This window comes from Mesorhizobium sp. B2-4-3 (assembly GCF_006442815.1).
Taxonomy (GTDB): Bacteria; Pseudomonadota; Alphaproteobacteria; order Rhizobiales; family Rhizobiaceae; genus Mesorhizobium.
In genome coordinates this window covers 1-111,478 of sequence record NZ_VFVL01000001.1, presented here as the reverse complement: position 1 = coordinate 111,478, position 111,478 = coordinate 1, and the positions used below count along the sequence as shown (strand labels likewise).

At 63.6% G+C, this 111,478-nt stretch carries 112 protein-coding genes (1 of these 112 cut by a window edge); 50 read left to right on the top strand and 62 right to left on the bottom strand.

Annotated features, from left to right (window positions below; all coding sequences use genetic code 11):
* The 4 genes from FJ956_RS00560 to FJ956_RS00545 all read left to right on the top strand — a co-directional run.
* A protein-coding gene (locus FJ956_RS00560; RefSeq protein WP_140677767.1) for a mandelate racemase/muconate lactonizing enzyme family protein crosses the window boundary here: on the top strand, window positions 1-187 show its end. 980 nt of this gene lie to the left of the window's left edge; only the last 187 of its 1,167 coding nucleotides appear in the window; the start codon falls outside the window, past its left edge; it ends in the stop codon at window positions 185-187.
* A 64-nt stretch (window positions 188-251) separates the two neighbouring features.
* On the top strand, window positions 252-1,610 hold the full coding sequence (locus FJ956_RS00555; protein WP_140677765.1) for a mandelate racemase/muconate lactonizing enzyme family protein: 1,359 nt from the start codon (window positions 252-254) through the stop codon (window positions 1,608-1,610).
* A gap of 102 nt (window positions 1,611-1,712) precedes the next feature.
* Window positions 1,713-2,039, top strand: coding sequence for an NIPSNAP family protein (locus tag FJ956_RS00550; RefSeq protein ID WP_140677763.1), 327 nt, complete (start codon window positions 1,713-1,715; stop codon window positions 2,037-2,039).
* A 9-nt stretch (window positions 2,040-2,048) separates the two neighbouring features.
* Window positions 2,049-3,251: a mandelate racemase/muconate lactonizing enzyme family protein gene (locus FJ956_RS00545; RefSeq protein ID WP_140677761.1), complete on the top strand. Its 1,203-nt coding sequence runs from the start codon at window positions 2,049-2,051 to the stop codon at window positions 3,249-3,251.
* Between the two features lie 17 nt (window positions 3,252-3,268).
* Here FJ956_RS00545 and FJ956_RS00540 read toward each other — a convergent pair whose 3' ends face one another.
* A complete protein-coding gene (locus FJ956_RS00540) occupies window positions 3,269-4,162 on the bottom strand; it encodes an NAD(P)-dependent oxidoreductase (protein ID WP_140677759.1) in 894 nt (297 codons plus the stop codon).
* A gap of 66 nt (window positions 4,163-4,228) precedes the next feature.
* Window positions 4,229-5,386, bottom strand: a complete 1,158-nt coding sequence (locus FJ956_RS00535; protein WP_140677757.1) for a mandelate racemase/muconate lactonizing enzyme family protein — start codon at window positions 5,384-5,386, stop codon at window positions 4,229-4,231.
* Window positions 5,387-5,679: 293 nt separating this feature from the next.
* Between FJ956_RS00535 and FJ956_RS00530 the strand changes: the two genes are divergently transcribed.
* Window positions 5,680-6,666 (top strand): aldo/keto reductase, encoded by a 987-nt coding sequence (locus tag FJ956_RS00530; RefSeq protein WP_140677755.1) that lies wholly within the window; start codon window positions 5,680-5,682, stop codon window positions 6,664-6,666.
* Window positions 6,667-6,757: 91 nt separating this feature from the next.
* On the opposite strand, the gene FJ956_RS00525 is transcribed toward FJ956_RS00530, so the two are convergent.
* Window positions 6,758-7,453 (bottom strand): FCD domain-containing protein, encoded by a 696-nt coding sequence (locus tag FJ956_RS00525; RefSeq protein ID WP_246681599.1) that lies wholly within the window; start codon window positions 7,451-7,453, stop codon window positions 6,758-6,760.
* Between the two features lie 352 nt (window positions 7,454-7,805).
* Here FJ956_RS00525 and FJ956_RS00520 point away from each other — a divergent pair, with 352 nt between their 5' ends.
* From FJ956_RS00520 to ugpC, 5 genes are all read left to right on the top strand, one after another.
* Window positions 7,806-9,086 carry a sugar ABC transporter substrate-binding protein gene (locus FJ956_RS00520; RefSeq protein ID WP_140677749.1) on the top strand — a complete coding sequence of 427 codons (1,281 nt, stop codon included), beginning with the start codon at window positions 7,806-7,808 and terminating at the stop codon, window positions 9,084-9,086.
* A 2-nt stretch (window positions 9,087-9,088) separates the two neighbouring features.
* Window positions 9,089-10,012: a sugar ABC transporter permease gene (locus tag FJ956_RS00515; protein WP_181170207.1), complete on the top strand. Its 924-nt coding sequence runs from the start codon at window positions 9,089-9,091 to the stop codon at window positions 10,010-10,012.
* Window positions 10,009-10,887: a carbohydrate ABC transporter permease gene (locus FJ956_RS00510; RefSeq protein WP_140677743.1), complete on the top strand. Its 879-nt coding sequence runs from the start codon at window positions 10,009-10,011 to the stop codon at window positions 10,885-10,887. The genes FJ956_RS00515 and FJ956_RS00510 overlap by 4 nt, the downstream gene beginning before the upstream one ends.
* Window positions 10,888-10,992: 105 nt before the next feature.
* A complete protein-coding gene (locus FJ956_RS00505) occupies window positions 10,993-11,748 on the top strand; it encodes a ribonuclease activity regulator RraA (protein WP_140677741.1) in 756 nt (251 codons plus the stop codon).
* Between the two features lie 26 nt (window positions 11,749-11,774).
* Window positions 11,775-12,830 carry a sn-glycerol-3-phosphate ABC transporter ATP-binding protein UgpC gene (ugpC, locus tag FJ956_RS00500; protein WP_140677739.1) on the top strand — a complete coding sequence of 352 codons (1,056 nt, stop codon included), beginning with the start codon at window positions 11,775-11,777 and terminating at the stop codon, window positions 12,828-12,830.
* Window positions 12,831-12,867: 37 nt separating this feature from the next.
* On the opposite strand, the gene dhaL is transcribed toward ugpC, so the two are convergent.
* The 6 genes from dhaL to oiaX form a co-directional block, all read right to left on the bottom strand.
* The gene (gene dhaL, locus FJ956_RS00495) at window positions 12,868-13,476 is read right to left on the bottom strand and encodes a dihydroxyacetone kinase subunit DhaL (protein WP_140677736.1); all 609 of its coding nucleotides are present in this window, start codon (window positions 13,474-13,476) and stop codon (window positions 12,868-12,870) included.
* 5 nt (window positions 13,477-13,481) lie between these two features.
* Entirely contained in the window at window positions 13,482-14,489 is a 1,008-nt protein-coding gene (locus tag FJ956_RS00490) for a dihydroxyacetone kinase subunit DhaK (protein ID WP_140677734.1), read from the bottom strand.
* A gap of 110 nt (window positions 14,490-14,599) precedes the next feature.
* Window positions 14,600-15,055: an RpiB/LacA/LacB family sugar-phosphate isomerase gene (locus FJ956_RS00485; protein ID WP_140677732.1), complete on the bottom strand. Its 456-nt coding sequence runs from the start codon at window positions 15,053-15,055 to the stop codon at window positions 14,600-14,602.
* A gap of 11 nt (window positions 15,056-15,066) precedes the next feature.
* A complete protein-coding gene (locus FJ956_RS00480; protein ID WP_181170210.1) occupies window positions 15,067-15,825 on the bottom strand; it encodes a triose-phosphate isomerase in 759 nt (252 codons plus the stop codon).
* Between the two features lie 63 nt (window positions 15,826-15,888).
* On the bottom strand, window positions 15,889-17,220 hold the full coding sequence (locus FJ956_RS00475) for a four-carbon acid sugar kinase family protein (protein ID WP_140677728.1): 1,332 nt from the start codon (window positions 17,218-17,220) through the stop codon (window positions 15,889-15,891).
* A 2-nt stretch (window positions 17,221-17,222) separates the two neighbouring features.
* Window positions 17,223-18,473 (bottom strand): 3-oxo-isoapionate-4-phosphate decarboxylase OiaX, encoded by a 1,251-nt coding sequence (oiaX, locus tag FJ956_RS00470; RefSeq protein WP_140677726.1) that lies wholly within the window; start codon window positions 18,471-18,473, stop codon window positions 17,223-17,225.
* Window positions 18,474-18,660: 187 nt separating this feature from the next.
* Between oiaX and FJ956_RS00465 the strand changes: the two genes are divergently transcribed.
* Entirely contained in the window at window positions 18,661-19,374 is a 714-nt protein-coding gene (locus FJ956_RS00465) for a transcriptional regulator NanR (protein WP_140677724.1), read from the top strand.
* Between the two features lie 2 nt (window positions 19,375-19,376).
* Here FJ956_RS00465 and FJ956_RS00460 read toward each other — a convergent pair whose 3' ends face one another.
* The 10 genes from FJ956_RS00460 to FJ956_RS00415 all read right to left on the bottom strand — a co-directional run bounded on the left by FJ956_RS00460 (window position 19,377) and on the right by FJ956_RS00415 (window position 32,399).
* Window positions 19,377-21,281: a hypothetical protein gene (locus FJ956_RS00460; protein WP_140677722.1), complete on the bottom strand. Its 1,905-nt coding sequence runs from the start codon at window positions 21,279-21,281 to the stop codon at window positions 19,377-19,379.
* Window positions 21,278-22,312, bottom strand: coding sequence for a Gfo/Idh/MocA family oxidoreductase (locus FJ956_RS00455; protein ID WP_140677718.1), 1,035 nt, complete (start codon window positions 22,310-22,312; stop codon window positions 21,278-21,280). Before FJ956_RS00455 ends, FJ956_RS00460 begins: the two co-directional genes overlap by 4 nt.
* A 2-nt stretch (window positions 22,313-22,314) precedes the next feature.
* Window positions 22,315-23,379 carry an ABC transporter permease gene (locus FJ956_RS00450; RefSeq protein WP_140677715.1) on the bottom strand — a complete coding sequence of 355 codons (1,065 nt, stop codon included), beginning with the start codon at window positions 23,377-23,379 and terminating at the stop codon, window positions 22,315-22,317.
* Window positions 23,376-24,929 (bottom strand): sugar ABC transporter ATP-binding protein, encoded by a 1,554-nt coding sequence (locus tag FJ956_RS00445; RefSeq protein WP_140677713.1) that lies wholly within the window; start codon window positions 24,927-24,929, stop codon window positions 23,376-23,378. The genes FJ956_RS00450 and FJ956_RS00445 overlap by 4 nt, the downstream gene beginning before the upstream one ends.
* Window positions 24,926-25,582: a DUF2291 family protein gene (locus FJ956_RS00440; RefSeq protein WP_140677711.1), complete on the bottom strand. Its 657-nt coding sequence runs from the start codon at window positions 25,580-25,582 to the stop codon at window positions 24,926-24,928. The genes FJ956_RS00445 and FJ956_RS00440 overlap by 4 nt, the downstream gene beginning before the upstream one ends.
* An 82-nt stretch (window positions 25,583-25,664) precedes the next feature.
* The gene (locus FJ956_RS00435) at window positions 25,665-26,606 is read right to left on the bottom strand and encodes a D-ribose ABC transporter substrate-binding protein (protein ID WP_140677709.1); all 942 of its coding nucleotides are present in this window, start codon (window positions 26,604-26,606) and stop codon (window positions 25,665-25,667) included.
* Between the two features lie 258 nt (window positions 26,607-26,864).
* Window positions 26,865-27,692 carry a phosphogluconate dehydrogenase C-terminal domain-containing protein gene (locus FJ956_RS00430; RefSeq protein ID WP_140677707.1) on the bottom strand — a complete coding sequence of 276 codons (828 nt, stop codon included), beginning with the start codon at window positions 27,690-27,692 and terminating at the stop codon, window positions 26,865-26,867.
* Window positions 27,693-27,800: 108 nt separating this feature from the next.
* Entirely contained in the window at window positions 27,801-28,841 is a 1,041-nt protein-coding gene (locus FJ956_RS00425; RefSeq protein ID WP_140677703.1) for an ABC transporter permease, read from the bottom strand.
* Entirely contained in the window at window positions 28,838-31,306 is a 2,469-nt protein-coding gene (locus FJ956_RS00420; RefSeq protein WP_140677701.1) for an ATP-binding cassette domain-containing protein, read from the bottom strand. The genes FJ956_RS00425 and FJ956_RS00420 overlap by 4 nt, the downstream gene beginning before the upstream one ends.
* A 73-nt stretch (window positions 31,307-31,379) precedes the next feature.
* Entirely contained in the window at window positions 31,380-32,399 is a 1,020-nt protein-coding gene (locus tag FJ956_RS00415; protein WP_140677699.1) for an ABC transporter substrate-binding protein, read from the bottom strand.
* A gap of 319 nt (window positions 32,400-32,718) precedes the next feature.
* Here FJ956_RS00415 and nanR point away from each other — a divergent pair, with 319 nt between their 5' ends.
* From nanR to FJ956_RS00395, 4 genes are all read left to right on the top strand, one after another.
* Window positions 32,719-33,432 carry a transcriptional regulator NanR gene (nanR, locus tag FJ956_RS00410; protein WP_140677697.1) on the top strand — a complete coding sequence of 238 codons (714 nt, stop codon included), beginning with the start codon at window positions 32,719-32,721 and terminating at the stop codon, window positions 33,430-33,432.
* Between the two features lie 79 nt (window positions 33,433-33,511).
* Window positions 33,512-34,807, top strand: coding sequence for a ribulose-bisphosphate carboxylase large subunit family protein (locus FJ956_RS00405; RefSeq protein ID WP_140677695.1), 1,296 nt, complete (start codon window positions 33,512-33,514; stop codon window positions 34,805-34,807).
* 45 nt (window positions 34,808-34,852) lie between these two features.
* On the top strand, window positions 34,853-35,698 hold the full coding sequence (locus FJ956_RS00400; RefSeq protein ID WP_140677692.1) for a phosphogluconate dehydrogenase C-terminal domain-containing protein: 846 nt from the start codon (window positions 34,853-34,855) through the stop codon (window positions 35,696-35,698).
* 60 nt (window positions 35,699-35,758) lie between these two features.
* Window positions 35,759-36,559: a sugar phosphate isomerase/epimerase gene (locus FJ956_RS00395; RefSeq protein ID WP_140677690.1), complete on the top strand. Its 801-nt coding sequence runs from the start codon at window positions 35,759-35,761 to the stop codon at window positions 36,557-36,559.
* A gap of 350 nt (window positions 36,560-36,909) precedes the next feature.
* Here FJ956_RS00395 and FJ956_RS00390 read toward each other — a convergent pair whose 3' ends face one another.
* From FJ956_RS00390 to FJ956_RS00370, 5 genes are all read right to left on the bottom strand, one after another.
* Window positions 36,910-37,746 carry a MaoC family dehydratase N-terminal domain-containing protein gene (locus FJ956_RS00390; protein ID WP_140677688.1) on the bottom strand — a complete coding sequence of 279 codons (837 nt, stop codon included), beginning with the start codon at window positions 37,744-37,746 and terminating at the stop codon, window positions 36,910-36,912.
* A gap of 12 nt (window positions 37,747-37,758) precedes the next feature.
* Window positions 37,759-38,889, bottom strand: a complete 1,131-nt coding sequence (locus tag FJ956_RS00385) for a CaiB/BaiF CoA-transferase family protein (protein WP_140677686.1) — start codon at window positions 38,887-38,889, stop codon at window positions 37,759-37,761.
* On the bottom strand, window positions 38,882-39,622 hold the full coding sequence (locus tag FJ956_RS00380) for an NAD(P)H-dependent oxidoreductase (RefSeq protein WP_140677684.1): 741 nt from the start codon (window positions 39,620-39,622) through the stop codon (window positions 38,882-38,884). The genes FJ956_RS00385 and FJ956_RS00380 overlap by 8 nt, the downstream gene beginning before the upstream one ends.
* An 11-nt stretch (window positions 39,623-39,633) precedes the next feature.
* Window positions 39,634-40,782, bottom strand: coding sequence for an acyl-CoA dehydrogenase family protein (locus tag FJ956_RS00375; RefSeq protein ID WP_140677682.1), 1,149 nt, complete (start codon window positions 40,780-40,782; stop codon window positions 39,634-39,636).
* A gap of 103 nt (window positions 40,783-40,885) precedes the next feature.
* The gene (locus tag FJ956_RS00370) at window positions 40,886-41,821 is read right to left on the bottom strand and encodes a LysR substrate-binding domain-containing protein (protein WP_140677680.1); all 936 of its coding nucleotides are present in this window, start codon (window positions 41,819-41,821) and stop codon (window positions 40,886-40,888) included.
* A 113-nt stretch (window positions 41,822-41,934) separates the two neighbouring features.
* On the opposite strand from FJ956_RS00370, the gene FJ956_RS00365 reads away from it, so the two are divergent.
* Genes FJ956_RS00365 through FJ956_RS00345 form a run of 5 tightly spaced genes read left to right on the top strand, consistent with a single transcriptional unit; the run spans window position 41,935 to window position 45,866 of the window.
* Window positions 41,935-42,483 (top strand): thiamine pyrophosphate-binding protein, encoded by a 549-nt coding sequence (locus FJ956_RS00365; RefSeq protein ID WP_181170209.1) that lies wholly within the window; start codon window positions 41,935-41,937, stop codon window positions 42,481-42,483.
* A gap of 5 nt (window positions 42,484-42,488) precedes the next feature.
* Window positions 42,489-43,076 (top strand): thiamine pyrophosphate-dependent enzyme, encoded by a 588-nt coding sequence (locus tag FJ956_RS00360; protein ID WP_140677676.1) that lies wholly within the window; start codon window positions 42,489-42,491, stop codon window positions 43,074-43,076.
* 8 nt (window positions 43,077-43,084) lie between these two features.
* On the top strand, window positions 43,085-44,563 hold the full coding sequence (locus FJ956_RS00355) for an aldehyde dehydrogenase (RefSeq protein ID WP_140677674.1): 1,479 nt from the start codon (window positions 43,085-43,087) through the stop codon (window positions 44,561-44,563).
* A gap of 54 nt (window positions 44,564-44,617) precedes the next feature.
* Window positions 44,618-45,397 (top strand): SDR family oxidoreductase, encoded by a 780-nt coding sequence (locus tag FJ956_RS00350; RefSeq protein ID WP_140677672.1) that lies wholly within the window; start codon window positions 44,618-44,620, stop codon window positions 45,395-45,397.
* 4 nt (window positions 45,398-45,401) lie between these two features.
* Window positions 45,402-45,866, top strand: coding sequence for a VOC family protein (locus tag FJ956_RS00345; RefSeq protein ID WP_140677670.1), 465 nt, complete (start codon window positions 45,402-45,404; stop codon window positions 45,864-45,866).
* 53 nt (window positions 45,867-45,919) lie between these two features.
* On the opposite strand, the gene FJ956_RS00340 is transcribed toward FJ956_RS00345, so the two are convergent.
* Together FJ956_RS00340 and FJ956_RS00335 are read right to left on the bottom strand one after the other, a co-directional pair.
* Window positions 45,920-46,573 (bottom strand): GntR family transcriptional regulator, encoded by a 654-nt coding sequence (locus tag FJ956_RS00340; protein ID WP_140677668.1) that lies wholly within the window; start codon window positions 46,571-46,573, stop codon window positions 45,920-45,922.
* 110 nt (window positions 46,574-46,683) lie between these two features.
* Window positions 46,684-47,862, bottom strand: coding sequence for an FAD-binding oxidoreductase (locus FJ956_RS00335; protein ID WP_140677666.1), 1,179 nt, complete (start codon window positions 47,860-47,862; stop codon window positions 46,684-46,686).
* A 199-nt stretch (window positions 47,863-48,061) separates the two neighbouring features.
* Between FJ956_RS00335 and FJ956_RS00330 the strand changes: the two genes are divergently transcribed.
* Genes FJ956_RS00330 through FJ956_RS00310 form a run of 5 tightly spaced genes read left to right on the top strand, consistent with a single transcriptional unit; the run spans window position 48,062 to window position 52,275 of the window.
* On the top strand, window positions 48,062-49,264 hold the full coding sequence (locus tag FJ956_RS00330) for a pyridoxal phosphate-dependent aminotransferase (RefSeq protein WP_140677665.1): 1,203 nt from the start codon (window positions 48,062-48,064) through the stop codon (window positions 49,262-49,264).
* Between the two features lie 6 nt (window positions 49,265-49,270).
* Entirely contained in the window at window positions 49,271-49,708 is a 438-nt protein-coding gene (locus tag FJ956_RS00325; protein ID WP_140677663.1) for a biotin/lipoyl-containing protein, read from the top strand.
* A 5-nt stretch (window positions 49,709-49,713) separates the two neighbouring features.
* Window positions 49,714-51,081: an acetyl-CoA carboxylase biotin carboxylase subunit gene (gene accC / locus FJ956_RS00320; RefSeq protein WP_140677660.1), complete on the top strand. Its 1,368-nt coding sequence runs from the start codon at window positions 49,714-49,716 to the stop codon at window positions 51,079-51,081.
* Window positions 51,078-51,473: a biotin attachment protein gene (locus tag FJ956_RS00315; RefSeq protein ID WP_140677658.1), complete on the top strand. Its 396-nt coding sequence runs from the start codon at window positions 51,078-51,080 to the stop codon at window positions 51,471-51,473. Before accC ends, FJ956_RS00315 begins: the two co-directional genes overlap by 4 nt.
* Window positions 51,474-51,495: 22 nt before the next feature.
* Window positions 51,496-52,275: a 5-oxoprolinase subunit PxpA gene (locus tag FJ956_RS00310; protein WP_140677656.1), complete on the top strand. Its 780-nt coding sequence runs from the start codon at window positions 51,496-51,498 to the stop codon at window positions 52,273-52,275.
* A 49-nt stretch (window positions 52,276-52,324) separates the two neighbouring features.
* Here the strand turns inward: FJ956_RS00310 and FJ956_RS00305 are convergent, their stop codons facing one another.
* From FJ956_RS00305 to FJ956_RS00285, 5 genes are all read right to left on the bottom strand, one after another.
* A complete protein-coding gene (locus FJ956_RS00305; protein WP_140677654.1) occupies window positions 52,325-53,359 on the bottom strand; it encodes an Ldh family oxidoreductase in 1,035 nt (344 codons plus the stop codon).
* A gap of 41 nt (window positions 53,360-53,400) precedes the next feature.
* Window positions 53,401-54,567 (bottom strand): epoxide hydrolase family protein, encoded by a 1,167-nt coding sequence (locus FJ956_RS00300; RefSeq protein ID WP_140677652.1) that lies wholly within the window; start codon window positions 54,565-54,567, stop codon window positions 53,401-53,403.
* Window positions 54,568-54,637: 70 nt separating this feature from the next.
* On the bottom strand, window positions 54,638-55,615 hold the full coding sequence (locus FJ956_RS00295) for a biotin-dependent carboxyltransferase family protein (protein WP_140677651.1): 978 nt from the start codon (window positions 55,613-55,615) through the stop codon (window positions 54,638-54,640).
* Window positions 55,612-56,277, bottom strand: coding sequence for a 5-oxoprolinase subunit PxpB (gene pxpB / locus FJ956_RS00290; RefSeq protein WP_140677649.1), 666 nt, complete (start codon window positions 56,275-56,277; stop codon window positions 55,612-55,614). The genes FJ956_RS00295 and pxpB overlap by 4 nt, the downstream gene beginning before the upstream one ends.
* A 6-nt stretch (window positions 56,278-56,283) precedes the next feature.
* A complete protein-coding gene (locus tag FJ956_RS00285; RefSeq protein WP_181170206.1) occupies window positions 56,284-57,060 on the bottom strand; it encodes an SDR family oxidoreductase in 777 nt (258 codons plus the stop codon).
* 211 nt (window positions 57,061-57,271) lie between these two features.
* On the opposite strand from FJ956_RS00285, the gene FJ956_RS00280 reads away from it, so the two are divergent.
* The 6 genes from FJ956_RS00280 (at window position 57,272) to FJ956_RS00255 (ending at window position 62,700) form a co-directional block, all read left to right on the top strand.
* A complete protein-coding gene (locus FJ956_RS00280; protein WP_140677647.1) occupies window positions 57,272-57,907 on the top strand; it encodes an RraA family protein in 636 nt (211 codons plus the stop codon).
* A gap of 179 nt (window positions 57,908-58,086) precedes the next feature.
* Window positions 58,087-59,199, top strand: a complete 1,113-nt coding sequence (locus FJ956_RS00275) for a branched-chain amino acid ABC transporter substrate-binding protein (RefSeq protein WP_246672071.1) — start codon at window positions 58,087-58,089, stop codon at window positions 59,197-59,199.
* 135 nt (window positions 59,200-59,334) lie between these two features.
* Window positions 59,335-60,246: a branched-chain amino acid ABC transporter permease gene (locus FJ956_RS00270; protein WP_140677642.1), complete on the top strand. Its 912-nt coding sequence runs from the start codon at window positions 59,335-59,337 to the stop codon at window positions 60,244-60,246.
* On the top strand, window positions 60,246-61,205 hold the full coding sequence (locus FJ956_RS00265; RefSeq protein ID WP_246672070.1) for a branched-chain amino acid ABC transporter permease: 960 nt from the start codon (window positions 60,246-60,248) through the stop codon (window positions 61,203-61,205). Before FJ956_RS00270 ends, FJ956_RS00265 begins: the two co-directional genes overlap by 1 nt.
* Entirely contained in the window at window positions 61,202-61,972 is a 771-nt protein-coding gene (locus FJ956_RS00260; RefSeq protein ID WP_348641065.1) for an ABC transporter ATP-binding protein, read from the top strand. The genes FJ956_RS00265 and FJ956_RS00260 overlap by 4 nt, the downstream gene beginning before the upstream one ends.
* Window positions 61,972-62,700 carry an ABC transporter ATP-binding protein gene (locus FJ956_RS00255; protein ID WP_140677636.1) on the top strand — a complete coding sequence of 243 codons (729 nt, stop codon included), beginning with the start codon at window positions 61,972-61,974 and terminating at the stop codon, window positions 62,698-62,700. Before FJ956_RS00260 ends, FJ956_RS00255 begins: the two co-directional genes overlap by 1 nt.
* A 171-nt stretch (window positions 62,701-62,871) precedes the next feature.
* On the opposite strand, the gene FJ956_RS00250 is transcribed toward FJ956_RS00255, so the two are convergent.
* The gene (locus FJ956_RS00250; RefSeq protein ID WP_140677634.1) at window positions 62,872-63,993 is read right to left on the bottom strand and encodes an NAD(P)/FAD-dependent oxidoreductase; all 1,122 of its coding nucleotides are present in this window, start codon (window positions 63,991-63,993) and stop codon (window positions 62,872-62,874) included.
* Window positions 63,994-64,194: 201 nt separating this feature from the next.
* Between FJ956_RS00250 and FJ956_RS00245 the strand changes: the two genes are divergently transcribed.
* Together FJ956_RS00245 and FJ956_RS30405 are read left to right on the top strand one after the other, a co-directional pair.
* Complete coding sequence (locus FJ956_RS00245; protein WP_140677632.1) at window positions 64,195-65,571, top strand: aspartate aminotransferase family protein; 1,377 nt, start codon at window positions 64,195-64,197, stop codon at window positions 65,569-65,571.
* Between the two features lie 52 nt (window positions 65,572-65,623).
* The gene (locus tag FJ956_RS30405; RefSeq protein WP_181170205.1) at window positions 65,624-65,779 is read left to right on the top strand and encodes a hypothetical protein; all 156 of its coding nucleotides are present in this window, start codon (window positions 65,624-65,626) and stop codon (window positions 65,777-65,779) included.
* Window positions 65,780-65,811: 32 nt separating this feature from the next.
* Here FJ956_RS30405 and FJ956_RS00240 read toward each other — a convergent pair whose 3' ends face one another.
* Genes FJ956_RS00240 through FJ956_RS00225 form a run of 4 tightly spaced genes read right to left on the bottom strand, consistent with a single transcriptional unit; the run spans window position 65,812 to window position 69,165 of the window.
* Window positions 65,812-66,513 carry an RraA family protein gene (locus FJ956_RS00240; protein ID WP_140677630.1) on the bottom strand — a complete coding sequence of 234 codons (702 nt, stop codon included), beginning with the start codon at window positions 66,511-66,513 and terminating at the stop codon, window positions 65,812-65,814.
* Window positions 66,513-67,628, bottom strand: a complete 1,116-nt coding sequence (locus FJ956_RS00235) for a mannonate dehydratase (RefSeq protein WP_140677628.1) — start codon at window positions 67,626-67,628, stop codon at window positions 66,513-66,515. The genes FJ956_RS00240 and FJ956_RS00235 overlap by 1 nt, the downstream gene beginning before the upstream one ends.
* Before the next feature lie 2 nt (window positions 67,629-67,630).
* Window positions 67,631-68,416 (bottom strand): SDR family oxidoreductase, encoded by a 786-nt coding sequence (locus FJ956_RS00230; protein ID WP_140677626.1) that lies wholly within the window; start codon window positions 68,414-68,416, stop codon window positions 67,631-67,633.
* 17 nt (window positions 68,417-68,433) lie between these two features.
* Window positions 68,434-69,165, bottom strand: coding sequence for an FCD domain-containing protein (locus FJ956_RS00225; RefSeq protein WP_140677624.1), 732 nt, complete (start codon window positions 69,163-69,165; stop codon window positions 68,434-68,436).
* Window positions 69,166-69,353: 188 nt separating this feature from the next.
* On the opposite strand from FJ956_RS00225, the gene uxuA reads away from it, so the two are divergent.
* The 12 genes from uxuA (at window position 69,354) to FJ956_RS00165 (ending at window position 82,898) form a co-directional block, all read left to right on the top strand.
* Complete coding sequence (gene uxuA / locus FJ956_RS00220) at window positions 69,354-70,538, top strand: mannonate dehydratase (protein ID WP_140677622.1); 1,185 nt, start codon at window positions 69,354-69,356, stop codon at window positions 70,536-70,538.
* Between the two features lie 120 nt (window positions 70,539-70,658).
* Window positions 70,659-71,801, top strand: coding sequence for an extracellular solute-binding protein (locus FJ956_RS00215; protein WP_140677620.1), 1,143 nt, complete (start codon window positions 70,659-70,661; stop codon window positions 71,799-71,801).
* Complete coding sequence (locus FJ956_RS00210; RefSeq protein WP_140677618.1) at window positions 71,801-72,652, top strand: IclR family transcriptional regulator; 852 nt, start codon at window positions 71,801-71,803, stop codon at window positions 72,650-72,652. The genes FJ956_RS00215 and FJ956_RS00210 overlap by 1 nt, the downstream gene beginning before the upstream one ends.
* A gap of 26 nt (window positions 72,653-72,678) precedes the next feature.
* Window positions 72,679-73,710, top strand: coding sequence for a sugar ABC transporter substrate-binding protein (locus FJ956_RS00205; RefSeq protein ID WP_140652841.1), 1,032 nt, complete (start codon window positions 72,679-72,681; stop codon window positions 73,708-73,710).
* A gap of 171 nt (window positions 73,711-73,881) precedes the next feature.
* A complete protein-coding gene (locus tag FJ956_RS00200; RefSeq protein WP_140677616.1) occupies window positions 73,882-74,865 on the top strand; it encodes an ABC transporter permease in 984 nt (327 codons plus the stop codon).
* Complete coding sequence (locus FJ956_RS00195; RefSeq protein ID WP_140677614.1) at window positions 74,855-76,387, top strand: sugar ABC transporter ATP-binding protein; 1,533 nt, start codon at window positions 74,855-74,857, stop codon at window positions 76,385-76,387. The genes FJ956_RS00200 and FJ956_RS00195 overlap by 11 nt, the downstream gene beginning before the upstream one ends.
* A gap of 63 nt (window positions 76,388-76,450) precedes the next feature.
* The gene (locus FJ956_RS00190) at window positions 76,451-77,446 is read left to right on the top strand and encodes an ABC transporter permease (protein ID WP_140677612.1); all 996 of its coding nucleotides are present in this window, start codon (window positions 76,451-76,453) and stop codon (window positions 77,444-77,446) included.
* A 1-nt stretch (window position 77,447) separates the two neighbouring features.
* Window positions 77,448-78,233: an SDR family oxidoreductase gene (locus tag FJ956_RS00185; RefSeq protein WP_140677610.1), complete on the top strand. Its 786-nt coding sequence runs from the start codon at window positions 77,448-77,450 to the stop codon at window positions 78,231-78,233.
* A 19-nt stretch (window positions 78,234-78,252) separates the two neighbouring features.
* Window positions 78,253-79,458: a CaiB/BaiF CoA-transferase family protein gene (locus FJ956_RS00180; protein ID WP_140677608.1), complete on the top strand. Its 1,206-nt coding sequence runs from the start codon at window positions 78,253-78,255 to the stop codon at window positions 79,456-79,458.
* A gap of 2 nt (window positions 79,459-79,460) precedes the next feature.
* On the top strand, window positions 79,461-80,249 hold the full coding sequence (locus FJ956_RS00175; protein ID WP_140677606.1) for an enoyl-CoA hydratase/isomerase family protein: 789 nt from the start codon (window positions 79,461-79,463) through the stop codon (window positions 80,247-80,249).
* Entirely contained in the window at window positions 80,246-82,039 is a 1,794-nt protein-coding gene (locus FJ956_RS00170) for a CoA-transferase (RefSeq protein WP_246672069.1), read from the top strand. Before FJ956_RS00175 ends, FJ956_RS00170 begins: the two co-directional genes overlap by 4 nt.
* Before the next feature lie 10 nt (window positions 82,040-82,049).
* Window positions 82,050-82,898: an SMP-30/gluconolactonase/LRE family protein gene (locus FJ956_RS00165; RefSeq protein WP_140677604.1), complete on the top strand. Its 849-nt coding sequence runs from the start codon at window positions 82,050-82,052 to the stop codon at window positions 82,896-82,898.
* Between the two features lie 11 nt (window positions 82,899-82,909).
* Here the strand turns inward: FJ956_RS00165 and pqqE are convergent, their stop codons facing one another.
* From pqqE to pqqB, 4 genes are read right to left on the bottom strand one after another with little or no spacing between them, the layout of a single operon-like run.
* On the bottom strand, window positions 82,910-84,037 hold the full coding sequence (gene pqqE / locus FJ956_RS00160; protein WP_140677602.1) for a pyrroloquinoline quinone biosynthesis protein PqqE: 1,128 nt from the start codon (window positions 84,035-84,037) through the stop codon (window positions 82,910-82,912).
* Window positions 84,034-84,330, bottom strand: coding sequence for a pyrroloquinoline quinone biosynthesis peptide chaperone PqqD (gene pqqD, locus FJ956_RS00155; RefSeq protein ID WP_140677600.1), 297 nt, complete (start codon window positions 84,328-84,330; stop codon window positions 84,034-84,036). Before pqqD ends, pqqE begins: the two co-directional genes overlap by 4 nt.
* Window positions 84,327-85,085 carry a pyrroloquinoline-quinone synthase PqqC gene (gene pqqC, locus FJ956_RS00150; RefSeq protein ID WP_140677598.1) on the bottom strand — a complete coding sequence of 253 codons (759 nt, stop codon included), beginning with the start codon at window positions 85,083-85,085 and terminating at the stop codon, window positions 84,327-84,329. Before pqqC ends, pqqD begins: the two co-directional genes overlap by 4 nt.
* Window positions 85,082-86,020, bottom strand: a complete 939-nt coding sequence (gene pqqB, locus FJ956_RS00145) for a pyrroloquinoline quinone biosynthesis protein PqqB (protein ID WP_140677596.1) — start codon at window positions 86,018-86,020, stop codon at window positions 85,082-85,084. Before pqqB ends, pqqC begins: the two co-directional genes overlap by 4 nt.
* 97 nt (window positions 86,021-86,117) lie before the next feature.
* On the opposite strand from pqqB, the gene FJ956_RS30400 reads away from it, so the two are divergent.
* The gene (locus tag FJ956_RS30400; protein ID WP_181170204.1) at window positions 86,118-86,375 is read left to right on the top strand and encodes a hypothetical protein; all 258 of its coding nucleotides are present in this window, start codon (window positions 86,118-86,120) and stop codon (window positions 86,373-86,375) included.
* Between the two features lie 69 nt (window positions 86,376-86,444).
* On the opposite strand, the gene FJ956_RS00135 is transcribed toward FJ956_RS30400, so the two are convergent.
* The 3 genes from FJ956_RS00135 to FJ956_RS00125 form a co-directional block, all read right to left on the bottom strand.
* Window positions 86,445-87,317 carry a quinoprotein dehydrogenase-associated putative ABC transporter substrate-binding protein gene (locus tag FJ956_RS00135; protein WP_246672068.1) on the bottom strand — a complete coding sequence of 291 codons (873 nt, stop codon included), beginning with the start codon at window positions 87,315-87,317 and terminating at the stop codon, window positions 86,445-86,447.
* A 1-nt stretch (window position 87,318) separates the two neighbouring features.
* Window positions 87,319-87,843 carry a c-type cytochrome, methanol metabolism-related gene (locus FJ956_RS00130; RefSeq protein WP_140677592.1) on the bottom strand — a complete coding sequence of 175 codons (525 nt, stop codon included), beginning with the start codon at window positions 87,841-87,843 and terminating at the stop codon, window positions 87,319-87,321.
* A 158-nt stretch (window positions 87,844-88,001) separates the two neighbouring features.
* On the bottom strand, window positions 88,002-89,903 hold the full coding sequence (locus FJ956_RS00125; RefSeq protein WP_140677590.1) for a methanol/ethanol family PQQ-dependent dehydrogenase: 1,902 nt from the start codon (window positions 89,901-89,903) through the stop codon (window positions 88,002-88,004).
* Between the two features lie 697 nt (window positions 89,904-90,600).
* Between FJ956_RS00125 and FJ956_RS00120 the strand changes: the two genes are divergently transcribed.
* Complete coding sequence (locus FJ956_RS00120; RefSeq protein WP_140677588.1) at window positions 90,601-90,954, top strand: hypothetical protein; 354 nt, start codon at window positions 90,601-90,603, stop codon at window positions 90,952-90,954.
* A gap of 56 nt (window positions 90,955-91,010) precedes the next feature.
* Here FJ956_RS00120 and FJ956_RS00115 read toward each other — a convergent pair whose 3' ends face one another.
* The 3 genes from FJ956_RS00115 to FJ956_RS00105 form a co-directional block, all read right to left on the bottom strand.
* Entirely contained in the window at window positions 91,011-91,751 is a 741-nt protein-coding gene (locus tag FJ956_RS00115; RefSeq protein WP_140677808.1) for an ATP-binding cassette domain-containing protein, read from the bottom strand.
* Entirely contained in the window at window positions 91,720-92,466 is a 747-nt protein-coding gene (locus tag FJ956_RS00110; protein WP_140677806.1) for an ABC transporter permease, read from the bottom strand. Before FJ956_RS00110 ends, FJ956_RS00115 begins: the two co-directional genes overlap by 32 nt.
* Window positions 92,467-92,543: 77 nt before the next feature.
* Window positions 92,544-93,533: an ABC transporter substrate-binding protein gene (locus FJ956_RS00105; RefSeq protein ID WP_140677586.1), complete on the bottom strand. Its 990-nt coding sequence runs from the start codon at window positions 93,531-93,533 to the stop codon at window positions 92,544-92,546.
* A 538-nt stretch (window positions 93,534-94,071) separates the two neighbouring features.
* Between FJ956_RS00105 and FJ956_RS00095 the strand changes: the two genes are divergently transcribed.
* Complete coding sequence (locus tag FJ956_RS00095; protein WP_140677579.1) at window positions 94,072-94,452, top strand: cytochrome c family protein; 381 nt, start codon at window positions 94,072-94,074, stop codon at window positions 94,450-94,452.
* 81 nt (window positions 94,453-94,533) lie between these two features.
* Here the strand turns inward: FJ956_RS00095 and gph are convergent, their stop codons facing one another.
* The 10 genes from gph to FJ956_RS00045 are packed head-to-tail and all read right to left on the bottom strand — an operon-like array spanning window position 94,534 to window position 104,414.
* On the bottom strand, window positions 94,534-95,232 hold the full coding sequence (gene gph, locus FJ956_RS00090; protein WP_140677577.1) for a phosphoglycolate phosphatase: 699 nt from the start codon (window positions 95,230-95,232) through the stop codon (window positions 94,534-94,536).
* Complete coding sequence (locus tag FJ956_RS00085) at window positions 95,229-95,786, bottom strand: thioredoxin family protein (protein WP_140677574.1); 558 nt, start codon at window positions 95,784-95,786, stop codon at window positions 95,229-95,231. Before FJ956_RS00085 ends, gph begins: the two co-directional genes overlap by 4 nt.
* A 19-nt stretch (window positions 95,787-95,805) precedes the next feature.
* Window positions 95,806-96,492 (bottom strand): ribulose-phosphate 3-epimerase, encoded by a 687-nt coding sequence (rpe, locus tag FJ956_RS00080; protein WP_140677572.1) that lies wholly within the window; start codon window positions 96,490-96,492, stop codon window positions 95,806-95,808.
* Entirely contained in the window at window positions 96,489-97,427 is a 939-nt protein-coding gene (gene cbbX, locus FJ956_RS00075) for a CbbX protein (protein WP_140677570.1), read from the bottom strand. Before cbbX ends, rpe begins: the two co-directional genes overlap by 4 nt.
* 24 nt (window positions 97,428-97,451) lie before the next feature.
* On the bottom strand, window positions 97,452-97,871 hold the full coding sequence (locus FJ956_RS00070; RefSeq protein ID WP_140677567.1) for a ribulose bisphosphate carboxylase small subunit: 420 nt from the start codon (window positions 97,869-97,871) through the stop codon (window positions 97,452-97,454).
* A gap of 11 nt (window positions 97,872-97,882) precedes the next feature.
* Window positions 97,883-99,343 carry a form I ribulose bisphosphate carboxylase large subunit gene (locus FJ956_RS00065; protein WP_140677565.1) on the bottom strand — a complete coding sequence of 487 codons (1,461 nt, stop codon included), beginning with the start codon at window positions 99,341-99,343 and terminating at the stop codon, window positions 97,883-97,885.
* A 35-nt stretch (window positions 99,344-99,378) separates the two neighbouring features.
* Window positions 99,379-100,458 (bottom strand): class II fructose-bisphosphate aldolase, encoded by a 1,080-nt coding sequence (gene fba / locus FJ956_RS00060; RefSeq protein ID WP_140677563.1) that lies wholly within the window; start codon window positions 100,456-100,458, stop codon window positions 99,379-99,381.
* Window positions 100,459-100,469: 11 nt separating this feature from the next.
* Window positions 100,470-102,473, bottom strand: a complete 2,004-nt coding sequence (tkt, locus tag FJ956_RS00055) for a transketolase (protein ID WP_140677561.1) — start codon at window positions 102,471-102,473, stop codon at window positions 100,470-100,472.
* A 10-nt stretch (window positions 102,474-102,483) separates the two neighbouring features.
* Window positions 102,484-103,356 (bottom strand): phosphoribulokinase, encoded by an 873-nt coding sequence (locus FJ956_RS00050; RefSeq protein WP_140677558.1) that lies wholly within the window; start codon window positions 103,354-103,356, stop codon window positions 102,484-102,486.
* 8 nt (window positions 103,357-103,364) lie between these two features.
* Window positions 103,365-104,414, bottom strand: a complete 1,050-nt coding sequence (locus FJ956_RS00045; RefSeq protein WP_140677556.1) for a class 1 fructose-bisphosphatase — start codon at window positions 104,412-104,414, stop codon at window positions 103,365-103,367.
* A gap of 119 nt (window positions 104,415-104,533) precedes the next feature.
* Here FJ956_RS00045 and FJ956_RS00040 point away from each other — a divergent pair, with 119 nt between their 5' ends.
* Window positions 104,534-105,523 carry a LysR family transcriptional regulator gene (locus tag FJ956_RS00040; protein WP_140677554.1) on the top strand — a complete coding sequence of 330 codons (990 nt, stop codon included), beginning with the start codon at window positions 104,534-104,536 and terminating at the stop codon, window positions 105,521-105,523.
* 220 nt (window positions 105,524-105,743) lie between these two features.
* Window positions 105,744-105,944, top strand: a complete 201-nt coding sequence (locus FJ956_RS00035; RefSeq protein WP_140640301.1) for a hypothetical protein — start codon at window positions 105,744-105,746, stop codon at window positions 105,942-105,944.
* Between the two features lie 17 nt (window positions 105,945-105,961).
* Here FJ956_RS00035 and FJ956_RS00030 read toward each other — a convergent pair whose 3' ends face one another.
* From FJ956_RS00030 to FJ956_RS00005, 6 genes are all read right to left on the bottom strand, one after another.
* Window positions 105,962-106,588, bottom strand: coding sequence for a hypothetical protein (locus FJ956_RS00030; protein ID WP_140677551.1), 627 nt, complete (start codon window positions 106,586-106,588; stop codon window positions 105,962-105,964).
* Window positions 106,588-107,448, bottom strand: coding sequence for an ABC transporter permease (locus FJ956_RS00025; protein WP_181170208.1), 861 nt, complete (start codon window positions 107,446-107,448; stop codon window positions 106,588-106,590). Before FJ956_RS00025 ends, FJ956_RS00030 begins: the two co-directional genes overlap by 1 nt.
* An 11-nt stretch (window positions 107,449-107,459) precedes the next feature.
* Window positions 107,460-108,254, bottom strand: a complete 795-nt coding sequence (locus FJ956_RS00020) for an ATP-binding cassette domain-containing protein (protein WP_181170203.1) — start codon at window positions 108,252-108,254, stop codon at window positions 107,460-107,462.
* 41 nt (window positions 108,255-108,295) lie between these two features.
* Entirely contained in the window at window positions 108,296-108,742 is a 447-nt protein-coding gene (locus FJ956_RS00015) for a hypothetical protein (RefSeq protein ID WP_140677545.1), read from the bottom strand.
* Window positions 108,743-108,774: 32 nt separating this feature from the next.
* A complete protein-coding gene (locus tag FJ956_RS00010) occupies window positions 108,775-109,701 on the bottom strand; it encodes a YVTN family beta-propeller repeat protein (RefSeq protein WP_181170202.1) in 927 nt (308 codons plus the stop codon).
* A 67-nt stretch (window positions 109,702-109,768) separates the two neighbouring features.
* Window positions 109,769-111,016, bottom strand: coding sequence for an ABC transporter substrate-binding protein (locus FJ956_RS00005; RefSeq protein WP_140677802.1), 1,248 nt, complete (start codon window positions 111,014-111,016; stop codon window positions 109,769-109,771).
* Between the last annotated feature and the right edge of the window lie 462 nt (window positions 111,017-111,478).

The following is a 111,478-nucleotide window of genomic DNA, read 5'->3' as shown; positions in this document are numbered from 1 at the left end:
GGTGATGATGACCGTTCCCAACTTCTACAAGCTCGAAACGTCGGCGTGGGACCTCTCCAAATACGATCACCTGATCGACAACCCGCTCGACATTTCGAACGGCAACCTCAAGCTGACGTCGAAGCCTGGTCTCGGCGTCGAGATGAACCGCGACTACCTGCAGGCCCACGAGATCGAGCTGGGGTAGCATTCCTCCGCGCCGGCTCAGCATCAGGGGCGACAATCCCCGCCAAACAGAACGAGGATAGGCCATGCCAAAAACGGGTGGAGCCGATGAGGCTCTCAATCGGGTCAACGCGAATTCCAGGCCGTCCGAGCTTCGCATCACCGATATGCGGGTGGCCGAAATCGTCGGCGCGCCGTTCACCTCGGCGCTGCTCAAGATTTATACCAACCAAGGCATTGTCGGGCTTGGCGAGGTTCGTGACGGAGCCAGCGCCACTTACGCACTGATGCTGAAAAGCCGGCTGCTTGGCGAGAACCCTTGCGACATTGATCGCCTGTTTCGCCGCATCAAGCAGTTCGGCGGCCACGGCCGGCAAGGCGGCGGCGTCTCGGCGGCCGAGATCGCGCTCTGGGACCTCGCCGGCAAGGCCTATGGCGTGCCGATCTACCAGATGCTCGGCGGCAAGTTTCGCGATCAGGTGCGTGTCTATTGCGATACGGATGCGGAGAAGCCGAGCGGCACGGAGACCGGCAAGCGCCTCAAGGCGCGCATGGAGCGCGGCTTCACCTTCCTCAAGATGGACCTGGGCCTGATGCAGATCGCCCACATCCCGGGCGCGGTGACGGCGCCCGCCGGCGCGCTCGAAGGGTTTCGCGCCAATCCACGCGGCCGCAGCGGCACGCTCGAGGAGCGCAAGGCCCGCAACCTCGCCTACGATGCGCAGAACGTGCAGCATCCGTTCACGGGCCTGCATTTCACCGAGAAGGGTATCGACCTGCTCGAGCAGTATATCCATGAGGTTCGCGAGGTCATCGGTTACGAGATACCTTTGGCCATCGACCATGTCGGCCACATCTCGCTGCAGGACGGCATACGCCTGTCGCGCCGTATCGAGAAATACGTCCCTGCCTGGCTCGAGGATGTGATCCCGTGGCAGTACACCGAGCAATACCGGCAACTGCAGCAGGCCACCACGGTGCCGATCTGCACCGGCGAGGACATCTACCTCAAGGAGGGCTTCGAGCCTCTGCTGAGGAGCGGCGGTGTCTCCATTATCCATCCGGACCTTCTCACCAGCGGCGGCATCCTCGAGACCAAGAAGATCGGCGACATGGCGCAGGACCAGGGCGTCGCGATGGCGATCCACATGGCCGAAAGCCCGATCGCCGCGATGGCCGCGGCGCATGTCGCGACCGCGACCGAAAACTTCATGGCGCTCGAATATCACTCCGCCGATGTCGACTGGTGGGACGATATCGTCACGGGCCTTCCCAAGCCGCTTGTGAAGGATGGCTTCGTAACCGTTCCGGACAAACCGGGGCTGGGCATAGACGATGTGGTCGACGAGGTGATCGGCCGGCATCTGCAGCCCGGTGTCACGGGGATATGGCAATCCACCGAGCATTGGGACAATGAATATAGCTGGGACCGGACCTGGAGTTAGCCCGGACCCCCTGTCCTCATTCCCCCAGGTTCACACGACCAACGACCGACCATTCATGTCGATCTCCACCAAGGTGAGGCGAAGAAAGAAACGGACGAAACCATGATCTACGAACAGCGTATCTATGACTGTCTGCCGGGCAGGCTGCCGGCTTTGCTCAAGCGCTTTTCCGACCAAACGCTGGCCATCTGGGAGAGGCATGGCATCCGCCAAGCCGGGTTTTTCACCACGGCGATCGGCGAAAACAACAATCGCCTCACCTATTTCCTCGCCTGGGAATCGCTGGCCGAGCGTGAGGTGAAATGGGCGGCTTTCGTCGCCGATCCGGTATGGCGCAGAGCCCGGGATGAGTCTGAGCGCGACGGGCAGATCGTTGCCAATATCAGCAGCCAGCTGCTCACGCCGACAGCTTTCTCGTCCGTGAAATAGGGCTGCGCCATGAAGATCACCGACCTGCGTTGCGCCGTCATCGGCAAGCATCCCATCATTCGCATCGTGACCGACGAGGGTCTTTATGGCCTCGGCGAAGTCGAGTTCACAAAGACCTATCTCAAGCCGTTCGTGCTGCATTTCCGCGAGGCGCTGATCGGCGAGGACCCGACCGATGTCGAGCGAGTGATGCTGAAGATCCGCCAGCGCGGCTCGTTCAAGCCCTATGGCGCGGCGGTAAGCGCCATCGAGCATGCGCTGTGGGACATCGCCGGCAAGGCCGCGGGCGTGCCGGTCTACAAGCTGCTCGGCGGCAAGGTGCGCGACAAGGTGCGCGTCTACAACGGCTCGATCCGCCGCAAGCGCACGGGCGACCGGCCGGAGGACTATGCCGCCGACGTCAAATGGATGATGGAGCAGCCGCAGAACTTCTTCATGGTCAAGCAGGGCATCTCGTTCCACTCCAACATGAAGGACACAGTCGAGGGCTTCCATTACGGGGTGACGCTAAAGAAGGCCGGCTATCACGGCGCCATGGATCAAGGCGTGATCAGCGAGCGCGGTTTCAATCACATGCTCGACTGCGTGATCGCGATGAAGGAAGTGCTTGGCGACAAGGTCAGCCTGGCGCTCGACTGCGGCCCGGGCTGGATGCTGCCCGACGCGATCAAATTCGCCCGCGCCGTCGAGAAGTACAATTTGATGTGGCTGGAGGACATGCTGACCGGCGACTATGTGCCCTGGGTCAATCCGCAGGCCTATCGGGAGCTGACGACCTCCACCTCGACGCCGATCCATACCGGCGAGCAGATCTACCTGCGGCACAATTTCAAGGAGCTGATCGAGACCCAGGCGGTGCGCGTCATCGGCCCCGATCCAGCCGATATAGGCGGCATCGCCGAGCTCAAATGGGTTGCCGAGCACGCCTACATGCACTCGATCCTGATGGCGCCGCACGGCACCGCCAACGGCCTGCTCGGCCTTGGCGCGCTGATCAATGTCTGCGCCACCTTGCCCGCCAACTACATCGCCTTCGAATATCCGAGCGCCTCCGACCCGTGGTGGGAAGACTTGGTGATCGGCCTGCCGCAGCAGATCGTGAAGGACAGCATGGTGGACCTGCTGGAAGCACCGGGGCTGGGCCTCGACATCGACGCCGAAGCGGCCAGGAAATATCTGAGCGAAGAGGACAGGGGCTTCTTCGATCGCTGAAGCTGCCCGTCAGCGCATCAACCGGGTCGCTGTGTCCGCCAGTCATGCTCTTGCCGGAACCCAAGGACGTCGCGCAGCTTCCGATTTGAGATCGGTCCCTCGAACCCGTCCATGGCACGCGTGACTGGTGTGTTGGGTGCATGCTTGCTAAGAAATTCCGCTGTCGGTAGCTCGGCCACGATGTTGTCGTTGACGGCATTGAATATCTGGAACCCAAGGCCGTCCTTCTCGACGCACAGGTCGACGATCTGACCCAGGTCGCGCGCGTCCATATAGGTCCAGGCGTCGCGCCGCCGTTTCGAGGGATCGGCCAGGAATTCCGGAAAGCGGGCATAATCCTGCGGTTCGACGACGCCGCCGATCCTGAGCACGTAGATGTCGGCTCCTGTGCGGGAGGCGAAAGAACGCGCGATCTTCTCGCCCAGTACCTTGGAAAGGCCGTAGCTGTCGGTCGGATCGACGTCGTAATCCTCATCCACCGGAAACGACGTGAAGTCGCGGACGCCTTCGGCAAAGCACACGCCATAGACCGTTTCGCTGGAGGCGGTGACAATCTTGCGAATGCCTAGCTTAGTGGCGGCCTCAATCACATTGTAGGTCGACTGCACATTGGCGGCGAACATGGCGTTGTCGGGTCGCAGGAAGATCCGCGGCAGCGCGGCGAAATGGACCACGGCGTCGACTGGGCCTCGGCCCTTGCCGCCGAAATACTCGCTGAAGCCGAAATGCAGCGTCAGCGCATTATAGGTTTCACCGGCGTCGGCAAGGTTGGTGATGACGGTGTCGACACTTGGCACATCGAGCGGCGCCAGATCGAGGTTGAGCACCTGATGCCCGCGTTTCAGCAGATAGGGTATGACGTGGCGGCCGATCTTGCCGCTGCCGCCAGTGAAAACGATGCGCTTGCCCATGGCTTCCTCACAACGGATCGGTCTGATCGAATAGCGGCATCCGGCCGCCCGAGCCCCCGCAATGCGCTACTCAAAAATGCCGTAGCCAGGGACGGCGTGTTTGCGGACGCCATCCATGTCGAGCTCGACGCCGATGCCCGGTATGTCCGACACCACGATGTGGCCATCCTCAACGATCGACCTCGCGCCATTCGAGAGGCGGACATAGCTGTCCCAGGCTTCGCGCTCCTCGAGCGCGTGCCACTCCAGCACGAGGAAGTTCGGCACGCTGGCGCAGACATGGCAAGTCGCCATCGTGCCGAGCGGCGTCGACACCAGATGCGGCGCGAAGGGCACGTAGTACATCTCGGCGAGATTGGCGATCTTGCGGCTTTCGGCAAGGCCTCCGCATTTCGGTACGTCGGGCATGACGACGTCGGCGCCGTAATTCTGGAACAGCTCGCGGAAGCCCCAGCGCAGATAGAGGTTTTCACCGACGCAGATCGGCGTCTTGGTCCGCATACGGATCTGCTTCAGGGCCTCGACGTTTTCTGCCGGGATCGGCTCTTCGAGCCAGAGAAGGTTGAAGCGCTCCATTTCGGCCGCTATGCGGCTGGCGCTGAGCGCGTCGTATCGCGCATGCAGGTCGATGCAGAGATCGATGTCGGGGCCGACCGCATCGCGCACAGCGGCGACGCGCTCGATCATGAAGCGGAGCTCAGCGCCGTTTATAGTGTGGTTGACTGCATCGAACTTCGCCGGGTGGCGCAGATTGTCGATGTCGAATTTCAGCGCCGTGAAACCTTCCGCCACCATGCGGCGCGCGCGGGCGGCGCAGCCCTGCGGCGATCCGGATTGGTCGTCGCCGTCGCCACAATCGGCATAGAGCCTTATGCGGTCGCGGAACTTGCCGCCGAACATGCGATAGAGGGGCTGGCCGGCGGCTTTCGCCGCCACGTCCCACAGCGCCATTTCGAGCCCGGTGAGCGCGATGAGAAAGACGCCGGCCTGGGCGCCGGAGAAGACATGATCTCGGCGGATCTTGTCCCAGCAATATTCGACATTGCGCGGATCCTGGCCGATCAGCTCCGACTTCAGCTCCGAGATGAGCCCTACGATGGCCGCCGCGCCGGCATCGGGATTGGCTTCGCCATAGCCGGAGATGCCGGCGTCCGTATCGATCCGGATCAGGGTCGCCTTGCCGTGATAGGCGACGACCGCCGTCTTGATATCCACGATCTTCATCGGATCCTTCTCCCCGTGATGGCGCCGCGCTCAAAAACGCAGAATTTCGATCGAAAGCCAACTTGTCTAATAAGCATACAAGATTAGGCAGCGGGGCGTAAACCCCCTTTGACTGATTTTGCATACAGGTGCATTCAAGGCGTTGTTATCCATTGAATTAATTGATAAATTCGACGTTTTCGATCGAGAGTCGTTAATGCCCAAGAATATACTTGTTAGACGAGTATATAAGCGTATAAATTGGATTGCATCGGGGCGGAAGCCCGTGAGCGCTATCAATCAGGAGGAACAGAATGCAACAGCGACAGCTGGGATCGTCGCCGATCAAGGTATCGGAGATCGGCCTCGGGACTTGGGGCATGTCGGGTGCGTTTTGGGGCGCGGCTGACGACGAGGAATCAGTCAGGGTGATCAGGCGCGCATTCGAGCTTGGCATCACGCTGATCGACACGGCCGAAGCTTATGGACACGGCCATGCCGAGGAGGTCGTCGGTCAGGCGCTGGCCGGTCGCCGGGAGAAGGCTGTCATCGCGACCAAGGTCGCGCCCAATCACCTCGAACCCGCCGCGATAGAGGCAGCACTCGACGGTTCGCTGAAGCGCATGCGGACCGATCATGTCGACGTCTATTTCGTCCACTGGCCGAACTCGGATTTTCCGATCGGCCCGACCATGGAAATGATGGAGCGGCTGCGTTCGTCAGGGCGGATCAAGGCAGTCGGCGTCTCGAATTTCAGCATCGCCGACATGGACAGCGCCCGTCAGCACGGCGTCATCGACGTGCTGCAGCCGCCCTACAACATGCTGTGGCGCGAGGTGGAAGCCGAGACGCTGCCCTATTGCCGCAAGCACAATATCGGCGTCATGCCTTATAGCGGTCTGGCGCAGGGACTGCTCACCGGCACATTGTCGCCGGACACCAAATTCGTCGAGGGTGATGAGCGGCGCACGACGGTGCTGTTCCAGCCGGGCACCTATGAGCGGGCGGTGAACGCCGTCGATTTGCTCAAGCCGATCGCGGCGCGCTACGGCAAGACGGTTCCGCAGCTTGCGATCCAGTGGCTCACCAGCAGGCCAGGCGTCAGCTCGCCGCTGGTCGGTGCCCGCACCGTCAAGGAGCTGGAAGAAAACGTCGATAGCGTGGGCTGGGTGATTTCCGGGGCGGACATTGCCGCCATCGACAGGATCACCGAGCCGGTCTGGGCGGAAATCAAGGACAAGGGCGACATGTTCGGCTTTCGCGCCCGACAGCGCCAGGAACAACAAGCAAAAAGAGCCTAGAAAGGGACCCTTCCTGGATTGTTCCAAATCCACCCGTGTCCTCCCGACACGCTGTGGCGCGGCCAGCGCAAATGCTGGCTGCGTCACTCCTTCACCGAGGCAAGCCGACGGCGGTGGTTTTCTTGAGGTGCCGGCGCATCGCTTCTTCCGCCCGCTTTTCGTCGCGGGCCACGAGCGCGTCGTAGATTGCCCTGTGCATGTCGGTAGCGGAGGGCAGCGCATGCGGCATCTGGTTGCTGATGCGTCTGCTCGCCATCTGCCACCACCGAGACGAATACATGAAGCGGTCGAGAATCCTGTTCTGCGCCGCCCGGCAAATCTCCATGTGGAAATCCAGGTCGAGTTTCAGATAGGCGTCCGGATTGTCCTCGCTTGCCGACATCGCCGCCAGCAAGGTGCCAAGACGCTCCAGCTTTTCCTTGGTCATATGCTTGGCCGCGATGGCGGCGATGGCCGGTTCGATGATTATCCGCGTCGCATGCGCTTCAGCCAGGATCTCGCGCATCTGCTCGGGCGGCAGCCAGTCGATGAGCAATGGGCTGAGGTAATCCCACTCTTCGGCGGGACGCAGCACCACGCGCCGTCCCTGCGCGATCTCGATCATATCGAGGGACGCAAGGATCTTCAGCGCCTCTCGCGCGACCGCACGCGAGACCCCGAACTCCTGGAGGATCTGCTGTTCCGATGGCCCCTGGCCGCCCGCGACACCGCTGCCGGCGATGCGACGCGCAAGCACGCCCGCCACTTGCTTGGGCAAAGTTTGAAGCTTGACCTCAACGGTATCCATCATTAACATCCACTTGTCTGATAAGCTTATAGGCTGATAGCTAGATATGCAGTCAACTTATCTCATATTTGCTCACTAGCCTATAGCTCGGCCTGCGGGAAGGGCGGATCGAGCGGTGTCCAGCCGCCGCGCTCCGATTGCCGTCGTTCGAGATCAGGATCGATACGCCTTCGCCACCACGCCAAGCGTGTTGGCGCATAAGTGCCGATTGCCCGGCGGGTTCGCAAGCATCATCCGGGAAGTAATCCAGGCAGTCTCGCGGCGGGAGGAGCAAGCCGCGAGTATTTGCCGAGGCTCAAAGTCTTCGGCCGTCGCTGGACGGGCCGAGGAACTAACCAAGGAGGAGATTGTGATGTCCGGAAACTTATCGAGACGCAAATTCCTGGCCGCGAGCGCGGCCGTGACCGCAGGCTCCATCGCCGCGCCATGGATCGCCAGGGCTCAGACGAACGAAATCACCGCATTGCTGATCACCGGCGGCCCGCTCTATCCCAAATACTGGGAGAAGATCGTTCAGGATTTCACCGCCAAGACCGGCATCAAGGTTCGCTACGACCTCCTGGAATTCACCCCTTTGACGGCGAAGGTGGTCACGCTGAGCGCGGCACGGTCGAGCCAGTACGACGTCTACAGCACCCACACGGCGCAGATAGACTCCTACTTCAACCATTTCGCGCCACTGAACAGCTATTTCAGCGACTCCGAACTGGCGGAATTCTATCCCGTTGCGGTCAAATATCTGCGCGATCCCAAGACTGGCAATCTGGCGGCAATCCCGCGCAACATGGATGCGCGCGTTCAGTATTACCGCAGCGACATCTACCAAGAGAAGGGCCTGAAGCCGGCCGAGACCTGGGAAGAACTCGTCGACGTCGGCCTGAAACTCACGGGCAACGGTCACTACGGTCTTGTCGTGCCGGGGCAGGGCGACCCCGCGCAACGCACCTTCAGCGACCTGCTTTGGCAAGCTGGAGGCGACTGGGTCGACCAGGCCAACAAGCCGGCCTTCAATTCCGAAGCCGGCATCAGGGCGCTCACCTTCTATCGCGATCTGATCCAGAAGCACAAAATCGTGCCGTCCGACGCCGTCGGCTATCAATGGAACGAGAACTCGACCGAATTCTCGTCCGGTACGGTCTATGCCAATTTCGATTGGCCGGGCGCCTTCGCCACCCTGTCCAATCCGGAAACCTCGCGTATCGTCGGCAAATGGTCGACAGCTCCCTACGTGCGGGACAAAGCAGCGATCTCATGCGCCATCTCCCATGCCATGGCGCTCAATGGCCAATCCGGCCGCAAGGAAGCCGCCGTCGAGTTCATCAAATACACGGTCGGCGCGGATGCCCAGCGGCTGCAGTTCGAACAGTTCACCAACTTTCCGAGCAGCCAGGCGATAGCCAAGGAAGTGATCGCCGCGGCGAAGGGGCCGCAGGCCACATGGCTGCGGCAGCTCGAGACGACGATCGCCAACGGCAAGGAATGGCCCAAGCTTGCCGGGTTCTCAAAGGTCTGCACCTTGATGTTCTCGGCCATCGAGCAAGCCTTATCCGACCAGGTTTCGCCCGCCGACTCGCTCAATCAGGCGGCGACCGAAGCGGAAGAGATCATGCGTCGGGCCGGAGCTTACGACTGAGAATGTCGGCCGTCGCGCAGCACCAGGCGCCAGGGCGCCGGAGACGTTCGCCGCTGCCTTACACCTGGCAGAGAGGCTACCTCCTGGCCAGCCCGGCGCTTCTCGTCATGCTGGCCATCCTCGTCTATCCGCTCGGATACTCCTTCATCATGAGTTTCTTCCGGTGGGATCTGAGCGGCTCGGCGCCATTCATCGGGACCGGAAACTATAGCGACGAACTTTTCGGCCGCCAGTTCAATCAGGCGCTGCGAAACCAGACGATTTTCAGCGTCGTTTCCATCACGATCGAAGTGGTGGCCGGCATGGCGATCGCCGTTCTGGTCAACGGCAAACTGCGCGGCATGCGCCTTGCGCGCACGTTGCTCCTGGTCCCGCCGATGATCGCGCCCGCCGTCGTCGGCCTGAACTTCCGCTGGCTGTTCAACACCCAGTACGGCTTGGTCGACGCGTTGCTGCGCATGTTCAACTTGCCGGACATTCCGTGGCTCAACCACCCGGCCTGGGCGCTCGTCTCGGTGATCGTCGCCGATGTCTGGCAGAACACGCCGCTGATGGTGCTCCTGTTCCTTGCCGGCCTGCAATCCTTGCCGCAGGAGCCGCTCGAGGCGGCCACCGTGGACGGCGCCACGCCATGGCAGCGCTTCTGGCACATCGTGCTGCCGCTGATGCGTCCGGTCATCATGATCGCGCTGATGCTGCGCATCATCGACACGTTCCGAACGTTCGACGTCGTCTGGCTGATGACGCAAGGCGGACCGGGCGGCGCCACCAACCTGCTGACCGTCTATTCCTACCTGCTGGCGTTTCAGGCGGTGGATTTCGGACACGCGGCCGCGGTCTCCTACATCGCGCTGGGCATGTCGCTGTTCGTGCTCGGCCTGCTCTACGGAGTGCCGTGGCTGATTGCGAAACGGAGGGCGATATGACCGAAGCCGTCATCGTCGGCGCACGTTCCATGCCAAAGCGCCGGCGCCGCCGGTTCACGGCGGGGATCGCCGGTCAGTATTTGGCGCTGGCCCTGACGGTCGCGCTCACCGTCTTTCCGCTGGTGTGGCTGTTCTTGACGTCGATCCGCAGCTCGGCCGACATTTTCTCGGTTCCGGTGCACATCATCCCCGAGACAGCGACGCTGACGCAGTATGTCTCGGTCTTTGCCCAGTACGACACGATGGGGTATGTCTGGAATACCGTCATCGTGTCGGTGGCGACGGTCGTCCTCGTGCATCTGCTGGCTATTCCCTGCGCCTATGCGCTGTCACGCTTCAGGATGCCGGGCGCCATGCTGATCTTCGGGCTGCTTTTGATCATGCGCATGATCCCGGTCATCGCGCTTGCCATACCGCTGTTCGCAGTGTTTGCCGCCCTGGGCCTGCTCGACACAGTCTGGGCGCTGATCTTGAGCCATACGGCAGCCAAACTGCCTGTCGCCATCTGGCTGCTTCTGGGCTTCATCCAGGATGTGCCGAAGGAGATCGAAGAGGCTGCCCAGTCGGACGGCGCCGGCACCGTGCGCACGCTGGTCCAGATCGTGGCGCCGCTGATTGCGCCCGGCATCGGCGCCAGCGCCGTCATCACCTTCCTCTTCACCTGGAACGACCTCCTGCTTGCCTTGACCCTGACCTCGAGCAAGGCCGCGCAGACGCTGCCGGTCGGGCTCACCAATTTCGTCTCCCAGTTCGGCATCGACTGGGGCGCCATGTCGGCCGCCGGCGTGCTCATGGTCATCCCGACTTTGGTGTTCGTCTGGTTTGCCCAGGGGCTGCTGGTCAAAGGCCTTACGACCGGCGCGGTTCGCGGCTGAATGGCGTACATGCGTCAGAGGCGATCAACGCCTTCGACGGTTGAACGCAACAGATTGTGAAGGATCGATGAGGCTGGCGCCTCACCGCAGATTGGAGGAAACGCGATGGAAGCTGATCAGGTACCGGCGATATCGGACATTTCGCGGCCGCCGCGAGAGCTGGTCGACGCGCTTGCGGCCATCGGTTCGGCGACGCTGGCCAGCGAGCTTTACCACAAGATGGGCATTCGCGATCCGCAGATCCGTGGGCCGCGTCCTTTGCGGTCTGGCAGCACGGCAGCGGGGCCGGCCCTTACGCTCCAGTGCATGCCGAAGCGCGAGGATCTGTACAACGAAACGGAGTATGAGGAACCGGAGCGGCAACTACACCGACACGTGCTCTATCCCACACAGCCTGGCGACATGGTGGTGGTCGATGCCCGCGGCGATCTGGGCAGCGGCATCTTCGGCGAGATGATGCTGACCTATTTCGCCGGGCGCGGCGGCGCCGGCGTCGTCGTCGACGGCTGCATTCGGGATTCCGCTCAGGCGGCGGCGCTCGATGTCGGCATCTGGGTGAGGGGCGTCACGCCGAACTTTCATGCCCAGACCAACATCGTCCCCTTTGCAGTCAACGTTCCGATCGCCTGCTCGAACGTGCTGGTCATCCCCGGCGACATCATCGTCGCCGACGACGATGGCGTGGTTGTCGTGCCGGTCGCCCTTCCCCCCCGACTGGTGGAACTCGCCGGCGCGCATATCGAGTGGGAAGAGTTTTCACGCACGCGGCTCGCGAAGGGCGGCGACCTGCGGAAATACTATCCGCTGAGCCCCGAAGGCGAGGCCGAATACCGCGCATGGCGGCAGGCTCAACGAAAATGAGCCGTGCCGGTACGGGAGAAAAATAGGTGTCTGCAATCGAGATAGAACAGCTCGGCAAGAGCTTCGGCGCGGTGGAAGTTCTGCGCGACGTCGACATCGAAATCGCCAGCGGCGAGTTCGTCGTCCTGGTCGGTCCGTCAGGCTGCGGCAAGTCAACGCTGCTGCGCATAATCGCGGGGCTCGAAGAGCATACGACGGGCGAGATCCGTATTGGCGGGCGCGTCGTCGACGAGATGCCGGCCAAGTCGCGCGACATAGCCATGGTATTCCAAAGCTATGCGCTCTACCCGCATATGAGCGTGGCGGACAATATGAGCTTCGCGCTCCGGCTGGCCAAAGTTCCTCGGGGAGAGATCGTCTCCAGGGTGAAGGCCGCGGCCGAAATCCTCGGTCTGCAGGACCTGCTCGGCCGCATGCCGCGTCAACTGTCCGGCGGCCAGCGCCAACGTGTCGCCATGGGCCGCGCCATCGTGCGCGATCCCTCGGCCTTCCTGTTCGACGAGCCGCTCAGCAATCTCGACGCGAAGCTGCGCGTGAAGATGCGTGCCGAGATCAAGAAGCTGCACCAACGGCTAGGACGGACCAGCATCTACGTCACGCATGACCAGACCGAAGCGATGACGCTCGCCGACCGGATCGTGGTCCTGAACAAAGGCCGCATAGAACAGGTCGGCACCCCCACCGAGCTCTACGAGAACCCGGCCAATCTGTTCGTCGCAGGCTTCATCGGCTCTCCGGAAATGAACCTGATCGGGGGTCGCATCCAGAGCGGTGCATTCATCGCTCAGCAGGGCCTACGCTTGCCCTTGCCGCAGGAGACGGGAGTGGGGGACAGGCAAGGCGTGGTCTACGGGATCCGTCCTCAGCACATCGCTATCGGTGGCAGCCACGCAAAGGCGAAAGTCCAAGTGGTCGAGCCGACCGGTGACGCGCAGGAAATCACCTTGACCGCTGATGGCGTCGACCTGATGGTGGAGGTCCGGGACCGACCACCCTTCAAACCGGATCAGGAGGTGAATCTGGAGATTGCCATGCATAAGGTGCATCTGTTCGACGCAGAGACCCGTATGAGGATAAACTAAGGGAGCCTGCTCTCTCGGAGCCGCCTCCAAAAAGGGGTTAAGCGGCTTTCATCGCGTTGCAGATTTCTTCGACCAGCATAGCGGCCGAAATCGAGCCCGGGTCCGGGTGGCCCAGAGAACGCTCGCCGAGACGTGCGGCGCGGCCGACGGTTGCAACCATGTTGCGTGTCGCTTCTGCTCCCTGCCGGGCAGCCGCGATTATGGTATCGGCATTCTGACCATCGAGTGCGGCATCGGCGGCCGGTCCCCAGGCATCGAGCATCGTCTTCTGGCCGGGTTCCACCTTGCCACGCTGCACGATGCCATCGCGCATAGCCGCAATGACGGTTCGCAACTCTGTTCTGGGCATCGATCCGCGCGGGCCCGCGGCCTTGCCGGCGCGCAGAAGGGCGGTTGCATAGAGTGGTCCGGACGAGGCGCCGACCGCGTTGAGAAAACCTTTGGCGGCGGCATTGAAGACATCCTGCAACGTGTCCTCGGCGGCCTGGGCCGCATCGGCCGCGGCCTTCATGCCTTGTTCCATGGCGATGCCATGGTCGGCGTCCCCGATTGCCCCGTCAAGCACGCAGAGCCTGTCGCGCTCAGCCGCCATCCGCGCGGAAAAGGCGCCGAAAAGGGCTTTCAAATCCCCGGTGGTAAACTCCATCGCGTTCAGCTCCGGAACATGGCGCAGTCGCAGGGGTGGTCGATCATGCGCTGCAATTCGTCGTCGAGATGCATGATGGTGATCGAGGCTCCGGCCATGTCGAGCGACGTGCAGTAGGGCCCGACCAGCGTCTTGTGGACGACCAGCCCGGCAGCCTTCAGGCGTTCCGCGATGCGCGCGTTCAGGATGTAAAGCTCCATCAGCGGCGTCGCACCGAGCGAGTTGACCAGCACCGCGACGCGCTCGCTGGCCGGCGCTTTCATTTCCGCTAGGATCGCGTCCATGATTTCGTCAGCGACGTCGTTGGCCGAACGCAACGTCCCGCGCCGCACGCCGGGCTCGCCGTGGATGCCCATGCCGATCTCCATCTCGCCAACGGGCAGATCGAAGCTTGGCTTCCGCGTTTGTGGCAGAGAACACGACGAGAGCGCCACGCCCATGGTGAAGGTGCGGTCGTTGGCGTGACGGGCGATCCGCTCCACCTCGTCCAGCGGCATCATCATGTCGGCGGCGGCACCGGCGGCTTTGAAGATGAACACGTTGCCGGCCACGCCGCGGCGCTTTTGCCGTTGATCGAGCGGCGCCGATGCGATGTCGTCGGTGGTCAGCACCGTGCGCGCCTCGATGCCTTCCATCTCCAAAAGCTCGGCCGCCATGTCGAAGTTCATCACGTCGCCGGCATAGTTGCCATACATGAACAGGACGCCCGCGTCGCCGCTGGCGGCCATCGCCGCGTCGACTGCCGGCTGCGGAGGGGGCGACGCGAAGACGTTGCCGATCGCGGCGGCATCCGCCAGTCCCTTGCCGACATAGCCCAGGAAGGTCGGCTCATGGCCTGAGCCGCCGCCGATCACCAGTGCGACTTTGCCGGCCCGCGGGCCATTCTTGGCAACGACCGCGCGCGGGGCGTTGTCAGGGCGCCAGAGATGCTCGGGATGCGCGGCCATGATACCGACCAGCATTTCGTCCACGGCCGCATTGCCGTCGTTGATCAGCTTCTGCGTCAGGCTCATTCGGGTCTCCCTGTATCATCTCCGATCTTGAGACTAGAGTGTTTCGCGACGGCGGGGAAACGGTCTTCTTCTGGTCCAACCAAGGTCGCGAAGCATGAAGTCGCGAAGCCTCAGCGAGCGTTGTACTTTGCGTCGATCTGGTCGATAGCGGCAACATTGCCGGCCGACCGCCCCTGCGGATCGAATGTCTCCTTTAAGAAGGCATCGGCGATCGACTTCGCCAGTTCCGTGCCGATGACGCGCGCACCCATGGTGATGATCTGGGCATTGTTCGACAGCGCGGCGCGTTCGGCCGAATACGTATCGTGGGTCAGCGCCGCGCGGATGCCCGGCACCTTGTTGGCCGAGATGCAGACGCCGATGCCGGTGCCGCAGATCAGGATAGCCCGGTCATATTTGCCGGCCAGCACATCGCTCGCGACCCGGTCTGACAGGTTGGCGTAGAATGGATCGGCGCCGGCCTCGGTGCGCGACACCTCCGACACGTCGTGCCTGTCCTTCAGGTAATCCGCGAGAACCTTGGCCAGGCCTTCGCCGGCGCTGTCGCCTGCAACCGCGAGCTTCATGATCGTCTCCTTCATAATGTTGCGGCGCATCTGGACAGGATGTCGAGATAACCCTCGACAGCCCATGCGGAGCGCCCGATGAACAGCCCGTCGATATGCGGGCATGCGATGAGTTCGGCGCAATTGCCGGGATTGACCGAACCGCCATAGAGGCAGGGGACACGGCGCCCGAGCACGTCTTGGGCAGTAGCGACGATCTCCGCCTGGCGAGCGTCGGCATAGTCCGAGGCTGCCGGAATGCCGTTTGCACCGATCGCCCAGACCGGCTCGTAGGCGAGCAGGATCGGGGCGCTCTTCTGCGCGGCGCCGAGCTTGGAGAGTGCGCCGCGCACCTGCCTGGCGAGAACCTCGCTGGCAAGGCCGGCCTCGCGCTCGGCCAATGTCTCGCCAATGCAGATCAGCGGAATGAGGTCATGGCGCACCGCGGCTTCCGTCTTGAGGCCCACGGTTTCGTCGGTTTCGCCGAAATGCTCACGGCGCTCGGAATGGCCGAGCTCGACGATGTCCAGATTGCAGTCTTTCAACATCACCGGCGAAATCTCGCCCGTCCATGCGCCTTCATCGGCCCAATGCATGTTCTGGGCTCCGACCTTGACAGACGTGTCCTTCAGCATCGCCTTGACCTCGCGCGCGACCGTGAAGGGCGGGATGACGAAGCGCTGGACACGCGGGTCGCCTTCCGGATCGGCAAGCAGCCCGCTGGCGAAGGCCCGCGCCTCGGCAAGCGTCTTGTTCATTTTCCAGCTCGTGCCGATCCACACGTCAGGCATCCGTGTCATTGGTGCGTCCCCTGGCGGCGGCGAGCCGAGTGCGGTGGGTGCGGCATGGCGCCATCAACCGCCGAGACCGTCTCGGATGGCTGAGAAATACCGGTCGGTTCCGACTTGTCCGCCCTTCAGTGCGACCTCCAGCCCATCGATCGCCGCAATGCTCGAATGCGCGACGCAGAGCGGCGAGCCGGGCGAGGCAGGCAGCGGCATCCTGACCGTCAGCGCATCGACGCCCATCTGGCCGAGCGCGTGGCTGGACGTATCGCCTCCGGCGACGATGACACGCTTCAGCTTCTGGTCCACGGTCAATGCGCGAAGCAGTTCGCCCAGGCCGCGGCCGAGCTTGTGCCGGGCGCCTTCCTGGCGGTCGATCTCGGCGCCGCGATCGGCGGTTGGACCAAGCGCGGTGTAGAGGATGACGCTGCGTCCGGCCGCGAGGCTGGCATTGCCGGCTGCCGCCGCGCGCGCGATCGCTTTTTGGGAACCCTCGGAGACCAGCTCGACCGGGTCGACCTCGATGCCGTCGAAGCCGTCGTTCATCGCATGGCGGATCTGCCGTTCGGTCGTGGGCGAACAACTGCCCGACACGACGGCGATGCGGTCGCTCGCTCCCGGCGCCCCGAAGCCGGCCCCTGCTGGCGGCGCGGTATTTCCCGCCCATTCGGCAAGCAACGCGTATTCGATGCCGGAGGAGCCGACGACGAAGTACCCGCCCGGCTTTCGGGTGCGCCAGATTTCCTTGCCGGCCAGCGCCTGGCTTTCGGGACTGTCGACATCGATGAGGAGGATCGCCGCGCCGGCGGCCAGCCTGTCGAAGACTGTGGTCCCGCCGGGCGAGCGCAATGTCGCCAGATCGAGCAATTCGGATGGAAGATCCGTTTGCCGTGACAGATGCACCAGGAGGTCGGATTCGTCCATCGGCGTTGCCGGATGACGGCTCATCACTGGGTGACGGTCGATGCGGTAGTATCTGTCACGATAGGCGGCGAACAAATGGCCGAAGGCGGTGTAGCGCTTGAGCTGCGGCGCGCCAACCACCAGCGGCACGCAGTCCTGGGTGAAGACGGTTCGGCCGATCTCAATCGCCCTGCCGATGCTGCCGATTGTCGGGCTGGAATCGAAGGTCGAGCAGACTTTGTAGTGGCAGAGCTCGGCTTCAAGCGTTTTCAGCCAGGCAAACGCGTCCTTCAGATGCGTGTCCATCCACTGCGGGGATTCGCTTCGGCTGGTGCCAGCGAGCCCGACGGCGCGGCAATGCGCGAAGCGCGCCATCAGTGCGGCATCCGGCTTGCGCATGAACAGCACGGTCGGCACGCCGCCGAGTTCCAGCGCCTCCATGACGTCGGTCGAGCCGGTGAGGTCGTCGCCATAATAACTGAGAAGCAGCTTCTGCATGCTCAGGCCGCCTTGCCGTCGGCGAATTTCTCGATCGAGCGCGCCAGTTCCACATGGGCTTTGGCAAATTCCGTCAGCGGAATACCCTCGACCGCTGCCTGCCAGGCCTGCAGCACGGCGCGCACGCCGGCTCCCGGTCCGTCCGGATGGCTGACAATGCCGCCGCCGCAGAGGTAAAGCAGGTCAATCGTGCGTCCTGTACGTCGATAGGTTTCCGGCGCCTGTCCACCCCATTGGCCGGAGCAGGCCACGGGCAGCGCGCAATCCTCAGGCGAAAACATCGGCGTCGCCACCGCCTCGAAAGAGCGGACGAAGGAGTCATCCGGCTCCCAGTACTTGGACGCGATACCATTGATCTGGAACTGGTCGACGCCAAGCAGTCGCCAGAACTGCTGCCAGACCTTGAAATCCATACCAAGGCCGGGGTGGCGGGTCAGGATGTCCCAACCATTGCGATGCGCATGCAGCACCAGTCCGCAGCGTTTGCGCAGGAAAGCCATGCCGCCAAAACCGATGGAGTTGATGTTAATGACGGCGCAATTGCCGCCCGCCTCGAGCACCATGTCGTGGTTGCGCATCATTTCGTCCGGATCGGCATGCGAGATGCCGAAGGCGTACATCACCTTCTTGCCGATCCTTTGCTCATGGTCGTGGATCAGCGGCATGATCGCCTTCACCCGCTCCGACAGCGGCGAATAGGCCGGGCTCATCAGCTTCTCGTCATCCTTGATGAAGTCGACACCGGCCCCGATCAGCTCGCCCACCATTTCAGCCGTCTCATGCGGCCTCAAACCGAGCGCCGGCTTGACGATGGTGCCGATGATCGGCCGGCTTTCGACGCCGGTCAGCCTGCGGCTGCCGGCGACGCCGAATTGCGGACCCGGATGAGCGCCCCTGAATTCCTCCGGCAGCTTCATGTCGATGACTCGGATACCGGACAGGCCCCTGATCGAATAGGTGCCGCCGACCGCAATCGTCATCAGCGCCGCGAGATCGGTGCCGATGGCGTCGAAGGGAAAGGCGATGTCGACATCGGCACGCTTGAAGGGACCGCTGCCGGCCTCGGGAATGGAAGGTTGCGCCGCGTCCGGCAGATGCCGGATCGCCAGCACGCGCGCCGCCACGCGCGCCTTCAACTCCTCGGTTTCACCCGGCAACGCGACGAAGGTGCCGGTCGACTGGTCGCTGGCGATCTTAGCCGCCAGTCCCTCGATGCTCCCCGAGGTTTCGATGCGATAAGTGAGGGTGATCATGGCCGGCAATACCCAGTCGAAAACGCAGGAAAAGAATTCCCTGCGCCTGAAATCTGGTATAATGAGTACATGAGCATTGCAAGCACTATCCTGCCCTGCGGCGCGCCATGCGCAAGGACGACGGGCATTCGGGAAATTGCGGTCGCGGTGCTAGATTGAACCAGGGCCAAGGGAGTGATTCGCGGCGATGAACCGTTCGGAACCGATCGTCCGGCGCAAGCTTTCCGATGAAGTCTTCGTCAGGCTGAAGCGGCTGATCACCAGCGGTGAATTGCAGCCGGGCGACGACATGCCGTCCGAGCGTGAGCTGATGGAGCGCTTCGAGGTCGGCCGGCCGGCGATCCGCGAGGCGATGCAGGCGCTGAGCAATATGGGCCTGGTTGCCATCTCGCATGGCGAACGCGCCAAGGTGCTGCAGCTCACCGCCAAGTCGATCATCAAGCAGGTCGACGGCGCGGCCAAGATCATCCTGTCGTCGTCGAAAGACACGCTGGAGCATTTGAAGAGCGCGCGCATCTTCTTCGAGCGCGGCATGGTCAAGGAAGCGGCAGAGAAGGCGACGCCCGAGGATGTGCAGCGGCTGAGGGCGACCGTCGCCGAACAGCGCGGCGCGCGCGGCGATGCCGAGGCCTTCATCTCCGCCGACATGCGCTTTCACACCCAGATCGCGGCGATCTCCGGCAATCCTATCTATGTCGCCGTCAGCGAGGCGATGCTCGGCTGGCTGAAGGAATACCATACCGAGATGCTGATCTGGACCGGCAAGGAAAAGTTCACGCTGACCGAGCATGAAGAGATCGTCGGCAGTATTGAGAAGAAGGACGCTGAAGGCGCCGAGAAGGCGATGATCAAACACCTCGAACGTTCGCGCGCCCTCTATGTGATGAACTCCGAGAAGTAGCCTCAGCCGACCCTGGCTATGGCGTAGGCGGGCATTGCGAGGTGCCCCGGAACTGTGCCTGGGCCGAACCTGCGCGCTTCCGCTCCGTCCCAGATCGTAACTTGGGCTGGCGCTCCGCGAACCAGCGCCGAGATGTCGACGGGTACATCATCCGACGTGATGTTTGCCAACCAGGCTGTGGTCAGGCCGGCCGGCGAGTGGCCCGCCAACGCGGCCACGCGATCGTCGCTGAGACGCACAGCGACATGAGTGTGGCCCGCCAGTGCGGCCAGGCCTTGCACCGCATGGAAGATCGGCCGCGGCGTTCCTTCTTCGGCGGGTTCGCCCGCGGCCGCAAGCAGACCAAACGATCCTGTGAAGCTCGAGAGCGTCAGCATCTCCAGGCCGGCCGGCACCACGCGCGCGGCGTAGCCGATCGTCCACGCGGCGGCGAACAAGCCGGCATGGCGCGGATCGCGATTGGCCATGGCTATGCGCTGGCCGCCTGAATTGTCCTTGGTCGCGCCGCCATAAGGGTTCTGCCGCATGGGGATCGTCGAGGGTCCGATACGATAAGGCTTCGCGCCGTAGATCGCCCTTGTCGACCCTGTGATGAAAGGCAATGCCTCCAGCGATTGCATGACGCTGAGGTCGTCCGCCGCATGCACGATCGGGCAGGTGCAATGGGTGATGAAATCGAGCGCGCCGGCGGGAACGCGTTTGCGGTTAAGCTCGGTGAAATAGCTGAACATGCCGCCGCCTAGACGGAGGTCCGGAAAGGCGCGGCGGGCGGCGGCGTAGACGTCCTCGAGCGGCGGGCAGTCTGGCCAGGTGCTGCCCGGCGGCGTCGACTGGCGGTCGACCGAAGGCGAGACCGCGATGGCATCGAGCCGCAGGCCCGCTCTGCGCACCATCTCGGCGACACCGGAGAGTTCCGCGTCAAGACCGCCGGCGCAGGCGACCACGCACTCGAGCGTTGTCGCGGCCGGGTATGCGGCGATAAGCCTGGCATGAGCCTGCAAGGCGTCCAGGCCGTGGCCGCGTGTCGGATCGTAATGGAGGAGAAGCTGCTGTGGGCCAAGCCTCTTGAGCAGCGGCAGTTTGTCCAACGCCGCCTCGACATCTTCCGGATAGATGACCACACCGACATCAGGCAGCTTCGCTCCGGTCTCGCCGGGTTCGATGCGGACCGGCTCGGCGCCGGTTGCTGCGGCAGTCTCCTTGGAGCCGCCGGTGATGCGCAGGCTGATCGTCTGGCGCATCGGCTGGCCGGCCGGCAGCACATAGGGCCATGGCAGAGCGAGCGGCCGCACGTAGGTCTTGTAGGAAGCATCCGACCAGTTGCGCTGGTCCTCCATCTCGAAGACGTCGCCTTCCATCCGGCATTCGGCGCTGACGCCCGGCCGCACGTTATGGGTGATGGCGCGCATATCCTTGAACGGCTGCCAGGGGTCGATCAGCAGCGGCAGCTTGGTGTCCACGATGGTGCCGTCGGTGTGCTCGACCTTGACCGGGCTGCCGGCGAGGCCGGCGATTGGATGCAAGATGCAGAAGCCGCAGCGGTTGGTCTCGAAATCGTTCTCGGGCAGCGCACCCACATCGAAGCTGAGACGGCCGTCGGCGTGGCCTTCGATCGTGGCGCGGAAGCCGAGCCGGCTACCGCCAGGAGCTTCGCAGCTTGCCGAATAGCGCACGGAGAAACGATCGTCGGCTTGTTCGATCTCCAGATCCGCTAGTACCGGCTCATAGGTGCCCCAGTCGCGGTCGCGCACGATATAGGCGATGGCGCGCAGCACCTCGATACCGCCATGACGGATGCTGCGCAGATTGCCGTTGACGAAATCGGCGCTGAGCGGGCCGGCACGGAGCCGGACCGGTTCGGCTTCAACCGCGCGTGTGCCGTAGAGGAGGAAGGGATCCGCGGTCATTTGAGCAACTCGTCGATGCGCACCGGTTGCCGGCTGGCCGCACCGGCATAGGCAGCCTCGACCAGCGCGAATGTCTTGAGGTTGTCGGCGCCGGAGGTGGCGGGTTCCTTGCCATCGGCAAGGCAGTCCACCCAGTGCTTCTGGATCGCGACGACGCTCTCCTGGATATTGTGCCACGGCCGCGACGCCCAGGTGAGCAGCGGCGGCGAGACATCGGTGACGCTAGTGCCGCTCCTGCCGGTGACGGTGAGCTTGTAGCCCTGCGCCAGCCGGATCGTGCCGTCCGAGCCGTCGAGCTCGATCAGCGTCTCGGGGAACGGTTCGGTGGCAAGCTTCGTCGCGTAGCTGCAATCGACCACCGAGGTTGCGCCATTCTCGTGGTCCATCAACATCGTCGCCACGTCCTCGCCGGCGATGGCCGGATTGACGCGCGTGGTGCGCGCGATGAGGCTCGACACATCGCCGAGCAGGAAGCGAGCGATGTCGAGGATGTGGATGCCGAGATCCTCGATGATGAAGCGCTTGCCTGTCGCTAGATAGGGCTGTCCGGAAAACACGTCATAGGCCGAGCGGAACGAGATGCGTCCGAAGAACGGCGTGCCGATCTCGCCGCTGTCGAGCACAGCGCGTACCGCCTGGATCGGCGACTGCCAGCGGAAATTTTCGTGCACCATCAGCGGCACGTCCGCGTCGGCGCAGGCGTTCACCATGGCCTTGGCGTCGGCCAGCGTCGGCGCGAACGGCTTTTGGCAGATGACGGGGACGCGGTTACTGGCCGCCATCTCGACCAGCGGCCGATGGCTGCTGACGGTGGTCGCGATGTCGACGAAGTCGAGCGTCTCATTGGCAAACAGCGCGGTCGCATCGCTGTAGCGCTTCGCGATGCCGAACTGATCGCCGAGGATTCTCAGTCGCTCCGGGTCGCGGTCGCAGATAGCCACGATCGAGGCGCCGTCGATATCGCGCCAGCCATGCATCTGGTTGACGGCGAAGAAGCCGCAGCCGATCAGCGCTCCACGCAAGGTCGCCATGATCAGCCCACCTTCGCCATCTGCTTCAGCGTCACGCGGCTCTGCAGCCGGCGCTGCGCCTGGTCGACGACGACGGCGACGATGATGACGAGGCCCTTGATCACCATCTGCCAGAACGAGCTCACGCCCATCATCACCAACCCGTCGGAAAGAATACCGATCACGAAGGCGCCGACTATGGTGCCGCCGATCGTGCCGCGTCCGCCCGACATCGAGGTGCCGCCGAGCACCGCGGCCGCAATCGCATTGAGCTCGAAGCTCTCTCCCGTCGCAGGATGCGAGGCCATCAGCTCCGACGAGATGATGAGGCCGACGATCGCCGCGCAGAAACCGGAGAACATGTAGACGAACATCTTGACCATGTTGACCCGCACGCCCGAAATCCGCGCCGCGCGTTCGTTGCCGCCGACGGCGAAGATGTGGCGGCCGAGCGGCGTGTAGCGCGCGAGATAGGCAGCACCCAGCGCCACCACCACCAGGATCCAGATCGAAACCGGCAATCCAAGCATCTTGCCGGCGCCGAGATAGCCGAAGCCTGTGGTGCCAAGCTCCGGCTTGCCGACGAGGTTGGGGAAGGTTCGGCCGTCGGACGACAACAGCGCCAGGCCGCGCGAGACGTAGAGCACGCCAAGTGTAGCAATGAAGGGCGCGACGTTGAGCCGGGTGATCAGCAATCCGTTGATAGCGCCGATCGCTATGCCGACCAAAAGCGTGATCAACGCGATCTCGACGACGTTAAAATAGACGGTATAGCCGATTTGCAGGTCGATGCCGTTGAGCACCAGGTAGCCGGCGACCATGCCGCACAGGCCGACGATCGAGCCGACCGAAAGGTCGATGCCGCCGGTGATGATGACGAAGGTCATGCCCATGGCGAGGAAGGCGTTGAGCGCCACATGCTTGGCCATCAGGATCATGTTGGCGGCCGACAGGAAGTTCGGCGCCGCGATCGAGAAGAACACCAGTACCACGATCAGCGCGATGAAGGTCCTCAGCTTCATCAGGGTCAGGAGCAGCGAGCCGCTGGAAGCGGCGGACGCCGTCGCCTTGCCTGGAATGTCAGTCATCGGGCGTTGGTCTCCGTGTGCGGGGCGGGTCCATGACCAAGCGCCGATGCGGCGACGATCGCCGCCTCCGTCGCCTCGGCGCGATCGAACATGCCTGTCAGCTTGCCGTTGCTCATCACCGCGATGCGGTCGGACAGTGCCATCACCTCGTCGAGGTCGGAGGTGGCGAAGAGGATGCCGAGTCCATCGCGGGACAATTTGCGCATGGTGCGGAACACGTCCGCCTTGGCGCCGACATCGATGCCGCGGCTGGGCTCATCCATCAACAGTACCTTCGGTCCGGTGAGCAGCGCCTTGCCGATCACCACCTTCTGCTGGTTGCCACCCGATAGCGAGGAAACCTCCTGCGCCGGGTCGGCGACCTTGATCGAGAGCTCCCGCACCATCTGTGCGACGGCCTGGCGCTCGGCACCGCCGCGGATGTGGAACAGGCTGACGAAGCGCGACAGGCTGGCCAACGTCAGGTTGCTGGCGACCGAGAGGATCGAGACCATGCCTTCGCGCTGCCGGTCTTCGGGGATGAGCGCCAGGCCGCGCTGGATGCGCCGCGCCGTGTCGCGCTCCTTCACCGGCTTGCCGTCGATGAAGATCCTGCCGCTCGCCTGGCCGTGGCGGCCCATGATGCAGTCGAACAGCTCGCTGCGCCCGGCGCCCATCAATCCGTAGATGCCGAGGATCTCGCCGGCGCGCAGCGACAGTGAGACATGGTCGACCGCCAGTCCGCCGGTAACGCGCGGCAGGCAGATCTCCTCGGCGCGGAACACCTCCCCGCCCGGCTGATGGCCGTCGGCCTTGGCGAAATCCTTGGCGTCCGAGCCGATCATCTGCCGCACGATCCATTGCGTGTCGACGTTTTTCATCTCCTCCTGGCCGGTGATGCGGCCGTCACGCAGCACCGTGATGTAGTCGCCGATGCGGATCAGCTCCTCGAGGCGATGCGAGATGTAGACGATGGCGACGCCGCGCGCCTTGAGGTCGGCGATCACCTTGAACAGGATCTCGACCTCGGCCGCGCTCAGCGCCGAGGTCGGCTCGTCCATGATCAGGATGCGCGCGTCGAGCGAGACCGCCTTGGCGATCTCGACCAGCTGCTGCTGGCCGATGCGCAGGTCCTCGACCAGCATGTCCGGCCGGATGCCGGCCTCGAGCTGTTCGAGAAACTCGGCGGCGCGCCGCTCCTGTCCCTTGTGGTCGATCTTGCGAAAGGCGTTGATGAGTTCGCGCGTGGCGAAGATGTTTTCGGCGACGGAGAGATTGCCGAACAGGTTCAACTCCTGGAACACCATCCCGATGCCGCGGCTGACGGCCTCTCCCGAGGACGAGAACGAAACCTCGTTGCCGTCGAGCAGGATGCGGCCGGCGGTCGGTCGCTCGACGCCGGCGATGATCTTCATCAGCGTCGACTTGCCGGCGCCGTTCTCGCCGACCAGCACGTTGACCGCGCCTTTGCGCACCTCGAAATTGGCGTGCTTGACCGCCACGGTGCCGGCATAGACTTTGGAGATGTCTTCCAGCTTGAGGATGACGTCGTGACCGGGCGAAGGGCTCATGGCTTCGGTCCGATCTCGGCCTCCGCCGGCGTCACCAGCGGCAGGTCCAGGCCGCCTTCGATCGTGTAGGCGCCGAGCACCTTCGCGGTGCGGCCTTCCAGCCCGTCGCGCGCCAGCTTGGACAGCACCGTCTTGTCGGCATAGCCGTTGAAGGCCTTGCCGAACTGGGCGAAGTCGATCTGGTTGGTGAAGTCGTTGAACTGCACGAAATCGAGGCTGTCGCGAATGGCGGTGCCGCGCATCGCCGGCCCGATCTGCACGCGCGCATCCGCCTTGCCGTCGCCATCGACGTCGACATCGATGGTCGCCGCGCGCGATTGGGTGTTGGCTGCGACGATCTTGCCTTCGAAACGCACCACGAAGGTCCACGGCGAATTCGCCTGCTTCTTGGGATTGCCGTATTTGGCGCCGGCGGCCGCCTGATCGGTTTTCGCGAGCGCGTGCACTTCGGCGAACGGCCCTGCCTTCTGCTGCAGATAGGGGATGACCTTCGAGGCCCAGATATCCTCGACCATCCTGTCGGGATTGAAGGTGGGCGCCTTGCTCTCTTCCTGTGCCGACTGCGTTGGCAGGATCTTGCAGGCGCTGAGGCCAATGCCGGCAAGTGCGGCAAGGGTCAGCCCAATGGTCGGCCAGGTCAACTTGTTCGGCATGGCGGTCAATAAGCACCCGGATCGTGAAATGGAGGCGAGGGACGAACCCGGGTTCGCCCCTCGCTGTTGCACCCTTGCCGGCTCAGTTCTTGAGCGCGAAGGTCTCCAGCTTGGGAGCATTGTCGCCGTTGATCAGAACGCAGTCCATGAGCTGCTTTTCCTTCTCGGGCGACTTCTTGTTCTTGATGAAGTCGTTGGCCTGCTCGACGGCCATCTGCGCCTGGGCGTAGGCCGGCTGCAGCACGGTCGCTTTGATGCCGCCGGAGGTGATGGAGTCGCGCACGTCATTCGAGCCGTCAAAGCCGACGACGATGACATCCTTGCGGCCGGCCGCGGCCAGCGCCGCATAGGCGCCCATTGCCATCGTGTCGTTGCCGGAGATCACGCCCTTGATGTCGGGGTTGGCCTGCAGGATGGACTCCATCTTGGAATAGGCCTCGGTCTGGCTCCAGTTGGCCGACTGCTGCGCGACCTTCTTCAGGTCCGGATAGTCGTCGATCACGTCGTGATAGCCCTTGGAGCGGATGCCGGCATTGGTGTCGGACTCCTTGCCGACCAGCTCGACATAATTGCCTTTCTCGCCCATCAGCTTGACGAATTCCTGCGCGCCCAGCTGGGCGCCCTGGTAGTTGTTGGAAACGATCTGCGCCACGGCGACGCCGGTGGCGTTGATCTCGCGATCGATGAGGAACGAGGGGACGCCGGCGTCCTTGGCCTTCTGCACGGCAGCGACGGTGGCGTCGGCGCCGGCATTGTCGAGGATGATCGCCTTGGCGCCTCGGCCGATCGCCGTGTCGATCAGTTCGGACTGCTTGTTGGCATCGTCGTCATGCACCAGCACCAGCGTGTCGTAGCCGAGTTCCTTGGCCTTGGCTTCGGCGCCCACCGCTTCCGCCTTGAAGAACGGATTGTCGTGCGAAGGCGTGATGATGGCGATCAGGTCCGCCGCGTAGGCAGGCATCGCGGTGCCGAGTGCGAGCACGCCGGCGAAAGCCGCAAGCGTCATTCTGCGAGTGAGTTTCATGAAGTCCTCCCGTTAAAAACCTGCCCCGGACGGCCGAGGCCATTTGTCTGAATTCGTAAGGCGGTGCAGATCGCGTCGTTCGGATTTTGAAAGCCTTTGCCGGCTTTGTGTCCGAGCCTTGTCTCGTCGCTCCCCCGCCGTCCGTCACTCCTCCATGGTCGGATTTCCCAAAAATCCGAAGCCAGGGCAGCTAAAGCTAACTGGTATGATGAGTCAACCACTAATTCAGGTGATATGTACCTAACTCACGACTTCGCGTCAGGTTATGCGCTGGATGCTGGCTGCGATCTCTTCCGGTTCGAAGACCCGCTTCCAGTCGTCGCGCATGAGCACCGGCTTGCCGAATTCGATAGCCTTGTTGCAGGCGTCCGAGAACACACCCTTGGTTTCACCGAAGATGACGGCGCCGAGCACGTTCATGTGGCCAAGCAGGAAGTCGAGCGCCGCCTGCCTGTCGACGCCGCGCGCCACCACCTCGTCGACGGCTTCTTTCATGACGACGAGCAGCGAAGCACAAACCGTCTCCGACAGACCAGGCTCCAGTAGCGCCATTTGCTCAACGGTCACGCGATGCGAGCGCATCACCGGCGCCCAGATGATCCGAGCGATCTCCTCGCCCTTGGCATAGTCCTGCTCCGGACCCTGCATCAGGGCGCTGACGAAGTGTTGCTTCGCCTTGACGCCGCCGAAGAAGTCCTTTTTGGCCGCCATATCGGTTTCGTCATTGAAGATCGGCGGATGGCAGGGATGGGTGACGAAATAGGTGAGATCCGGACGCTTCGGCAGGTGGCCGGCAAAAGGCGCCGCCGCGTCGAGCACGATCACCATCGTGCCGGCCGCGAGCTTGCTCTCGATGCCGGCCGCCACCTTGCCGATATGCGTGTCGGGAACGGCCAGGATCACCACCTCGGCGCCCTCGAGCGCCTCGTCGACGCTCATCGTGTCGATGCCGAGCCCGGTCTTTAGGCGCTCCTTGCCCGCTTCGCTGATCTCGACATGGCGGATGGTGTAGGGCGAGCCGCGAAAATTGGTCGACAGGCGGTAGCCCATTTTGCCGCCGGCACCCAATAGCGCAATCGTTGTCATCAATCTGCTCCTGATGTTCAGACGACGGGCCGTGCCAATCGTCATCTTGCATACTGGTATGATCACTCTACCAGAGTTTGGCAAGAGGAATCGTCTATGATTTGCCCGTCATCTCGGCTGGACCGTCGCCGCCGGCACTTTCGTCGTCGCCTCCGAGTCCTTGTCGCCGTCCGCGAGGTCGGCGGACGTGCGCCGCGCCATTGCCTGGCGCCCGGCCAGCGCAAGCACGAAGATGACAACGATGCCTTGCACGATGTCCTGTGCGCCCGGAGGCAGACCGATGATCTGCATGGTGGTGACGATGAGGATGAGCAGGATGCTGGCGAAGAGCGTCCCTAAAGCCGTCGCCGATCCGCCGAAGATCAGCGTTCCGCCGAGCACCACCGCGGCGATGGACTGCAAGAGATAGGGCTGGCCCATCTCCAGGAAGGCGCCGCCGATATAGGCGCCGAGCAGCAGACCGTCGAGCGAGGCCAGCACCGAGGAGATGATGAAGGCCGATGCGACCACCGGACCGTTGCGGATGCCCGCGAGCCGGGCCGCGGCGCGGTTCTGGCCGACCGCTGACAGCAGTTGCCCGAACACCGTGTAGCGCAAAACGAAGGAGGTTGCGGCGACGCCGAGAATGGCGATGGCGGCCATGATCGGCACGCCGGAAATACGGCCTGTCGCCAGTTCCTTCAGCGCCGGGCTGACCGCGAAACCCGGGATCGCTTTGTTTGACAGCAACGTTGCGGTCGCCAACACATAGCCGGTCGCCAGCGTCGCGATGATCGCCGGAATGCCGAGCCCGACGACGAGCAGCGAATTGAGCGCGCCGACGGCAAGGCCGAGCAGCACGGCGGCGAAGATGCCGATGGCGAGGTTGGCATCCTGTCCCTTGATGGTCAGCAGGGCGACGAAGGCACTCAGCGTGATCACCGAAGCAACGGAGAGGTCGATGTTGCCGCGCCCGGTGGTCACCACGAACATCTGGCCAATGCCGACGACCGTCAGGAACGATGCCGAGAGGATGACGCCGGACAGGCTGGAGAGGCTGAACCGGTTTGTCACGACGGAGAGTATCAGCCAGAGGATCAGCACGCCGATCGCGGCCCAGATCCAGCGGTTGCGCTGCGCCCAGAGGCCGAAGCTGGCAAATGCGTTCATGACTCGCTCCTGCGATCGGCGGTCAGGCTGCGCAAGGTGAGCAGCGCGATCAGGATCAACCCTTGCGTGGCGGCGTTGTAGTCGCTGCTGACGCTGAGCGTGCCCAGAAGCGCGCCGATCAGCGACAGCGTCACCGCGCCGGCGACGGCGCCGACCGGCGAAATGATGCCGCCGAGCAGCGAGCAGCCGCCCATCACCACCGCGGCGACGCTGAGCAGCGTGAAGGAATTGCCGGAGTTGATGTCGCTCGCAGTGTTGATGGCCGTCAGCGACAGGCCGGCAGCGCCCGCGAACAGGCCGGCGATGAGATAGCGCACCAGCGCATAGCGCGTCGGCGACCATCCTGATCGGATCATCGCAGCCGGGTTGTTACCGAAGCCACGCAGCACCACACCGAGCGGCAACCGGTCGATGACGAGCACGATCAGCGCCACGGCCGCGATCATGATGATCGACGTCGGCATAAAGCCGATCGACCAGCCGAACAGGGTGGTCAGCCAGTCCGGGCTGGCGCCGCCGGGCGTCGGCTGCAGCGCGTAGCCGATACCGACCCAGATGAAGGACGCGCCCAGCGTGACGACGATGGCCGGGATCTTACGCGCCTGGATGACGCCGCCAAGCCCCGCATAGGCGGCGAGCGCCGCCACCAGCGCCAGCGCGCCGAGCCATGGCTGGTCGTAGAGCAGCGTGGCGCTGATCACGCTGACCAGCCCGGCGAAGGCGCCGACACCGAGGTCGATCTCGCTGCCCCCGACGATGAACATCTGCGCCGCCGTCACCAGCACCAGCGACAGCGCCGGCATCAGTAGAAGGTCGAGCCCGAAAGTCGAGGCCACCGCTGGATTGATCGCGATCATGATGGCAAGCACGGCGGCAAGCCCGATGAACGGCGCGGCATTGACCAGTTTGCGCCCGAGTCCCGCCATGGCGGTCCGCTCGCTGTCGGCATTGGATTGGCTGACCGCCGGTTGCGCGAAGGAGGCGCCGACGATGGCTTGCTCGGTAATAGCCCCGCCCGCCAGCTCGTTGACGATATGGCCCCCGGAAAAGACCAACACGCGGTCGCAGGCAAGCAGTTCCGCGTCCTCGGTCGTATGCCAGATCAGCGCCCGGCCGCCACGCGCGATTTCGTTGCAGAGCCGGTAGAAATCCTGTTTGGTGGCTATGTCGACGCCGCGGGTAGGATCGTCGAGCAGGATGATCGGCGTGTCAGCGACCAGCGCCCGTGCCACCAGCGCCTTCTGCTGGTTGCCGCCGCTGAGTTCGGTGATGTTGGACGGGAAGCGCTTGTCGTCGAGCCGCAGCTTGCTGGCGGCGCCTTTCGCCGTGTCGCTGTTGGCGTGCTCGGAAACGACACCCAGCGCCGATCGGCGGGCAAGCGCGCCGATGCTGATGTTGCCGAGCACGCTCCACAGCGGGAACACGCCTTCCTTCTGCCGGTCGCCGGCGATGAAGCCCGCATCGGCATGCCTGGCGACAGTCGCCTGCTGCTTTCGGTCGGGCTTGAAGATCGCGTGCAGCAGCTCCTTCTGCCCGCTGCCCTCGAGCCCGGCCAGCCCGACGATCTCGCCGCGCACGATGTCGACGTCGCGGCCGAGCTCCGCCGTCAGCGCTCCCGAGAGCCGCACGAGCACGTCCTGCGAGGATGCGGCGGCGACGCTGTGCTGATGGATCGGATCGGCGTCGCCGCCCATCAACTGCACCAGCTTGCCGATCGAAGCATCCGAGGCGTGGCCCTGCCATGCCATGCGGCCGTTGCGCAGCACCACGACTTCGGTGGCGATGTCGATGATCTCCTGCAGCTTGTGGCTGATGAAGATGAAGGCGAGTCCGGCTTTTGCCCGCCCGCGGATAAAGGCTCTGAGCTGCTTCGAGCGGTCGAGGTCGAGAGAAGAGGTCGGCTCGTCGAGCACGATCAGCTTGACGCCGGGCGTCGCCGCGGCACGCGCGATCTCGACCATCTGCCGTTCGGCAATCGTGAGATGGCCGACCTCGGCATCGGCGTCGATGCCGTTGCCCGGGAAAACGGCGTCGAGCGCGGCGCGGGCGCGGGTTCGGTACAACGCCCGCCAGCCCGGCCGGCTTGCCGAGTCGCCAGGGGTCTCCAGGAAGAAATTCTCGGCGACAGACAGGTTGGCGCACAGCGACAGCTCCTGATGCACCATGCGGATGCCGCGCCGCTGCGCTTCGCCGGTGTCGTAGGCCGCGAACGGCACCTCTTCGCTGGCAAAGGAAATCGCGCCCAGCGTCGGCCACATCGCGCCGCACAGAATGCGCATCAGCGTCGACTTGCCGGCACCGTTGCCGCCGACGAGCCCGATCACTTCGCCGGCCCGCACGGAGAGGTCGATCCCCGCATTGGCAAGCGTCGGCCCAAAACTCTTGGTAATCCCGCTCAGCGAAACGACGCTCGGTCCAGCAGGGGCGGCAGCGGTGCCCTGTACGGCAACGGCGATGTGGGACATTCGTCCTCCGGTTTTGCGCGGACAAAGATCGGGCGCGGCCGTGCGGCAGCGCCCGATCCCCGAACTGCCTGCCTTATTTGCTGAGCAGGTTCTGCTTGACCCAGTCCAGCGAGTAGCTCGGGCTGATGATCTGCCCGCCCGGCAGCTTTGCATAATCCTTCAGATTGCTCGCATCGACCGTCGCCACCGGCATGATCATCAGCTTGGGCGCCTTGGCGCCCTTGAGCAGCGACAGACCGAGCCAGAAGGCGGCGCCGCCGATGCCAGGCGTGGTGTTCATCGAAACCGTCTGGTAGCCGTTCTTGGCGTTCTCGTCGGCCCACCATTTGACGAAGTCGGTGCCGCCGCCGCCTTCGATGACCGGCATCTTATCCTTGTAGTCGCCGCCATACTGGACGAAGGCCTGGGCGATGCCGACATCGTCGCTGCCGCCTTGGCCGAGCACTGCGTCGACATGCGGCAGCGAGGGTAGCACATTGGCGATGGCCGCCTGCGCCACCGAAGCGGTCGCCTGGCCGTAGACGGTGGCTACCACCTTGATGTCGGGATACTTGGCCAGCACCGACTGTTGCGCGTTGAACATGTCGTTGTCGGGCGCCGAGCCCTTCACGCCGCGCACCTGGATGACATTGCCCTTACCGCCGAGCATCTTGAACACGGCTTCGGCCTGGGCCGCCTTGTAGCCCTTGAAGTCGAAATTGAGCTGGTAGTTGCACGGCGCCGATGCGACGGAATCGAAGGAGATCACGATGATGCCGGCTTTGCAGGCCTTCTCGATCACGCCGTTGACGGCGGTCTCCGAGGCGGCATCGACAGCGAGTACATCAACCTTCTTGAGGATCAATTCGGCGATCTGGCTGTTCTGCTGTGCGACCGAGCCATCGCCGTTCATGACGATATAGTCGGCGATCTGCCCGGCGGCCTTGGCTTCCTTGGCCGAGGCTTCGAACGCCTCAACCATCTGATGCCGCCAGGTGTTGCCGTAATAGGCGTTGGCCAGCGCGATGACCGGTGCGTCCTGCGACGCCATTGCCGGTAGAACCGAAACACTCGCCAGCGCGGCGGCAAATGCCGCCACAGTTGCAAACTTCATGGATATCTCCTCCCAAAAAAACCGCCCAACACGGTCGGTCGTCTGTCATTTCCTTATAGCGTCTCTTCCGAAAGATGCCATACCATTTACATGTTATACCAGCATACCAAATAGGCAAGCCAATAGCGGAACTCGTTCGCTTCCGAGTGTCGGGAACGGGCTTCCGTTCCGGCTGCGCTCCGGCATCCTGCGCGCCGGTTTGTGGCTCCACGCAAAGTGGACGTTATGTCATCATATATGTAATGTCAATTGACCGGCAGGGCTTGTTTGCCCGTGCGACTCGCTGTCGATATGCCGAAGAAGGATTACGGAGGGGCGAATGGAACCGGTCCAGAAGAAGAAGTTGTATGTCGAGGTGCTCGACCGGCTGTTGGCCGCGATCTCGACATCGGAGTTTCCGCCCGGTTCGCAATTGCCGTCGGAGAAGGAACTGATGACCATGATTGGCGTGGGCCGGCCGTCGATCCGCGAAGCGATGCAGTCGCTGCAGCAGATGGGCCTTATCAGGATTTCGCATGGCGAGCGCGCACGCGTAATCAATCCGACGCCCGAAGTGATTGTCGACCAGGTCTCTGCCGCGATGGTCATGATGCTGGCGACCAACTCCCGCGGGCTCGAAGAATTGAAGGAAGTCAGGCTCTTGCTGGAAACCGGTCTGGTCAGGATCGCGACGCGGCGCGCCACGGCCAAGAGCCTGGAGCGGCTTGCCGAGACCTTGCGTCATTTGCGCGAGGCGAAGGGCGATCAGACGCGATTTGTAGCCGCCGACATGGAGTTTCACGCTGTCATCGCGGAGATGAGCGGCAATTCGATGATCGCCGCTGTGGCCAAGGGAATGCTCGAGTGGCTTTCCCGCTTCAAGCGGGATCTCGTCGCCATGAAGGGCGCCGAACGCCTCACAGTCGAGGAGCATGAACGAATATACAAGGCGATTGCCAGCGGCGATGCGGAGGGCGCGAGCGCCGCTATGGCTGACCACATTGGCCGCGCCAATGAACTCTATTCGAAGTTGGCCGGCGGCGCCGGCGGCTAAATAGTGTGCTTCTCAAAATTTTTTATCAATCCAAGCTCATATGATGACATAATGTCATTTTGGTGCTAACGCTCGCTCCATGAGTGATGTCACAGCCGGAACAACCGCATCGAATGGTCGTCTCTGCGCCACCTATTTGATCGAAACCCGCTATCCGTTGGAGGTTGCCGCAACCGCAATGGCCGGCGAACAATCCAGCGGAACCTTCCGCGCCGTCCCGGGAGAGACACCGGAACTGCTGAAGAGATTTGGAGCCCGCGTCGAATTCATCGACGATGTCATGGAAGTCGAGAATGAGGCCTTGCCATTTTCGAGGTCCCCGAAAGACGGGAAAGCCAGCAAACTGCTCCGGGCAAAGGTCGGACTCTCCTGGAACAACGAGAATATGGGGACCGTCCTTGCTTCTGTTTGGTCGACAGTTCTCGGTAACTTGTTCGAGCTGCACCATTTCTCGGCCATGCGGCTGCTGGACGTCACCTTTCCCGATCTTTTCGCGGACGCTTACCCTGGGCCGGCTTTCGCCGTCGAGGGAACGCGTCGTCTGACGGGTGTAGAAGGGCGCCCCCTGATCGGCACGATCATCAAGCCGAGCGTCGGTCTCATCCCGGAAGAGACAGCGGCCCTTGCCGATACGTTGATTGCGGCCGGTCTGGATTTCATCAAGGACGACGAATTGATGGGAGATCCTCCGCATTCGCCGTTCGAGCGGCGGTTCGAAGCGGTGATGGCGGTTATAGACAGACATGCCGACAGAACCGGTCACAAGGTTATGTACGCGGCCAACATATCGGGAGATGTCGATGCCATGCGGCGTCAGTTGGATCTGATTGGTCGGCGCGGCGGGACCTGCGCGATGCTCGTCTTGAACTCCGTCGGTCTATCGGGCGTCATCGAGGCTCGCCGACATTCAACTGTGGCTCTTCACGGCCATCGCGCAGGCTGGGGCCTTTTCAGCCGTTCTCCCGACGTAGGCATGACCTATCTCGCCTATCAGAAGTTCTGGCGGCTGGCCGGGATCGACCACATGCACGTCAACGGGCTGTCCAACAAATTCTGCGAGCAGGATGTGTCGGTGATGGCCTCGGCCCATGCCTGCCTGACCCCGATGTTCGAGCGGGCGGACCGCCCCGATACGGCGATGCCGGTGTTTTCGTCCGGACAGACGGCGGTGCAGGCGGCCGAGACCTTTCGCGGGCTCGGCTCGAACGATTTCATCTATTGCTGCGGCGGCGGCATCATGGCGCATCCAGGTGGACCGGCCGCGGGCGTTCAAAGCCTGCACGATGCGTTCGACGCCGCGGTAGCAGGCATTCCTGCGCATGATTATGCCGCCACACATCCGGAGCTCGAAGCCGCGCTGCAAGCGTTCGGTTAAATCTGCGCTATCGGCGCTACATCAAGTCAAATGGGAGAGAAGCGAATGACAACATCCGTAGCGTTGCTGGGAGCAGGAGGGAAGATGGGCTTCCGCGTGACTCGTAAGCTGATCGATGCGGGCTACGATGTCCGCGCCGTAGAGGTTGGCGAGGCAGGCCGTGCGCGGCTGGCGGAGGTCAACATCAGGGCCGTCACCATGGAAGAGGGCATTCCCGGCGCCAATGTCGTGGTGATGGCTCTGCCGGACAACATCATCGGCCAGGTGGCGCGGCAGATCTCGCCGATGCTCGCGAAAGGCACCATGCTTCTCATTCTCGATGCGGCGGCTCCTTACGCCGGCGACCTGCCGAAGGATCGGCCGGATCTGACCTATTTTGTCGGCCATCCCTGCCATCCCCCGCTTTTCAACGACGAGGCGGAGTGGGCGGCTCGCCGCGACTATCACGGCGGCATAGCCAGGCAGTCGATCGTCTGCGCCCTGATGCAAGGTCCGGAGGAGCACTACGCGCTTGGCGAGGAGGTGTGCAAAGCGATGTGGTCACCGATCATCGAAAGCCACCGGGTCACGGTCGAGCAACTGGCGATACTCGAGCCGGGACTGTCTGAAATGGTTGCGATGCCCTTCGTCGACACGATGGTCGAAGCTGTCGAGGAATGCGAGCGCAAGTATGGCATTCCCAGAAAGGCCGCTCTCGACTTTCTGATCGGCCATCTGAATGTCGAGATCGCCATGTGGTTCGGCTTCTCCCCGAAAGTGCCGTCGGATGCGGCGCTGCGCCTGATGCGCTTCGCCAAGGGCGTCGTGGTCCGCGACGATTGGCGCGAGGCCCTGTCTCCGGCCAAGGTGAAGGAAGCCTCCGAACTGATCGTCTACGGCAAAGGAGCCTGAGCGCTGTCTCCGATGCCTCGGACCGTATCGGTATCGACCGCGCTCTTCGACGGCTATTCGATGGAATTGGCCATCGAAGAAATCGCGCAGGCCGGCGCCATGCATGTGGAGCCGGCCTTTATTCGCGGCTATGTCGATTTCGATGAAGGCATGTTCACAAGCACGAATGCCTCAAGGCTGCAGGCAACAGCGGAAGCTGCCGGGCTTGGGATCAAGGCCGTATCGGCTCATCTCGACCTTTCGGGGCCTGATGCGGTGGATGCGTTGTCGCGGCGCATCGCCTTTGCTGCCGGTCTAGGCGCATCCTTCCTGATTACCAATGCCGGGCCGATGACGAAAAAGGCGGGCATACGAAAGGCGATCGATGCCGTTTTGCCGAGGCTGGAGCAATCCGGTGTCGCTCTTGCGCTCGAGAACCCCGGACATGGCAGGGGCGATTTACTTGGCAATGCTCGAATGGGAGCTAGCTTCGTACGCGAAATCGGATCGGGCCAAGTCTGCCTGAATCACGACGCCGGAAACGTCTTCACCTATAGCCATGAGGCAACGCAGCCTGCAGAAGATATCGCCGCGGCCATCGACACGGTTGGTCATGCACATCTCAAGGACGTTGTCAGCCGCGACGCAGGATGGGCGTTCTGCACTCTCGGCGATGGCTCTGTCGATTACCTGAAATACTGGCGCATGCTCCCTCCGGCGCTTCCAGTCAGCATCGAAATGCCATTGCGATTGGAGCGCCCTCAGCACCGCGACCCGCAACGACGAAATACGCCTGTCGACATCCCGATCGTTCGTGCCGCCCTGCAGCGCTCACTGCGTTTCGTGAACTCGCTGGAGGCAGCCAGGGACAGAGCCGTGTGAACCCCGCGTACGCCGCCTCTCGGCTCGGCGTGCCGGTCTCCTTTCTTGGTATCGGTCTGCCGAGCCTGGCGGCGCCTGTGCAAGGCGCGCCAGGAGAGATTGCCGACTTGCACCGAAACCGGTGGGACGCTGATCCTTTGGTTGGCAGGCCTGCACGCGCTGATCGCGCTCTGGCATCAATTCGTTTTGAGGGACCGGACGCTCGAGCGCATGAATCCCATGGCGCCGCCCGATTTGACACAAGTTCGCCGATAGCTTTGGATCGCCCTGCTACAGGTCGCGCCATCGATCTTTGCGAACCTTTCCGGCCGTAGCCGGCACGAACAGCGGCACGACAGGCGTCATCAAGCTCACCATTGGGCCGTGGCCTTGACCGTCACATGTCCATCGGATGCCCGCACCTCCATTTCCATCTCGCCCTTTCCACGCGCCGTTCCGCTCAGGAGCAAGGTCTGCGGGCCGATCGCGGGACGCACGCCGCGAAAGGAGAAACGGCGTGGCGCTTGCCCGGCAATGACCGCGGCGAAGTTCATGAGCAATGTCGCCTGAAGCGGCCCGTGGATGACAAGTCCTGGGTAATGCTCGACATTTGTGGCGTAGGGCGCGTCGTAGTGGATGCGATGCCCGTTGAATGTCAGCGCGGAGTACCGAAAAAGCAGAACCGGATCGACGTCGACGATCCGTTCATGCGATGCGGGCGACCTTGGGTCCGGCAGCGTCGAGGACGCAATGCCAACTTCCGCAGGGCGATAGACAATGATCTGGTCTTCCTCGACGACAGGGCCGGCGGCATTGGAGATTTCGTGACGGACAGTGACGAAGGTAAGCCGGCCAGTGCGTCCTTGTTTTTCCTCGACGACGCCTAGCGTCGAGCGGCGACGGATCATGTCGCCGCTGCGGATCGGCGCCAGGAAACGCATGTCGCTGCCCGCCCACATGCGGCGCGGAAGCGGCACCGGCGGCAGGAACCCGCCCTTGGCGGCATGTCCGTCCGGACCCAACTCGCTTGCGTCGGCGATATCGGGCGCCAGGCACCAGTGCAGGCCGGGCGGGGCCTCGTCGCGACGCACGCAGTGAGGGCCGAGCATGGCCTCGAAGCTGGCGAGAAGGCGAGGCGTTGCGATGTCCTCGACCTCGCGGGTGCGCCCGACCCATTTCTGCAGCGCCCAGCTCGAATCCAGGCTCATATGACTGACTCCTCAGGCTGCGAATTCGGACCGGATACGATCGGTGTCGGCGCCAAGAGCAGGAACCGTGGGGGTTTTGCCGAGGCCTTCGAGGCGGCCTGCGGGCATCGGCACGGCGATCCGCTTGCCGTCCGGCAACTCGACCTCCATCCGGCGCAAAGCCCTGTGGCGCGAAAGGTCGCGCATCTCGCTGACCCGACCCCAGGCGATCCGGGCCTCGTCAAGGCGTCGAATGGCTTCCTCGCAGTCGATCGCCGCGAAAAGCGGTTCGATCTCGGCATCCAGCGCGGTGCGATTGGCCACCCGCCAGGCATTGGTGGCGAAGCGTTCGTCGGCAAACAAATCCTGCCTCCGCAGCACCACGTCGCAGAAGCGCTTCCATTCGCTGTTCTGCTGGATAGAGACCACCACGGCGCCATCGCGGCAGGCATAGGGTCGGTAGGGATAGATCGAGGCATGCGCCAGCCCGTAGCGGCCGGTCTCGCGTCCTGCATATTCGTAGTGCAGTAGCGGCACGGCCATCCAGTCGGCCATGCCGTCGAACATGGCGATCTCGACGGAGCGGCCGCGGCCGGTCTTCTCGCGCGCCAGCAGCGCCTCAAGTATCGCTGCATGCGCGTTCATTCCTGTCGCGATGTCGGCGGCCGACACGCCGATCTTGCAAGGCGTCTCGGCAGTGCCGGTCACCGCGCAGATGCCGCTTTCCGCCTGCACCAGCATGTCGTAGGCGCGCATCGACGCGTAGGGTGTGTCCTGCCCGTAGCCGACGATGTTGACGGCGATCAGCCGGGGAAACTTCCGCGCAATCAAATCGCAGGAGAGACCGAGCCTGTCGATCGCGCCCGGCGCGAGGTTCTGCACGAGGACATCCGCCCGGGCGACCATCCGGTGCAACAAAGCGAGGTCTTCCTCAGCCTTGAGGTCGAGCGCCACGCTCTGCTTGCCGCGGTTCAGCCAGACAAAATAGGCCGACATACCTTCGACGGTGGAATCGTAGTGGCGCGCGGTCTCGCCTTCGGGGCGTTCGATCTTCACGACGCGAGCACCCGCATCGGCGAGGCGGACCGTGCACAAGGGAGCGGCGACCGCCTGCTCGATCGAAACGACGAACAGGCCCTCCAGCGGGCGAGCGGCGTCAGACATTGCGCTGTACTCCAGAGCGGGCGAGCACGCCGGGCTTGAGCCGCTCGTTCTTGCCGTAATCTTCAGCCGGGTGGAAGAACAGGCGCGGCGTTTCGTCGATGTCCTCGAGCCTTTTGCGATAGGCCTCCAGATAGGCCTTGCGGCCGTCGTCGCCGACGCGGCCAGGCATGTAGGCGACGAAAGGCGGCAGCACATCGAAGCCGGCATAGCGTAGCAGGCCGTTGTGGATCGGCCACAACACCGTGAGGATGTCGCCGTCGATGCCGTCGGGCGCATAGGTGTCGGCCGAGGTGCCCGTGGTGGCGGCCACCATGGCGAGCTTCCCCTTGAACATGCCGGTGTCGTATTTGCGGCCCGGCAAATAGGCAAAGCCACGCGCGAAGACCCGGTCGGCCCAGCCCTTGAGCATTGCTGGCATTCCGAACCACCAGACGGGAAACTGGAAGATCACGAAGTCCGCCCGTTTCAGCTTTTCGACCTCGGCATTGATGTCACCCGCCAGCCGACCCGTCTCATAGGCGGCGGTCTGCTCGCGCTGCAGGCTGAAGAAATCCGGATCGTTGCGCTCGCCGGTCATGTCGCCTGGTCCGGCGACCGGGCTGAAGCCCATCGCATAAAGGTCGCTGAGCGCCACACTGTGGCCAGCCCGCGCCAGGGTCTCGAAGGCGAGATCCTTCATCGCGCCGTTGAAGGACTTCGGTTCCGGATGCGCATAGACGATGAGGACGTTCACAGCGACCCCTCCTAATAAGAGCGCGGCAGCCCGAGGACGTGCTCGGACAGGAACGACAGGATGAGGTTGGTGGAGATCGGCGCCACCTGATAGAGACGCGTCTCGCGGAACTTCCGCTCGACGTCGTATTCCTCGGCGAAGCCGAATCCGCCATGCGTCTGGATGCAGACATTGGCGGCCTCGTTGGAGGCATCCGCCGCCAGCATCTTGGCCATATTCGCCTCGGCGCCCGGGTTCTTGCCGGCCTCGTAAAGGGCCAGCGCCTCGCGCACCATAAGTTCTGCCGCGCGCATATTGGCGTAGGCTCTGGCGATGGGAAACTGGATGCCTTGGTTCTGGCCGATCGCGCGGCCGAACACATGCCGTTCCTTGGCGTAGGCGCTTGCCTTGTCGATGAACCATTTGGCATCGCCGACGCATTCGGAAGCGATCAGGATTCGCTCGGCATTCATGCCGGACAAGATGTAACGGAAGCCCTTGCCCTCTTCGCCGATCAGGTTTTCGGCCGGCACGCGCAAGTCGTCGAAGAAAACCTCGGTGGTGGCATGGTTCATCATCGTGCGGATCGGCCGGATGGTTAGGCCGTTGCCAAGCGCCTCGTCCATGTCGACGATCAAGACGGAAAGCCCGTCGGTCTTCTTCATGCCGGTGGTCAGCGGCGTGGTGCGCGCCAGAAGCAGCATCAGATCGGAATGTTCGGCGCGGCTGGTCCAGATCTTCTGGCCCTTGACCACGAAATGGTCGCCGTCGAGCCGGGCGGTGGTCTTCAGCGCGCCGGTGTCGGTGCCACTGGTCGGTTCCGTGACGCCGAATGCCTGCAGGCGCAATTCCCCGGTGGCGATCTTCGGCAAATAGCGCTGCTTCTGTGCTGCCGAGCCGTGGCGAAGCAGCGTGCCCATCGTGTACATCTGCGCATGGCAGGCGCCGCCGTTGCAACCGGCGCGCTGGATCTCCTCCAGCACGGCAGCGGCGGCCGAAAGCGGCAGGCCGGAGCCGCCATACTCCTCGGGGATAAGGATCGAGAGCCACCCCGCTTCCGTCAGGGCTTCGACGAATTCGCGGGGGTAGGCCATATCCCTGTCGAGGGCGCGCCAATACTCGCCGGGAAAGCGCGCGCAGAGCTTTGCGACAGCTTCCCGAATGTCCTGATAGTGTTCCATGAATTGCCGGGCCTTTCGTCTCGCTCCGGCGTCCAGTATCACGCCGGAACATCTTGACAGCAACGCACGGCAGGCGTGATCAGCTATGCCGAAATTGAAACTCTTACGGCGCCGAACCGAGAAGCTGGCCGACCCACACGGCCCGCTCGACAAGATCCCGGGCGGTATCCTCTATCGCCTGGCCGGCAAAGCGCGCCAGCCGCGAGGCCGGCCGGTCGGCCGGATAGGCAAGAATGAGGCGGCGCACGGGCACGGGATCGATCAACGGCGCGGCCGTGAGCAGGCCGGCGGCGACATCGGCATGGATGGGTGCGAGCGGCAGGATCGTCCAGCCATGGCCGTTGCGCACGAGGTCCTTCAGCACCGAATAGGTATCCGCCTCGACGCCGACATCGAGGGTGATGCCGGTCTCGATGGCGCAGCGTTCGACGATGATGCGCAGCCCGTGCTTCACGCTCGGCAGCAACAGTCGTTTCCCGGCGAGCGAGGTGAACGGCACGGCGCGCACGGTCGAGAAGCCGGCGGCGGGCGGGCCGATCAGAAAGAGGTTTTCCAGCAGCAGCGGGCGCGTGCGAAGCGATCTCGCCATGCGCGGATCGTAGAGCACCGCGACGTCTATTTCGCCCCGATGCAGCCAATCGAGCAAATAGCCGGTATAGGCGCTGACAAGCCTGAGCTTCGCCTTGGGATGGGCTTTGCCGAAAGCCGCCGCCAGCGGCAGCGAGATGATGTCGGCCACCGTGGGCGGCAAGCCGATGGCAACCTCGCCCGTGAGCGGCGCATCGGCGGGCGTGGCGGTCGCGCGGATCTCGTCGATCTCGGCCATCACACGCACGGCGTGAGCCAGCACCTCCTTGCCCTGTTCGGACAGCACCATGCCGCGCCCATGACGCAGGAACAAGGCAAAGCCCAGTTCCTCCTCCAGCATGCGTACCTGGCGGCTCAGCGCCGGCTGCGCGATGTGCAGCCGGTCGGCGGCCTTGCTGAGGCTGCCGAGCTCGGCGACGTGGATCAGGGTGCGCAGTTGCGACAGCTCCATGAGCTATCGAATATCATTATATCTGGTCACAAGAAAGAGACGAAGATTGGATCGGACAACGGAGGTATTCTGACACCAATCCAATTCTCGGGGGGTCCACGGTGACAGCGAGCCTGCATGCAAAACAAGCCGAGACAGTCACGCAAGCGGCAGCTTCGGCGCAGTGGCCGGATCAGGTCTATGACGTGCTCAAGGCCGCCGGCATCAACCAGATGTCCTATGTGCCGGATGCCGGCCATACCACACTGATCCGCCGCTTCAGCGCCGATCCAGAGGTCGTCACCAATGTGCTGACGACGGAGGAGGAGGGCATAGCCATCGCCGCCGGCTCCTGGCTCGGCGGCAAGCGCAGCGTCGTGCTGATGCAATCCTCCGGCGTCGGCAATTGCATCAACATGCTGTCGCTGTCGGTGCAGGCGCGCTTTCCCTTGCTTGTCCTGGTGACGATGCGCGGCGAGTGGGCCGAGTTCAATCCATGGCAGGTGCCAATGGGGCAGGCGACCGAGGCTTCGCTGAGGGCAATCGGCCTCAGCGTGCTGCGGGCAGAGACGGGCCCCGACCTGGTGGACACCGTGGCGCAGGCGGCCGCGATGGCCTTCGATGCCGACCAGCAGATCGCCGTGCTCATCGGACAGCGCCTGCTTGGCAAGAAGAAGTGGTGAATGACATGACATTGCCGACGATGGATCGCCGCGTGGCGGTGAAGAGGCTGCTCGACGCGCGCGACGGCGCCCTGGTGGTGACCGGGCTCGGCTCGCCGAGCTATGACGTGCATGCCGCCGGCGACCGGGACGACAATTACTATCTCTGGGGCGCGATGGGCGGCGCGGCATTGGTCGGCCTCGGGCTTGCCCAGGCGCAGCCGCAGAGGCGGGTGATGGTCATCACCGGAGACGGCGAGCAGTTGATGGCTTTCGGATCGCTGGCGACGATTTCGGTGGCGCGCCCGAAGAACCTCGACCTGATCATTCTGGACAACCAGCATTTCGGCGAGACCGGCATGCAATCCAGCCATACCGGCCGCGGCATCGGCTTCGACAAGGTCGCTGCCGCCTGCGGTTTCGCGGAGGTGGCCGAACTGCGTTCGTTGGAGGAGGTCGATGCGCTGTGCGAAAAGCTGCGGCGCCCTGCCGAGGGGCCTCGCTTGTTCGTGCTGAAAATCACCGCCGAGAACTTGCCGCGCTCGCTACCGCCGCGCGACGCCGTCGCGGTCAAGAACCGCCTTCGCGCCCATCTGGGCTTTGCCACCTGTTGAGGGCCGACATGCCGCTGGTCAGCTTCCAGAATACGGTCGGCGGTCGGCTGCAATCGAGCGCCGACATGTTCGAGAGCCATGACCCCTTCACCGGCAGGCCGTGGGCACTGATCCCGCGCGGCGGCAAGGCCGAAGTGGATGCAGCCGTGGCTTCCGCCAGTTCGGCTTTCCGGTCGAAGGACTGGGCCGGCATCACGCCGACCGCGCGCGGCAAGCTCCTGGTGCGGGTGTCGGAGCTGATCGCTGAGAACGCCGAGCGTATCGCCGCGATCGAGACCCGCGACAATGGCAAGCTGATCACCGAGATGACGGCGCAGCTGCGCTACATCCCCGAATGGTACCGCTATTTCGGCGGGCTCGCCGACAAGATCGAAGGGTCGGCGTTGCCGATCGACAAGGCCGGCATGTTCGCCTTCACCCGGCACGAGCCGCTCGGCGTCATTGCCGCGATCGTGCCATGGAATTCGCCGCTGCTGCTCCTGACCTGGAAGCTTGCGCCGCTGCTCGCGGCAGGCAACACCGTGGTCATCAAGCCCTCGGAACACGCCTCGGCCTCGACGCTGGAATTCGTAAAGCTGTTCGCGCGGGCCGGCTTTCCGCCGGGCGTCGTCAACACCGTCACCGGCATGCCGCAGGAGGTCGGCGTGCCGCTGGTCTCCCATCCCGACGTTGCCAAGATCGCCTTCACGGGTGGCGAGCCGGGCGGGCTCGCTGTCTATCGCGCAGCCGCGGAGGGGTTGAAGACGGTGACGCTGGAGCTCGGCGGCAAGTCGGCCAACATCGTCTTCGGCGACGCCAATCTGGAAAGCGCTGTCAACGGCGCGATCTCCGGCATTTTCGCTGCCAGCGGCCAGACCTGCATCGCGGGCTCACGACTGCTCGTCCAGCGCACGATACACGACCGGTTCGTGGAGAAGGTGATCACGCTTGCCGCCAGCGCAAGAATGGGCAACCCGGCGCTGCCCGAGACGCAGGTCGGGCCCATCACCACGCAGTCCCAGCGTGAGAAGGTGCTTTCCTATCTCGGGATCGCGCGGCGCGAGGGTGCGTCGTGCGTGCTGGGCGGCGGAAAGCCTGCGTCGGACCAACTGGCGGGGGGCTGGTTCGTCGAACCCACCATCTTTACCGGCGTGAACAACTCAATGCGCATCGCGCGCGAAGAAGTGTTCGGGCCAATCCTTTCGGTCATTCCTTTCGACGACGAGGAAGAGGCATTCGCCATTGCCAACGACAGTCCGTACGGGCTGGCGGCGGGACTGTGGACGAGCGACATGGGTAGGGCGCTGCGAGGCGCGGCGGCGATGGAAGCTGGCATGGTCTGGATCAATTCATACCGCGCGGTCTCCTACATGGCGCCCTTCGGCGGCTACAAGAGAAGCGGTATAGGCCGCGAGAGCGGGCAGGGGGCGATCGATGCCTATCTTCAGACCAAGACGGTATGGATAGATACGGCCGGCAAGACCGCCAATCCCTTCGTGATCCGCTAAGATAGACAAGGGCCCCAAGGCAACGGCCCGTTCAGAATGACGAGGGAACCGCATATGAGACAAGCAGGAAAGGTGGCGGTCGTCACCGGAGCGGCACGCGGCATCGGGCGCGCATGCGCCGAACGCTTCCTAGCTGAAGGCGCGAAGGTCGTTCTCGGCGATATCGATGCCAGTGAGCTGAAGAGATGCGCCGCCGAGATCGGTACTGCCGGGACCGTGTTGGCGCTGGTCACGGACGTCAGCAGGAAGGACCAGGTCGACGCGCTGGTCGCGGCGGCGGTCGCCAAGTTTGGCCGTGTCGACATCATGGTCAACAATGCCGGCATCGCTCCGGTTCAGGATTTTCTCGACATCGGCGAGGCCGACTACGACCGGGTTCTCGCCGTCAATTTGAAGGGGGCGTTCATGGGCACGCAGGCGGCCGCTCGCCAGATGATCGCGCAGGGGCAGGGCGGCGTCATCATAAACATGTCCTCGATCAATTCCGGGCTCGCCAATCCCCGGGTCGCGACCTACGCGATCTCGAAGGGCGGCATGAACCAGGTGACCGGCACCGCCGCCGTCGCCTTCGCACCCTACGGCATCCGCGTGGTCGGTGTCGGCCCGGGCACGATTGCCACGGAGATGGTGATGGACGGCACCTTCATCGATTCCGAGGAAATGCGCCGCGCGATCCTTTCGCGCACGCCGCTTGGACGTCTGGGCACGGCGGCTGAAATCGCCTCCGTGGTCGCTTTCCTCGCCAGCGACGACGCCTCCTACATCACCGGTGAGACGATCTACCCCGACGGCGGACGTCGCGTGCTGAACTACACCGTCCCGGTCAAGGAGTAGGGAAATGGCAAACAAGGCAACGGGCAATTTCGACAAGCTGCATCACATCTGCATCGTCGTGCATGATATCGACAAGGCGCAGGCCTACTACGACTCCATCGGTATCGGTCCATGGGAAGCCTACCCGCCGCTGGTCGAATATGAGGAACTGCAGGTCCCGAGTCCCAAGGGCTTCATGGCCATGCAGTACCGGATCTGCAATTTACCGAATGTCCAGTTGCAGCTCTGCCAGCCAAGCCACGATCCTTCACCGCAGCGGATCCACCTGGATACGAAAGGCGAGGGCGTCTTCCACATCGGCTTCGAGGTCCGTGACGCGGATGCCGCCGAAAGCGAGGCCGAAGGCGACGGCCTTTCCGTGCTGATGCGCGGGCGCCGGGAAAATCGGACCGGCTTCACCTATTACGACACCGCCGACAAGGCCGGTGTGATCCTGCTGACCCGGGCGACGAATTTGCCCGGCAAATGATGTGCCCCGGGGAAGGATTCGCGGGGAATATCCGGCGGGGGACGGCTGCTCCGTCAACTGCCCCGCAATTCCTGAAGCCTGTCGACCAGGAATTTGCCGCTGGTGATGATATGCATTTCCAGCAGGCTGACGGCGCGCAGCGTGTCCTTGGCCTCGCACAACTCGATGAGCTGCCAGTGGTCGCGGTCGGATTGCACCTGGATCTCGGTCAGCGTCACCATCATGCGCGTATAGCGTTCCAGCTGCTGGTAGATGCGCCCGACGAGTTCGATCGTCGCCTTGCGGCCGGACGGCGCGTAAAGGGTTGCGTGGAAGTTCCAGTTCAGCTGGTTGGAATATTCGCCGGTCTTGCCCTGTTCCTGGTGCTGTCTGGCACGGTCCCGCGCCAAAGCGAGGTCGGCCTCGCTCATCCTCGGGATGGCAAGGGCGAGCAGCCAGGTCTCGATCCTGGCCCGCAATTCATAAAGCTCGAGGATTTCGTCGAGCGAAATCGAGGAAACCACTGCTCCCTTGTGGGAGACGAGCGTGACGAACCCTTCCGAATGAAGCTGATGCAGCGCCTCGCGCACGGGTATCCGGCTGACGCCGAATTCGGTCGCCAGGTGCTCCTGCCGCAACTGGGCATTTGCCTCGTATTCGCCGACCAGGATCTTCTGCCTGATGGCGTCGGCGACCTGGGTCGATATGGTTTTCTTCTGTACGAGCATGATCAGCCTAGGGCGACGGCGCCTTTGTTCGCGTGCGGCGCTTTTTTGATTGAAGAAACGGACGCATAGCACTGCGCATAGGTTGTTGTCACTCCGAAGGCCCGTCGCCCTCAGTAGACATGTTCGTCGATCGGCTGGTTGTTGGCGATACGCTCGTAGCGGAAGGCCGAGAGATCGATTGAACGGTATTCGCCATAGGCAATGAGGTCGCTCACGCCGGAACCGGTTGCCGCGGCGTGCATCATGCCGTGGCCGCTGAAGCCGGTGGCCAACACGAAGTTCGAGATCTCCGGATGGAGCCCGATGATACCGCTGTGGTCAAAGGTGTTGTACTCATAGAGGCCTGCCCATGCACGCAGCATGCGCAATTGTTCGAAGCCGGGCACGCGATGCGCCAGCGCCGGCCAGATCAGTTCCTCGAACAGATCGTAATCGACCTCCAGCCCGAAATCGTCCGGATCGTTCTCGCGCACGGGTGGAATGCCGCACAGAAAGAGCTGACCCTCCGGCCGCAGCCAGAAGCCGCTGGCGTCGAAGACGAAAGGGCAGTTGTCGATCCGCGCCGGGCTTTCGAAGACGAAGACGCATCGCTTGCTGGGCACGACCGGGAGATCCGTGCCGGCCATCCGTGCAATGCCCGCGCTCCACGGACCGGCTGCGTTGATGACCGTGCCGGCGGAAATCCGTTCGCCATTGTCCAGCACCACGTCGTCGACCTTGCTTCGGGAAGCCATGGTCAGTCCGGTCACGGTCGCGGCACGATAGTCGACCTTCTGGGTGCGTGCCTTGCGGCGGAAAGCTTGCATCAGGCCAGGTCCGTCGAACCAGCCTTCGCAGCCGCGGCCGAATGAGCCGAGCGCCAGGTCTTCCGTATTGAGCCAAGGGAAGCGCCGCGCTAGATCGACCTGCTCGATCAGCTCGATATCGACACCCATCTCGCGCTGAACGCGGTTCTTGGCACGCTGCGCCTCGGCCCGCTCCGGCGTCGCCAGCACAAGATAGCCAGGCTCGTGAAGTCCGATGTCGGCCGGCTCGTCACCGACCGCGAGTCGAGTGCCCACCTCGCGCAGAAAGTCGAGGCTGAACTTCGACATGGCGATATTCGGCTGGGTGCCGAACTGCTGGCGTATGGCGCTGGTCGACAACGAAGAAGAAGAGGCGGTGTAATAGGGGTCCCGCTCGATAACGGCGATGCTGCCATCGAAATCCGGATTGGCGGAGAGGAAATAGGCGATCGAGCTGCCGACGACGCCTCCGCCGACGATCACCACATCGTAATTTACGCTCATTCCGGTCGCGTTCCCTTGTCTCAAATGTCGTGGCAGTTGGCAAAGATTGGATACTTTTCTCCGCCAACAAGCCCTTTAACGGCACTCATAGCCCAGCCTAATGGCGAGAAAAAGGGGTTTGACGAGAAAATAAGAATACATTATCCAATTTTTACACATCCGCTGCCAGCTGGATCATGCAGCATCCCAGGAGTGTTCAGTGGGCCTCATCGCTCCCCGTCTTGACGTCATCAAGCCAAGTCCGAGCATGGCGGTTACGGCTCGAGCGATCGACATGCGCGCGGCCGGCATCGACGTCATCAGCCTGAGCGCCGGTGAGCCGGATTTTCCGACACCCTCGCATGTCGTCGAGGCGGCCTACGCGGCGATGCGCAGGGGAGAGACTCGCTACACGGCAGTGGATGGAACGGCGGCGCTGAAGAAAGCGGTGGCCGACAAGTTCAGGCGCGAGAACGGCCTCGACTACAGGCCGTCGGAGATTACCGTCGCCGGCGGCGCAAAGCAGATCATCTACAACGCCCTGCTGGCAACGCTGGCGCCGGGCGACGAGGTGATCGTTCCCGCCCCTTACTGGGTTTCCTACACCGACATCGTGCTTCTGGGGGAAGGCAAGCCCGTGATCGTTCCCTGCGGCGAGGAACTTGGCTTCAAGCTCACGCCGCCCGCTTTGCGGGCAGCCATCACCGGGCGCACGAAATGGCTGCTCGTGAACACCCCGTCCAACCCGACGGGCGCAGTCTATAGCCGTGACGAGCTTGCTGCCTTGGCGGCAGTGCTGCTCGAGCATCCGCATGTTCATGTGCTGACCGACGATATCTACGAGCACATCCTGTTCGATGGGCGCACCTTCCATACGATCGCCGGCGTCGAGCCGCGGCTGAAGGAGCGCACGCTGACGGTCAACGGCGTGTCCAAAGCCTATGCCATGACAGGCTGGCGGATCGGCTATGCCGGCGGGCCGGAACCACTGATCCGCGCCATGGCGACCGTGCAGAGTCAGAGCACGTCAAACCCGTCATCCATCTCGCAGGCCGCGACCATAGCCGCGCTGGACGGCCCGCAGGATTTCTTGGCGCCGCGCGCGCTCGAGTTCCAGGCCAGGCGCGATCGCGCACTGGAGCTGCTGCGGGCAATCCCTGGCCTTATCTGCCAGACGCCTGAAGGGGCCTTTTATCTCTATCCCAACTGCTCGGCCCTGATCGGCCGCCGGCGTCCGGACGGCTCCGTTGTCGGCAGCGATGACGATCTTTCGCTTTACCTGCTCGATCAGGCGCGGGTCGCGGTGGTGCAAGGCTCGGCCTACGGCCTGTCGCCGCATTTCCGCATCTCCATAGCCACGTCGATGGACCTGATCGAGAAGGCGATCGGGCGTATCGCCGAGGCAGTCGAAGCCATGCGGTAGCGCGGCATGGATCTGAACCTCGTCCGAGAGCTTATCGATTTGGTCTCGCGCTCACCCATTGGCGAGTTGCAGATCGAGCGCGACGGATTTCGCGTCCGCATCGCCAAGCAAGCGCCGCCGCCCGGGTCCTTGCCGCAACCCGCGCCGGTTTTTGGCGCGCCCGCTGCTTCGGGCGCCAGCCCCGCCGCCGCGACCATTCCGCGGCATTCGATCCGCGCGCCGCTGACGGGCGTGTTCTATCGCTCTGCCGGCGAGGGTGAGCCGCCGCTCGTCTCGGTGGGCGACGTGGTCGAGGAGGGGCAAAAGATCGGTGTCCTCGAAGCCATGAAGACATTCAACGTCGTGGAAGCCGATCGCGCCGGCAGGATTGTCGAGGTCGCATTTGAAGACCATGCCGCCGTGCAGTCCGGCGACGTGCTGTTCGTCCTGGAAGAGGCGGGTTGAGCGCCATGTTCGATACCGTCCTTATCGCCAACCGGGGTGAAATCGCGCTGCGCATCCTGCGCGCCTGCCACGATCTCGGACTGAAGACGGTAGCGGCCTATTCGGAGGCCGATGCGAGCCTTCGCCACGTGGCGCTGGCTGACAAGGCGATCTGCATCGGGCCGGCGGCTTCGGCCGGCAGCTATCTCAATATCGCGGAGATCATCACAGCCTCGCAACTCGCCGGCGCGGGCGCGATCCATCCCGGCTACGGGTTTCTCTCGGAGAACGCGGCGTTCGCCGAGGCAGTTGAAAATGCCGGTCTGGTCTTCATCGGGCCGTCCGCGGCGGCGATCCGCACCATGGGCGACAAGGTGGCGGCCAAGCAGGCGATGATCACCGCCGGCGTGCCCTGCGTTCCGGGCTCGGAAGGCGCGTTGCCGCAGGACGAGCAAGTGGTGCGGGTAATCGCCGAAACCATAGGTTATCCAGCCATCGTCAAGGCGGCCGGTGGTGGCGGCGGGCGCGGCATGCGCATCGTGCGCGAGCAAGGCGCGTTGATGGAAGCCGTGGCGCTGGCACGAGAGGAAGCCGGACGAGCCTTCGGCAACCCGCAGGTCTATCTGGAAAAATTCCTCGAACATCCGCGCCATGTCGAGATCCAGATTCTGGCCGACCGACATGGCGCGGCTGTATGGCTTGGCGAGCGGGACTGCTCCATGCAGCGCCGCCACCAGAAGATCGTCGAGGAAGCGCCGGCTCCCGGCATCGCCCGCGAGGCGATCGCCGGGATCGGCGATCTTTGCGTCCGCGCCTGCCTCGAGATCGGCTATACCGGGGCGGGCACGTTCGAGTTCCTCCACGAGGACGGGCGCTTTTATTTCATCGAGATGAACACCCGCGTGCAGGTGGAGCACCCGGTGACCGAACTGGTCACCGGCATCGACATCGTTCGCGAGCAGATCCGGATCGCCCAGGGCGAGCGTCTGTCCTTCAAGCAGGAAGACATACGCATCCAGGGCCACGCCGTCGAATGCCGCATCAACGCCGAGGACCCTTACAGCTTCCGGCCGCATCCGGGGCGGGTCGAGCGCTGGACGCCGCCGGGCGGCCCGGGGATACGGGTCGAGTCGCATCTCTACTCCGGTTACACCGTGCCGTCCCACTACGATTCCCTGGTGGCCAAGCTGCTCGCGCATGGCGCGACGCGAGCCGACGCGATCCGCAGGATGAAGGGGGCGCTGGCCGAGATGGAGGCGGTCGGCATCGCCACCAACGCGCCACTGCACGGCATGTTGATGGAGGAGCCAGGTTTTGCGGCCGGAGGTTTCGACATCCACCACCTGGAACGCCTGATCGAAGGCGGTCTGCTCAACGGACGAGCGCAGCGATGACGGCCGACGAGATCGAGAGACTTGCCGCATGGTGTGCGGCCGCGGGTGTCAGTGAGATCGAACTGGCGGAGGCCGGCTTTTCACTTTGTCTGCGTATCCAGTCAGCCGGCCCTGGGACGCGCGCGGCGGCGAGCGAGGCGCCGAAGGCCGAGGTGGTCGCGACGACCGTTCGCGCGCCGGGCGTCGGGGTGTTCCGTCTCGTTCATCCGACGACCGGCCATCCGGTCATCGAACGCGGCCAGACGGTCCGGAAGGGCGAGACCGTCGGTGTTCTGCAGATCGGCGCATGCCTCAAGGCCGTGGTTTCGCCGGCGGACGGCAAGCTGGGGGTTGCCTTGGCCGAGGACGGCGCGGTCGTCGGCTACGGCACACCGCTCTACGAGTTGCTGTGACATGAATTCTGAGGAAGTCGCCATGACGGGCAGCGGACTTGAAGTCGATATCAATTCGGACATGGGCGAAGGCTTTGGCGCTTACAGGCTGGGCGACGACGCGGCGATCCTCGATATCGTGAGCTCGGCCAATGTCGCCTGCGGTTTCCACGCCGGCGACCCGGAGATCATGGCGGCCACCTTTTCCATGGCGCGGGCGAAGGGCGTTGCCGTCGGCGCGCATCCAAGCTTCGCCGATCTGTGGGGGTTCGGACGGCGCACCATTCCGCATTCGGCGGACGAGATCGAAAGGCTGGTCGCATACCAGATCGGCGCGGCACAGGCGCTTTCGATCTATGCCGGGCACCCGATCCGTTATGTGAAGGCGCATGGCGCGCTGGGCAATCTGACCCAGACCGATCGCGCGGTCGCCGAAGCCGTCACGCGCGCCGTCAAGGCCGTCGATCCCACCCTGATCTGCCTGGCGATCGCGCTCGGCTTCCAGGACAGGATCGCGCGCGAGGCGGGCCTGACGGTGAAGTCCGAGATCTTCGCCGATCGCGCCTATACGCAGGAGGGGTTTCTTGTCTCGCGCAAGCTGGAGGGCGCCGTCATCCACGATGCGGGGAAGGCAGCGGAGCGAGTCGTCCGCATGGTCAGGCAGGGCGCCATCGAGACGATTTCCGGGCAGGCGCTGAAAACGCCGATCGACTCGATCTGCGTCCATAGCGATACCCCGGCGGCGGTTGCCATAGCCGCCCGCGTGCGGACCGGGCTGGAACAGAGCGGTGTAAGGGTCAAGGCCTTCGCTGCAACGCCCTGAGGGTCGGCTGCGTCCGGGCTCATGGCTCACAGCGCCCGCGCCGGGCGTTTCAGACGGCATCGAGGCCCCTTTCGAGGAAGCGGTCGAGCTGCTCCACCTCCTGGGGCGTGAGGCTGATGCCGTCCCGTTTCGACTTCTCACGGGCGAGGAACCGCCTCTGCGAAGGTAGGCGGGCGCCCTGGCCGAGGATCGCCTCGAACAACGCTTCTGCTCGGGAGAAAGGACTTCCGGGGCGGCCAGCGGCGAACGCCTCCGGCGACAGGGCGATGACCAGCTCGCCATGCTTCGGATAGAGCGTCGTCGTGCCAAGCAGATCGAGGGCCTCGCGGCTCGTCAGGTCGCCAAGCATGGCACCGGCGAGCAGCTCGATCATGGTGCCGATGGCCGAGCCCTTATGCCCGCCGAAGGAAAGCATCGCGCCGGCAAGCGCCGCTTCGGGGTCGGTCGTCGGCCTGCCGTCCGAATCGATCGCCCAGCCTTCCGGCAATTGTTTCCCGGCACGACGATGGAGCTCGATTTCGCCGCGCGCCGCGACTGAAGTTGCAAAGTCGAAGACATAATGCGGATGCCCCTGGCGCGGCCAGCCGAAGGCGAAGGGATTGGTGCCAAGCAGGGGTCTTGAGCCTCCCGTCGGCGCGACCGTCGCGTAGCTTGGACACATGGCGAGGCCGGCAAGACCGGCTCCGGCCAGTGCCTCGACCTCGACCCAGAGGGCCGAAAAATGAACCGCGTTGTTGATCGCCAGCGCCGCGATGCCGGTTGCGCGGGCGCGCTCGACCAGTGCAGGCAGGCCCAGCTCGAAGGCGGGATTGGCGAAGCCGCCTCTCGCGTCCACTTTCACGATTGCCGGCGCGTCCGGCGGCAGCAATTCAGGCACCGCCCTTGGCTCGGCCTTTCCGGCCTTGACGGTGCGCAGCGCGCCTTCGATGCGATAGATGCCGTGCGACTTGCAGGCGTCGCGCTCCCCGGCGACGATGGCGCGCGCGATGGCGCCGGCCTGGGCGGGGTTAAGTCCGGCCTTGCTGAAGATCGCCTCGACGCGCTCATGCAGGGTTTCGATGGTGAGGGCTGTTGTGCTGCTCATTCTGACCTTCGGGATTTGCCTGCGGAGCATGCGCCCGCAGGTCAGGAAAATTGCAGCTCGCTCGCGAAGGCTCTCAGATCCTGCGCGAGCAGGCCGGGTTGCTCGAAGGCTGCAAAATGCCCGCCGCATGGCATTGTTGTCCACCGGCGCACATTACGAAAAACCCGTTCGACCCAGCTTCTTGGCGGCATCGGCAATTCCTTCGGAAACAGCGCTACCGCGAGCGGAACTTCGATCTCCGTACCATGCGGGAATGCCAACGGCCGAGCGCGAGTCTCCCAATAGAGACGCATGGAGGAGGCAACGGTTCGCGTGAACCAGTAGAGCGAGATGGTGGCGAGGACTTCGTCGCGAGAAAATGCGGCGTTGTCCAGATTGCCGTCGCAGTCGCTCCAGTCGCGGAACTTTTCGATCATCCATGCCGCCAATCCCACGGGCGAATCGGTGAGCCCGTAGGCAAGGGTCTGGGGGCGCGTTCCCTGAATGTGGCTGTAGGCGCCGTGAAGATCCGCCCACCGGGCTTTCTCGCCCAGGAAGATGCGTTCTTCCGCGGTGAGGTCGCCGCCGGGACCAGGGTCATGCGAGGGCGAATACGAGCCGGGAATGAAATTCAGATGCATGCCGGCGAGATTGCCGGGATGGGCGTGGGCCAGGATCGTCGACACGCTGGCGCCGAGGTCGCCGCCCTGCGCCAGATAGCGCTCATAGCCCAGGCGGCTCATCAATTCCGCCCAGAGATCGGCGACGGCAAACAGGTTGAGGCCGGCCTTGGTCGGGCGGCTCGAAAAGCCGTATCCGGGGATCGAAGGGATCACGACGTTGAACGCGTCCTGCTCTCTCCCGCCATTGGCAAGCGGATCGGACAGGAGCGGCAAAAGCCTGATGAATTCACAAAAGCTGCCCGGCCAGCCATGTGTGAGAATGATCGCCCTGGCGGTTGGAACTGCGGCGCGGACATGGATGAAATGAATGGTCTGGCCGCCGATTTCCGTCTGGTAGTGAGGAAGCTTGTTCCAGGCGTCTTCCTGTCTGCGCCAGTCGAAGCCCGAGCGCCAGTGCTCGAGAAGTCGCCGCAACTCCTCACGCTCGGTACCCTGGGCCCAGCCGATACCCTCCAGTTGGTCCGGCTCGCGCCAGCTTGCGATGCGTCGCATCAGGTCGTCGATTTCGGCCTGGGCAATCCGGATCGTGAAGGGGTGGATATCCATGGACATGTCCGCTCGGCGCTATGGGTTGAACCAGTCGATATCGTTGCGGCTTTTGTGGTCGCTCCGGCCGTCATCGTGGTCGGAGGCCACCCAAGCCGATGTTCCGCGCGGCAAGCGCGTCAAGCTGCTGCCTGGCAATACGCAGTGCTTGGGTCGCCACTTCGATCGATACTGGCACAAAACGCAAGCGCGCGCCGACCGGCGCTTGCGCGAGGCGCCAGAGATCAGCTTCGATCACGGTTGCGATCTTCGGGTAGCCGCCGCAGGTGTTGGCATCGGCAAGCTGGACGATCGGCTGGCCGGACGGCGGCACCTGAATGGTGCCTGGCACGATGCCATGCGAGAGCAATTCCAGGGGTGAGGCTAGCGAGAGCGTTTCTCCGGACAAGCGATAGCCCATGCGGTTGGCTTCGCTGGTGATCTTCCAGTCGCTGCTGGTGAAGGCCGCCTGCGCTTGCGCCGTGAAAGCGTCGAACTCGGCGGCGGGAAGCACCCTCAGTTCGATCGGAGAGAAGTTGGCGTTGCTCGCGGCTTGCCGTTCTTCCAGTGCCACGCCAAGGCCTGCGGAGGGAAGCGGGCATACCGCGCTGTTGAGCTGGAGCTGGTCGCCGCGCGCAAGGCCGCGCCCGGCAAGCCCGCCGAAACCGCCTTTCGCATCCGTCGCGCGCGAGCCCATGACGGATGGCAGGTCGAGCCCGCCGGCGAAGGCGATATAAGAACGCGCGCCTGCGCGAGGCGCTTCCACCAGAAGCGTCTCGCCCGCGCGGATAGTGGTTGCCCACCAGGGCGGATACCGCCGATCATCGATACTGATCGGGCAGTCGGCTCCCGTGATGGCCAACGCGGTGTCGACATGTGCCTTGAGCCGGAAGGGATAGAGCGCGATCTCCAGCCCCGCGGCCGATCGGTCATTGCCCAGCATGAAATTGGCGATCGCCAGCGCCTGGCTGTCCATGGCGCCGCCATGGCTGATTCCGAGCGCCAGATAGCCTGGCCGGCCGAGGTCCTGGACAGTGTTCGGAAGACCGGTGGACAGGATTTCGATCATTGCTCGATGCCCGCAATCTCGAATTGGATCGTGTCTCCAGGCCTCAGCAGCACCGGCGATTGCGCCTGAATATCGAAAAGCCTCACGTCGGTGTGGCCGATAATGTGCCACCCCGACGGCGCGGTCATCGGCATGATGCCTGCCTGCGCGCCGCCGATGATGACGGCGCCTTCGGCCACTTTCAGGCGGGGGTTCTTGCGCCGTGGCCAGTTGAGCCGCGGGTCGAGACCGGACAAGTAAGGAAAGCCCGGCATGGCCCCGATAGCGGCTACGGAATAGGTCGCGGCCGCGTGACGATTGACCGTCTCTTCCAGCGACAATGCGCAATGCGCGGCCCAGCCAGCGAGGTCTTCGCCGCACGCGCCGCCGTAATGCACGGGAATCCTGTGCAAAGTGCCGGCGGCCATTTGTGGATCGGTGCCGGCCCAAAGTGATTGCAGTTGTTCGCCGACACTCGATGCATCCGTGACGAGCGGGTCGAACAGCACCAGCAGGTTGTTCATGCCGGGGGCCGTCTCGCGCACGCCGTCGAGGCCTCGTGCAGCTTCCGCCACAGCCCAAACCAACTCTTGAGTGGTGTCGTCGAACCTTGCCTGCGCGCCATCGAGAAGCAGCGCGCCTGATCCCGCAAGGCTGATGCGCGGTGCTGGCCCAATGGTCATGAGCGGTCAGTCCTTCACCGGCACGGTGTAGTTCAGGATCAGGCGGCCGCCATCTGGATAAATAGTCTGGCCCACGATGTAGGAGGCATCGTCGCTGGCCAGGAAGGAGGCGACGCTGGCGATCTCCGATGGCTCGCCGCAGCGCCCACTCGGCGTTCGCGACAGTATGGTCTGCCGCTGCGCTTCGCTGGCCATGACCGAGCTCCTGACCATGTCGGTCATGATCGTTCCCGGTCCGATGGCGTTGACGCGGATGTTGTGCGGGATGAGCCCGACCGCCATCACCGCCGTCAGCTGCTTGATGCCGCCCTTCGACACCGCGTAGGCGACGGAATTGGGAATGGCCAGGATGGCATTGATCGACGACATGTTGATGATCGAGCCGCCGCGCCTTTGAGCGATCATGGCTCGTGCCGCAGCCTGACCGAGAAGGAACGGCGCCTTGAGATTGACGCGCTGAACCCAATCGAAGGCTTCCTCGGGGAAGTCGACGAAATCATCGAGGTGGATCACACCGGCATTGTTGATCAAGACGTCGATACCGCCAAAGGCGCCGGTGGCTTCGGCGATGATGCTGGCGGCCATGTCCGCCGTGCATGCGGAAAGATCCGCTTCGAGCCAGACGGCGCGCTTGCCGAGACGTTGAGCATGCTCGCCGCCGCGGTCGGCCTTCACATCCACGAGCACGACATTGGCGCCGTCGGCATGAAAGCGCTCTGCGCAGGCGAGGCCCAGGCCTTGCGCCGCCCCGGTGATGATCACGACTTTGCCTGCATGCTTCACAGCCGATTCCTTTTTTGATGTCTAATGAGGATATGTTATCCAATCTATCGCCAAGCACGAGCCTATGGCAAGCCCGGTGTGGCAAGGTCGAAAGCGGCTCCAGGCCCGGAATTGCGGGGGAATCGGCTTTTTCGAACAGCTCCAAGTAAGCCGGTTGACTTTGCTCTTCAAATGATGATTGGATAATATATTCACAAATTGGAGGACAAAAATGGCAGGCGGGCAGCGGGAGGGTGAACTGGTCGACGCGTTCCGCGTCTTTGCCACGCCGTTGATCAGCGACAATCTTGCCCGGGTGCCCGGCGCCGTCGGGTTGCGACCGTTCCACAAGATCAGCGGCATCATGGTGGGACGGGCGCTGACAGTGAGGACGCGCCCCGGCGATAACCAGTTCATCCATCGCGCGCTCGACCTGGTACAGCCGGGCGATGTCATCGTCGTCGATGGCGGCGGTTACGAAGGGCGGGCACTCGTCGGCGAGATCATGACAAGCCTCGCTGCCTCACGCGGCGCCGCCGGCATCGTCATCGACGGAGCCATCCGCGATGCCGGCGCCATCGGCCGCAACCCATTTCCCTGCTTCGCGCGATCGGCCATCCACCTCGGCCCCTACAAGGACGGCCCCGGGGCGATCAATGTTCCGGTCTCGGTGGGCGGAATGGTCGTCGGTCCCGGCGACATCGTCGTGGGCGACGAGGACGGCGTCGTGGCGTTTCCGTTCGAGGGCGCCACGGCCTTGCTGGCAGCCGTCAAGGCGCAGGAAGCGCGCGAAGCCGACATCATGCAGAGCATCAAGGAGAACCGCTACCAGGGTGCCTATGCCCAGGCTCCGGCCAGCAGCCATTGAGTTGCAGAGCCTGACGCCAGGGCCTCGATCGCAGGCCGGCTGGCGATTGCAAACATTGCCGCTCCGCCTCGGAAGGAGGAGCGCAACCTGGCCGATCCGCCCAGAGCGGCTCGGCGACAATCAAGCAGAATGCATTCCGGGCCACGACCCGGATGCGCCAACAGGGGAAAATGGAGAGAATGATGGTTGTTTCCTTCAAGAGGCTTGCCTGCGCCACCGCCCTTGCCGGGCTGGCCATGACCGCAGTTGCCGCCGCTGCCGACATCAAGATCGGCATCGTCGCGCCGATGACCGGCCAGTTGGCCAGCGAAGGACAGGACATGGAAAACGCGGTGAAGATGGCGATCGATGCCGCCAATGCCAAGGGCGGCGTCAATGGCGACAAGATCACCACAACCACTGCCGACGACGCCTGCGATCCGCAGCAGGCGGTCACCGCCGGCAGCAAGCTGATATCGGAAGGCGTGACGGCAATCGTCGGCGGCTACTGCTCGGGCGCCGTGTTGCCGACGTTGAAGATCTATGGCGATGCCGGCGTTCCGTTCGTCATCATCGGCGCGAATTCGACCAAGCTGGTCGCCGCCAATCAGGGCAACGCCTTCCTCGCCAACTCGACCGGCGACATGCAGGCGACCACTGCCGTCGAGCTCTTCAAGAAGAACGGCTACAAGAAGATCGCAGTCATAGACGAAGGCGACGCCTATTCCTCCGACCTGGCAAAGCTCACCGCCGAAGCCTTCAAGAACGCGGGCGGCGAGATCGCCGCCAAGGAAACCACCACCGCCGGCGAGCAGGACTATTCGGCGGTCGTCACCAAGGTTAAATCAAGCGGCGCGGATGCCGTCTTCTGGACCGCCTATCATGCCGGCGGCGCGCTTCTCACCAAGCAGCTTCGGCAGGCAGGCTTCCAGGGCGGCATCGTTCTCGGCGACGGCAACAATTCGCCGGAATATCTGGAGATAGCGGGCTCGGCGGGCGAGGGCGTGTTTCTGCTGTCCCCGCCAACCGTCGATCTCCTCTCCGGCGCTGCCGATTTCAAGGCCAAGTACAAGGACGCCTATGGCCGCGACGCCGGCGCCTACGCGGCCCTTTCCCATGATGTCGGCGACCTGATCGTAGACGCCATCGCACGGGCAAAATCCGCCGATCAGAAGGCAATCATCGAGGCGCTGAAAGCAAGCGACTTCAAGGGTCTGGCCGGCGAAATCAAGTTCACCGACAAGAATACGCTGCAGACGTCGAACTTCCGCCCGGTCGTTGCCAAGGGCGGCAAGTGGGTCGCCACCGAGTAACCGACGAAACATGCTGATGCCGAGGCGGCCTTTTTTGCCAGCCTCGGCATCATTCCTGTTTTTGCGGCTATGTGGCCGGCAGCTACCGATGCTTCGCCAAGGCTCGACTTTTTCAATTTCTGCACCGGAGCATCAATGACGCTCGACCTAGTCATTCAGCAATTGGTGAACGGCCTGATCGTCGGCTCGTTCTACGCCCTGATCGCGCTCGGCTACAGCATGGTCTTCGGCGTCATCAAGCTCCTGAATTTCGCCCATGGCGATATCTATATGAGCGGCGCCTTCGTTGGCCTCATCGCGTTTTCCTTCGTCGGCGTGTGGGTCGGCAATGGCTGGGCGGGCGTCGTCTGCGCCTTGCTGGTTTCGATGCTGGCCGTAGGGTTGCTCGGCGTCGTCATCGAGCGCTTCGCCTACCGGCCGATGCGCAACGCGCCGCGCCTGTCGATCCTGATCACCGCGCTCGGCGCCTCGATGGTGCTGAATGGCACCGCGCTTGCGCTGACCGGCGGGCGGCATTTCGCATTCAACACCGATCTCGGTTTTGCGGGCCTGGACGTTTCGGCTGTGCACATCACATACACACAGATCGTGCTTGTCGCCGCCTCGATCCTGCTGATGGCTGGGATGCAGGCCTTTGTCTCGCGCACCATGTACGGCAAGGCGATGCGCGCCGTGTCGATCGACATGGGGGCCAGCCGCCTGATGGGCATCGATGTCGATCGGGTGATCGCGCTGACCTTCTTCATGGGATCGGCGCTCGCGGCCGGCGGCGGCGTCATGGCGGGCGCCTACTATGGCAGCGTCCATTTCTTCATGGGCTTCATCATGGGGCTCAAAGCGTTCACCGCGGCCGTCATCGGCGGCATCGGCAGTGTGCCGGGCGCCATGCTTGGCGGCCTGCTGCTCGGCCTTCTCGAGGCCTACGGGTCATCCTTGCCCTTCGTCGGATCGGAATGGCGCGACGTCTTCGTGTTCGGCGCGCTGATCCTGTTCCTGGTCTTCAAGCCGACCGGCCTGCTCGGACGCTCGGTTGTGGAGCGGGTGTGATGAGCGACGGAGCCAGGACCTTGCCCGCCGCCGCGCAACCGCCGTTGGTGCGGCGCTCGCATCTGCTGCCGGGTCTCGCCGCGCTTGGCTGCGCGCTGGTGCTGCCGCACTTTGCCAATGCCTATGTGACGGAGGTGGCAACCACGGCGTTGCTCTATGTCGTGTTGTGCCTCGGTCTCAACATCGTCGTCGGCTATGCGGGCCTGCTTGACCTCGGCTACGCGGCCTTCTTTGCTGTCGGCGCCTACACGACCGGCATCCTGACCTCGGAATTCGGCTTCAACTTCTGGCTCACGATTCCCGTCGCCATGGCGGCAGCCTGTCTGGCCGGTGTCATCATCGGCGCGCCGACCTTGAGGCTGCGCAGCGACTACCTGGCGATCGTCACCCTGGGCTTCGGCGAGATCGTGCGCATCATTGCCCGCAACCTCGATATCACCGGCGGCGCCAGCGGCCTCGTCGGTATCGAGCGGCCGGAGATACTGGGCTTCAAGCTGATGCAGGTGCAGCACTTCTACTATGCGTTCCTGGCGCTCGCGCTGCTTGCCGTCTTCGTCTGCCTGAGCGTCGAGCGGTCGCGCATGGGGCGTGCGTGGTTCTATGTCCGTTATGACGAGGACGCCGCCGCAGGTATCGGCATCAATCGTGTGTCGGCCAAGCTGCAGGCCTATATGATGGGGGCCGTGATCGCGTCGGTGGCCGGGTGTCTCTACGCTGCGAAGATGACCGCGATTTCGCCGGAAAGCTTCACCTTCAACCAGTCGCTTCTGATCCTGCTAGGCGTCGTCCTGGGCGGCATGGGCCGCATCCCCGGTGTCGTCCTGGGTGCGATACTCGTGGCCCTGCTGCCGGAAGTGCTGCGCGGGGCGGGCACCTATCGTCCGCTGGTCACGGCTGTGGCGCTACTGGCAATCATGCTCTTCAGGCCAAACGGCCTGTGGCCGGACAAGCGGGGTTGACCATGGCCTTGCTGGAAGTCCGCGATCTGCGCCTCAGCTTCGGAGGGCTGAAGGTTCTGCAGGATATTTCGTTCTCAGTGGAGAAGGGCGCCATCAACAGCCTCATCGGGCCGAATGGCGCGGGCAAGACGTCCCTCTTCAATTGCCTGACCGGCTTCTATAAGCCAAAGGGCGGCTCGATCCGGCTGGGCGGCCGGCCGATCGCGGGCTTGCCGCCGCACCGCATCACAGCGCTCGGCCTTGCCCGCACTTTCCAGAACATCCGCTTGTTCAAGGAAATGTCGGTTCTGGAAAATGCCATGTCCGGCCAGCATTGCCGCAGCCGCCACGGCATCGTCTCGGCAATCCTGCACCTGCCGTCGCAACGGCGGGAGGAGGATATGATACGCGGGGCGGGAATGCGCTGGCTCGAGTTCGTCGGCATCGCTGAACATGCGCATCGTCTGGCCGGCGGCCTTTCCTACGGCGACCAGCGACGGCTTGAACTTGCAAGGGCCTTGGCCTCGGCGCCCGAGATCATCCTGCTCGATGAGCCCGCTGCCGGGCTGAACGAGCGCGAGAAGCTCGATCTTGTGCATTTGATCCGCCGCATTCGCGACGAGACCGGCGTCACCGTGCTTTTGATCGAGCACGATATGGGCCTTGTCATGCAGGTGTCGGAAAAGATCGTCGTCTTCGATTATGGCCAGAAGATCGCCGATGGCACGCCGGAGGCCGTGCGCGCCGATCCGAAAGTCATCGAAGCCTATCTCGGCACGGAGGATTGATGGACACGGATATTGTCCTTGCGGCCGACCGGATCGTCGCGCGCTACGGCAGCATCGAGGCGCTTCATGGCGTCAGCCTCTCGATAAGGCGCGGCCAGATCGTGGCACTGCTCGGCGCCAACGGCGCCGGCAAAAGCACGACATTGCGAACGCTATCCGGTCTCATTGCTGCGTCCTCGGGAAGCGTCCGATTCCTGGGTGAGGACATAACCAGGGTCCCGGCCCACCGGTTGCCCCACCGAGGTCTTGTTCACGTTCCCGAGGGACGGCGCATTTTCGGCGACATGACGATCCGGGAGAATCTGGACCTGGGTTCGTTCACGCTGACCGACGAAGCGGAGCGGCGACGGCGGCTGGATCATGTGTTCGAACTCTTCCCGATCCTGGCGCGAAGGCACAATGGCGACGCAAGGAACCTGTCCGGCGGAGAACAGCAGATGCTGGCGATCGGAAGAGCTCTCATGGCGGCCCCACAGATGCTGCTGCTCGACGAGCCTTCAATGGGGCTGGCGCCACAGCTGATCAAGGAAGTGATGAACATCGTGCAGCGCCTCAATCGTGAGGGCGTGACGATCCTACTGGTGGAGCAGAACAGCAAAGTCGCATTGAAGTTCGCGGACTACGGCTACGTTCTAAAGGGCGGACGTATAGTGCTTGAAGGGCGGGGAAGCGATCTTGCGAACAATGACGCCGTCGTCAGCGCCTACCTGGGCGGAGTCGCGGCCTGACAGCTGACCGTCAATACCTGGCTTCGCTCCCGGCCCCCGCCGGTCACTCAGGGTGCCGGCAAGGCGGTTGGCGCTGCGCCGACTGCAAAAGGTCGGCTTTCAGTGGACATGCCAGCCTCTCGCCGAGGTAACGCAAGATGCGACCGGCCTTGATGCCGCGCGTCAGCGCCGTCAGTCCGCCTCAGACGCGAGCATGCGTGTCACATGTTCGGCAATCGCCAGGCTGGAGGTCAGGCCTGGGCTTTCGATACCGAACAGATTGACCAGCCCGGCGCTCCCATGGGTCGTCGCGTCCTGGATGACGAAGTCGCTGTTGGCCTCGCCCGGGCCGGAGAGTTTCGGCCGAATGCCGCTATAGGCCGGCTGCAGGCTGTCGTCGGCCAGATCCGGCCAGTATTTGCGGATCGCATCGTAGAAGCGTTTGCCGCGCGCCGGCTCGACGCGGTAGTCGAGCGTGTCCGTCCATTCGACGTCGGGCCCGAACCGAGCCGTACCGCCGAGATCAAGTGTGAGATGGACGCCAAGCCCGCCCGGTTCAGGCACGGGGTAGACCAGCCGCGAGAAGGGCGCCCGGCCCACCACCGAGAAGTAATTGCCCTTGGCGTAGCGAAGCGTCGGCAAAAACCGCCGGTCGAAGCCTTCGAGCGAGCCCGCCAGCGCAACGGCGCCAAGGCCGGCCGCGTTGACGAGGCGCGACGTGGCGATCTCGAAACCTTCGCCGCTCGCCGTGTCCATTGTCTGGAGCACGATGCGGCCGGCATCGATGCGGCCCGAAACGATGCGCGTGTTGAGCGACAGCATCGCGCCGCTTTCCTCGGCGTCGCCGAGCAAGGCGAGCATGAGCGCGTGGCTGTCGATAATGCCGGTGGAGGGCGATAACAGGGCTTTGGTGCAATGAAGCGCCGGCTCCAGGGCTTGGGCTTCAGCGGCGGAAACGAAGCGCAAATCTTCTACACCGCAGGCTGCCGCATTGGCCCGGATCGCGGCAAGCGCGGGTTCCTGGGCAGCGTCGGTTGCGACGATCAGCTTGCCGGAGCGCCGGTGCGGGATCGCACGCTCCGCGCAGTAGCGGTAGAGCATGTCGCGGCCGGCGACGCAGAGCCGCGCCTTCAGCGATCCTTTCGGATAGTGGATGCCGGCATGGATCACTTCCGAATTGCGCGAGCTCGTCTCGGTGCCGATGGCATCCGCCGCCTCGACGATGAGCGTGTCCAAGCCGCGTGCGGCCATCTTGCGCGCAATCGCAAGACCGACGACGCCGGCACCGGCGACGATGCAGTCGATCTGTTCCATGTTCAAATCCTGGCGCACCTTGTTGCACATATTACCGCGGCAGTCTGGGGCGCGCTGGCGCTATCGATCTCGACGCCGCGGCTCTTGCGATCAGCCTGCGCGATGAGGCATCAAACGTTGCAATGCAAGACGGAATTTGGGACTTCTCAACAAACGAGACAGCCTTGCTTCCACCTTGGACGCCTGCAGACAGGAGCCGTCATGGACGCCAGACCGAATTCCCCCGAAGCCCGCGACATCCGCTATCACCTGCACGGCTATACCAATGCCCGCAAGCATCAGGAGACGGGTCCGCTGGTCATCGAAAAGGGCGATGGCGTCTATGTCGAGGACATTGCAGGCAATCGCTACATCGAGGCGATGGCGGGCTTGTGGAGCGTCGCCGTCGGCTTCTCGGAAAAGCGTCTGGTGGACGCTGCGACAAGGCAGATGTCGAAGCTGCCCTTCTATCATGACTTCGGCTCGAAGGCGCATTCACCGCTGATCGACTTGGCCGAAAAACTGGTGCAGATGGCGCCGGTGCCGATGAGCAAGGCGTATTTCACCAATTCCGGCTCGGAGGCCAACGATACGGCGATCAAGATGATCTGGTATCGGTCGAACGCGCTTGGACAGCCGGCGCGCAAGAAGATCATCAGCCGCAAGCGCGGCTACCATGGCGTCACCATCGCCTCGGCGAGCCTGACCGGGCTGCCCAACAATCATCTCTCCTTCGACCTGCCGATCGCCAATATCCTGCACACGTCGACGCCGCATCACTGGCGCGACGCCCAGCCCGGCGAGAGCGAGGAGCAGTTCTCAGCACGGCTCGCCGACGAGTTGGAAAAGCTCATCCTTGCCGAGGGGCCTGAAACGATCGCCGCCTTCATCGGCGAGCCGATCATGGGCGCCGGCGGCGTCATCGTTCCGCCCGCCGGCTATTGGGAAAAGATCCAGGCGGTGCTGTCGAAGTACGACATCCTGCTGGTGGCCGACGAGGTCATCTGCGGCTTCGGTCGCACCGGCGAGATGTTCGGCTCGCAGACATTCGGCATCAAGCCCGACATCATGGTGCTGTCGAAGCAGATTTCCTCCTCCTACCTGCCGATCTCGGCGCTGCTCATCAACGATCGTGTGTTCGAGCCGATCGCCGACGAGAGCGACCGCATCGGCACCTTCGGCCACGGCTTCACCGGCGGCGGTCATCCGGTCGCCGCGGCCGTGGCGCTGGAGAACATCAAGCTGATCGAGGAGCGTGACCTCGTCGGCAATGCGCGCAAGGTCGGCGCGCATCTGCAGGCGAAGTTGCGCCAACTCGCCTCGCATCCGCTAGTGGGCGAAGTGCGCGGCGTCGGTCTCATCGCCGCGGTCGAGCTTGTCGCCGACAAGGCGACCAAGGCGCCCTGGGGCAAGCCGGCGGCGCTCGGCGCGCTGGTCAACGGCTTGCTGCAGCAGAACGGCGTCATCTCGCGCAACATGGGCGACGCCATCGCCTTCTGTCCGCCGCTGATCATCACCGAGGCGCAGGTCGACGCTTTGGTCGATGCTTTCGAGCGTTCGCTCGACGCCGCGTTGCCGCAGGTTCGGGCGCAGGGCTGAGCCAGCCTGTAGCAGTCGAAACGCCTCATCGGGGCGAGGAGCCCATCGCGCATTGACACTGCCGGCGTTGTCACGCTTGTGCTCGGCGGCCGCCGGCATTCTCTGGAGTCTGGCCGTCTTCGACGAACGACCGGCCGTCTCGTTCCGGGTGGCCCTGTTCCTGATGGTTGCAGCCATGCACCTGGTGCTGTCGCGCAAGCTCGACTGACCATCTGATCACAGCCGGCCGGCCACGACCTTTCACATGATGCCGAAGGTCTTGTAGGCATCCACCGCGCTCATCCCCTCGCGGATCGCCTTGGCGACGAGCTTTTCGCCGCGCACTTTTTCGAGGGCCAGGCGCGCTACCTCTTCCTCGGCTTCCCGCGGGATAACGAGGACGCCTTCCTTGTCGCCAAAAAGGAGCGTTCCTGGCTCCATGCGGACGCCACCGATCTCAAGCGCGCAGCGATAGTCTATGACCTTGCCGCGCACGCCCTGGTCCTGCGCGTAATAGCCGGTGCAGAAGCAGGGAAATCCCAGCGCCTTGATGCCATCCGTGTCGCGGGCGAAGCCGTCGACCAGCGCGCCGCGCGCGCCAAGGATCTTCGCACGCGTCGACATCAACTCGCCCCACAGCGCGTAGCGGGGCGAGGCGCCGCTGGCGACGTAGATCTCGCCGGGCTTCAAATCGTCGAGCGCTTCGAACATCAGCCCGAACGGCTTCACCATCAGCGGGTTGTGCGTCGGTCGGTTGAATGGAAAGATATCGGTCTCGAGCACGGGCATGGCCCTGCCAAGCAATCGCGTCTTTTCGTCAACAGGCTTGAACACCGGCGGCAGGAACTGATGCTGCAGCCCCAGCGTGTCCATCACGTCGCCGACCACCGCAACGAAGAGTTCTTCCTCGAACAGGCGGTACATTTCGGCGTCGTCGGCATAGAGGCGCGTCGATCTGGTCATCAGGCTTGCATCCGGATGTTGGTGGATTGAATGGTCCGCGAAGGCCCCAGCGCCGCGGCGTTCTGCACCAGCGCGCGAATATAGCCGAGTGCAAAGGCCTTCCCTGCGTGCCAGGGCGCATCGCAGGACATCTCCGGCGTATGGTCGGGGATGAGGACGCCTTCATAGTCTTCGTCGCGCAGGATGCGGACGATCTCGGCCATGTCGATGTCGCCGTCGTCGACGAAGGTTTCGTGGTAGTTCGGCACCTTGCCGCGCACATTGCGGAAATGGATGTAGCCGATGCGCTTGCGCCGGGCGAAGCGCCGGACATGCCCGTAAATCTCGTCGGCGCCCGGCATTTCCTGCAGCGAGCCGAGACAGAGCTCCAGCCCGTTGGACGGTGAATCGACGATGTCCATCAGCCGGTCGTATTTCTCCGGCCGGTTGACGAGCCGCGCCGCGCCCCGCAGCGCTTCGGCCGGCGGATCGTCCGGATGGGCGGCGAGCACCACGCCGGCTTCCTCGGCTACCGGAACGACTTCCCGCAGGAAGGCGCCGAGCCGCTGCCAAAGCTCGTCGCTGTTCACCGTTACCGGTTCGGCGTCCGGTCGGCCGGCGCGGTAGCGCATGTTCCAGACGACGCCATCGGGGAGGGGCAGATCGGGATCGATGCTCGCTAGGTCGAGCCCCACCGACATCGCCTCGCCGCGCGCGAACGGTCCACGCGACCAGCCCCAGACGCCGGCGATGGAGAAGTTGTAGCCGATGCACGGGATGCCGGCGCGGCCGGCATCGCGGATAAGCCGCTTCAGCCCTTCGATCTGCTTCGCCCTATCGGGACCATCGAGCAAAATGTCGGACCAGAAGCGCGGCGAGAAATTCTCGATCGCGGCGATTTCCAGCCCGTTGTCGCGCACGGTCTTCACCAGGCCGGCGAAGTCCTCGTAGTTCCATAGCTCATCGGTGGAGCAGTCGCCCCAGCCTTCCTTCTCGCTGCCGGCAGACAGGGAAGGATCGCGCCCGCGAAAATAATTGGTGAGGTGGGCGACGATGTGGGTGGCGCCTGCCTGGCGGGCGAAACGGAAATTGTCCGGTGTCAGCGACTCCCGGTAAAGGCCAAGCCCGATCTTCATGGTCATTTCACACCGATGCCGGCGGTCAGGCCGCCATCTATCTTGTAGTCCGCGCCGGTGCAGAAGCCGGCCTTGGAAGAGCACAGAAAGGCGATGAGCTCCGCCACTTCCTCGGGCTCGCCGATGCGGCCGAGCGGGTGGGCCGCGCCGAAGCGCCTGTAGGCTTCCTCGACGTCGGCATCGCTGCCGTTTTCGCCACGCGCAGCTTTCTCAAGGATCGGCGTGCGGATCGAGCCGGGGCTGACCGAATTGACCCGGATGCCGGCGGCCGCATAGTCGAGCGCCAGCGAACGCGTCAGCGTGTGGATGGCGCCCTTGGTGGTGGCATAGGCGGCGACGTTCTGCTGGCAGGCGAAACCCTGCACCGAGGCGACATTGACGATCGCCCCGCCACCGCGCTTGATCATTTCTGGGATGCCGAAATGGGCGGTCAGGTAGATCGCGCCGACATTGACCGTCATCGCCTTGTTCCAGGTTTCCCAGTCGGTCGTCGTCGCGGTTCCATAGGGATGGACCGCCGCCGAATTGACGATCACGTCGAAGCCGCCAAAGCGCTCGACGCCGGCCGCGACGGCGTCGCGAACCTGGTCTGGCGCGGAGACGTCGGTGTCCACGACCAGCGCGCCGGCCTCGGAGCTTTCCAGTTCCGCTCTCATCGCCGCATTGGCCGAACGGTCGATGCCGCAGGCGACGATCGCAGCACCCCCAGCGGCAAGGCGCCTGGCTGTTGCGAGACCGATCCCGGTCGTTCCGGTCACCAGCGCGACCTTGCCGTCAAAATCCTTCATTGCTGAAACTCCTTTAGTCACGTCTCGGAAGCCGGTTCTTCCGGCAGGAACCGCAGGGCGAAATCGAGGTGGCGGCTCATCAGGTAGGCGTAGGCAAGCCTGTCGCGCGCGCGTAGCGCGGCGATGATCTCGCCATGTGCGGCACGGGTGTCGGCCAACACCGGGCGCATTTCCTTGCCGATGGTCATAATCCGCAGGATCACGGGCGACAGGAAGGAATACATGTCGGTGAGCATGCGGTTGTCCGCCAGCCCGATCAGCGCCATGTGGAAACTGAAGTCGTTCTCGGCGGCTTCCTCGATCGAGCGGCTGTCGACGATCCGGCCATTGATCTCGTCGAGCGCCTCGATCTGCTCGCTCGTGGCATTGAGCACGATGTGGTCGCCGATGCCGACCTCGATGATGCGCCTGAAACCCTGGATGTCGGCAAAGGACGAGCGCGAAACATCCATGTGGGCGGCGAAGAAATTCTGGATGGCGATGCTCTGCCCGTTGGCGAGCACAGCGCCGACGCGCGGCTTGGGCTCGATCAGCCCATAGGTGCGGATGGTGCGCAGCGCCTCGCGCACGGTGTTGCGGCTGGCGCCGGTGATCTCGCTGAGCTCGCGTTCCGTCGGCAGCACATCGCCGACATTGAGCTGTCGCGCGCGAATAAGGTCGAGGATCCGCCCGGCCGCGGTGTCGACCGCGGACCTGCCGCCGGCGCGGCGGGCGACGGTGTTGTCGCGGGCGACCTGAGTGTCTTCCAACGCCGATCCTCCTGAATTGTTGGACCAACATATCGTAAGGCTTGCGGAAAACAACAGGTTTAAGGCGGTGCCCGACCGAATCCATGGATATTTTGTCGAGGGTAGGCCCTTCAGAACGCCCAAATTTTTGATTTGACTCTCATTGTGGTCCAACAATAAGTTCCGGCCATTCACAGAAGGAAACGGCAATGGAACAGTGCTGGCGCTGGTATGGTCCGGACGATCCGGTGACCCTCGATCATGTCAAGCAGGCGGGGGCGACGGGCGTGGTCTCGGCCCTGCACGACATCTATGACGGGCGCGTCTGGCCGCTGGAAAGCATCCTCGAGCGCAAGCGGGTCATCGAGGCGGCAGGACTGACCTGGTCGGTGGTAGAGAGCATTCCCGTCCACAACTCGATCAAGATCGGCTCGCCGGAGCGGCCCCGCTATGTCGGCTGGTACAAGGACTCCATCCGCGCCCTGGCGAAGGCCGGCATCGCGACGATCTGCTACAATTTCATGCCCGTGGTCGACTGGACCCGCACGGATCTGGCCTACCGCCTGCCGACGACGGGTTATGCGCTGCGCTTCGACGCGATCGATTTCGCGGCCTACGACCTGTTCGTGCTGAAGCGCCGGAATGCGCGGGACGGCTATACGCCCGCCCGCATCGCCGAGGCGGAATCACGGCTGAAGGAGCTCGGCGACGAGAAGATCGACAGGATCGAGCGCAACCTCATCGCCGGCCTGCCCGCCACCGAGCGCGCCTACAACCGCGACAGCTTTCGCGAGGCCCTGGCCGATTACGATTCGATCGGGCCGAACGAACTGCGCGAGAACCTCGCCTGGTTCCTGCGCGAGATCATTCCGGTGGCCGAACAGGAGGGGGTGCGCATGTGCATCCATCCTGACGATCCGCCATTCTCGCTCTACGGCCTGCCGCGCATCGTCTCGACCGCCGAGGATGCGCGCTTCATCCTCAATGCCGTCGACAGCCCGGCCAATGGCCTGACCTTCTGCACCGGCTCCTACGGCACGCGCGCCGACAACGACATCGTCGCCATGGTCAAGGCGTTCGCCGAACGCATCCATTTCGTCCATCTACGCAACATCACCATCGAGGAGGACGGCTCGTTTTATGAAGCCGAGCATCTCGAAGGCGGTACCGACATGGCGCATGTCATCCTCGCGCTGATGCGGGAGGAGGCGCGTCGCCGCAAGGAAGGCCGTGCCGACTGGCGCATTCCGATGCGGCCTGACCATGGGCATCTGCTCGCCGACGACATCGGCAAGACCAGGATCAATCCCGGCTACTCGCTGATCGGCCGGCTCAAGGGCCTCGCCGAATTGCGCGGCATCATGCGCGCCGTCGAGCGGTTCGGGCTGGCGTGAGGCCGCAGGCGGGAAGAGGATCGCGTTTTGCGTATGTAAAAACTATTTGCTCAGGTGAAAATACCTGCTAGTGGTTTGCGGGCAGGGCGCATGCCCGGTTCCAGGGAGGAATTGCCGGATATGACAAGACTGCGCGGTCTTGCGTGGGATCATCGACGTTGCTGGGGTCCGCTGGATGCCAGCGTCGGGCCGTATTGCGCCGCCAATCCCGGCCTGGAAATCGAATGGGACCGCCGCAGCCTCTATGAATTCGGGGAGGGCGCGCTCGGCCCTGTGCTCTCGGCCTACGATCTGGTGGTATTCGACCATCCCTTCATCGGCGACATCGCGCAGGACGAGTTGATGGTGCCGTTCGACGCTTACCTCTCGGCGGAACAAATTCGCTTCTTCGAGCAGGATTCGGTCGGTCCGTCCTGGCGGTCCTACGGAAAGAACGGGCGCCAATGGGCACTGCCGATCGACGCCGCCTGCCACGTCGCCTCGTATCGCCCGGACCTGCTGGAGCGCTACGGGCCGGTGCCCCGTACCCATGAAGAGGTGGTCGCGCTCGGCCGGCTGGCGCGCAAGGACGGGAAATGGCTCGGCCTGCCTTTCGTGCCGACGGACGCCATGTGCCTGCTGCTGACGCTTGGCGATCCACAGGAGGACGGCGAGCAATTCATCGCGCCGGACATGGTCGAGCAGGCCGTCGGGCAATTGCGCGAGCTTGCGGCGCTGTCGCATCCGAACTCGTCCGGTTGGAATCCGATCCGCTGCTACGACCACATGGTCGCGTATGACGACGTCGTCTATGTGCCGTTCGCCTTCGGCTATGTGAACTATGCCGCGAAGACCGACAGGCCTTATCTGCGCTTTGCCGACGTGCCGACCGCGCGATCGGCCGGCGCCCTGCTCGGCGGCGCCGGCATCGGCGTCAGCGCCCAGTCGAAGCACAAGCAGGAGGCGATCGACTACGCCCTGTTCCTGTGCTCGCCCGACTATCAGCGCGGCGACTATGTGAAGTCGGGTGGACAGCCGGGATCGCTGGCAGCCTGGAAGGACGCCGAGGTCAATCGTCTCTCCGGCGATTTCTTCTCCTCGACGCTGCGCACGATCAGCTCGTCCTATCTGCGTCCAACGCATCCGGGTTTCATCGCCTTCTTCCGCGAATGCGCGCCGCGCGTGGCCGCGGCCATAGCCGGCGACATCGGCGCTGCGGAGATCGCCGACCATGTGAACCGCCTCTATCGCGAAACCAGGCAACCGGAACGGAGCGTTGCGTGATGGCTGCCGGCATTGCCGAAACGCTCGAGGAAAGCGAAAGCGGCCGCAACGGATATCGCGTGCCGGCGGTGGACAAGGCGCTCGACGTGCTGGAGTTCATGGCTGCAAGCGCCGAAGCGATGACCCAGACCGAGATCGCGGCCGGTCTTGGCAGGTCCATCCACGAAATCTACCGCATCCTGCTTTTGCTGGAGAAGCGCGGCTACCTCTTCCGAACGCAATCGGACCGCTTCCGGCTGTCGCTGAAACTGTTCGAGCTGGCGCATATGCATCCGCCGGTGAACAGGCTTGTCGAATGCGCGCTGCCGGTGATGCGCGAATTGACCGCCAATGCCGACCAGAGTTGCCACCTTGTGGTGCGCGAAGGGCAGAACGCGCTGGTGGTGCTGCAGATCGATTCACCGCTGCCGATGCGCTATTCGGTTGCGCTCGGATCGCATTTCCCGATCCTGGAAACCAGTTCCGGCGCGGTGCTGCTCGCCCATTCGAGCCGGTCCGAGCGCGACCGCATCGTCGAGCGCATCGTCGCCGCCGGCGAAGGCCAGGGAACGCGCGAGGAAATCGAGGCACGGCTGAACGAGGCGGCCAGGCTCGGCTACGAGATGCGCGCGTCGCTGGCCGTCGAGGGCTGCACCAACATCTCCATGCCCGTGCGCGACCATGTCGGTGCCGTCATCGCCGCGCTTACGGTCCCGCTGCTGCCGCAGAAAGCAGCACGTTTCGACCGTCAGACCGTCTTCGAACGAACCCGGACAGCCGCCGAGAAGATATCGGCCGCACTCGGTTGGGGCGAAGCCAACAGCTCTTCACGTGCCGACCCGGAACGGCGGGATTACCCGTTCAGCGACTGAGACAAACGAAAACCTGGGAGAGAAAAATGCACTGGTCCAAATCAATCCTGCTCGCATCCGCGGCCATGCTGGCCATCGGCGCGGCGGCAGCGCATGCCGAGAACATGCCCAAGCACATCGGCTACGTCACCAACTACGCCACGCATGAGTGGTACCAGAACGTCATCAAGGGCATGAAGGCGCATGGCAAGGAACTGGGAATCGAAGTCGAGGTGCAGGACGCCAATCTCGACATAGCCAAGCAGGTCGCCGCGGCCGAAGATTTCATCGCCAAGGGCGTCGACGTGCTGATCATCACCCCGGTGAATGAGGAAGGCGTGGTTCCGCTGCTGCGTCAGGCCAAGGCCGCCAATATCCCGGTGGTGCTCGAGGGCAACCCGGTCAAGGGCATGACCACGATGGTCGCCATCTGCGACTACGACACCGGCTATTTCTCCGGCGTCGAGGCCGGCAAATATGCCAAGGAAAAGCTCGGCGGCGTCGCCAAGGTGATGAATGTCGGCCTGCCGTTGCTGTCGGCGACGGTGCTGCGCTCGCAAGGCTTCATGGACGGGCTGAAGACCATCGTCCCCGACGCGGTCATGGTCCACGACCTTGACGGCGGCGGCAATCCGGACCGCGCGCTGGAAGTGTCTTCGGCCGCACTCGCCAAGAATTCCGACGTCAACATCATCTACGGCATCAACGATTCGTCCTCGCTGGGCGGCCTGCAGGCCTGGAAGGCCGCCGGCAAGTCGCAGGACGGCCTGCTGACGGTCGGCACCGGTGGCGAAGGACTTGCCTTCATCAACGCCATGCAGAACGAGCCGTCCTACCGCATCGAGGCAGCCATGTTCCCGGAAAAGGAAGGCTTCACGACCATCGACGCGGCGGTCAAGCTGTTCAACAACGAGCAGGTGCCGGAGCACATCGTCAGCCCGACCGCGCCGATGACTGGCGACGAGTGGAAGAAATACTATGATTATGACGGCACGACCCGCACCATCAAATGGGACGCCGTCAATGCGCTGCAGCCGCCGGCAAAGTGCATGAAGACCTCGGCCGACCTGAAGAAATAGGTCGATCGACATGGTCCTTCCCGCGTCGCGGGAAGGACCGCCAGCCAGGCGCCGACGGCCGGCGAAGACACGGCGCCGGCGCCTGACCTTAGAGCCGGATAGAGCATGATGTCGCCCGAAAACCGCTTCACACTCTTCGGCATCATGCTCTAGCGACGGGAACGAACTGATATGAGCGAGCTTACACACGCTTCCGCGCAGAAGCGTTTCATCGGCGGCCAGCTTCTCGGCAGCAGCCAGCTGGTGCTGGGCGCCATGCTGGCGGTGCTTTGCATCGCCATCTCGGTCGCGGCGCCGCAGTTCTATTCTGAGGCCAACATCATCGCCATCCTGCGCCAATGCGCGCTGGTGCTGATCGTCGCTTCGGGCATGACCATGCTCATCATCACGGCGGAGGTCGACCTGTCGGTCGGCGCCTCGCTTGCCTTTGTCGGCTGCATCGGCATGGCGGTGCTCAATTCCACCCACAGCCTCGCGCTCGGCATGCTGGCGGCACTTGCCTTTGCCGGCGGTGTCGGCCTGTTCAACGGGCTCGTCGTCACCAGGCTCAGGGTGAATTCGCTGATCGCCACCATCGGCACCATGATGATGCTGCAGGGCGGCGTCTATCTGTTCACGCGCGAAGCGGTGCAGAACCACAATCAACTGGCAAGCTTCACCGATCTCGGCGCCGGCTATGTCGGCGCCGTGCCGGTTCCCGTCATCCTGGCGGCGCTGATCTTCGTCGTCGCCTATGTGACGCTGCGCTTCACCACGCTCGGCCGCTATCTCTACGCGGTCGGCGCCAACGAAAAAGCGGTGCGCCTGTCCGGCCTGCGTTCGGAACGGCTGAAGCTGCTTGCCTTCGTCGTCACCGGCCTCGCCGTCGGCATCGCCGGCATGATCCTGTCGTCGTTGATGAATGCCGGCCAGCCGACCGCCGGGCGCGGTTTCGAGCTGACGGTGATCGCCGCCGTCATCCTTGGCGGCACCAGCCTGCTCGGCGGGCGCGGCTCGCTGTTCGGCACGCTGCTCGGCGTGCTGGTGCTGAAGGTGATCGACAACGGCATCATCATCCTTGGCTGGAACCAGGACCTGCAGATGGTGGTGCCGGGCATCGTCATCATCCTGGCGACCTATCTCGACATCATCCGGAACAAAGCCAATGTCCGTTGATTTCCTTCATCCCGGCGAAGGCGCGCCCATCGACACCAACGTGTCGGCTCTGGAGATGCGCGGCATCGGCAAGCGGTTTCCGGGGGTGGTGGCGCTGGACAATGTCGACTTCACCCTGGAGCCCGGCAAGATCCACGCCCTGATGGGCGAGAACGGCGCCGGCAAGTCGACGCTGATCAAGATCATGGCCGGCGTCTATGGCAAGGATGCCGGCACGGTCCGCATGCGCGGACGCGAAGTCGACATCAAGTCGCCGCGCGACAGCCTGAAGGAAGGCATCAAGGTCGTGTTCCAGGAGATCGCATTGATCTCCGAGTTCACCGTCGCGGAAAACATCTTCCTCGAAGGCTATCCGACCGGCAGGACCGGCTCCATCGACTGGAAGAAGATCCGTGCCGAATCGGCGGCGCTGTTCAACCGTATCGGCTTCAACGTCGATCCGGCGGCGCGGACGGGATCGCTGCCGGTCAGCCAGCAGCAGATGGTCGAGATCGCCCGCGCGCTCGCCCACGAGGCGCGTGTGGTGGTGATGGACGAACCGACATCCTCGCTGACGCCGAACGAAATCTCGCTGCTGTTCACCGTCATCCGCCGCCTGGCATCGCTCGGCATCGCCGTGGTCTATGTCAGCCACAAGCTCGACGAGGTGTTCGAGATCGCCGACACAGTGACGGTGCTGCGCGATGGACGCCACATATCGACCAAGCCGATCGGCGAGCACACCAACGACACGCTGATCCAGGACATGATCGGCCGCCGCATCGACAACCTCTTTCCCCGTCAGCGCGGCGCGGCGGGCAGCAAGGTGGCGCTCTCCGTCGAGAAGCTCAGCACGGCGAAGAAACTCATCGACGTGTCCTTCGAGGCGCGCGCCGGCGAGGTGCTCGGTTTCTTCGGATTGATGGGCGCCGGCCGGACCGAGCTCGCCAAGGCGATCGTCGGCTACGATCCGATCATTTCGGGCACCATCACGGTCGACGGTCAGCGCCTCGCGCCGCACGACACGCGTACCGGCGTCAAGCTCGGCATCGGCCTGCTCACCGAGGACCGCAAGAGCGAAGGCCTGATGGGCGAGCTGCCCGTCTACCAGAATGCCAGCCTCGCCTCGCTCGGCGCGTTCGCCCGCCTGGGCTTCGTCGACAAGGCGAAGGAGCATCAGGCGGTGCAAGATTATGTCGACCGCTTCCGCATCAAGACGCCCAGCCTGTTCCAGCAGATCAAGAACCTGTCGGGCGGCAACCAGCAGAAGGTGCTGATCTCGCGCTGGCTGATGCGCGGCCTGAAGGTCATCGTCGTCGACGAGCCGACGCGCGGCATCGATGTCGGCGCCAAGTCGGAAATCTTCGCGCTGATCGACCGGCTCGCCGGCGAGGGCCTGGCGGTCGTCATGATGACGTCGGAGATGCCGGAGCTGCTCGGCCTCGCCGACCGCATCGCGGTGATGTGCGAGGGCCGCCTGACCGCGGTCATGTCGCGCGAGGAAGCCACGCAGGAGAAGATCCTCAATGCGGCGATCGGATAGAACCATGACGCATCGCCGCAGCATTCTTTGCGACACGGGCAACTCCTTCGGAGGAGGCGAGCGATGAGCCTGGCAAGCACGGCTTCCGCAAAAGACCAGCCATCCATGCTGGCGCGGCTCTTTGCCCGGCAGGAACTGGCGCTGCTCGTCTGCCTCGTCCTGGTGCTGGCGTTCTTTTCCGCGACGGTCGAGAATTTCTTCTCCGTGCGCAACATGACCAACGTGCTGGGCCAGGCCTCGCTGGCGCTCACCGCCGGCATCGGCTGCGCCATCGTCTTCATTTCCGGCGAGGTCGATATCTCGATCGGCTCGCTGCTCGCCACCATCGCGCTGCCGCTGATCATCATCATGAACGATACCAATTCGCTGTTGCTCGGCGTCAGCGGCGCGCTGTTGTTCGGCCTGATCATCGGTGTCGTGAACGGCTATCTCGTCGCCTATGCAGGCATCAACTCGCTGATCGTGACGCTCGGCACGATGTTCATCATGCGTGGCGGCGTCTATCTCTACACCGGCCAGCGCGCGATCCCCGACGACGCCAGCCTCGACAGCTTCATCGCACTGTCCGACGGGCGTCTGTTCAACATCATCCCCTATTCGGCGGTGATCGCGATCGTGCTCCTCGCCGCCTTTGGCTACATGATGCAGCACCGGCCGTTCGGGCGGCAGATCTACGCCGTCGGCGGCAATCAGGAAGTGGCGCGGCTGGCTGGTTACGACGTGCGGCGCGTCAAGTTCATCTGCTTCATCATCAGCGCACTGCTGGCGACGGTCGCCGGCATCATCCTGGCGGCGCGTGTCGGCTCGGCGCAGCATACGGCGGGGCTCAATTTCGAATTCCAGGTCGTTGCCGCGACGGTCCTCGGCGGCGTGAGCCTTGCCGGCGGCATCGGCAGCCTGACCGGCATGGCGCTGGGCGTCCTGATTCTGCAATTCCTGTCCAACGGCCTGCGGGGGCTCGGGCTGCCGACCGAATGGCAGCTTGTCATCACCGGCATGATCATCATTGCTGCGGTCGCCTTCGACGAAGCGAAGCGCCGGCGCGCGAATGGAGGCTGACATGACTCGTCTTGAAGGAAAAACCGCAGTCATCACCGGCGCGGCCGACGGCATCGGCCACGCGATCGCCGAGGCGATGGCGCGGGAAGGGGCGCATGTCTTCCTCGGCGACATCGCCGATGAGGCCGGCGAGGCGTTCGCCGCGGCACTTCGCGCGGCCGGCCCCCGCGCCGATTATGTCCATTGCGACGTCTCCCAGGAAGCCGATATCGCCGGCCTGATCGACAGCGCGGTGAAGAAGACCGGACATCTCGACGTCCTGGTCAACAACGCCGCCATCGCCATCGGCGGCATGCCGGTGCACGAGATGACCGACGAGCAATGGCACCGGCTGATCGCGGTCAACCTGACCAGCGTGTTTCGCGGCTGCAAATACGCGCTGCCGCACATGATCGCGCAAAAGTCGGGATCGATCATCAACATGGCCTCGGCGCAGGGCCATATCGGCCTCGACGGCTGGACCGCCTATGCCGGCGCCAAGGGCGCGGTGATGGCGATGACGCGCCAGATGGCGGTCGAGTTCGGCCCGGTGAGCATCCGCGTCAATTCGATCTCGCCCGGCACCATCAACACGCCGATGAACGACAGGCTGATCAAGGAGATCGGCGGCAGCCTCGCCAAGGCCTGGGTCAAGATGCATCCGCTCGGCCGGATCGGCGAGCCTTCCGAAGTGGCCGAGGCCGCCGTCTATCTGGCTTCCGATGCGGCCGGCTTCACCACCGGCACCGACCTGCGCGTCGATGGCGGGCTGACGGCAGCACCCCGCTACGTTCCCGAACTGCTTTGAAAACGAAACGAGACATGAAATGAACAAGGCTCTCGAAGGCGTCCGTATCCTCGACTTCAGTCATCTGCTGCAAGGACCGTTCGCCACGCAGCTGCTGGGCGACATGGGCGCCGACGTCATCAAGATCGAGCGCGCCGGCGCCGGCGACATGTTCCGCGGCATGACCTTCTTCGCCAAATGGGTCGGCGGCTCCGAAAGCCCGAACTTCCTCGCCTGGAACCGCAACAAGCGCTCGATCGCGCTGAACCTAAAGAGCCGCAAGGTGCACGCCATCATCATGGAGATGGCCCGGACCGCGGATGTCGTGGTGCAGAATTTCCGCCCCGGCGTGCTGGCCAAGCTCGGCTACGGTTACGAGGACTTCAAGGCCGTCAATCCGCGCATCATCTACTGCTCGGGCTCGGGTTACGGCGAGGAGGGGCCCTACGTCGAGCGCCCCGGACAGGACATGCTGATCCAGGGACTGGCCGGGCTGATCGCCAACACCGGCCGCGGTGATCAGGCGCCGGTTCCCGCCGGCGCGGGCCTCGCCGATCAGATCGGCGCTATGAACATGGTCTACGGCATCCTGTCGGCGCTCTATTATCGCGAGAAGACCGGCAAGGGCCAGAAGATCGAGGTCAACCTGCTGGCCGGGCTGCTGGCGCATCTCAACCAGGAATATGTCGCCGTGCTCAATCTCGGCGAGGATTTCGTGCGGCCGAATTCCGGCATCGGCCATCCCGGCATGCAGGCGCCGTTCGGCATCTACGAGACGAAGGACGGCAGCTACGTGTCGATCGCCATGAGCCCGTTCAAGACGCTCTATGAGGTGCTGGAAGCGCCGCAGCTCGCCGTCTATGACGACCTGAAGACCTTGTTCGACAAGCGCGACGAGGTGTTCGAGAAGGTCAACGCCGAGACCAAAAAATTCGCCACGCAGGATCTCTTGGCGCGTCTGCTGGCAGCCGACATCTGGTGCGCCGAGGTGAAGGACATCCGCCGCGCGGCGGAAGACCCGCAAGTCAGGCATATGGGGATGATCACCAGTTACGATCATCCGCGCGGCGGCAAGGTGCGGGTGGTCGCACCGGCGGTCAAGATGAGCGAGACGCCGGCAACCATCGAGCGGCCAGCGCCGCTGGTCGGCCAGCATGGCCGTGAGATCCTGGCCGAGTTCGGTCTGTCGAAGGACGAGATCGCCGCGCTCGAAGCCTCCGGCGACATGACCGTGGACGCGGCCTGAGGATGCGCGCCTATCAAACGCTCACGGTCGAAACCCAGGGCCGCGTGGCGGTCGTCACCTTCCGCCGCGCCGACCAGCTCAACGCCATGAACCGGATCATGCAACGCGAGATCACGGAGGCGTTCGAGGCGCTGTCCGCCGACGCGGGCGTCGGCGCGATCGTGGTGACCGGCGAGGGGCGCGGCTTCATGGCCGGCGCCGACATCAAGGAATACGCTGCCCAGACGGCGGCCGAGTTCGACACATTCCAGGCTGCCGGCATGCGGATGTACGCGGCGATCGAGGACAACCGCAAGCCGGTGATCGCGGCGGTGAACGGCTTCGCGCTGGGCGGCGGCATGGAGCTGGTGCTGTGCTGCGACATCGTGATCGCCAACCAGTTCGCGAAACTCGGCCTGCCGGAGATCAAGCTCGGGCTGATCCCCGGCGGTGGCGGCACGCAACGCAGCGTCGCCAAGCTCGGCCGCAACCGCGCCAATCTTCTGCTGATGACCGGCGCCATCGTGCCGGCCTCCGAATTCGTCGGCGCCGGACTTGTCAACGAGATCGTCGATGTCGAGAGGCTGATGCCGCGCGCGCTGGAACTGGCCGGGATGATCGCCGCCGAGCCCGCCGCCGCGATCGAAGGCCTGAAGGCCCTGACGGCGCATGCGGTGTCGGGCGATCTGGCCGATGGCCTCGCCATGGAGCGCAACGTACTGGGCGGCCTCTATCGAAGCGAGATCGGCCAGCGGCGCGTCAGGGAGTTCGCCGAGAGGAGCGCGACCAAGGTGAAAAGGGCCGGGCCGTGAAGACCGGCAATCGAACTGCATTGTCGCTGGTCAAGCCGAACCGACCGCGCTTCACCGATATCGAGGGGCTGGCGGCGATGGTCGGCCAGGGCGACGCCTTCGGCGTCGGCGGCCACCACTTCGCCCGGCTGCCGATCGCATTGCTGCGCGCGATCGCCAGGTCCGGCGTCAAGGATCTGCGTTACGTCTCCTGGGCCGGCGGCTTGCCGCTCGAGCTGCTGCTCGAGGCGGGCGCGGTGGTGGAAATCGAGCTGTGCTTTTCCAGCCTCGACATCTTCGGGCTGCCGCCGAGGTTCCGCGCGGCCGCCGAGAACGGCGCGATCCCCGTCCGCGACTGGACGGCTCTGGCCATGATCCAGGCGCTGCGGGCGGCACAGCAGAACCTGCCGTCGATGCCGTTCCAATTGCCTCAGGGCTCCGACATGACGGCGCGCGTGCCGGGTGCGGTCGCCAGGCCCGATCCGCTTGCCGGAATCGAGACCGGATTCGTTCCACCGCTCAGGCTCGATACGTTCGTCGTCCACGCCCAGCGCGCCGACGAAAGCGGCAATGTCGAGATCATCGGGCCGCGGGCGCTGGACTTCACCATGGCGGGCGCGGCGCGCCAGGTGCTGGTCACGGTCGAGGAGATCGTCCTAGTCGGAATGCTGCAGCGGGACGACCGCCAGAGCATCCTCACACGCAACCAGGTTTCGGCCATAGCGCTCGCGCCGGGCGGCGCCTATCCGGCCTCGTGCCTGCCATTTTACGTCACCGACTATCAGGCCTTGTCGGAGGCGTTCGCGACGAAGGACGCGACTTTGTCGGACAAGCTCGGCCTGTCTGCTGACGGCCTGCCGGAGCGGCTTCAAAAGGCGGCCAAGGTCACCGCCGAAGCTGTCCTCGCGATGCCGGTGCCCGCACATGGGAACGAGAAAGCAACCGTCGACGAGATCATTGCCGCCCGCATCGCCGCCGAGCTCGACAACGAGAGCTTCGCCAGCGCCGGCGCGGTATCGCCTTTAGCCAACGTCGCCTACCGGCTGGCCAAGGCGACGCACGCGCCGGACATGATCATCGCGACGATGAGCTGCGGCCATCTCGACATCGCGCCGAGCCCGATGGTGCTGTCGCTGATCGAAAGCCTCGATTGCGAGACGGCCGTGGCGCATGCCGGCGGCGACGACACCTACTCGACCTATTACCAGGCGGGTGCCGTGACGCATGAGATCGTCGGCGCGGCGCAGGTCGACCGGCACGGCCGCGTCAACACCATCGCGTTGCGCAAGCCGAGCGGCGGTCTGATCCGGCTGCCGGGGCAGGGCGGCATGGCCGACGTCGCCAACATGCATCGCGACTACCTGCTCTATGTCCCGCGTCATTCGGTCCAGTCGCTGGTGGACGCGGTCGAGATCGCAAGTTCCGCCCGCGGACTGCTGACGCCGGCCGAACGCGAGCCGATGGGCTATCGGACAGGCAAGGCGCTGGTTTTCACCGATCTCTGCATCTTCCGGCTCGACCAGACATCCAGGGAATTGACCGTTATCGAAATCATGCCTGGAGTCACGCGCCAGCAAATCCGCGATGCAACCGGCTTTGCGGTGACGTTCGACGCCGATTGCCGCGAGGTGCCGGTGCCCTCAAGCGATACGCTCGCCGTGCTGCGAAACCGCATCGACCCACTTGGCCTGCGTCGTCTGGAATTCGTCAGCGCCAAGGAGCGTGGCGCGCTCATCGCCGAAATCCTCGCTGCCGATCGCGCGATGGTCGAGCGCTGCATCGCCGCGCGGACGTCGCCTGCCGCAAGCTGAGGAGCGTTCCATGGCAAAGCCGTTGCTCGACATGTCTGCCGCCCGCGTCTTCTTCGACGGCATCTTCACCAATCCGCGGGTGGCGCATCCGGAGGGCGTGGCAGTTCATCGCGACGGATCGATCTGGTGCGGCACCGAGACCGGCGATCTGCTGAGACTGGCAGCAGACGGCGGCTCGGTCGAGCGCATGGGCGGCACCGACGGTTTTCTGCTCGGCATTGCCTTCGACAGCGCGGGCAACTGCTTTGCCTGCGATCTCAGGCATGCCGCGATCTTCCGCCGGGATGCCGTGACAGGCCGCATGGAGCGCTTCGCTTCGTCCGGCATCCGCGTGCCCAACTATCCGATCCTCGACGAGGCGAGAGGCTGGCTTTATGTGTCGGACAGCGTCGGCGAGGACAATCGCTCCGGCATCTTCCGTTACGATCTCAAGACGGGCGAGGGCGGCTTGTGGTGCCGGGAAGCGATGTCCTTCGCCAACGGCATGGCCATGGCGCCGGATGGCGACGGGCTCTATGTGGTCGAGAGCGATGCAGCCTGCGTCAGCTATGTGCCTATCCTTGCCGACGATGCGGCCGGAGGCCGGCAGGTCGTGGTCGAAGGCGTGCGCAATGTTCCCGACGGGCTCGCCTTTGCCCCCGACGGCTCGTTGCTCATCTCATGCTACGAGCCGAGCCGGATCTATCGCTGGCGAAAGGACAGAGGTCTCGAAGTGCTGATCGAGGATCCGGCGGCGACGACGCTGGCGCATCCCACCAACATCGCCTTCAAGGGCGACAAGCTCTACACTGCGAACCTTGGCCGCTGGCACATCACCGAGATCGACCTGGCAGCGGTTCCGGGCTTGAGCGGCGCCTAACCAGCAAAGGTTCAAGCGAGCGCGTCAGGTCGCGTCGTGGCGCCGATCCGGCGGAAAATGAAGCTTTCATTTCCCTCCGGCGCTGCCTCTGCCTGGGCAGCGTCGGTCAGTACCGCCATTCGCTTGTGGATCGGCGATTTGATGCAGGCCGGATCCGTTGCCGCGGCATCGCCGGCAATTGCCATCGCCTGACACCGGCAACCGCCCCAATCGACCTCGCGCCGGTCGCAGCTTCGGCAAGGTTCCTGCATCCATTCGGTGCCGCGGAAGGCGTTGAAGGCTGGTGAATCGGTCCAGATTTCGGCGAGCCTGCGTTCTCCGAAGCGCTCGAAGCGGAGCGAGGGAATTGTCTGGGCGGCATGGCACGGCAACACTGTGCCGTCGGGAGCCACCATGAATGCGTCGCGCGCCCAGCCGCCCATGCAGGGCTTGGGATAGATGGCAAAATAATCCGGCGTGACGAAGTCGATGTCCATGATGCCGGCGAGCCTTTCGCGCGCCGCCGCGACAATCTCCGCCTGCCGGTTGACCGCTGCCAGGTCGGGCATCAGCCGGTCGCGGTTGGCGAGCGCCCAACCGGCATATTGGACATTGGCGATCTCGATCCGCTCCGCATCCAACGAGAGTGCGAGATCGATGAATTCCGGCACTTCCTCGATGTTGTGCCGGTGGACCGGCGCATTGATGGTGAGGGGCAGTCCGGCCGCGCGGGCGCGGTGCGCCGTCTCCAGCTTCTTGTCATGGCTGCCCTGGTGGTTGCCGATACGGTCGGTGGTCGCCGGGCGGGCGCCCTGGAAGCTCAGCTGCAGATGATCGAGACCGGCTTCGGCAAAGGCCTCGATGCGGCCTTCGGCGATGCCGACGCCGGCGGTGATGAGATTGGTGTAGACGCCGCGCGCCGAAAGCCCGGCGATCAATTGCTCGAGGTCGCGGCGCAGGGTCGGCTCGCCGCCGGAAAGATGCACCTGCAGCACGCCGAGATCGGCGGCCTGCGAGAAGAGATCGAGCCAGGTCTGCGTGTCGAGCTCGCGATTGGCCTTCAGCAATTCGAGCGGATTGGAGCAATAGGGGCACTGCAGCGGGCAGCGATGCGTCAGTTCCGCCAGCATGCCGATCGGAGGCAGGAGAGGCTCGCTCATAGCTTCACCAAAAGCTTGTCCGACCATTCCTGCAGGAAGGCGATGACGTCGGCCGCCACGTCCTCCGGGTCCGCGTCATAGTCGGCAGCAAGACCGGCGATGATGCGGTCGACGGTGGACTGGCCGTCGCAGCGGCGCAGGATGTCGAGGCTGATCTCGTTCGGCCAGAATACCTTCTCCGGCGAAAGCACGGCGAAGGCCTGCCGGACGGGGTCGTATTGTATGCGCACATGCTTGGGCAGCGATGGCGCCGACCGCAACGACACGATGGCTCTTTCGCGCAGCGCCGTCATTGGGCCGCCTCCGGGCGGAAGGCGCCGGGCGGTATGTTTCCCGGCGCGCCATAGGCATGCTGGAGAGCATCGAGCATGGCCCAGAGTATATCGCATTTGAACACCAGCGCATCGATCGCCTGCTGCTGGCGTTCGGGCATGTCGGCGTGGGCCATCACGTAGGCAAGGGCGAAGTCGGCGTCGCGCGAGGCCTGTTCGGGCCGCCGGCTGAAATAGGCCAGCGTGTCCTCGGTGATGTAATCGTATTTCGCCAGCATCGCCGGCACCCGCTCGCCGATGATGAGCGGCGAGAACATCTCGGTCAGCGACGACGCGACCGCCTCGAGCAGCGTCCGGTTCGTGCAGAAGGACAGGTAGGCGCCGACGGCGAAGCGGGTCGCCGGCAGCGCCAGCCTTTCGCTCTTGACCGCTTCGGCATCGAGCCCGAGCGAGGTCGCCAGATGCAGCCAGCGCGCGATGCCGCCGCTCCAGCCGTCGTCGCCGTCATGGTCCTCGATGCGTTTGCGCCAGGCGGCGCGAAACGCCGGATCCTCTGCATGTGCCAGGATCATGGCATCCTTGCGCGGAATGACGGCCTGGTAGCAATAGCGGTTCAGCGCCCAGGCCTGCATTTCGGCTTTCGACAGCGCGCCGCCGGTCATTCTGTGATGGAAAGGATGGCGGTTGTGATAGCGCTCGTCACCGACCTGCCGCAGCACGGCCTCGAGCTCGCTCTTGGACAGGCCACCCCGGGCGGCATCGCGGAAATCGCTCAAAATTCCATCTCCATGCCATCGCTGGCGACTTCCCAGCCAGCCGCCCTGACCGCCGCGTGTTCGGCGGAATTCTCATCCAGAACAGGATTGGTGTTGTTGATATGGACGAAGATACGGCGAGCGATCTTCACATCGGCCAGGCCGGCAATCGAACCCGCTTGTCCGGACATTGCGATGTGCCCCATGCGCGCGCCGGTTTTCTGGCCGACGCGCGCCGCGATCATCTCGTCGTCCGTGTAGACGGTGCCGTCGAACAGAAGGCAGGCGGCATCGGCCATGCGCGTGCGCAGCGCGGCATCGATGCGCGCGCAGCCCGGAACGTAGAAAACGGCGCCGCTGCCGTCGGCCCCGCTGATACGGACCCCGATCGTGTCGCCCGTGTCGGAGCTGAAATCGGCATCGGGATCGCCTCCTTGCTCGAGATAGAGCGCGACCTTCCCGGGCACCGGAAAGCTGCCGACGACCACGCCGGTCGGGTGGCCATCGGCGTCGCGGATCGCCGTTTCCTCCATCGGCGCCAGCAGGCGCCGCGGCACGATCGCCGGATCGAGGACATTGAAGATCGAATTCGCCTCCAGCGTCGCCAGCACCTGTGCCGTCGCATAGATCGCGAAGGGCTGTCGTTCACGCAGGCTGAGCAGGCCGGCGATATGGTCCACATCGGCATTGGTCAGCACCACCGCGCGGATGGGCGTCGAGCGCAACGGCGCGTCGGCCGCGGGCTGCAGCTCGGGCGCGTGCGCAATCTGCTGGCGGATGTCGGGTGATGCGTTGAAGAGAACCCAGCCCATCCCGTCCGCCGATGCGGCAATGGATGATTGGGTTCGCGAATGCACGCCGGACATCCCGCTGCGAGCCGCGCGGCTCAGGCGGTAATTGCAGTTCCATTGCGGAAAGCCGCCTCCGGCCGCCGATCCGATGATCTTCACGCGCATGGCAAATGCGTGCTCCGCGGCCAGTCTGATCGGCTTGTCGGCGCTAGACAGCTTTGTATCCGCGTTGTTTCCCGCCGCAAAGCCCGCGGCGGGGTGCATGTCCCTGCTGCCAGGGACATGCACCCTTGCGGCCTACTTCCTGGGAGGAATTTCAGCAGGCAGATACCGCGAAATTTCAAAGCCCGCAGCGACCTGGCACATGGTCGGTTTCTTCCAGCTCTTCTTCATGGCATTCTCCTCTTCTGCCAGCCCGAAGGGGCCGGTCATGTCATTGACGCCATTGCGGGCGGGTGCAATGGCTCGTCCATCACTTCACAAATGGACAAATGAAACACTGGGTTCTCAAAATAACTAAAGAAAACTGTCGGCCTCGAAGATCGGTTCCTTCCCTCCATCGCCTGTCCCGTTTTCGCGCCCATCGCATTCAACCCGGCGCCGCCGTGATCGGATTGTCATGTTCGTCGATCAGCGGCACGTTGTAATCGAGCAGGAGCTTGTTGATCTCCACCTGGTTCTCCCGGATCACCTTGTTGAGCGTACGCTTCCATTCCTGGTCGGATGGACGCACGCCCATGGTGATGCGGTAGGACATGCGCGAACCGGTCCTGTCCTTGACCAGCGGAACGATCGTGACATCGGCGCCGAGCTGCCTGGCGTAGTAGCCTGCCATCGGCCCCCATAGGATCGCGGCGTCGATCTTGCCGGCAATCATGTCCTTGAGCACGACTTCTCCCATCGACGGGGTGACGCGCGTATCGACGGCCAGCGGGTAGATCTTCGCCGTTCGCAAGAGCTTGTTGGCGGCCATGTTGGCGGTCGGCGGCGTGCGTTCGACGACGCCGATCCTCTTACCGGTGAGTTTCGGATCCTCGATCGTCTCGACACCCTCGAGATCGTCGCCCTTCGGGTGCACAAGCACGTAGGAGGAGCGATAGTAGGCGTTGGTGTTCTGCACCAGCTCGTCGCCCTGGGCATAGCCCATGATGATGTCGCATCGGTTGGCGGCAAGCGTGTTGCGCACGAAGCCCATGACGGTCGGAAACCATGTGTAGGCGACCGACTTCCGCCCTGTCTTCCTGGCGACCAGATCGGCCAGCTTGTTTTCGAATCCCTGACCGTTCTGGTCGGTGAAGGGCATGTTCGAAGGATCGGCGCAGACGCGCAGAATGTCGGGATCGACCAGCTCTCCCGCGGCGCCGAGGCCGGCGTCTTGCGCCCAGGCGGTCGACGGCAGCAAGGCGAGCGCGCAGAGCACGGGCAGAACGACGCGTGGCTTCGATGCAACCCGACCGGTCACGTCATCCCCCCATGCAGGATTTTTCGGCATCCTTGGCCGCCTGGGGTTTGTCCTCGTGCTTGGGCGGCCTGCCGCGCGGCGCGGAGCCGTCGGCGCGGGCGCGCAGATAGACGTAGAGGTCGTCCAGGTAGCAGTAGACGTTCTTGTTGTCGCCAAAGGCAGGCATGACATTCTCCTTGCCGTTGGCGGTGTTCTTGCGGCCCTGGGCGACGATCGAGAGGAAAGTCGGGTAGTCGATGTTCTTCAGGCTGTTCGCCAGGGCCGGGGCATAGGTCGAACCCATCCCGTCCTGTCCGTGGCAGACATGGCAGTCCGAGTGATAGCGGCGATAGCCGCTGAAGGTGTACCAATCCACGGTTCCGTTCTCGATCTTGTAGGTTGGATTTCCATCCGCATCCAAATATTTGCCGCCCTCGTTCTTCACCGCCTTGGCTTTGTCGGCGCTGTCCTCGGCCTGCGCCGAAGTCGGGCCGGCCAAAGGCAGAAGGGTCAGGGCGAGAACGGAAACTGCGATGCGGATGGACATTCAGACGCTTCCTTATTTTGCCAAGGACGAAGGGTTGCCGTCGCGACGCGGCGTTGGCCGGTGTTCGGGTGTGCTGCAGATCGAGAGCCCGGCCGTTGCCTGCGGATGATCCGGGCTCTCGATCTTTCAGCCTTCGGTCTTAAGGTTTTCCCGGGATATCAATCCGGAAGACCGAAGACGGTGAGCTGGCCGCCCAGCGTCGTGTAGTCGGCGAGTGCCGCGTAGCCACCGACCGCTCCGAGACCGGCCGTTCCAACGACCGCGGCCTGATCGCCCTGCGCGCGGCCCTGATCGACGGCGCCATGCCAGGCAGCGGCGTTGTCGGGTGACAGCAGTCCGCCGGCGAGGCCGATACCGGCCCATCCGCCGACACCGGACAGAACGGCGATGTACTGCTTGCCGTCATGCTCGAAGGGCGTGACGTTGCCGATGATGCCGGACGGGGTCTTGAACTTGTAGAGTTCCTTGCCGTGCTCATCGACTGCCTTGATGTAGCCTTCGAGCGTCCCGTAGAAGATGACGTCGCCAGCGGTCGCCAGAGCGCCCGACCACACCGAGAACTGCTCGGGCTTCGACCAGACGATCTCACCCTTGGCGGCATCCCAGGCAATGAAGTTGCCCATGTTGCCGTCACCGCCAGGCGCCGGATACATCGACACCGTGGCGCCCACATAAGGCTGGCCGGCCGTGTAGCTCACCTTATACGGCTCATAGTCCATGCAGACGTGGTTGGTCGGCACATAGAACAGCCCGGTCTTCGGCGAGTAGGCGGCCGGCTGCTGGTCCTTGGTTCCAAGCGCTGCCGGGCAGATACCCGCCGAGTTGGTGTCTTCGCCGTTCTGCTGGGTCGAATATTTCGCCACGACCTGCGGGCGGCCGTATTCCTTGCTGTTGGGGTCCATATTGACCTCGGTCGCCCAGTTCACCGCCGGGTCGTACTTCTTGGCGACGAGAAGTTCGCCGTTGGTGCGATCCATGGTGTAGGCGAAACCGTTGCGGTCGAAATGCACCAGCACGTCATGCTTTTTGCCTTTGACCTCCATGCCGTCGACGAGAATCATCTCGTTGATGCCGTCAAAGTCCCATTCGTCATGCGGGGTCATCTGGTAGACCCATTTGGCCATGCCGGTGTCGGCATCGCGGGCGAAGATGGTCATCGACCAGCGATTGTCTCCGGGACGCTGGACCGGATTCCAGGTCGAGGGATTGCCGGTGCCGTAGTAGACGAGGTTCAGCTTGGGATCATAGGAATACCATCCCCATGTCGTGCCGCCGCCCGTCTTCCACTGCTCGCCTTCCCAGGTGTTCGTGCCGGAGTCCTTTCCCACCGGCTTGCCGAGCTGCGTGGTCTTGTCGGGATCGAGCAAGGTGTCCGCGTCCGGACCTTCCGAGTAAGCCTTCCAGGCGAGCTTGCCATCCTTCAGATTGTAGGCGGCCAGCCAGCCGCGGACGCCGAATTCCGCGCCGGACACGCCGACGAGAACCTTGTCCTTGATGACCACGGGCGCCGATGTGCCGGATTCACCCTTGCCGCCGTCGGTCTGTTCGCCGTTCTTGACCGACCAGACGACCTTGCCGGTCTTGGCATCGAGCGCAACGACGGTGGTGTCGGCCTGATTGAGAATGATCTTGCCGTCACCATAGGCGACGCCACGATTGACCGTGTCGCAGCACATGATCGGAATGACGTTGGTGTCCTGCTTGGGCTCGTACTTCCAGAGGATCTTCCCGTCATTGTTGAGATCGAGGGCGAAGACGGTGTTCGGGAACGGTGTGTGAACATACATCACGTTGCCGATGATCAGCGGTCCGCCCTCATGGCCGCGCAGCACGCCGGTCGAGAAGGTCCATTTGACCTGCAGGTTCTTCACGTTTTCCTTGGTGATTTGCTTGAGCTTGGTATACCGGGTGTTGGCGTAGTCGCCAGTCTGCATCACCCAGTCTTTCTGGTTTTCGGCCATTTTCGCGAGTTCTTCGTTGGCCGACACTGTATAGATCGATCCTAACGATAGTAGCGCAGTGGTTGTCGCGATGTAGGTAGCTTGCTTAAGCGCGCGCATCAAATTCCTCCCAGGTTGACAACAAGAAATCGATATTCAAGCTCGCAAGAGCTTGTCCAGGCGATCCGTATTGGGAAGTATTTCCGGCAGCTGTCACGACCTAAACTGCAAATAGCAGAGGAATTTTCTGTCCTCTACCAAACCAGCCTAGCCTGCACCCGCCCGATGTGGCCTACGCAAGACTGTCGCCGCTCCCTTGTTACAGCGATGTCCTTGAAGCCGGAAACAGGATAAGGCTATGTCATTGCAAAATGTCAGGCAAGGAAAAACCCCCGCCTGAATTGTGCGATGCAGCATTGATCTAGTGCGACGCAATATAAAATTTAGAGATAAAAGACATTCAAAATTTCACAATGACTAGAAGTTTAAAATCTAGCGATTTCAGTTACAATATCTAATGTGATCGTATCACAAGCACGATAAACTTTTAAGTTTATTTCTAAATATTCTTGCTCCTCGTTCCGATTGATATCTATGGTTTTCCGCATTGATCTGGCGATAAAAAAATACTTGTTAAGATGGGCGCTGGGGCGAGCCGTGAAGCTGCCTTGGAGCGCTGCTGTCGGTGGGCAAAGCATTCCTCCTTTGGTCCTATACCGGGGCGGTGGGAACTTGACCGGGCTTGCGGCATGCCGCCAACTGGGCACGATGGTGCTGCCTCGCCGCAGCGCGCGCTGGCAAATAGGAGGAATTTCTCATGGTCAGATATGTTGGATTTTCGATCCTTCCGCTCCTCCTTTCGCCGGCAATGGTCCTTGCAAACCCGGCCGGCGCCGCGGGGGACTACCCGACGGCGACGATTGTCGACTACGTGCTCGGCTGCATGCGGACGAACGGCCAGACGCGTCAGGCGCTGGAGAGTTGTTCGTGCTCGATCGATGTCATCGCCTCGATTCTCCCTTACGACCATTATGAGAGGGCCGAGACCTTCAAGAGCCTGTCCCTGACGACAGGCGAGAATGCAGGTCTGTTCCGCGAAAGCGCGCCGGCGAAAGCCGCGCGGACGGAGCTGAAGCAGGCGCAGGCCGAAGCCGACGTGCGTTGCTTCTGAAGCATCCAGGAAAGTCCGCGGCGGTTTTCCGTCAGGAACTGCATAGACCAGGGCGCTCAGGTCACGCCCGGAAATTTCTGATGGAATGATCGCAAAAGGCCGTTCGTCGCGTCGGGGCCGCGGTGTTGCCTGGGCAGCCCTATGTCGAAAACGCCGAGCACATGCGAGGGCCGCGGCGCCAGCACGATGATGCGATCCGCCAGCGTCAGCGCCTCGGTCAGGTTGTGCGTCACCATCAGGGCGGTCGTAGGCCTGGCCGACCAGACGTCGAGAAGCAGGCGCCGGAGTTGCCCGGCGGTCCGTCCGTCGAGCGACACGAAGGGCTCGTCGAGGAACAGCACCGCCGGCTCGGTCGCGAAGGCCCGCGCAAGCGCCGCCCTTCGCGCAAGGCCTAGCGAAAGCTCCGCCGGATAGAGCGAGCGCATGCCGGCGAGACCGAGCGTGTCAAACAGCGCGTCGAGATTTTTCGCGCGCAGGTCTTTCGGCAGCGCCAGCCTGACATTCTGTTCCACCGTGCGCCAGGGCAGCAAGGTGGGTTCCTGGAACACGGCGGCTATGCGGTTCGAGCCGCCTTCGGGCAACTGGAAAGAACCGGAGAACTGCCTGTCGAGCCCAAGCAGAATGCGCAGCGTCGTGGTCTTGCCGCAGCCCGATGGCCCGAGCAGGCAGGCGAATTCGCCTTGCTGGACCTCGAAGGAAAGGTTCTTCAGCGCCATGACCGAGACGCCCTGCGCGGACCTGAAGGTTTTTTCGGCGATGTCGACCCTAAGCGGGGCGGCGGCGCCAACGGGTTGCATGTCGTTCAACGGGCTGCACCAGAAGAAGTTCGATCACGAGCATCACCGCCACGAATGCCAGCGTGTAGGCAAGAATGGCGGCGACGTCGAAAAGCTGGAAATAGAGATGGATCTGGAAGCCCACGCCATTGGAGCGACCGAGCAGTTCGACCACCAGAACGATCTTCCAGATGAGGGCGATGCCGGAGCGCGAGGCCGCGGCCAGATAGGGCTGCAATTGCGGCAGCAGGATATGGCGAAGGCGGTCGAGGGGACCGAAGCGGTAGACGGCCGCCATTTCGGCGTAACTCGGGTCCAGCGCCCTGGCGCCCTCGCGCATGGTCACCACGACATTCGGGATCTTGTTCACGGCGACCGCGCCTATCGCCGCCGCCTCGTTGAGGCCGAACCAGATATAGGCCAGCACGATGATCACCAGCGCGGGGATATTGAGGAACAGGATGACCCAGGGGTTGAAGAACCGGTCCGCGCGGCGGTAGCTGCCGAGGAGGATGCCGATCGCCGATCCGACAATCATCGCGACGAAATATGCGGCGGCGACCCGGCCCAGCGTTGCGCCGAGGTGGTAGAAAAGGTCGCCGCTCGCCGCCTCTCTCAGCAACACCTGCCAGACCTCACCTGGTCCCGGAAAGGCGCGGCTCGGCCAGGTATTCGCCGCCAGGCTCCACAGCAGGCCAAGCCCGAGCAGGGAGATCGTCACCGTCAGCGCGGGCATCACCGTCGCAGCGGAGCTGGAACGGCTGGAGATGCCGGCCGCTTCGCCGAGCGTGCGATCGCCGCCGTCTCTTGCGGTCATTGCGACGGCTCCCGCCAGAATGTGCCGGGCGCCATCTCCGGCGCGCTGCCGACCAGCTTTTCGCCGCCGATTCGGGCCAGCACCCGATAGAGCCTGCCGGCATCGACCGCCTCCTCGGCGACCGGCCGCCTGGGAATGCCCTCGCGGTAGCGGTCGCGCAGCTTGGCCAGCTCCTTGCCGTCCGCGCGGATGACCGGCGCGAGGCGCAGCCACTCTTCGTCGGACCTTGCCAGCAGATCCTTGGCCTGCGCGGAAGCCTTGAGGAAACCGCGGGCGGCTTGCGGATTCTCGTTCGCCCATTTGTCGTGGAAGACATAGCCGAGCGCGGATACCGGACCCGATGCTCCGAGCGCCATCTGCGCGTCGCCGGCACCGATCAGCCGACGAAAGCCGTCGGCCTCGAGCCTGGCGCAGAAGTGCCAGAAATTGAGCACGGCATCGAGCTCGCCCTGAATGGCCTTTTGCGAAATCAGCGGCGGCGCGCCAAAGACAACATCGCTGACCGCCGGCAGGTCGATGCCGTGATCGCGCCTGGCCAGCGCCTGTATCAGCAGCCAGCTCTTGTCGAGCGCTCCGCCGGCGACGCCGATCTTCTTTCCCTTCAGATCGGCGATCGTGCGGATCGGCGATGCGTCCTTCACCATGATCGCCCCGACGGCGGTCGAATAGGGGGCCAATGTCACGTCGCCGCCCTCCGAGCGCTGGCGCGAGACCCACAGCCAATCGGTCACGATCATGTCGATCGCGCCTGCCAGCATCGCCACATTGGTCGCATCCTCCCCGGCGAAATTGATGACGTCCAGATCGATCCCGTTGGCGGCGTCGAACTTGTGCTGCTTCAGCGTATCGAGCTCCCAGCTCACCGTGCCGAACTTCAGCACGCCAATGCGAAGCTTGGACGCGGCGGAGGCGGCGATGGGGTGCGAGCCGATAATCGCCACTGTTCCAAGGGCCGCCAAACGAAGCGTCTCCCGCCGCGAAATCATGCTGCATCCTCCCGGAACTGCAACAAACCAGGGGCGCCGGTCAGATCTCTCGGTCCTTCGTCGGGAAAGCGCATTTCCACCGCCTTACCTTCAAGGCCGGGTGTTCCTGCGACCATTTCGCGATTTCGCTGGGCGCCAGCATCATGCATTGGAACAGGGAGCCGCGGCTTTCGAAATAGAGATGCTCGTCTCGGCAATCGCCGGGATTGGCACTCAGGCAAACCGTCAATATGAGGTCGACCATATTCATTCAGCACCTCTTGCGCGCGAAGACGCCCGCTTTGGCGAAATGCCGCCGCCCCATTGCCTTGGCAAATCTCAGCCCGAATGAAAACCAGGCTGAGCGATATCCCGAGGTGCCCTTGGGAATCCAGAATGATGACGCTACGCGCTCGTCCCAAGACCGTCAACAAAGGCGAAAGTACAGGATAGGCTCTCTCGAATGCCGGAGTCTGGACCTTCGTACGATTGACTTCCGCCATCCGCCGGTTAGCTTTTTGCTGGCGCCGGGCATTTTGACGGTTAATGAGGAATTGCCATGCGTGCTATCGCATTTTTCGCCGTTGTATTTCTGGTGACTTTGATCACGAACCAATCCTACGCGCAGGATGCGGCGGCGGGTGAGAAGGTCTTCACCAAATGCAAGGTCTGCCACATCGCGGACAAGGACCAGAACAAGGTCGGTCCGTCGTTGAACGGGGTCATCGGCCGCACCGCCGGCACGCATCCGGGATTCAGTTATTCCCAGGCCATGGTCGCGGCTGGAAAGTCCGGCGTCAAATGGGACGAACCGACGCTGACGACCTATCTCCATGATCCGAAGGCCATGGTGAAAGGCACGAAGATGGCGTTTGTCGGCCTCAAGGACGACAAGGACGTGGCCAACGTCATCGCCTATCTCAAGCAGTTCTCAAAGTAGGGGCAATTCTCGAAGTGAAGGCTTAGAGCGGGCCGTTCGATCGCGATCGGACGGAGACCGCCTCTTTAATCGCGACGCGCTTCAGGCAGCGGCTTGTAGCCTCCGCATGGCGGAAGGCAGATCGAGCAGGCTGTCGCACACGAGGTCCGCGCCCAGCTCCTCGACGGGGACATGCGTGTAGCCGCCGCGCAGCAGAACGACCGGCATGCCGGCCGTGCGCGCGGCGCCGACGTCGCTGATGCTGTCTCCAACCATCAGCGCCTCGTATGGTTCGACCCCAAGCTGGTCGAGCGCCAGAAGTAGAGCGTCAGGCGCCGGTTTCAGCTTTGTCACGGCATCTCCGCCGACGATCGCGCCGAGATATTCCGTCAAGTGGAAATGCAGCAGGATTTCGCGCGTCGCCAATTGCGGCTTGTTGGTGACGACGCCCATGGCCGTTCCGTTCAGATGGAAGTGGGTGAGAACTTCCCTGACGCCAGGCATCAGCCTCGTCAGGCCGGTCAGATGTCTGCGATAGATCGGCGCCATATCGCGATTGGCTTCCTCGAGAGCGCTGCCGGCAAGCGGCGACCCCGAGGCGGCGAAAGCCCGCTCGACCAATTTCATGACACCGCCGCCGATCATCGCCCTGACCCGATCCACGCCGAGCGGCGGCAGATCGCGGCCGGCCAGCAGCTCGTTCACGGCCGCCGCGATGTCGGGCGCCGAATCGATCAGCGTGCCGTCAAGATCGAACAGGATCGCCCTTGGCGACCCAAACGGCTTGCTTGCGCCTTTCATGCGGCTTCCTTCCATTTGATCGAGCAGCCGATCGAAGCGATCTGGTCGCGCGGTCCGTTACCGGTTCGGGCAACCTGCCTCATCGCCTCCAGCAGATCGCGTCTCAGCCCAGGCGGTCCGGCCTCGCGTCGCGATGCATCCAGCCGGCCACGATATTGCAACGTCAGCTCGCCGTTGAGGCCGAAGAAATCCGGGGTGCACACGGCGCCATAGGCGCGCGCCACCGCCTGCGACTCGTCGTGAAGATACGGGAAGCTGAAGGCGTTCGCCCTGGCGAAGAGCTTCATGTTGTCGAAGGAATCATCCGGATAGGCGTCGGCGTCATTGGCGTTGATCGCGACGAAGCCAATCCCCTCGGCCTTCAGGTCGTTAGCATCGCGCACGATGCGCGAAATCACCGCCTTCACATAGGGGCAGTGATTGCAGATGAAGGCGACGACCAGCCCGTTGGGTCCGGCCTGGCCGAAGATCGAATGCGATTTGCCGTCGATGCCGGGCAAGACGGCGTCGACGCCTTGCCAGCCGAAATCGCAGACCGGTGGGATTGCCGCCATGTCATCCTCCGCAAGTGGTTCATGCGGCTCGTCGGACCGCTCCGTCGGCCGCCTGTCTGATCGCGCCGATATTGGCGCGATAGGCGGCCTCGGCGCCACCCTTGAAGACGGCGGAGCCGGCGACGAGGACATTGGCGCCGGCCGCGGTAACAAGGGGAGCCGTCTCGGGCGTGACGCCGCCGTCGATCTCGATGTCGATCGGACGCTGGCCGACGAGCGCCTTGACACGCCTGACCTTGTCGATGACCGCCGAAATGAAGGCCTGACCGCCGAAACCCGGATTGACGGTCATCAAAAGCACCAGGTCGAGCCGGTCGAGGACATATTCAATGACACTTTCCGGCGTCGACGGGTTGAGCGACACGCCGGCTTTCTTGCCGAGGTTCCTGATCGCCTGCAGCGAGCGGTCGAGATGCGGCCCGGCCTCGGCATGCACCGTGATGATGTCGCAACCGGCGTCGGCGAAGGCGGCGAGATAGGGATCGGCCGGCGCGATCATCAGATGACAGTCGAAGATCTTGTCGGTTCGGTTGCGGATTGCCTTGATCACCGGCGGGCCGAAGGTGATGTTGGGCACGAAATGTCCGTCCATCACGTCGAGATGGATCCAGTCGGCGCCCGCCCGCGCGACCGCTTCGACCTCGTCGCCGAGCCGCGAGAAATCCGACGACAGAACGGAAGGGGCGATGATGGTCTTTGCGGTCATTTGCCTTCTCCTTCGCCGGAGCTCAGCGCGAAGACCCGGCTGGCGGTGATGTCCTCGGCGGAGATCGTCGACAGCGCCTTGGCGTCGAGCGGTCCCCTGGCGCTTTCGAACAGGCGGTTGGCCTGCCGCAGCCGTGTCCGGTCGAGCGCGTTGCGGATCGAGCGGGCATTGGCGAAATGCGGCTGCGCGCGGCGGCGCGCGATGTAGTCGGCCATTGCGGCGGTTGCCTTGGTGTCGAACAGGTAGTTCTGCTTTTCGAGCATTTGTTCCGCGATCCTGAGAAGCTCGTCGTCGGAATAATCGGGAAAATCGATGTGGTGGGCGACGCGTGAACGGAATCCCGGATTGCTTTCGAAGAAGCGATCCATGCGCTGCGCATAGCCGGCGAGGACGACGACGAGATCGTCGCGCTGGTTCTCCATCACCTGCAGCAGGATCTCGATCGCTTCCTGCCCGTAATCCCGTTCGTTCTCGGGGCGGTAGAGATAATAGGCCTCGTCGATGAACAGCACGCCGCCCATCGCCTTCTTCAGGATCTCCTTGGTCTTCGGGGCCGTATGGCCGATATATTGGCCGACCAAATCGTCGCGGGTAACCGAAACCAGATGGCCCTTGCGGATATAGCCCAGGCGATGCAGCAGGTCGGCCATGCGCAGCGCGACGGTCGTCTTGCCGGTACCCGGATTGCCTGTGAAGCTCATATGCAGCGTCGGCGTTTCATGCGCGAGACCCATGCGGCGGCGGGCCCGCTCGACCAGCAGGAGCGCCGCCGTCTCGCGGATGCGCCGCTTGACCGGGGCGAGCCCGATCAGATCGCGGTCGAGCTCGGCCAGGACGTCCTTGACGCCGGACGTTTCGAATTCCTCGCGCAGATCGATCGCCGCCGGGGCGGCGGCTTGCGGCACTTGCGTTTCGGCTAAGGCTGGCGCCGGCATGGCATTTTCCTCCTGTCGCGATGATCAGCCGTATCTCGCCCCTGCCGGCCTGTCGGCGGCGTAGGGCCTGGTGGTGTAGCGGATCATGCGGCCCGCGGTTTCCTGCCTGTCGAGCCGGTAGCCGGGCTCCTCGGCCGGGCGGTTCACGATGAAGGAGAGCTTCACCGATTCCCAGCCCTGCGAGGAATCGAAGGCGACGACGCGGATATAGCGATCGCCATAGAGCTTGCGGCATGCGTTGAGCTCCATGATCAGCGCCGCCGCGTCGGGATTGTCGAACATCGGGTGGCCCCACATGTCCCAATAGGTGTTGCGCGGGTGCGGGTCGTCGGTGAACTCGAGGCTGACGGCCCATTTGTTGTCGATGCAATACTGCACCTGCGCGCGGATCTGATCGTCGGTCAGGTCGGGCAGGAAGGAAAAGGCCCCTTGGGTTATGCGCATTGTCTGTCTCCTTATTCGGCGGCTGTTGCCACCGGAACGAAGTCCGGCGTGTCGGTCGAGGCGTAGTTGAATGTCACGTCCTTCCAGACATCGAGAGCCTGTCGCAGCGGCAGGCATGAGCGAGCGGCGCGCTCGAGGATCTCAGGCCCTTCCCGCAGGTAGTCGCGACCCTCGTTGCGGGCAAGGATCATCGCTTCGAGGGCCACCCTGTTGGCGGTGGCGCCGGCCGCGATCCCCATCGGATGGCCGATGGTGCCGCCGCCGAACTGGAGCACCACATCCTCCCCGAGCAGGTCGATGAGCTGATGCATCTGGCCGGCATGGATGCCGCCCGACGCCACCGGCATCAGCTTGTTGAGCGAGGCCCAGTGCTGGTCGAAGAAGATGCCGTTCTCCAGCCGCATCGGGTTATGGTCCTCGCGGCAGATGTCGTAGTAGCCCTTTGTCGTTGCCGGGTCGCCTTCCAGCTTGCCGACGACGGTGCCGGCATGGATGTGGTCGACGCCGGCAAGCCGCATCCATTTGGCGATGACGCGGAAGGAAACGCCGTGCGACTTCTGCCGCGTGTAGGTCGAGTGCCCGGCGCGATGCAGGTGCAGGATCATGTCGTTCCTGCGCGCCCACTTCGCCATCGACTGGATCGCCGTGTAGCCGATCACGAGGTCGATCATGACGATGTTGGAGCCGAGTTCCCTGGCGAAGTCGGCCCGTTCGTACATGTCCTCCATGGTGGCGGCGGTGACGTTGAGATAGGTCCCCTTGATCTCGCCGGTCTCGGCCTGCGCCTTGTTGACCGCCTCCATGCAGTAGAGAAAACGCTCGCGCCAATGCATGAAGGGCTGCGAGTTGATGTTTTCGTCGTCCTTGGTGAAATCGAGCCCGCCTTTCAGCGCCTCGTAGACGACACGGCCGTAGTTGCGGCCCGAAAGGCCGAGCTTCGGCTTGACGGTGGCGCCGAGCAGCGGGCGGCCGAACTTGTCGAGGCGCTCGCGCTCGACGACAATGCCGGTCGCCGGGCCCTGGAAAGTCTTCACATAGGCGACGGGAAAGCGCATGTCCTCCAGCCGCAATGCCTTCAACGGCTTGAAGCCGAAGACGTTGCCGATGATCGAGGCCGAAAGATTGGCGATCGAGCCCGGCTCGAACAGGTCGAGATCGTAGGCGATATAGGCGAAGTATTGTCCGGGCGCGTTCGGCACGGGGTCGACCCGATAGGCCTTGGCGCGGTATTTTTCGCTCGCCGTCAGCCGGTCGGTCCAGACCACCGTCCAGGTTGCGGTCGAGGATTCGCCGGCGACGGCTGCCGCCGCCTCAATCGGGTCGACACCGTCCTGCGGCGTGATCCTGAACACCGAGATTATGTCGGTGTCCTTGGGCTCGTAGTCGGGCTCCCAATAGCCCATCTTCTTGTATTCCATCACACCGGATCTGTAGCGGTCCTTGCCGGTGACGGTTTCGGATTTGTTGGGCATCAGGCTGGTCCTTTCCTTGCTTGGCGGACCGCCGCTCAGGCGGCTTTCGCGGTTTCGATCTGCGGGTCGAGCTTTCCCGCGGCGTAGCGTTTGGCCATCTCGTCCATGGCGATGACCTTGATCTTCGAGGCGTTGCCCGCGGTGCCGAAGCGTTCGAAGCGATCGCGGCAGAGATCGCGCAAGGCGTCCATGGCGGGCTTCAGGAATTTGCGCGGATCGAATTCGCGCGGGTCCTGCATAGCTACGCGGCGGAACTGCCCGGCCATGGCCATGCGGCAATCGGTGTCGATGTTGACCTTGCGCACGCCGTAGCGGATGCCGCGCTCGATCTCCTCGACCGGAACGCCGAAAGTCTGGGGCATCTCGCCGCCATACTTGTTGATGATGTCCTGCAGCTCCTGCGGTACCGAGGACGAACCGTGCATGACCAGATGCGTGTTCGGCAGCTTCTCGTGGATCGCTTCGATCACCTGCATGGCCAGGATGTCGCCGTCCGGCTTGCGCGTGAACTTGTAGGCGCCGTGGGAAGTGCCGCAGGCGATGGCCAGCGCATCGACGCGGGTGGCGGTCACGAAGTCGACCGCCTGATCGGGATCGGTCAGGAGCTGGTCGTGCGACAGCGCGCCCTCCGCTCCGTGACCGTCCTCGGCCTCGCCCTGGCCGGTTTCCAGCGAGCCGAGCACACCGAGCTCGCCTTCGACGGAAGCGCCGACCCAATGCGCCATGCGCGCGACGCGTTCGGTGATGGCGACGTTGTAGGCGTAGCTCGCCGGGGTCTTGGCGTCCGCCATCAACGACCCGTCCATCATCACCGAGGTGAAGCCGTGGCGGATCGCCGAAAGGCAGGTGGCTTCGTTGTTGCCGTGATCCTGGTGGATGCACAACGGAATGTTTGGATGGATCTCGGTCAACGCCTCCATCATCCGGGACAGCATGATGTCGTTGGCATAGGAGCGCGCGCCGCGCGAGGCCTGGATGATCACCGGCGCGTCGCAGGCCCTGGCCGCCTCCATGATGGCGAGGCCCTGTTCCATGTTGTTGATGTTGAATGCCGGCACGCCGTAACCGTGCTCGGCGGCATGGTCGAGAAGCTGGCGAAGGGTGATGCGGGCCATTGTCGGTCCTCCTAGAAGATGAGCTTCAGCGCCGCCGTGGCGACGGCTTCGGGTGTGATGTCGAAATGCCGGTACAGGTCCGGGGCGGGCGCGCTGGCGCCGAAGCCGGTCATGCCGACAAAAGCGCCTGTGTCGCCGATCCAGCGGTCCCAGCCGAGACGGGCGGCCGCCTCGACGGCAACGCGCGGCGCTGAACCGAGTACGGACTTGCGATAGTCGGCATCCTGTTCCTCGAACAATTCCCAGCACGGCATCGAGACGATTGCGGCGGCGATGCCATGTCCGGTTTTCAGCCGCTCGGCGGCGGCAACGGCGATCTCGACCTCCGAGCCGGTCGCGATCAGCGTCACGGCGCGGTGCGCGGAGGGCTCGCGCAAGACGTAAGCACCCCGGCTGGACCGGTTGTCGTGGCTGTGTGCCCGGCGCAGCATCGGCAGGTTCTGGCGCGAGAGCACGAGCACGCTCGGCCGCGTCCCGCTCTTCAGCGCCAGTTCCCAGCACTCCGCCGTTTCGATGATGTCGGCCGGGCGGAAGACGTTGAGGTTCGGCGTAGCCCGCAGCATCGCCAGATGCTCGACCGGCTGATGGGTCGGCCCGTCCTCGCCGAGGCCGATGGAATCATGCGTCATCACATAGACGACGCGCTGCTCCATGAGCGCCGAGAGCCGCATCGCGCCGCGCGCGTAGTCGGCGAAGCACAGGAAGGTGCCGCCATAAGGCACGAACCCGCCATGCAGGGCGATGCCGTTCATGGCTGCGGCCATGCCGTGCTCGCGGATGCCGTAATGAATGTAGCGGCCGGCATAACCACCGGGCACGATGCGATCCATGCCTTTGGTGATCGTCAGGTTCGAGTGCGTGAGATCGGCGGAGCCGCCGACCGTCAGCTCGGTTGCGCCGTTGATCGCGGCGAGCGCCATTTCGGAGGCCTTGCGCGTTGCGACCTTGGTCGCCTTCTCGACATGCTCCGCGCGGAAGGCGTCCAGCGCCTCGAAGACCGCATCGGGCAGCTTGCCGGAAAGCGCGCGCTCGAAGTCCTCTCGGCGCGGCGAGGCGGCAAGCCGCCGCTCCCAGGCGCGCCGCGCCGCCTGGCCGCGTTCGGCGATCTCGCGCCAGGCCGAAAGGATGTCGTCCGGCACCTCGAACGGCGCGTGGGCCCAGCCGATGTTTTCGCGCGTCGCGGCGATCTCCGCATCGCCCAGCGGCGCGCCATGCGTCTTTTCCGAACCGCCGAGATTGGGGGCGCCCTTGCCGATCACCGTGCGGCAGGCGATCAGCGACGGCCGGTCCGACCGCCGCGCGGCTTCGATCGCCGCGGCGACGGCTTCCATGTCGTGGCCGTCCACCGACTGCACATGCCATCCGGCGGCTTTGAACCGGGCCGGCTGATCCATCGATGTCGACAGCGAGGTCGGTCCGTCGATGGAGATCGCGTTGTCGTCCCAAAGCACGACCAGGCGGGAGAGCTTCAAGTGTCCAGCGAGGTCGATCGCCTCGTGGCTGATGCCCTCCTGCAGGCAGCCGTCGCCGGCGATCACATAGGTGTAGTGGTCGACGAGATCGGCGCCGTGGCGGGCCGCAAGCATGCGTTCGGCTAGTGCCATGCCGACAGCGGTGGAAATGCCTTGTCCGAGCGGACCGGTCGTCGTCTCGATGCCAAGCGCGTGGCCATGCTCTGGATGCCCGGCGGTACGGCTGCCCAGCTGACGGAACCGCTGCAACTCCTCGATCGGCATGTCCTGGTAGCCGAGCAGGTAATGCAGCGCGTATTGCAGCATCGAGCCGTGCCCGGCCGAGAGCACGAAGCGGTCGCGATCGGGCCAGTCCGGAGCCGCCGGGTCGACGGCGATGAAGCGGCTGAACAATACCGTCGCGACATCGGCCATGCCCATCGGCATGCCCGGATGTCCGGAACTTGCTTTCTGCACGCTGTCCATGGCCAGCGCGCGGATGGCGTTCGCCATATCGCTCTCGGACATGGCGGCCGCGGACTTCAATGCTGCCAGGCTGGTCATGGCATCCTCCTCACGACACACGTTTCTTGCGTTCGATCAATTGCAGGATGAGCGGTGTCAGGATCAGCTGCATGGCAAGGTCGAGCTTGTTACCCGGCACCACTATGGAATTCGGCCGCGACATGAAGGAGTCGTGGATCATTGAAAGCAGGTAAGGGAAATCGATGCCGCGGGGATTGGCGAAGCGGATGACCAGCATCGATTCGTCGGGGGTCGGGATCCAGCGCGCGATGAACGGGTTCGACGTGTCGACGATCGGCACGCGCTGGAAATTGATCGCGGTCTGCGAGAATTGCGGGACGATGTAGCGGACATAGTCCGGCATGCGGCGCAGGATCACGTCCATCACCGCCTCGGTCGAATAGCCGCGCGTGGCGCGGTCGCGATGGATCTTCTGGATCCACTCGAGATTTATGACCGGCACCACGCCGATCTTGAGGTCCGCGTGCCTGGCCAGGTTGATCTTGTCGGTGACGACGCAGCCATGCAGGCCTTCGTAGAAGAGCAGGTCGCTCGGCGCGAATTCGCGCCATTCGGTGAAATGGCCGGGCGGTGTGCCGTAGTGCTTCTCCTCATCCTCGTCATGGATGTAGGTGCGGGTCTTCCCGCTCCCCCGGCGGCCATATTGCTCGAAAACCCCCTCGAGGATCTCGAGCTCGTTGGCCTCGGCATGGAAGTGGGTGAAGTTCGGGTTGCCGGCCTCTTCCTGCTTGGCGACCTCCGACTTCATCGCAGCGCGATCGTAGCGATGAAAGGCGTCGCCTTCGATGAAGGCAGCCTCGATGTTCTCGCGCCGGAAGATCATCTCGAAGATGCGCTTGACCGAGGTCGTGCCCGCGCCCGACGATCCGGTGATGGTGATGATGGGGTGCTTCGCCGACATGGTTCCGCTCAGGCTCTGAAGAGTCCGCGGCGGCTGAACAGCGGCGCACGCTCGCCGATGGCGCTGGGTTCGGTGTGGTAGCGGGCGATCCGCGCGACTTCCCGCGCGGATCCGAAGACCACGGGTACGCGCTGGTGCAGGCTCTCGGGTTCGATTTCCAGGATGCGGGTGATCGCATCGGTCGCGGCACCGGCCGCCTGTTCGATCAGATAGGCAATCGGATTGGCCTCATAGACCAGCCGAAGCCGTCCCTGGCTATAACCCCGGCGTTGGTCGCCGGGATACAGAAACACGCCACCGCGCATCAATATGCGGTAGCATTCGGCGACCAGCGAGGCGATCCAGCGCATGTTGAAATCCTTCTCCCGTGGGCCTTCGGTGCCTTCCAGGCAGTCGTCGACATAGAGGCGCACGGCCTCGTCCCAGTGGCGGTAGTTGGCGGCGTTGATGGCGAACTCCTGGGTCCGCTCCGGAATGATCCGGCTTTCGTAGGCCTGGACGAAGGTGCCCAGCCTGGTCGAATGCACGAAGACGTGCGTGCCGCTGCCGAGCGACAGAACGAGCGCCAACTGCGGCCCGTAGATGAAGAAGCCAGCGCCCAGCATGCTCACCCCTGCCTGCAAAAAGGAGGCGGCCGGATCGGCGTCCGGCGCGCCAATTGCAGGGAGGAGGGAGAAAATCGTTCCGACCGACACGTTGGTGTCGATGTTGGAAGAGCCGTCCAGCGGGTCGATGGCGACGGCGAGGGGGGCTTGCCTGTCGAGCAGGACAGGCTGCTCCAGCTCCTCGGAGGCATAGAGCGCGACCGGGGCGCGACGCATGGCGTCGAGGAAGATGTCGTCGGCGAAGACGTCGAGATCCTTCTGGACATCGCCGCCGGCATTGGCGCCGCGGGTCCCGGCAAAAGCGGCGCCGAGCGCCCCCTGGTTGATGGCATTGCGGACCTTGGTGGCCGCCTGCGTGAACTGACGGACGGTGGCGACGACCGCGGATCGGCGTTCGTCCGGCTGGTCGCCGAGATAGGAATTCAGAAAAGCGTCGAGCGTTGCCGCTGGCATCGTAACCTCCCGGTCCGGCGTATTTCCCAGGCGCCGGATGGAGCGATGAAACCAAACGATCCATGATAAGTAAAATTTAATAACTTTACCAATGCGCTAAAAATAATTTAGTATGCTGCATGAGGAATCTCACGCTCAAGCAATTCAAGACCGTCCAGGCCATCGTCAGCCACGGGAAAATCGTGAGCGCGGCCCAGGTGTTAGGCCTTTCACCTCCAGCGGTTACGATCCAGTTGCGACAAGTGGAGGAGGAGTTCCAGCTGGCCCTGTTCGACCGGACGTCGGACGGCATGCGTCCTACTACCGCAGGGCTGGCCTTCGTCGAGGCGGCGCAGGCTATCGAGGAGAGGCTGCGCATGCTTGAGGACGAGATGGACGCCATCAAGGGCGTGCGTACCGGCAGCTTGAGACTCGGCGTCGTCTCCACCGCCAAATATTTCGCGCCGCGGCTGATGGCCGGCTTCATGAAGGAGCATCCCGACATCGACATGCGGCTTGCCATCGGCAATAGAGCCGAAACGATAGACAGGCTGAAGAATCACGACATCGACATCGCGCTGATGGGCCGTCCACCCAAGGAAGTTTCGGTGCGCGCTTCGGTCTTCGGCGACCATCCGCTGGTCATCATCGCGCCGCCCGAACACAAACTGGTTTCGGCACGCGACATTTCCAAGGAAAGGATCGCCGAGGAGCATTTCCTGATCCGCGAGCCAGGCTCGGGCACGCGCATCTCGCTGGAGATATTCCTGAGCGACGTGCCTGGCCGGATCGACGATCTCGGCGTCGAGATGGGGTCGAACGAGACGATCAAGCAGGCGGTGATGGCGGGCCTTGGCATTGCCTTCATCTCCGCCCACACCATCGCCGCGGAAACCGAAGCCGGTCGGCTTGTCATTCTCGACGTGGCCGGCATGCCGATCCGCCGGCAATGGTTTTCGGTGATGCGCACCGATCACGTGATCTCGCCGGCGATGGCGACCTTCAACGATTTCCTGATGCGCAAGGGCGCGACTTACCTGCCCTTGTTCGGCAAACTGTATCCACACGCCGAAGCGGGTGAAGCAGCGCCGACACGGCAAGCGAGAAGGCCTGCAAGGCGGCCCAAGTGAAACGCCTGACATATCGACTGTCGGGATCGTGCGAAAAGGTTGGGGAAGGGCGTGAGCAAGAGGTCATCGCCATGGTGGTCTGCGGGCCCGCATGATATATTTCCTGTTGCTAATGGAAGGGTAGGGCAGCAATTCACACAAGGCGGAAGGGCAGCCAACCCTGCAGGCAAATCGCCATGCGTCCCGGCGTGGGGTTCGGGATTTCGAAGGGGAAGGGGCAATGCTTTATACAATCGTGATGATGGTCTGCATGACGACCGTGCCGCAGACCTGTGAGCAACGCGAGGAAATGGCGGACGGCCTGGCCATGAATCCCGGAGTGGCCTTCATGCAGGCGCAGCCGCTGGTCGCGCATTGGCTGGACACACATCCCGGCTATTTCGTGCAGCGCTGGCGCGTGCTGCCCGGCCGGAGCAGCTAGAGCAATTCCAGGAAGAGTTATTTCTTCGCGGCAAGCGTCTCCGAGACGGTCTTGGCCAGCTGGTAAAGCCGCTGCTCGATTATCGTCGGCACATCGCAGACGTAGGTCAGTGATTGCGCGCGCTCCGTGAAGATCCGCGTCGCGAAATTCAGCTGGTCGGTCCGCCGCTCGACCTCGTCCTGATCCGCGTCGGGCTTTGCCCGCAACGCATCGACGTCGGACGCTTGCTTGCGCAAGTCGGCGGCCATTTCGAGCTGCCTGTGGGCATAGCGGGAAATGCCGGAAATGACGTGCGAACGCTCGGCGTCCATGTGGTCGAACATGCCCTGCACGAGCATCGCCATTTTCGGCGCAAGCTGCTCGGCCGGAAGCGATGCCGCGAAATCCCTGATCTCCTTCTGAGCGTCGCCGAGCGGCAACCGCCGCGCCGAGACGTCCTCGACAAGGGCGGAGACCGATGCGTCGTTTGACCAGTCCTTGGCCGACGGTGGAAGGTCCGGCCCGTTCCAGACCTGGCCGAGCGACAATTGCGGCACCTTGCGCTGGACGCAGGGCCAGTCCGGATCGGCGGTCGCCGCCCCAGCATTTGCGCCCGGCGCTAGCATGGCGACCACAACAAGGCTGCGAGCAAGCATCCTCCTCATCAGGCATTTCCTCCCGTATCCTGCTTGCGGGTCATCAGGCCGCGCGAGGGGTCGTAGGCGATGATGGCTCCGGCCAGAAACAGCAGCGTGCATCCGGCGACGACGCCCAGCGACACCCAATCGACCTGACCGTAAAAAGCGAAGCGGATCAGTTCGACCGCGTAGGTGAACGGATTGACGATGCAGATCTTGTAGAGGAGAGGGCTGGCTTCCTGGATGCGCCACAACGGATACAAGGCGGGTGAGGCGAAATAGCCAGGGAATATGACGAAGTTCATGATGCCGGCAAAGTTTTCGAGTTGCTTGATCACAGAGGACAAAAGCATCCCGAGCGCGCAAAGCATCATGCCCGACAGAAACAGCGCCGGCAGCACGAACAGGTAGCCAAGGGGCGGCGCCTTGACGCCCCAGAACCAGGCCACGATCAGGAACGCGTAGACCTGCGCGATCGATACGGCGACGCCGGCGAGCATCTTGGACACCAACAGGAACCAGCGCGGAAACGGGCTGACAAGCAGGGTGCGCATATTGCCCATCTCGCGGTCGTAGACCATCGACAGCGAAGACTGCATGCCCGAGAACAGAAGGATCATGCCGCACAGGCCGGGCGTGATGTAGACCTCGTAAAGGACGTAGGTCTTATAGGGCGGGATGATCGAGACGCCGAGCACCTGGCGAAAGCCGGCGGCGAAGATGAACAGCCAGACGAGCGGCCTGACCAGCGAGGAGATGAAGCGCTCGCGTTGATGCAGGAAACGCAGGCACTCGCGCAGGACGATGCCCTTGAGGCAGACGAGATAGTGGCGCAGGCCGAACGCGCCGGATCTCACCGGCGTGACGGAGGCGAGTTTTTGCGGCATCGCGGACGTGCTCATGGCGAAATCTCCGCAATGCCGGCCGTCTCTGCGCGGTTGAGCTTCGAGAAGGCGTCGCGGATCGAATCGGCGCCGCTGGCCTGGATGAGATCGGACACCGTGCCGCTGGCGACAAGGTTGCCCTGTCGCAGCACGACGGCATGGTCGCCGTCGTCGACTTCGTCGATCAGATGCGTGGCCCACAGAACGCCGATGCCTTCGATTTCGACGAGCCTGCGGATGGTGGCCAGGATGCCGGCGCGCGACTGGACGTCGAGACCGACGGTCGCCTCGTCGAGCAGCAGCAGGGAGGGGCGGTGGAGCAGCGCCCTGGCGATTTCGATCCGTCGCATCTGACCGCCTGAGAGGGAACGGGCCTTGTCATGCTCGCGGCCCTGCATGTCGACCGTCTCGAGCAGCGCGGCGATGCGCTGCCGGGCCTCGCCGCCGCCGATACCGTGCAGCGAGGCGTGATAGGAGAGGTTCTGGTACACGCTGAGATCGAGGTCGAGCGTACGTGCCTGGAACACGATGCCGACACATCTGAGCGCTTCGCCGGAAGCGCGGCGGATGTCATGGCCGAAGATGCGGATCGATCCGTGGCGGGTGTCGTAAAGGTGGCTGATCAACGAGAACAAGGTTGTCTTGCCCGCCCCGTTGAGGCCGAGCAGAACGGTAAAGGTCGCCGGCGCGATCGAGAAAGACACGTTGTTCAGCGCCCGTTTGGGACCGTAGGAATGGCTGACGCCGACGACGTCGAGCGCCGCCACCTCATTTCCCGAACCGCCTGTCCGTACATGCTGCACGCTCATCACCCTGTTCTCATCTGCGCCCGGTCCTCATCTGCCGGTCCTCATTTGATCGTGATCTTTCCCTTCAGGCCCTTGTCGGCAAGGTCGGGGACAGACCACGTGTATTCGCCAGGGCGCACGGTGTGGAACTGAACCAATATGGTTCCCGCATCGTCGAATTCGAGCCAGGCCGGTGCGCCGGCCATGTGCACTTCGAGATCGTTTATGACGATCTGGTCGATCCAGACGTTGCGCCAGAGATCGGTCATGAACTTGTATTCGAAGCCGCCGTGGGATGTGATTTTCCAGCGATAGCCTTGGCCGGCGACCAGTTCAAAATCGGTCCGATTGACGTCGTAGCTGGATTTGTCCGAGCCCAGGACCAGCTCGGGGAGGTTCTTGCTGGATCGCGTCACCTTCGGGGCATCATCGTCGTCGGCACTGGCCGCGAGCGGGGCAACCGGCAGTCCGACAAGAACGGCGAAGGCAATCACGCGACTGGTCTTCATGGAACGAACCTCCTGGCTTGCTTGGGATATCGCTAGTTGGGCGATATGGCCACGCCCCATGGCTGCTGGCCGACGGTGAGCGACTGGACCGGTTCATCGGTCGCGGTGTCGATGAAGGTGATGTCGTTCGAGTTGCCGTTCGTGGTGATCAGCGTCTTCTGGTCGGGGGTGAAGGCGAGATGCCAGACGCGCTGGCCGACGAGGATGTATTTTTCCACTTCGTAGGTTTCGGTGTCGATCACCGCGACATGGTTTGCCGGGCCGAGCGCGACATAGGCCTTCTTGCCGTCGGCGGTTATGGCGATGCCGACGGGTTGGATGGTCTCGGCCCGCAATCCATTGATCGCGAACTGGATTTTCTTCACCACCTGGCGCTTGGCGTTGTCGATGACGCTTACCGTGCCGCCGACCTCGGCGCTGACCCAGACCTGGGAGCCGTCGGGCTTGAATTCGGCGAAGCGCGGGCGCGTGTCGACCAGGACGTTGTCGGTCACCTCATGGCTTTGAGTGTCGATGAAATGGGCCATGCTGGTGGTTTCGGAGGTGTTGACCATGGTCTTGCCGTCGGGGCTGACGCCCATGCCTTCTGGCTCGACGCCGACCGGGATCTCCGAGAGCACCGCCTTGCTCGCGACATCGACGACGGTCACCAGATTGTCGTCCTCGTTGGCGATATAAAGCGTCTTGCCGTCGGGCGAGAGCACGAACAATTCAGGATCGGGCCCGGAGGGCAGATCGCCCACGATTTGAAGGCTCGAGGTATCGATGATCTGGACCGTGTCGTCGTCGCTGGCGCACAGATAGACGAACTTGCCGTCGGGCGAAATCGCAATGCCGCGCGGCCTTTGACCGACATCGACGGTCTTGACCACCTTCATCGTCGCCGTGTCGACGACGGTCATGGTGTTGTCCTTCTCGTTGGAGACATAGGCCGTATAGGCCGATGCCGGACCCGCCATGAGGCCGGTCGCGAGAAAGGCGAGTGCACAAGCTCGTCCTTGCACCGATTTTCCTCCCGATTGCTTTCTACTTAAGGGCGCATTTCGTCTCCGGCTGGTCGACGCCGAGCGTGTCGAGCTCGGAAACCTGATGGAGATAGCCCTCCTGCGGCGAGGTCGAGACGACCGACTTGGCGTCGCTGAGCAGGATCGGCTGGCGCAGCTGAAGGTTCCATTTGCGGAAAGTCAGCTTCTGGCCCTTGAAGGCGGCGACCGAGAAATCGTCCGAGCGGATATAGTCGTCGATCTTTTTCGGATCGTCGCCATTGGTGCGCGTGGTGGCTTCGCCGACGGCCCGCACGGCCGTCCAGGCCGACATGTCCTTGGACAACATTCGCCGGCCCGTCGTCCTCAGGAACCGGCTTTGCATCTGGATGCCGCCCCACTGCTCGCTCGCGGGATGCCATGACGACGCGACAAGCCCGGCCGTGCCCGCGACCGGCCGCGGCGTCCAGGTGCGGTAGGGCACATAGGTTCCGAATACCTCGCTCTCATCGGCGACCAGCACCACGTCGTGCTCCGGCAGGTCCTGCGTGAACACGGAAATCTGCTGCTGGATCTGCGTGGCGCCGGTGTCGGTGCGCCTTGCCGTGCCGGAGTCCTTGAACTCTTTCTCCGCCACGATCTGGCCACCGAAACGGGCAGCCGCGCGGCGCAACGCATCGGCGTAGAGATGGTCCTGCTCATGCGAGCCGTAGAGCAGCACCCAGTTCGGCCATTTCTTCACCATGAGATATTGCGCCAGCGCGTCGGCCAGCATGCTGCGCGTCGGTGCGATGTGGAAGACGTTTATGCGGCAGTCCTCCTCGCGCAGGCTGTCGTCGGTGGCGCCGATGTTGAAGATCAGGACGCCCTTGTCGCGCGCGATGTCGGCGATGGACAGCAGCTGCCTGGCCGAGAGGTCCGCGACCACGTAGCGGTCGCCCTTGGCGATCAGGTCGTCGAAAGCCTGAACCACATCGGCGTCCGGCTTTATTTCGGTGATGTCGAGGCTGAATTTCTGGCCGAGGAACGCTCCTGTCGTATTGTTGTCACCGATCGCCACCTTGGCGCCGGCAACACCCTCGTCCCTTGGCGGCAGGTCGAGCAGGGAAAGCGTCAGCTGCGGCGCGTATGCCCGCAAATAGCCTATCTTGATTTCGGTGATCTTCTTTTCAGGCTTGGCCGTTGCGGCCGGTTGCTTGCTCGCTTCCTGAGCCGCCGCACCGGAAATGGTGGCGGCCAGGAAAAGAAAGCACAAAAAGGTCGTGAGAGTGCTCGGCACCGCGCTCGTCATCGATAACATTACCCACTCTCGTGCCGGGTCCAATCCTATCGGACCAGCGCCAAGCCAAGGTGCCCGCCGAAAACTTAGCGGACGTGTTGGATTTATCAAACCTTGTAAGCTGACCTGCCACTTCTGCTTTAGTCCTATTCGCCGCCGCCGGCGATCAAGTCGATCACGGCATACCGAACTGCGCGGAAAGTTCCGGGTTGATCCTCGAGATCAAGCGACACGTCTATCGGGTGGCCACCTTGAAACAGGTGAAGGGTGGGGGGACCTTGGTAGAATAGACTTATGAGTTAGACCGTTCGATTATTGCGACCTCACTACGGCTTGGAAACGGTATTTTTTGTTGTCCGGCGGGCGTCACGTCCGCCGGAACGTGAAGTTTTTCGACTGCCCTGGGAGGAGTGCCTCATGAAGACGCGAGCCGCCGTTGCCGTTGCCGCCGGAAAGCCGCTTGAGATCATGGAG

Excerpts from the sequence above, each read along its gene's own strand:
- FJ956_RS00555 (WP_140677765.1), top strand. The coding sequence starts at position 252 with ATGCCAAAAACGGGTGGAGCCGATGAGGCTCTCAATCGGGTCAACGCG.
- FJ956_RS00550 (WP_140677763.1), top strand. The coding sequence starts at position 1,713 with ATGATCTACGAACAGCGTATCTATGACTGTCTGCCGGGCAGGCTGCCG.
- FJ956_RS00545 (WP_140677761.1), top strand. The coding sequence starts at position 2,049 with ATGAAGATCACCGACCTGCGTTGCGCCGTCATCGGCAAGCATCCCATC.
- FJ956_RS00540 (WP_140677759.1), bottom strand. The coding sequence starts at position 4,162 with ATGGGCAAGCGCATCGTTTTCACTGGCGGCAGCGGCAAGATCGGCCGC.
- FJ956_RS00535 (WP_140677757.1), bottom strand. The coding sequence starts at position 5,386 with ATGAAGATCGTGGATATCAAGACGGCGGTCGTCGCCTATCACGGCAAG.
- FJ956_RS00530 (WP_140677755.1), top strand. The coding sequence starts at position 5,680 with ATGCAACAGCGACAGCTGGGATCGTCGCCGATCAAGGTATCGGAGATC.
- FJ956_RS00525 (WP_246681599.1), bottom strand. The coding sequence starts at position 7,453 with ATGGATACCGTTGAGGTCAAGCTTCAAACTTTGCCCAAGCAAGTGGCG.
- FJ956_RS00520 (WP_140677749.1), top strand. The coding sequence starts at position 7,806 with ATGTCCGGAAACTTATCGAGACGCAAATTCCTGGCCGCGAGCGCGGCC.
- FJ956_RS00515 (WP_181170207.1), top strand. The coding sequence starts at position 9,089 with ATGTCGGCCGTCGCGCAGCACCAGGCGCCAGGGCGCCGGAGACGTTCG.
- FJ956_RS00510 (WP_140677743.1), top strand. The coding sequence starts at position 10,009 with ATGACCGAAGCCGTCATCGTCGGCGCACGTTCCATGCCAAAGCGCCGG.
- FJ956_RS00505 (WP_140677741.1), top strand. The coding sequence starts at position 10,993 with ATGGAAGCTGATCAGGTACCGGCGATATCGGACATTTCGCGGCCGCCG.
- dhaL (WP_140677736.1), bottom strand. The coding sequence starts at position 13,476 with ATGGAGTTTACCACCGGGGATTTGAAAGCCCTTTTCGGCGCCTTTTCC.
- FJ956_RS00490 (WP_140677734.1), bottom strand. The coding sequence starts at position 14,489 with ATGAGCCTGACGCAGAAGCTGATCAACGACGGCAATGCGGCCGTGGAC.
- FJ956_RS00485 (WP_140677732.1), bottom strand. The coding sequence starts at position 15,055 with ATGAAGCTCGCGGTTGCAGGCGACAGCGCCGGCGAAGGCCTGGCCAAG.
- FJ956_RS00480 (WP_181170210.1), bottom strand. The coding sequence starts at position 15,825 with ATGCCTGACGTGTGGATCGGCACGAGCTGGAAAATGAACAAGACGCTT.
- FJ956_RS00475 (WP_140677728.1), bottom strand. The coding sequence starts at position 17,220 with ATGCAGAAGCTGCTTCTCAGTTATTATGGCGACGACCTCACCGGCTCG.
- oiaX (WP_140677726.1), bottom strand. The coding sequence starts at position 18,473 with ATGATCACCCTCACTTATCGCATCGAAACCTCGGGGAGCATCGAGGGA.
- FJ956_RS00465 (WP_140677724.1), top strand. The coding sequence starts at position 18,661 with ATGAACCGTTCGGAACCGATCGTCCGGCGCAAGCTTTCCGATGAAGTC.
- FJ956_RS00460 (WP_140677722.1), bottom strand. The coding sequence starts at position 21,281 with ATGACCGCGGATCCCTTCCTCCTCTACGGCACACGCGCGGTTGAAGCC.
- FJ956_RS00455 (WP_140677718.1), bottom strand. The coding sequence starts at position 22,312 with ATGGCGACCTTGCGTGGAGCGCTGATCGGCTGCGGCTTCTTCGCCGTC.
- FJ956_RS00450 (WP_140677715.1), bottom strand. The coding sequence starts at position 23,379 with ATGACTGACATTCCAGGCAAGGCGACGGCGTCCGCCGCTTCCAGCGGC.
- FJ956_RS00445 (WP_140677713.1), bottom strand. The coding sequence starts at position 24,929 with ATGAGCCCTTCGCCCGGTCACGACGTCATCCTCAAGCTGGAAGACATC.
- FJ956_RS00440 (WP_140677711.1), bottom strand. The coding sequence starts at position 25,582 with ATGCCGAACAAGTTGACCTGGCCGACCATTGGGCTGACCCTTGCCGCA.
- FJ956_RS00435 (WP_140677709.1), bottom strand. The coding sequence starts at position 26,606 with ATGAAACTCACTCGCAGAATGACGCTTGCGGCTTTCGCCGGCGTGCTC.
- FJ956_RS00430 (WP_140677707.1), bottom strand. The coding sequence starts at position 27,692 with ATGACAACGATTGCGCTATTGGGTGCCGGCGGCAAAATGGGCTACCGC.
- FJ956_RS00425 (WP_140677703.1), bottom strand. The coding sequence starts at position 28,841 with ATGAACGCATTTGCCAGCTTCGGCCTCTGGGCGCAGCGCAACCGCTGG.
- FJ956_RS00420 (WP_140677701.1), bottom strand. The coding sequence starts at position 31,306 with ATGTCCCACATCGCCGTTGCCGTACAGGGCACCGCTGCCGCCCCTGCT.
- FJ956_RS00415 (WP_140677699.1), bottom strand. The coding sequence starts at position 32,399 with ATGAAGTTTGCAACTGTGGCGGCATTTGCCGCCGCGCTGGCGAGTGTT.
- nanR (WP_140677697.1), top strand. The coding sequence starts at position 32,719 with ATGGAACCGGTCCAGAAGAAGAAGTTGTATGTCGAGGTGCTCGACCGG.
- FJ956_RS00405 (WP_140677695.1), top strand. The coding sequence starts at position 33,512 with ATGAGTGATGTCACAGCCGGAACAACCGCATCGAATGGTCGTCTCTGC.
- FJ956_RS00400 (WP_140677692.1), top strand. The coding sequence starts at position 34,853 with ATGACAACATCCGTAGCGTTGCTGGGAGCAGGAGGGAAGATGGGCTTC.
- FJ956_RS00395 (WP_140677690.1), top strand. The coding sequence starts at position 35,759 with ATGGAATTGGCCATCGAAGAAATCGCGCAGGCCGGCGCCATGCATGTG.
- FJ956_RS00390 (WP_140677688.1), bottom strand. The coding sequence starts at position 37,746 with ATGAGCCTGGATTCGAGCTGGGCGCTGCAGAAATGGGTCGGGCGCACC.
- FJ956_RS00385 (WP_140677686.1), bottom strand. The coding sequence starts at position 38,889 with ATGTCTGACGCCGCTCGCCCGCTGGAGGGCCTGTTCGTCGTTTCGATC.
- FJ956_RS00375 (WP_140677682.1), bottom strand. The coding sequence starts at position 40,782 with ATGGAACACTATCAGGACATTCGGGAAGCTGTCGCAAAGCTCTGCGCG.
- FJ956_RS00370 (WP_140677680.1), bottom strand. The coding sequence starts at position 41,821 with ATGGAGCTGTCGCAACTGCGCACCCTGATCCACGTCGCCGAGCTCGGC.
- FJ956_RS00360 (WP_140677676.1), top strand. The coding sequence starts at position 42,489 with ATGACATTGCCGACGATGGATCGCCGCGTGGCGGTGAAGAGGCTGCTC.
- FJ956_RS00355 (WP_140677674.1), top strand. The coding sequence starts at position 43,085 with ATGCCGCTGGTCAGCTTCCAGAATACGGTCGGCGGTCGGCTGCAATCG.
- FJ956_RS00350 (WP_140677672.1), top strand. The coding sequence starts at position 44,618 with ATGAGACAAGCAGGAAAGGTGGCGGTCGTCACCGGAGCGGCACGCGGC.
- FJ956_RS00345 (WP_140677670.1), top strand. The coding sequence starts at position 45,402 with ATGGCAAACAAGGCAACGGGCAATTTCGACAAGCTGCATCACATCTGC.
- FJ956_RS00340 (WP_140677668.1), bottom strand. The coding sequence starts at position 46,573 with ATGCTCGTACAGAAGAAAACCATATCGACCCAGGTCGCCGACGCCATC.
- FJ956_RS00335 (WP_140677666.1), bottom strand. The coding sequence starts at position 47,862 with ATGAGCGTAAATTACGATGTGGTGATCGTCGGCGGAGGCGTCGTCGGC.
- FJ956_RS00325 (WP_140677663.1), top strand. The coding sequence starts at position 49,271 with ATGGATCTGAACCTCGTCCGAGAGCTTATCGATTTGGTCTCGCGCTCA.
- accC (WP_140677660.1), top strand. The coding sequence starts at position 49,714 with ATGTTCGATACCGTCCTTATCGCCAACCGGGGTGAAATCGCGCTGCGC.
- FJ956_RS00315 (WP_140677658.1), top strand. The coding sequence starts at position 51,078 with ATGACGGCCGACGAGATCGAGAGACTTGCCGCATGGTGTGCGGCCGCG.
- FJ956_RS00310 (WP_140677656.1), top strand. The coding sequence starts at position 51,496 with ATGACGGGCAGCGGACTTGAAGTCGATATCAATTCGGACATGGGCGAA.
- FJ956_RS00305 (WP_140677654.1), bottom strand. The coding sequence starts at position 53,359 with ATGAGCAGCACAACAGCCCTCACCATCGAAACCCTGCATGAGCGCGTC.
- FJ956_RS00300 (WP_140677652.1), bottom strand. The coding sequence starts at position 54,567 with ATGGATATCCACCCCTTCACGATCCGGATTGCCCAGGCCGAAATCGAC.
- FJ956_RS00295 (WP_140677651.1), bottom strand. The coding sequence starts at position 55,615 with ATGATCGAAATCCTGTCCACCGGTCTTCCGAACACTGTCCAGGACCTC.
- pxpB (WP_140677649.1), bottom strand. The coding sequence starts at position 56,277 with ATGACCATTGGGCCAGCACCGCGCATCAGCCTTGCGGGATCAGGCGCG.
- FJ956_RS00280 (WP_140677647.1), top strand. The coding sequence starts at position 57,272 with ATGGCAGGCGGGCAGCGGGAGGGTGAACTGGTCGACGCGTTCCGCGTC.
- FJ956_RS00275 (WP_246672071.1), top strand. The coding sequence starts at position 58,087 with ATGATGGTTGTTTCCTTCAAGAGGCTTGCCTGCGCCACCGCCCTTGCC.
- FJ956_RS00270 (WP_140677642.1), top strand. The coding sequence starts at position 59,335 with ATGACGCTCGACCTAGTCATTCAGCAATTGGTGAACGGCCTGATCGTC.
- FJ956_RS00265 (WP_246672070.1), top strand. The coding sequence starts at position 60,246 with ATGAGCGACGGAGCCAGGACCTTGCCCGCCGCCGCGCAACCGCCGTTG.
- FJ956_RS00255 (WP_140677636.1), top strand. The coding sequence starts at position 61,972 with ATGGACACGGATATTGTCCTTGCGGCCGACCGGATCGTCGCGCGCTAC.
- FJ956_RS00250 (WP_140677634.1), bottom strand. The coding sequence starts at position 63,993 with ATGGAACAGATCGACTGCATCGTCGCCGGTGCCGGCGTCGTCGGTCTT.
- FJ956_RS00245 (WP_140677632.1), top strand. The coding sequence starts at position 64,195 with ATGGACGCCAGACCGAATTCCCCCGAAGCCCGCGACATCCGCTATCAC.
- FJ956_RS00240 (WP_140677630.1), bottom strand. The coding sequence starts at position 66,513 with ATGACCAGATCGACGCGCCTCTATGCCGACGACGCCGAAATGTACCGC.
- FJ956_RS00235 (WP_140677628.1), bottom strand. The coding sequence starts at position 67,628 with ATGAAGATCGGGCTTGGCCTTTACCGGGAGTCGCTGACACCGGACAAT.
- FJ956_RS00230 (WP_140677626.1), bottom strand. The coding sequence starts at position 68,416 with ATGAAGGATTTTGACGGCAAGGTCGCGCTGGTGACCGGAACGACCGGG.
- uxuA (WP_140677622.1), top strand. The coding sequence starts at position 69,354 with ATGGAACAGTGCTGGCGCTGGTATGGTCCGGACGATCCGGTGACCCTC.
- FJ956_RS00215 (WP_140677620.1), top strand. The coding sequence starts at position 70,659 with ATGACAAGACTGCGCGGTCTTGCGTGGGATCATCGACGTTGCTGGGGT.
- FJ956_RS00210 (WP_140677618.1), top strand. The coding sequence starts at position 71,801 with ATGGCTGCCGGCATTGCCGAAACGCTCGAGGAAAGCGAAAGCGGCCGC.
- FJ956_RS00205 (WP_140652841.1), top strand. The coding sequence starts at position 72,679 with ATGCACTGGTCCAAATCAATCCTGCTCGCATCCGCGGCCATGCTGGCC.
- FJ956_RS00200 (WP_140677616.1), top strand. The coding sequence starts at position 73,882 with ATGAGCGAGCTTACACACGCTTCCGCGCAGAAGCGTTTCATCGGCGGC.
- FJ956_RS00195 (WP_140677614.1), top strand. The coding sequence starts at position 74,855 with ATGTCCGTTGATTTCCTTCATCCCGGCGAAGGCGCGCCCATCGACACC.
- FJ956_RS00190 (WP_140677612.1), top strand. The coding sequence starts at position 76,451 with ATGAGCCTGGCAAGCACGGCTTCCGCAAAAGACCAGCCATCCATGCTG.
- FJ956_RS00185 (WP_140677610.1), top strand. The coding sequence starts at position 77,448 with ATGACTCGTCTTGAAGGAAAAACCGCAGTCATCACCGGCGCGGCCGAC.
- FJ956_RS00180 (WP_140677608.1), top strand. The coding sequence starts at position 78,253 with ATGAACAAGGCTCTCGAAGGCGTCCGTATCCTCGACTTCAGTCATCTG.
- FJ956_RS00175 (WP_140677606.1), top strand. The coding sequence starts at position 79,461 with ATGCGCGCCTATCAAACGCTCACGGTCGAAACCCAGGGCCGCGTGGCG.
- FJ956_RS00165 (WP_140677604.1), top strand. The coding sequence starts at position 82,050 with ATGGCAAAGCCGTTGCTCGACATGTCTGCCGCCCGCGTCTTCTTCGAC.
- pqqE (WP_140677602.1), bottom strand. The coding sequence starts at position 84,037 with ATGAGCGAGCCTCTCCTGCCTCCGATCGGCATGCTGGCGGAACTGACG.
- pqqD (WP_140677600.1), bottom strand. The coding sequence starts at position 84,330 with ATGACGGCGCTGCGCGAAAGAGCCATCGTGTCGTTGCGGTCGGCGCCA.
- pqqB (WP_140677596.1), bottom strand. The coding sequence starts at position 86,020 with ATGCGCGTGAAGATCATCGGATCGGCGGCCGGAGGCGGCTTTCCGCAA.
- FJ956_RS30400 (WP_181170204.1), top strand. The coding sequence starts at position 86,118 with ATGTCCCTGCTGCCAGGGACATGCACCCTTGCGGCCTACTTCCTGGGA.
- FJ956_RS00130 (WP_140677592.1), bottom strand. The coding sequence starts at position 87,843 with ATGTCCATCCGCATCGCAGTTTCCGTTCTCGCCCTGACCCTTCTGCCT.
- FJ956_RS00125 (WP_140677590.1), bottom strand. The coding sequence starts at position 89,903 with ATGCGCGCGCTTAAGCAAGCTACCTACATCGCGACAACCACTGCGCTA.
- FJ956_RS00120 (WP_140677588.1), top strand. The coding sequence starts at position 90,601 with ATGGTCAGATATGTTGGATTTTCGATCCTTCCGCTCCTCCTTTCGCCG.
- FJ956_RS00115 (WP_140677808.1), bottom strand. The coding sequence starts at position 91,751 with ATGCAACCCGTTGGCGCCGCCGCCCCGCTTAGGGTCGACATCGCCGAA.
- FJ956_RS00110 (WP_140677806.1), bottom strand. The coding sequence starts at position 92,466 with ATGCCCGCGCTGACGGTGACGATCTCCCTGCTCGGGCTTGGCCTGCTG.
- FJ956_RS00105 (WP_140677586.1), bottom strand. The coding sequence starts at position 93,533 with ATGATTTCGCGGCGGGAGACGCTTCGTTTGGCGGCCCTTGGAACAGTG.
- FJ956_RS00095 (WP_140677579.1), top strand. The coding sequence starts at position 94,072 with ATGCGTGCTATCGCATTTTTCGCCGTTGTATTTCTGGTGACTTTGATC.
- gph (WP_140677577.1), bottom strand. The coding sequence starts at position 95,232 with ATGAAAGGCGCAAGCAAGCCGTTTGGGTCGCCAAGGGCGATCCTGTTC.
- FJ956_RS00085 (WP_140677574.1), bottom strand. The coding sequence starts at position 95,786 with ATGGCGGCAATCCCACCGGTCTGCGATTTCGGCTGGCAAGGCGTCGAC.
- rpe (WP_140677572.1), bottom strand. The coding sequence starts at position 96,492 with ATGACCGCAAAGACCATCATCGCCCCTTCCGTTCTGTCGTCGGATTTC.
- cbbX (WP_140677570.1), bottom strand. The coding sequence starts at position 97,427 with ATGCCGGCGCCAGCCTTAGCCGAAACGCAAGTGCCGCAAGCCGCCGCC.
- FJ956_RS00070 (WP_140677567.1), bottom strand. The coding sequence starts at position 97,871 with ATGCGCATAACCCAAGGGGCCTTTTCCTTCCTGCCCGACCTGACCGAC.
- FJ956_RS00065 (WP_140677565.1), bottom strand. The coding sequence starts at position 99,343 with ATGCCCAACAAATCCGAAACCGTCACCGGCAAGGACCGCTACAGATCC.
- fba (WP_140677563.1), bottom strand. The coding sequence starts at position 100,458 with ATGGCCCGCATCACCCTTCGCCAGCTTCTCGACCATGCCGCCGAGCAC.
- tkt (WP_140677561.1), bottom strand. The coding sequence starts at position 102,473 with ATGACCAGCCTGGCAGCATTGAAGTCCGCGGCCGCCATGTCCGAGAGC.
- FJ956_RS00050 (WP_140677558.1), bottom strand. The coding sequence starts at position 103,356 with ATGTCGGCGAAGCACCCCATCATCACCATCACCGGATCGTCGGGCGCG.
- FJ956_RS00045 (WP_140677556.1), bottom strand. The coding sequence starts at position 104,414 with ATGCCAGCGGCAACGCTCGACGCTTTTCTGAATTCCTATCTCGGCGAC.
- FJ956_RS00040 (WP_140677554.1), top strand. The coding sequence starts at position 104,534 with ATGAGGAATCTCACGCTCAAGCAATTCAAGACCGTCCAGGCCATCGTC.
- FJ956_RS00035 (WP_140640301.1), top strand. The coding sequence starts at position 105,744 with ATGCTTTATACAATCGTGATGATGGTCTGCATGACGACCGTGCCGCAG.
- FJ956_RS00030 (WP_140677551.1), bottom strand. The coding sequence starts at position 106,588 with ATGAGGAGGATGCTTGCTCGCAGCCTTGTTGTGGTCGCCATGCTAGCG.
- FJ956_RS00025 (WP_181170208.1), bottom strand. The coding sequence starts at position 107,448 with ATGCCGCAAAAACTCGCCTCCGTCACGCCGGTGAGATCCGGCGCGTTC.
- FJ956_RS00020 (WP_181170203.1), bottom strand. The coding sequence starts at position 108,254 with ATGAGCGTGCAGCATGTACGGACAGGCGGTTCGGGAAATGAGGTGGCG.
- FJ956_RS00015 (WP_140677545.1), bottom strand. The coding sequence starts at position 108,742 with ATGAAGACCAGTCGCGTGATTGCCTTCGCCGTTCTTGTCGGACTGCCG.
- FJ956_RS00010 (WP_181170202.1), bottom strand. The coding sequence starts at position 109,701 with ATGGCGGGTCCGGCATCGGCCTATACGGCCTATGTCTCCAACGAGAAG.
- FJ956_RS00005 (WP_140677802.1), bottom strand. The coding sequence starts at position 111,016 with ATGACGAGCGCGGTGCCGAGCACTCTCACGACCTTTTTGTGCTTTCTT.